This is a genomic window from Paenibacillus hunanensis, assembly GCF_014645615.1.
Classification (GTDB): Bacteria; Bacillota; Bacilli; order Paenibacillales; family Paenibacillaceae; genus Saccharibacillus; species Saccharibacillus hunanensis.
The window spans coordinates 403,699-519,041 of record NZ_BMMB01000002.1 but is presented as its reverse complement, the minus strand read 5'-3'; the positions used below and the strand labels follow the sequence as shown (position 1 = coordinate 519,041).

Sequence of the window (115,343 nt, the reverse complement as noted above, 5' to 3'; positions counted from 1 at the left end):
GTATGTAAATACAAGCAGCAATTGTTATAATCATTATGCTGCAAAGTTTTTAGTCATCCTATTTTTTTAATTAAACGTATCTATAATTGATAAGATACATATAATTTGGAGGTAACTTATAATGATTAATCCGAAAATCAACAATGCACTTGAAGAGTATATTCAAATTGTACCAAGTCAAGATAAGTCGATCTATCTGGTTGGTCCCATTCGCTTGCCTATCAATCTAGATGGAGAAACGGTTATCTTCCAATGGTATTGCTGGGTACGCTGCGATACATTGCCAGGTGGAGAATGTGGCAATCCGAACATCGACCATGCGTCGATCATTGAGATGCTGTCCTCGTCCAATCTGGCAGAAGCGCAGCAATCGAGCGTACTCGTCTATGGTGACTTCAAAGGCTCACCGGATGCGCTCATTCGGATGCACAGCATTTGCCATACCGGTGATATTTTCGGCAGCAAGCGTTGCGACTGCGGCTATCAGCTGAAGCAGTCGATGAAAATGATCGTAGCTCACGGCACGGGCGCACTATTCTATCTGGCGAATCACGAGGGACGCGGCATCGGCTTGTTCAGCAAAGCGATGGCATACGTGCTGCAAGAGCAAGGTCTGGATACCGTCGAAGCGAATCTGGAGCTGGGCTTTGAGGATGATATGCGTAACTATGATGATGCGATCGCTGTCTTGAATCAGCTGCGTCAGCTGCCAGTTACACTGATCACAAACAATCCACGCAAGCTGGAAGCACTCAAGCGCTCCGGTGCAGGGGTGAGTGGGCGGATTCCGCTATGGGGCGACATTTCTGAGTTTAACGAGAAGTACTTGAAAACGAAAGTGAAGCGCTCCGGTCACTTTGGTAGCGGCCCACTGAATAATACAATTGCAGAATAAATTCTTAATGTACTAAGAAATAGAAGCTTTATTATGTAATGATGTAATTAGATACTAAATACCTGTAATCTAATTAAGTGTCTAAATGAGTAGAACACCTCCTAAAGAGCATTTACTTCAATAAAATTTGTTTTCAATGTTTTTAGTAGATTGGGATAGCTAAGATTTTTCTAAAAGCACAAAAGAAAATCATACCTAACTTTAGAATGTAAAGTACATGTAAATCTGATATGGTAGAAATAGGAATCGTTTGGTAAAATTCGTAGACAGAGTAGCAGATACAAATCAAGGAGAGATAGAGAGAATCATCCATATTAGCATTGCATCTGTTCCTTTTTAGATATCGCGGCAGGAGGTGAGTTTCTTGGAAGAGCTTAAGAAGATGGAAGAGTATATCGAAATTGAGCGCCGGGAACTTAATGACATGGTACAGTACTATGATCTTCATGACCACCGCGTATTGGACCAGTCGAGAAGAGTTGATTCTATACTTAATCAGTACAATCTTTTGAAGCAGACATTACTAGGTACTCGCAGTTCAATCGTAGGGTCGATGTAGAAGGACATATACTTACGGTGTGGGCGCAATGGACTTTTAGCTGGCTCGTTATACGGCTGGTGATGGAGTCGATGGCTACACATAGGATAGCGAAGCAACATTTTAGCAAGGGTACGTTAGTTTGGAATATAGGAATGATGTTCATGCCTCCATGGAAATGGGGGCTTTTTTGTTACTATCCGTGAGGGGAGCGGACACCGCTCCGGCAAGGAATAAGGGGATGGACTCGGGTGGAGCCGCGGGAATCTTTTGGAATTGGGATAAAATGAAGATTCCCGCCCCTCGTAAGCAGTAAGATATTTTGCTTCGCAAAAATCACTTTTCATTGAACCCCGTGTTAGGAAAGCACTAACACTATAAGTCGTCCTGTCCCCTTATTTCCTTGCCTTCGCTCTGTGCTTGTCGCAGACGAATGGTAGGACAAAATATAAAATCCTTTTAGCAGGTATAAGTAGGCTTTTGAATTGTAACAGTACCTTATGTATTGTTTGTGAATTTAAGTGAGTTTTCAGCAGTTCAATCTACAACAAGTTAGCTACTCAAATACTCTCAAGAAAAATATGTAGATTCAAAATTCACAAGCTCAGAAGTTCGTAACCCCGTAACCCCGTAACCCCGTAACCCCGTAACCCCGTAACCCCGTAACCCACAATACTTGAGACGCGCAGTCTTGCAGGTTCTAAATCTAAATACTGAGGTGTACCCAAAGCTCAAATATTCAAACATTTCATATAGTCTCCTGCTTAATCAAATGTTCATCGATTCAAAAGATTGAAGACATATAACAACTAACTCATTAGATAGCGATGATATATCTAACCTAAAGGAACCTATGCAATCAAACTCTAATATATAGCTAGCATCACCGAATAGAAGCAATTAACGTAGGCAGTTGTTAGGAATAGAGACAGGCATAGCCATTCAGAAAAAACACCGCCTATCAGCTCGTATGGAGCGGGTAGGCGGTGTTGGTTGTATATGCGTTTGTGGCTCGTTCTATTAGGCGTAGAGCTTAATCGATGATATATAGGGTCAGATTCTGCTCTATATTTATCGATAAGGATCAAGTCGATAAGGAGCAGATATCTTAAATGCCTTGAGCACCTTGAAAATACCTTATAGATCGAGCTTTTATTTCACATCGATCATTAGCAGTTAATGATCTTTAGAAATTAAAGTTATCTGGGTCTGGGCCGGTGCGTTCGTTTTTGTTGAGGGCGCTCAGCTGGTCGATTTCGTCGGTAGTCAGCTGGAAGTCGAAAATGTTGGCGTTGTCGGCGATGCGTTCAGGTTTAACAGAACGAGTTAGAACGACTACACCTTTATCGAGTACCCAGCGCAGCAGAACCTGTGCAGGGCTTTTGCCGTATTTGTCTGCGATGGTTTTGACCACATCGTTATCGAACAGCTTACCGCGTGCGAGTGGTGACCATGCTTCGACTTGGATGCCTTTTTGTGTGCAGTAGTCGAGCAGTTCATTTTGTGTCAGCAGCGGGTGGAATTCCACCTGATTGACTGCTGGGACGACTTCGGCATCTGCGAGCAGGTCGTCCAGATGGTGTGGCTGGAAGTTACTTACACCGATGGCACGGATGCGGCCGTCTTTGTACAGCTTTTCCATTGCGCGCCAGGAATCTTTATATTTGCCTTTGACTGGCCAGTGGATCAGGTATAGATCCAGCACATCCAGTCCTAATTTGTCCATCGTTGCATCGAATGCAGCCAGTGTGGATTCATAGCCCTGATCGGCATTCCACAGCTTGGATGTCACGAACAATTGATCACGTGGGATGCCGGATTCGCGGATCGCTTTGCCGACACTTTCCTCGTTTTTATAGGCAGCAGCGGTATCGATCAGTACATAGCCTGCTTCGATCGCTGCATTAACGGATGTAGTTGCATCTTCGCCTTCTTCTACTTGCCATACACCCAGACCGAACCATGGGATTTCCACACCATTGTTCAGTTTAACGGTAGTTTTGATATCTGTAGTCATTTGTGATTCCTCCCTTTGGATTGCTTTTAGGCTCACTATAGAACATACCCTAATCTGAGCGAATTAATCTGAATTCATTAGAAAATCACGGAATTGCGCTGACGTTGATACTTGCCGATTATGTTGAGAAAGCCCGTTTGGTTGGAGAGTTGAGCATCAATGGAATAGGTGAGAAGGGTATAGAAAAAGTAGGTGTACGGTAAGAACAGTGATGGCAGTAAAAGCAGTAAAAGCAGTAAAAGCAGTAAAAGCAGTGAGGTTATTAAAAGTAGCAAAAGTAGCAAAAACGGCAAGAACATTAAGAATGTCAAAGACAGCAAGAACAACAAAAGCAGTATGAGCTTAATTAAAGATCAGTTAAATGATGCTTCGTATTTTAAAATAATGACATAGACTTGGATGGTACTTCATAGGATAGATACCTTTTTTTATTTCAATAGCAGGCTTGCTGTAAGGCTTGGAGTATCGATTTCAGGCTTTGCTTTAAGGCTGGGTCTGTGATAGTTCCGTCTTTGGATAGCTTTAACGTAATATGTGGGATCGTTAGTGCCATTTGCTGCGATACCTGGGCATTGATCATTTGTAGCGTAAGCAGTAAGGATTCATTAGCATAATTGCCGCCCAGAGGGGAGGGGGAAGCGGTAATAACAGCGGTAGGCTTGTTCACAAATTCGCCAGAGGATACGATCCAATCGAGTGCGTTTTTGAGTGCGCCGGGTACGCCATTTCCATATTCCGGGCTACAAATGAGAACCCCATCGGCTCCATCAATCTGTGTTCTCAAGCTTTGAACAGGCAGAGGGCCATGATCGGTGTCCAGATCTGGATTGAAATGGGGCAAGTCGCCTAGACCCGTGTAGGTGGTAAAGATCAGCTGGCTAGGAGCGAGTCCAATCATGGCGTTCATTAATAATGTATTGGAGGACGACTGGCGGAGACTTCCCGAGATCGCAAGTATGCGGAATGGATGGTTCATAAGTGAATCTCCTCTCTTGTGTAAGTAGAGTATGTAATGATCGTACGGTTAGCTATACAGGCAAAGCTGTCTTATTCAGTATATATGACTACAAACTAAAGTTGAATCAAGATTGGCTGTATGAAACAGGGTACAGGAATAGTAATATCGAGAGTTTGGTGAGCTACATCGCAATAAGCTCCAATGGGACGCGAGTAAAGGAACAACAATATGGAGTGTTTGGAAAAAGAGGAGCACGATTAGCAACATTGCAGAGCTGTGGATAGTAAGCGAAAACGGAGCGACAACCCATAGTACAGGGTTGCCGCTCCGTTTTCATTCGAATCATAATACGATTTTTACAGTAGTGCAGAATAAGCTTTATTTTACCTGTATTTCATTATCCTTGGACGTAGCAGGGTAAATATAACCAGGGCTGCCTGCGCCTAATCCTGTATACAGAAGGCTAGCAGCGGCAACGACAAGTAGCAATAACGGAATCGTCCAGCTGTTGGAGACGTCATGCAAAATACCGAACAAGGTCGGGCCACATGCTGCCAGCAGGTATCCGATCGATTGTGCCATACCGGAAACCTCAGTCGCTTGCTCTGGCGTACGCGTACGCAGATTGAAGAACATCATCGATAGACTGAATGATGCTGCCCCGGCGATGCCGATTAGAATCAGGCAGATCGCAACCAGCACAATATGACCACCGCCAAAGATAAGCCCTGCCAGTCCGAGCAGATACAGCGCAACCGTCACCAGCACGAGCAGACGCTGTGTTGCCAGACGTGCCGCCAGAATCGGTACTAGAAAGTTAAACGGTAGCATCGAGAATTGCATCAGCGACAGCATATAGCCGGCTTGCAGACGTGTTAACCCCTGCTGCTGCAAAATATCCGGCAGCCATGCGATCGACACATAGAAAATCAGCGACTGCATCCCCATGAAAAATGTAATTTTCCACGCTAGCGGTGAACGCCATACGCTCTCACCAGCCCGTTGTGTACGCTTCGCCAGCCGTGCAACGCGATTGTGACGCAGCTGGGTTGTCCAGAATAACAGCGCAGCCGTTCCCAGCACCGTCCATGTCAAAATCGATCCTTTCCAGCCGAGTCCACCATTCATCGCCAGCGGTAAGCTCACCGCCGACGCGAGCGCAGCGAACACATTGGTACAGATCGAATAAATGCTTGTCATAATTCCGATGCGATGTGGGAATTCGCGTTTGATCAAGCCCGGCAAAATAACATTAACCACCGCAATCGCGAGTCCCGTCAAAAATGTACCGAGAATCAACAACGTCAGCCCGCCAAATGGACGCAGCCAGCCCCCAATAACAAGCACGATCAGCGAGAAGAAAATAATCTTTTCCATGCCATAGCTACCTGCCAGCTTCGCCACAAAAGGCGATAATAGCGCAAAGGCAAGCAGTGGAATCGTGGTTAGAAAGCCAGCCATCGTATTCGAAATTGGAAAGTCGCCCCGAATCAGATCCAGCAGCGGACTGAGGCCTGTAATCGGACTACGCATATTAAACGAAACAAACAAAATACAAAACAATAGAAAAGCGGGATTCCGCAGCGGCGTGCTCATCCCAGCCGGTTGCAACGTTCGATTCATGATGTGTGATTCTCCTCTATATGATTCTGATCCAAACGCAGGTTGGCTGAATCGGTATCACTGGAAGTCGTATTCGATACCGTATCTGCCTTATTGTCGATCAGTATATTTTTAAAATGTCCAATATAATCATCCACAATCGCAGCCGCCTGTGCTTCATTACGTTCACGAATGGCTGCAATCAGATTACGATGTCCCGTATGATCGCCATCGCTACTTACCTCGGTCGTGCTCATGATCGACATCTGAATGCGTTCAAATAGATGCTGATACAGATCAACCAGCAGCGCATTTCCAGAAGCCTCCACAATCATCTGATGCAAATGCATGTCCACATCGACAAACTGCTCAATCTGCTCTGCCGCCCGATGCTGCTCGCACAGTCCAGCATAATGCTCCATCGCTACAAGCTGTTCCTCCGTGCGCCGCGCACACGCAAGCACCACCGCTTCGCGATCCAGCGCATGACGAACCTCCAAAATCTCAATCGCACTGGAGCTACTCAGCCGCTTCTGCAACACCGGCCCGAGCGGACTGTCAGCCACCACAAACGTACCGTCTCCCTGCCGTGTAGACAACAACCCCACATGCACCAGCGCCCGCACCGCTTCTCGTAGCGTATTGCGACTCACCCCAAACTGCTCCATCAAATCCGCTTCCTTCGGAATCCGCATCCCCACCTGCCATGCCCCACTCCGAATCTGCTGCTCCAACCGCTCACAAAGCTGCTCCACCAGCGATTTTTTCTCCAATTTATCAAAAATAATAATCCCCTCCAGAAGGTCAGTTTACGTTGTAAAAGATAAGATATTTTGCTTCGCAAAAATCATTTTTCATCGAATCTATACTAGGAACCCACGCCAGAAATTCGCTAATACTGCAAGGAGCCTGTAACCTTTATCTTCTTCTCACAGTTATATACTTATGGCATCATGCACTATCAGTGCGATGAAATGAATTTCTATTTATCGTAACGTAACTTGCACTGCACCACATTCTTAGCAATTCAAATAAGACAATTTCACATACAAAATGACTCACGCCTACATTAGCATTTCCTTGCCTCATGCTGATTACGCATAATTAAAAGCTATCTAAGCTTGAGAAAAAAACAGAATTAACCATACAAAATTTACTTTTTGTACAAAAGAACAAAAAATCACTTTGAAGCCAAGCATAATTTTATATGTAATACTTTATACGTAATCAATTGATATTCCATACGCAACAAAGCTCGATTGTATCGTCCAAAGTAAGCTGAGTAATCTGAAGTAGCAAGGACAAGCTGAAGTAGCAAAGATAAGCTAAAGCAACAAGAACGTGTACTTCAATTCGTATGCCTACAATCCCCACGCAACGCAGGGAAGGAAATAAGGGAAAAAGACGACTTTTGAGCACGGGAATCTACCATGCACTCCTACTTCGTAGATTCCTGTGCGATACGGGAGTCTGTTCCTTTATTCCTTCCCGGAGTGCTGTCTCCCATCAGCACACATTTACTATGTACCTACTCCTTCAGCACAAACCATCTCTCCAAATAAAACCCAAACAACTCAAAGGTAGGATGATTGACACATTGGACATTTTAGTCCAAATTCCTATTTTTGTCTACCTCTCATAAAAATGAACTCCAATAGCGTTACATTCTCTATAATCAGCTCATCAATTCAAACTTGTCCCCAACATAAAAGTAAATTTTATTAAATTTTTACATAAAAGAGGAATATGCTAGATAAAAAAGAATTATCTTTATTAGAGAATCATATTTTGCCCATACATACGGGTACAGGAGGCATGCTTATGAAGCATCATATGAAAAAAAGACTGTCTGCAATTATGCTGACAGCACTGCTGGCGGTTACATCATTGTTCACGATGATTCCGCAGGAGCAGGCAAAGGCAGCTGGCGCATTGACTGTTGCTCAGGCGATTCAATCTCAAAATGGTGGCACGATTACGGTAACAGGAATCGTGGTCGGTCATGCAACAGGCTCCAAGACAGCTAATTTCCAAAGTCCATTTGCCAATGACTTCAACATCCTGCTGGCAGATAGCAGCAGCGAGACGAACGTCAACAAGCTGCTGGACGTACAGATCAGTACATCCTACCGCTCTCAGTTCGGACTGCAATCCAATCCGAGTCTGATTGGCAAAACCATTACCGTTACAGGAACAGCGGGTACATATAACAATTTTGCAGGCGTAAAAAGCCCAACTGCCATGACAGTAGGCGGCGACAGCACAACGCCAACACCTAATCCAGATCCAGGCACAGGTCTTCCAGGCGGATCGGGTAAAAAGGTACTGTTCGATAACACTCATGGTCAAACAGCAGGTGCAGCAGACTGGGTCATCGACGGTGGTTTCTCCGACTTTGCGAATGGTCTGCGTTCAGCTGGTTTTACGGTAGAAGCGCTGGAGCGCTCGATCCCGTACACCTTTGGTGAGCAAGCGATCACGTATGACAAGCTGAAAAACTACGACGTATTTGTACTGGCAGAGCCAAACGTTCCATTTAAGGCGAGCGAGCAAGCAGCGATGCTGCAATATGTAAAAGCAGGTGGCAGCATTTTCTTCATTGGTGACCATTACAATGCCGACCGTAACAAAAACCGCTGGGATGGCTCGGAATCCATGAACGGCTATCGTCGTGGTGCGTACAGCAACCCAGCACTGGGCATGAGCAGCGAAGAAGCGAATTCACCAGCGATGCAGGGTGTAACTGGCTCAGACTGGCTCGGCACGAACTTTGGTATTCGTTTCCGCTACAATGCACTGGGTGATGTGAATGCAACGGATATCGTAGCACCTGCTCAATCGTTTGGTATTACACAGGGCGTAAGCTCGGTAGCGATGCATGCAGGCTCCACACTGGCTATCATCGATCCGAACAAAGCTAAAGGTATCGTCTACATCCCAACAGGCGTATCCAAATGGGGTAGCGCGGTAGATCAGGGCGTATACAATGGTGGTGGTCGCGCCGAAGGCCCGTATGCAGCCATCTCCAAGCTGGGCGCAGGTAAAGCAGCTTTTATCGGCGATTCTTCTCCAGTTGAAGATGCAACACCAAAGTACAAGCGTGAAGAGAATGGACAAACGAAAAAGACCTATGACGGCTTCAAAGAAGTCGACGATGCAACACTGCTCGTGAACACGGTTCGCTGGCTGGCACAAAAGGAAAGCTACACCGATTTTACACAGGTGAACGGACTGACACTGGACAGCAAAACATCGCTGCTGTCGATCGAGAACCCATCCACATCGACAGAGCCACAGCAAGAACCATGGGCAGCACCAGCAGCAGGCTACAAATGGTATGATCCAACCACATACAAATCCGGCTCTTACGGATATATTGCTTCCTGATCTATGATCGGGAGCTATACGGAACAAGCGGATAGAGGGATAACGGACTATTTGGCATCCGAATGCTCTATTCTGAGCGTGTCACATGTCATTACGTGTGAATTGCTCGGGATACACGAGTGTACGATGTAGTGTAGACGGTAGCTTTTTATCGAGGTTACAGTACGCATTCCTAGACCCATTAGCATAAGCACTAGACGATATTGTATGAGATACAGCTAACGAAATGACAAACAAAAAAGCAGGCTCTCTACCCTTTAATGGGATATGGAGAGCCTGCTTTTTCTTATAGGGTGACGATCTGTCTACTATGATGTATGGGTTAGTAAACAGAACGAACATGTTAGTCCGTGCCTAACCATACGATAGTCGGGTTTACATCACGAATGTTCCAACGACAAAGGAAATACCGATAATCAGCGAGCGCAGCAACTGAGCTACTGCCATATTGCCATTCTCGATCTGCTCACATACCTTCGTGCGCGGTGTAACCAGATCGAAAATAACGTATACCAGACACAGCACTACAATACCCACAGCCGACCAGACGATCACATCGAGCCAATTATCCGAATTGATCGAGACGAGTCCTACGATAATACACAGACCGAGCAGCTTGCTGCCCATGTACATGCCAGCCGCCTCGTTACCAGCGGCGATTTGCTTATTATCATTGTAGCGAGTGAGCAGGCTAAATACATAATAGCCTACAAACAAAATAGCGAATAAAATGACCAGCCCGATACCCACATGCATCAGATCGGTTGCAAAGTTTTTCAATGAAATTCCCTCCTAGAATATTAGCTTGAAATAGATGACCATTTGGCACAAGCACAAGCACAAGCACAAGCACAAGCACAAGCACAAGCACAAGCACAAGCACAAGCACAAGCACAAGCACAAGCACAAGCACAAGCACAAGCACAAGCACAAGCACAAGCACTCACAATCACAAGTGCAGGCGCACCTCTTTAAATAAAAAAATTCAATCTACCTCTGGCACAACCGCAGCGGCACAATAATAAGCCAGATTATCCGTCACCTTGCTACCGATGCGAGGTAGCAGTCCAGCAAAGCGACCCCCAATAACAAACGCTCCGGTTAACAGATAGCCCTCGTAACGGTCATCTGCTGTCTGTGCACAGATCGTTTGCATCGGCTGTAGCTGCTGATAGATTTTGGGCTGCTCATTATAGTAGGCAGTCGTTGCCGCAAGCTCGTACGTTTCTTGTTCGGCAGGAGATAAGGAGTCCCAGTCCACATCGGCTTCCTCAAGCAGATGCTGGAGCGAGGAAGCTTGCTGTTGATCCTGCATATAGAGTGAAGCCTGCTCGTCAGAGCGCTCTACTGGTTCCGATACATCCGATACCGCCTGATTGTGTAGATCGACTTCATGCTGCGCATGATGCGAACCATGTTGTGGCTGCTCCACAAGCTGTGTGCCCTGTCCTTCACGACCAAAATAGCTTTTGCTCACATAAGGCGTATCTGTCTGAATAAATGGCTCGGGTGTAAAATAAGTCGGCAGCATATATTGCTCAATCCACTCGCATTCCTCTGGTGTGAACAGGCGGAAGCCAGCGTGCTCTACCAGCTCCTCATTGCGCTCATATAGCGACCAGAGCGTCGCGGTAAAGCCTTTACTTTGCGTAATAATATGCTGCACCGGATTGATCAAGCCAAGCTTCCCTGCCTCGACCAGCTCTAGCAGATCCAGACCGACCGTACGACCGCTTTCTTCCTCACGATCCTCAACGAGATACTCAAGCGGATACAGTCGGTAGAGCAGCTCAATTCGTTCATCGCCGTAATACAGCCTATCATCCGGTACGATGCGAAGCTGCTCCAGCGGTACGAATTGAGCATCGATGCCAATGAGCTGACATTGCTCCATTAGATAGAGCGTATTCATCCGATCCTCGTCATGCCAATCATAGCTTGTCATGTACAGCTTACCTTGAAGTCCTCGCTGCTGGTAGTCCGATACAGCCTCTCTGAACATCTGCTGGATGCAGTCGTTCATTTGTGCCGAGGCAGGACGCAGATGAGGAGCATGCTGTACTAGCTTGCCCTCCAGATAAGCGACCTCAGGAATGCCGGTCGGGGTTTCGGTATTATTTTCAATACACTTGAGCTCTCCTTCTGGCCCAATAATCCAGTCCATTCGTGTAAGCCCATCCCAGCTCATAGGCGAGCAGGCGATACGCGCCAGCACAGGATGAATAGCCAGCTGATCGGTCAGATAGCTCAGTGGTAAATACTGCTGCACAAATTGTAAAACCTTACGATACAGCTTATGTACACGTTCAGAGGCGATGGCAATACGCTCATATTCCGCGGCTGTGTATAGCGTTAGTGCAGGCAGGCAGTACGGCTTACCATACATTCGATGATACGGAATCCGCTCCGCCAGCTCGCCTGTAAAAAGCTGCTCATGCGGGATGTTCAGATTATATACATGACGCATCCGCTTACCCTCCAAAGAAGGAAAAGCCAGAGCCTGAGCTGCCAAAGCCGCTATGCGAATCGGAGCTGCTGCTTTTATAGTAGTGGCTACTGCTGGACGAGCTACTGGAATAATTGTCGCAATTGTACGGATTGCCGTTCTGATCGTATTCACAGCGTGCATTGTCATCACTTGAGCAGGCAGTGAGCGCTACAGGCACAGCCAGCAACAAGGAGAAGGCGGTCATCCGTGCGCGTCTACTATTCAGACTGGCCGAGCTTTCCTTCTGATCTGGAGAGCTTGCTTGCTCTGAGGTATCCATATAGACGGCAGGTGTTCCGGTGTGCGCGAGTAGCGGCTGTACGGATTCGGTCTGCGCAGGCTGCTGAGATGGATTCCGCTCCATTATACATTCACCTCTTTCATAAAAATCATGACCTTCTGTCGATCTGCGTCCAGTGTGATGTACAACAGCTCATAGGTTACATCGCCCTCGGTGCGATAATGATCGAGCAGCACCCGTGCAATATCGAGTGCAGACATCCAACTATTCCCAGACTCGCGGCGCACGAACTGGTATCCATCCCAGATCCAGTATTCCAGCACCATACGTGAAGGATAATCCTTTTGCCCGGCAATTACGCGAGCCATTTCCTTCTGGTATGGCGCAGGTAATTCTTCTGCAAATGGACGCACATAGATGAGATGACTTTTATCATCCTCTGTTTCATGGGACACATGCACCCAGATTCGGTTATTCAGCTTGATCGAATCGACGAGCTTGTACAGAAATAGCTCATCCTGCTGAACCGAAGGGTATTCTTGAATCAGACCTAGCTCTCGTTCTTCCTGCTCCGACCACTCGATATAGCGTAGTGGATAATACATTGGTGTCAGTTCACTCCCTCATGCTGCTATAAATAAAGTCTTCCATGTTTACGATGTATCTAATAAAAAGATGCACAAATCCCATTTTTCGATAAAACAGGAGATTTGACAACACTTAATTACAGCAAATCCGTATAAAAACACGAAATTCTGTCTTCTGCCCTAACCTTTTTACGATATGTATGGAAATATGTACACGATATTGGTAAATCGGCATAGCGCGCTTGTATAATAGGTTCAAGCTAACAGCGTTTTTGACTGTGTACCGATCGGACTATGATGCGCGGTATTCCAGTCGTCCTTGGATCAACGTCTGCCGCTTCCAGCGTCGATATCGCTAGACGCAGGGTGCAATGAATTATCGTTTTGCACTGCACAGGGAGGTTAGACTGTATGAATAAACGTGTTACATTATCGGCTACTGGCGAATACAATCGCTCGCGTACGATGCGGCATCGCCAGTTAAGCGGGATCATTCCGATTATCGTATTATTTATCGCTGGTATCGTCGTACGTATCTGGATGGGGGGACGCTATCCAGGCTTTATTGATGATCAGCGACTGTTTGTGCAATGGATGAGTGATGTAGGGAACTATGGACTGGGCAACGTATATATGAATAATGGTGGGATTAACTATCCACCGATCTTTTTGCTTATTATGGAAGGCTATGCTCATTTACTGCGGCTACTCGGCTTGCAGGCGGTAGCGGGAACACTAACGTACAAAAGTCTGCTCATTTTGCTCGATATGCTTGCCTTTCTGGTCGTAACCCTGTGGTCGCGTCAGGCAGCGAATCCGCGTACCCGTCTGCTGCTGCTGGCATGGTTTGCCCTGAATCCAGTGCTCATCGTGAACGGCGCTGTGTGGGGACAGGTGGATGTGTTGAATGGAATGCTCATGGCAGGCTCGCTACTGCTGCTATTGTCGCTACCACTTGGAGCAGGCATATTGTTTGCGCTAGCATTACTGACCAAGCTACAAGCGATTGTGATTGCACCCGTGCTGGGCTGGTATGTGCTGCGCTGCTTACTGGAGCGCCGGATTCGTCCGATTCTGTATCTGCTCGGTGGAGTGTTGCTGCCACTGCTTGTAGCTGGGCTATATTTTGCCGGTCATGGTGGGCTAAATTCGATGATTCGTGGCGCGTACCTGAGTGCGGTTGGTATGTATACGCAGGTTACGCTCAATGCGCTGAATATCTGGTATTATCTCGTTGGCGTAGCTCCAGATACGAATGATACGATACGGCTGTTCGGGATCATTTCGCTCCGGCATATTGGCTTGCTGCTGCTTGTCATTGCGGTACTGTACAGTGGCTGGTATATGCTACGTATTCGTAAGCTGGACACGTCTGTTGTGCTCAAGGCAGGGGTGTGGCTCTGCTTTGCCTTTTTCATGCTGCCTACTGAAATCCATGAGCGCTATAGTGTGCCAGCACTGATCCTGTTGTTGTTTGTCGCGATGCTGGATTCACGCTGGATTGCGCTGGCGCTGCTACTCAGCCTTACGATTACATATAATCTGTGGTCGGTGATGATGAGTACACTTTCGCCCGCGCCCGGTATTGCCGTAGCTGTTCTGCATGTGCTGGCGTTTGGCTGGATCGGCTGGAGGCTGTGGTGGGAGAAGGCGAGAGTGGAGTGAGTGGATGTAGCATAGAATGGGGTCACCCATTCAGATGGGATAACGTAATGGACGGATCGGATGGACGGATAGCAAACTATAGGTAAAGTGAAGCAGAATGTAGATGTGAATCGCTGGCTTATGCGTTTTTGCTACAAAAAAGTGGACTAATTGTATATAGCACAGCTTGAGAGGGCTTATCGTAATTCGCTTGTGCTGTGATAGGATATTAAGTAGAGTGATACAATCTGCCATATGAACCGTATTGACAAGCGTCTGCAAGTGTTTTACTCTGTGTTTAAATGAATAACGAACGACATGTGAAGCACACATGATTCCCCGGGGTGGGAGTTGTGTGTGCTTTTTAGTGTGTAATGCTGGAATAAAATTATAAAAAATGGATGTACTGCCGATAAGAAGAAAGAAGCGATAGGTGCGTAGTCTGCCCACTGGCTATGATATGAAATAAGGACATAACTTTGTACTACTACGCAAGGTGAGAGTAGTCTGGGCTCGGATATACATAAACTCGATGAGGGATTCAGCATGAGCATAGAGCGGACGAGCTAGTATAGTAGCTATAAGAGATGGGGATGGACGCAACAGCATTTTTAAGCTTTATGAGCTTCGAAAAGATAGTCCAGTTCATTTATTTTCGGGAGGTTTATAGGATGGGCGTACAGCCGACAAGGGTAGAACAGGGAAGTGTAATCCACTATACAACAGGGAGTGAAAAAGAAATGATGAAGCAGCAAAAGAATAAAGGATTGAAAAAAACGCTTGTGGCGGTGCTTGCTGCCAGTATGATTGCAGGTGTAGTGCCGATGTTTACCCCGCAGGCTCAGGCTGTGGAAGCTAAAATTGCAGTAAATTCGCAAGTTGAGGTTTTGCTGAATGCGCGCAAAATGGCATTTCCCGATGCAAAGCCATTTCAGGATGAGAATAGCGCGGTTATGGTGCCAATTCGTTTTATTTCAGAGAAGCTCGGTGCCAAGGTAGGCTACGCACAAAGCAGCGGTAAGCAGACCGTAACGCTCAAGACAGACAAGCACAGCGTGACCATGACAGTCGGTTCATCAACAGCCGTAGTGGATGGCGAGAGCAAAACGTATGATAGCAAGATTATCGTGAAGCAGCAGCGTACATATGTGCCATTGCGCTTGGTGAGCGAAGGATTAGGGCAGACAGTGGATTGGGATCAGATTAGTAAGTGGGTGTGGATTGGGAGTAAGGTACCGCCGATGGTAGGTGATCTAGGTCTTCCTGAGGAGGATATTGCTCCATATAAAACCTTTTTTTCTAAAAAGCCGCAATTGATGAAAAATGTAAATGGGGATCAATATAAGTATACTGTGAAAATCAACTTATCAAATTTCCCCTTGTTGATGTCTGGTTATATTTACGGGATGGATTTATATACTTTCCATGATAATAGTGCATACAATGGTCGCACATATATCAGAGTAAGAACAACTCGGATATCGCCCAATCTCTTTTTGTTGACTACTAAAGGAGATGTACGTTATAGATATGACCGTAAAGATTTAAGACAAAAAAATAGCGACGGTACATTTTATAATTTTTATGATGTGTATTCTGATCGAGATGAGTTGATTGATAATATTAAAGATCCCAAGCCATTAACTATAAAAGAAATTAAGTATATTGGTTTTGATGCATATGCGTCGGAAGATGATTTGACATTTACTTTGATGGATAATCCATGGAGATAGTAATTATGATTTATAAATGGCTTGCAAAAAATAAATGTTATTGCCTAGTCTTATTGGTAGGGCTATGTATATTCAATGTATTAGCTTCTCTATGTATAAGCCCCCAAGTAGTAGAAGCTGATACTATTTCTACACCGTTAAATTACTACAAGGACGTGTCACCAAATACAACTAAGGCTAACTATAGATATTTTGTTGGTATGATGTATTATGATCTATGGTATGGATCTAGTTGGGTTGATGACAAGGCACCAAATCGAGGGATTGACGGTACAGCACAACAAACATATCGATTCTCTTTTCCGAACCGAACTATTAAAAAGGTAGAGGTTAGTCTTTATGAACATACTACAGAAAATGCTATTTATTTTGAATCTTCTAGAACAGAAAAGCCTGAAGAGGGAGAAACGCTTTGGAAACAATATTCAAGAGCGGTATCAACGGGTGGCAATAGAAATGAAGCTAAATATAGTATAAGTGGAATTGGAACAGATACAGCTACCATTCCAACTACAGTTAAGATGATCTTAGATGCTACTGAGGCAGAAGATATTACAGATACATGCACAACTAAATGTGGACCTAAAACACAAGGTTTGCGTATCTACGTGCCTGTCCTTTTCACAATCGAACTCGCCGCTGATCTCAGCGTCTACTACAAAACGGTAGACGGCAAGTCACTCAACGACATCTTCCCACCACGTATCGAAGAAATGAAGCCAGGTACATCGTATACGTTTGAGCCGCCAACACATGAGGGCTATACCTATGCTGGCTATAAGAAAACAACAGACGGTAGTGATCCATCGAAGTTTAAAGACATTACAGAGGGCGATCCACCCAAGCTAGAACCTTACAAAGGGAATTTTGAACAATATCGGATCTATCAATACTATAAGGTGGATGAAGAAGTTTGCGAGCCAGGGCAAACGGCTTCTGAAAATGGCGTCTGTACTCCACCACCGCCTCCACCACCATTTGAAGCTTGTACATATACAATCTTACCACCAGCACAATCGCAGGCGATCAGTAAGCAACTTATGAATCCTGAAGCAGCCGGGCATATCCTTGGAGATGATCGAGCGAATGGACGTCACTTTGACGCTACCCAGGGCATTCCTACGAGCGAAAATCTGTATGCCAACGCTTGGGGATATGAGTATCTATTCCAGCATACCTTTGGCGAAATGAAAGGTAAGATTAAGTACGATTGCGAAGTCAAAGTAACCTACAGCCTCACATGGAAAGAAAAAAACAATAAAGACGAGTGGAAGACCAAGACGGGAAGCGCATCGAAAACGTATACGTTCGACTTTACTCGCGACTACACGTACTGGCAGATCCAGCAGCTTCAGGTACTAGGTGTGAATCAAGCCAAGCTAAGTAACTATGCGCTGCCTGGAGGCTCTGTCACACTGCAAGCGACAAACTACACTGCACCTGCGTTAGCAACCAAAGCCAGCACCGAATTGAACGACCATGTGCGTCCAGCCAAGACAGGGTCGCTCCATTACAGCCCGAGTACGATCGATGGCGGACGATCTGGTCGACCGTCTCCACCTAACGACCAGAGTAAGCTCAAAAGTATGGCAGAAAGTAAAACCGACGAGCCTCAAGTTCGTAATGACGCGATTCAGTTTAGCTATAAGAACAAAGACACCGAAGTTATGAACGGGGACTGGATTAAAGCGAGCCCACCTGCACCGAAGGAAATTCCAGCACCAACAAAGATTCGCTCCTATAAAGACGCTGGCGAGCAAATCCTGTATAAAGGCTCTCAGCTTATCAGTCGTACTCTCATTAACCGAGGGAATACGCCATCGACCGGAACGATGATGTATACCATGGTTGAAGGCGATGTAAACGGGCAAGGCGACCAGAGTTATCCGATCAATGGTATCAATAGCGTGACCGTACATACCCCTGTTGTCGACTATGCCTCCGTTTCAGATGACAAGACGCATAACCAGAAAAAGGTACCAAGCGCGGATCGCATGGCACTCATTCTGAACCGTCCGTTTACCGTACGCATTCCTACCAACGGACAGCATCTGGATATCAATGCCTATCCAGGCTACGGCAAACGAGACTATGCCAAGTATTTCAAAACGAAACAGGTCTGGTTCCCGTTCGATGTATACAGTGCGGATCACAAAACATTCTATCCGAAGCAAACGTGGATCGATATTCCTGTCCAGCAGCTCGATACGGTATTCCAGCTGCCCGTCTGGATCGATGAGGGCAACTACACAATCGCGTTCCGCACTATCGCTGAAAATGCACCGACCAGCTTCACCACGCAGCAGGATGCTAATACCGATCTGAATCACCATGTCGCCAAAGATACGGTCGATGTCGAGGTGATCGGACGATTGTACGATTTTCATGTGACCGATATTGCGGACTTTGCGTGGGAAACGGTATTCCGCCAGGCGGTCGGCAGTCCAGCACCAACCGGACGCTCTTACTGGGTTGGGCCAAACGGTATCGATGGGGAGCCACGTGGCAATACGCGTCCGTATGTCCTGCCGATCCTGCGCGGCAGTCATCCGCAGCCCGGCTCAAAAAACGTCACCGTCAAAACGGGCTACCATTTCAAATTCGATCTGAAAACGATGGGCAATATGTTTGGCGATCGAGATGCGATTCAGCTCACGCCGAGCTTTTACTACCAGGATCGGTCGACAGCGACGGCACCGGAGCGTATTCCGGTCGATCTGTACTACCACTCGGACAAGCAATCGTTTATTCGTATTGGCTCTGCCGCTGATGTCGAGCGTAGACAGGTGACGCTGAATCAACGGCTGCGCAATGTAACGATGGCTGACCTCAAGCAAACGGCAACATCGATCTATGAGCTCACGAGCGGCTGGATGATCTCGAAGGAGCAGTATCTGGCTCAATTCCTGAAACGAGCCGGTCAGCCCACCTACACCGGGGGGTATGATATTCAGATTCTGCCGTCTCCGCTACGCACATTTATCCAGTCACCGGCGCGCCCAGCGAACGCTTCGGCAACATCGGCACGTGTGAATGCGAGTGTGCAGCAGTGGTACGGGGAATACAGCCTGCCTGCACGTGTATATGCTGTCCCGAAGGGGACCGATTTAGCCGCCTATGGACGCAGCCATGTGCTGGATGAGAAATCACCGATCTTTTTAAAGCAGGGCTTTATCGTGGTCAATCTGGATATCGAGTCGATTGTAAATGGGGATACGACACGTCCACATCTGCAATACATCCATGCGCCACTGAGCAACCAGTGGTGGCAGCTGGAAGGGTACGACGGCACGGATGGAAAACGGGATCATCTGATGACCGATCCATATGGCGTATCGTATGAAGTAGCAGATGGCGATGTATTATTTTATGATACGGATCACAGTGTGTATGACGATTACACAAGCCGCGGTACTCATTAATAGGATACAAAAATACGATGCAAAGCCATAGTAAGCAGGGATGAGACCGAGCAGATTAAACGCATCATTAAAATAAAAGCAAGAAAAGAATGACGATATATGGATATTGAATGAATACTTAATCGATATCTCATTGATATTACATCGATATCGTATCAACACAATACCTGTGAAAACCACACCTAAACTAGTATAGTCCTTATTCATCATGACATCCGCCAAGCTCCAACCTAGCATTCACCCAATAAAAGAAGCGCCTTATCTCTGTAAACGAGACAGGGCGCTTCTTTATATCATAATATCAAATACAATTGATATTACGCGTGCATGGTCTGAGCTGTACATAACAAGCGCATATACCACGCACTTCAATTTAAATGTTATAAGTTCATTGTTATAAGAATAATTCATTCATTTGGGCAATCAATCACCAACTTGCCACCTATTCGATATCACTATAAAATTGCCCATCTTCATAGACCATTCTATAAAGCCATCAAACCAATATTCGCTTGCTATCTCTTGCAAAAACAAGTATGTACTCCATCAAAGTACTCACTTATTTTATGCCAGATCGTGACCTTGATTCTAATCGTAGCAGGTGTTATACCGATCATAGTCATAGCAAGCGTGCAGTATGGCAATCATCCCATTCTAGACTGCTATAGCAGTCCACGTGAATGCTGTGAGATTAGTGGTTGTGACGGTCTTTGGCTTCGCCGACTTTTTGTTGAACTTCGCCTTTGGCTTTGTCGATTTTACCTTCGGCTTGCAGGGAAGCATTGTCTGTTGCGTTACCATACTGATCCTTTGCTTCACCTTTAATTTTGGAAATCGTACCTTTGATTTTGTCGCCCAGACCGCTATCTTTATGTTCTGTCATAATAAACATCTCCTTTTCGTAAGTTGTTCATGTTAGGTATTCATGTATCGATTGGAGCATGCTTTCTATTACCCCCGATAAATTGCATTTAAACAAAAGCTCACATGCTGGATGATGCTCTTTCTTCGGGTAATAAGATTTTGTCCATGGGAAATATCACAGCTTCACGGGAAAGTTGAACAACGGCTGTGCTTCTGTATAATCGTGCTTATAGGCTAGGTAGCTGGCAATGCTGATGCATGCATGGCGATACATAGAAAAAGGAGGGAGCATATACAGATGATTAAGGCGGTTGTATTTGACTTTGATGGATTGATTCTGGATACGGAAACGGTGTGGTTTGAATGCTATAAGAAGGTGCTGGCTCGGTATCGTTTGGAGCTAACACTGGAGCAATTTGCACCTAGCATCGGTACGCATAATGACGATTTTCGTAACTATATTGAACGTGAGCTAAAGGAGCCTGGCATCGGTCGCACGATTGAGCAGGAGGTATCTGCGATGATTCCAGGGCGTGTGGATATGCTGCAAGCGCGTGCAGGCGTACAGTCGTATTTGGAGGAAGCGAAGGGGCTGGGATTACGGATCGCGCTCGCTACAAGCTCGGATCGTAAATGGATTGAATATTATTTACAGCGTCTGGAGCTACGAGACTATTTTGAAGTGATTAAGACGAGCGATGATGTATCCGCGGTGAAGCCCGATCCAGAGCTGTATCTACGAGTGATCGATGAGCTCCGTATTCCAGCGCATGAAGCGGTTGCTTTTGAAGACTCGCTTAATGGACTACGTGCAGCCAAGGGTGCAGGGCTGCATTGCACGATCGTACCGAATCCGGTAACGTCATTCCTGCCATTTGAGCATTACGATCTACGGTTAGCTTCGATGGAGGAGATGTCGTTATTGGATGTGCTGACTCGCTTGCAGTTTCAGGCATAGTAGGCTGGATATAATCGTTATATGTTTGTTGCAAAGTATGGATGCTAGAGTGCGCTCATAGGAAGTAGGATACACCGATCCTTAAATCGATATCTGATATCCATTCTAACGCTCTGACAAAGGTGATACAGGACATGGACTAGATTATTTGATCGGTGATACAGCTCCTTCATTAGATGATTTAATCAGCTATACAGATTCTTCATCAGATTGCTTGATCGGTGATGCAGAGTATTCACTAGACTGTTGGGTCGGTTATATCTTCATGTACTTCAATACTGGCGCGTGTACCTCTGCATAAATCGGGTATATAACCTCTACATGGCATATACGGCAGCAGGCCATTCACCTATAGCATACAGGAGGATACGGCATTGAAATTGTTTATTCATCGCAAAGACCTGCGCACACATGATCTGGCAGGTTTTGATTATTTAAAAGAGAGCGGCGCGGAGAGCCTACATCTGCTCATTATCGATCCCTTTTTGCTGCGTAAGCATCGGGAAAAAGAGCATAGCGGCATCAACTTTCTCGGTCACGCGCATCGGCTGATGCGTCAGTATCATAAGCACCAGCGCGAGCTACACATTGCGTACGGGAAGCCGGAGGATGTGCTGGATGCGATTTTGGAGCAGTATGAGATTGATGAGGTGGTAGCCCATCGTGATTTTACACCGTATGCACGTGAGCGTGATCGGAAGCTTGCTCATGTAGCGAAGCAACATGGTGCGGAGTTCACACTGCTGCTGGATCATATGATGATTCATGTGGAGCCTTTTACCGATTTCACGGGCAAGGACGGCTATTATAAGGTATTTTCTGCTTTTCATCGCAAATGGCTCGACTTTCTGGATACGAATCCGAATCCAGTTTCACCCGTATCGCTGGGTGAGCTGAAGGTGAGTAAGCAGAAGCTGGAGCTATCTGAGCAATTCAAGCTTCCATTTGCGATGGACGACTTCAAGCCAGCAGATGATCCACAGTCCAAGCTAGAGCAGTTTGTGAAGGGGAAAATTAAGGATTATGGCGAGGAGCGCGACTATTATGCGATCGATCCATCCAGTGAGCTGAATCCGCATCTGGTCGCGGGTGCGCTGTCGGTGCGAGAGATGTATAGCAGTGCGATTGACCGGGAGCAGAGTGAGGAATGGATTCGGCAGATTGCCTTTCGGGACTTTTACTTATATCAGGCGATCTATGACGAGAATTATTTCCAGTATGAGAAGAAGTATGATCTGTCCGCGCTGGATGATCGTCATTTTGAAGCATGGTATAAGGGCGAGACGGGGATTCCGGTTATCGATGCTTCGATGCGTCAATTGAATGAAACAGGCTGTATGCACAATCGCCTGCGCATTTTATCGGCTATGTTTTTGACGAAAAATCTGCAATGTCCGTTCACGCTGGGGGAGCAGTATTTCCGCCGTAAGCTGCTCGACTATGATAATATTATCAATCGCGGCAACTGGATGTGGTGTGCCTCGCTCGGTGTGAATGCGTCGCCGTATTTCCGTGTGGTGAATGCGGTAACCCAGTCGGCAAAATATGATCCAGAAGGCGATTATATTCGGCAATGGCTGCCTGAGCTGAAGCATCTGTCCGCCAAAGAGATTCATCAGCCACGTCCCGATGCGATTGTCGATCTCAAAAAATCTCGCGCCGCAGCGATCGACGTGTACAAGGGAATTGTGAACAGCTTGTAAAAAATGTCCCAACCGATATGCATATACAGGAATAAAGAGCCATTTTTGTTAATCTACAGTTAACAAAACGACTCTTTTTTTACATTTTGCCCCTGTTTCCCCGTACATTGCGTTAATTATCGATTGGTACAATCAATTCGGCAAGCAAGTCTATACATAGGATGAACCGAGCGGATCGGTATTCCAAAACAGCCATATGAATAAGGAGATGAGTATACGATGATGAGTACAATGAAGAAGCAGGGCAAGCGCAAGGTAGCCTCTGTCATGGCAGGGGTATTGGCATCCTCGATGCTGCTGACTTTTCCGGCAGGTGTAAGTGATGCAGCAGCGAAGGAGCAGCCAGAGATAAAGGCGAAAAATGTCATTATGCTCATTCCAGATGGCATGGCACAGGATGCGACAGCACTGGCGCGCTGGTACAATGGCGGCGAGATGCTAGCACTGGATGAAATGGCAAGTGGACTTGTGCGCACCTATTCCGCAGATGCAGCGATTGCCGATTCAGCACCAGCTGGAACTGCTTTTGCAACTGGCTACAAATCTCATACGGGTTATGTAGGCGTATTGCCTGACCAGAACACGATGCCAGGCTTGAAGCCGATCGCGCCGGGTGATGCGAAGCGTCCAGTCGCTAATCTAGTAGAAGCGGCCAAGCTGTCCAACAAGGCGACGGGTATTATCGCCACCTCCGAAATTATGCACGCGACACCAGCAGATTTTAGCGCCCACTATCCAGATCGCAGTAATTATGATGCGCTGAGTGAGCAGCAGGTGTACGCAGGTATCGATGTGGTACTGGGTGGAGGCGCGCAATACTTTACCGCAGCAGGACGTAAGGATGGCGAGGATCTAACCGCAGCGATTCATCGTCTGGGCTACAATGTCGTCACCGATACAGCAGGGCTTAAAGCAGCGAGCAATGGCAAGGTATGGGGCATGTTCGCGAACAAGGCGATGGATTATGATATGGATCGCGATCCTGCCAAGCAACCGAGTCTGGCAGAAATGACATCCAAGGCGATTGAGATTCTGTCGAAGGATCAGGATGGATTTTTCCTGATGGTCGAAGGCAGTAAGGTCGACTGGGCAGCCCATGCGAACGATCCAATCGGCATTATCAGCGATGTGAATGCATTTGATAAAGCGGTAGCGGAAGCACTAGCATTCGCGAAAAAGGATGGCAATACACTTGTAATCGCTTCGACTGACCATATGAACGGCGGTCTGACGATCGGTGACCGTGAAACGTCTAACAACTACGACGAGCTGCCACTGTCCACCTTTATCGATCCACTGAAAAAGGCAAAAGTAACGGGCGAGGGCATCGAAAAGCTGTTGAACAGTGACCGTAGCAATATAGTGCAGGTAATGAGCGAAAGCTTTGGCATTACCGATCTGACGGCGGACGAGATTGCTGCAATCAAAGCAACCAAAGCAGGCAGCATGAACTACACGGTAGGCCCAATCATTAGCAAGCGCGCACATATCGGCTGGACAAGTAATGGACATACGGGCGGCGATGTGGTGCTGTATTCCTACGGTCCTGGCGGCAAGCAGCTGACTGGACTGGTTGAAAATACAGACCTCGCCCGTTATATGGAAAGTGCGCTGGGCTTGAATCTTGCTTCTGTAACCCAGCAGCTATTCGTACCCGCAGAAGCTACATTTGCTGCTAAAGGGGCAACCGTAACATGGGATCGCACAGATGAGCGCAATCCTGTGATGGTTGTAACGAAGGGCAGCGACACACTGCGTCTGCCTGTATACAAAAACACAGCCATTCTGAATGATAAAACCATCAACCTGAACGGAACGATCGTCTTCAATGGCGAAAAAACATTCGTACCACAGACAGCGATTGACCTGATTCGTTAAGCTGGAGTGTATGTAATCTACGTAATGTAGTGTCGCTTACCCTACGATATATAAAGAAAACCCCTTTCTTGCTGGTAACCAGTAGAAAGGGGTTTTTGGCATGCGGATGGGACTGGTATTGAACTCCTGTTATGGTGATATGAACGCGTATGATTAGATGTAGCTCATTTCATCTAGCGCATGTCCTTTCAATCTGAAGCCTACCCTATAGGGAAATAACATACAGCACAGTAAACATAACACTCTGCTCGATTATTGCTGATTCATCTCATGCTTATCCGATAACGCATTCTGCTCCGCCAGCATCGTAATTAGCTCCTGTGCATTAGGCGTCGCATCGCCAGCCGAATTGTTATTAAACACGACATAGATATTTTCGCTCTCCTTTTGCAGTTCCAGCAAGCGATCGCGCCATTCAGTTAACTCCTCAGTGCTATAGCGATACAGATAACGTAGCTTGCGCCAGTCTGGATGACTGCTCTTATGCCAGCCGTCCACATTGCGTCCGTGCATACGTACATAGGTTGCCTGCGATGAGGTGGCTGCACTGATGATCGGAATCGAGCCAATACCTGCCTGTGGCTCGTCGACAATCGTGTGAATCCAATCCTCCTTACGCATGAAGTCCAGCGTGCGCTCGCGGAACTCTGGCATATACCAGGTGCGATTGCGGAATTCCAATGCACATGGTATATCCTTCATCAGCTCGCGTGTCTCACGCAGTGTATCGACATTTTCACGGGTACAGTCAAACCATGGTGGATATTGAAATAGCGCCATCCTTAGCTTGCCTGCGTCAATCGCAGGTTGCAGCGATACGTGAAAAGCCGCAAACATCTCTTCCTTCGTATCAAAGTAATTCTTTTTACCGCGCAGATGCCCGGTCATCCCCTGATACGCCTTGAAAATAAAGCCAAAATGCTCCGGTGTCTGCTCCACCCAGCGCGTTACATTTTTAACAGGCTGCACAGCATAAAAGGAGCTATCGATCTCCACAATCGGAAAATGTGAGCTATAGGCAGGCAAGCGCTCCGGTGCTTTGAGCTTGCCATACAGCTCCGGGTGATCGCCAAAGCCAGTTAAACCAATCTCGATCATTCCTCATCTCTCCTTTACCGGGAAGTAGCCTCATATCATCGTTGTTCGAGAGGAGTTAATCCTTTACATATGTACAGTGTATTAAACCAATCGGCTTGATCCGAATACATCGACAAGGGAGTAGTCCTCCTAAGCAGGTAGCAGAATGAAGTACGATCTGCATCAACCGGTACAGGCAGGACGATACGCCAAGGGAGGGGGGCAACTACAAGGAGATAACTTACCAGTTCAAGCTATGGCTACATCCAGTCTGAGCAGGGTCTACAGTAATGATGAACCAGAATAATCGAATGACAGAACGTATACATAGAAAAAATAAATTCGTATATTCAAAATTTGCTAGATATTGTTATATTTTTTTAGTGATTCATAAAGTAAACTAAACGTATTGAATCATGTTATATGCTACGGAAAACCGCGTGCTGACGGGAGTGGTCGGCTGTTACTTAAAATGCAAGCTTACTCTAAGCCGAGCATCTAGCGAGCCAAAGTCACATTGCTTTACGCTAACTAGAAACCAGGGGACTCAGATCGGATAATACGGCTTGGCGGAGCTGCATTTAGCATGAGGATATACAAATAGAATCAAAGGGGGAATGAAATCAGTGAGTTCTATTGCTTACCGTGCCAGTTGGAAAATTGCACTGGTGTTTTTACTCGTATTGGGCACCTTATCCATAGGTACACATACGACAAGGTCAGCTCATGCTGCTGCTGCCGAGCCTTATATCGGAGAAATTCAACTGTTTCCGTATAACTATGCACCGGATGGCTGGTTATTTGCTGCGGGTCAATCGATGAACATCTCACAGAATCAAGCGTTATTTGCTTTACTGGGAACGCAGTATGGTGGAGATGGAAGAACTACATTTAATTTACCCGATCTAACCTCATTATCCGTTCCTGATGGTATGGGCTATTATATTGCCATAAACGGAATATTTCCTAGTCGAGGTGATTGGAGTACAGATAGTAGCGTTCAAGCTCTAGCTGGTGAAGTACGGTTATTCCCGTACAGCTATACTCCGAGTGGCTGGGCGCGCCTGGATGGTTCTGTTTTGCAAAAGTCACAGTTTCCTTTGCTCTACAGTGTACTTGGATCGCAATCGGATACGAGCAGTCAAACGTTCCAATTGCCCACTATCACTAATCCGTTACCAGGGAAGCAGCTGTTTTTTGCTATCGCTCTATCGTCTGCCAACCCGAATCAGCAGGGGCGAGATATCGGAGACGGGACCGGTAATGAATTTGTAGGGGAAACGATCCCATTTGTCGTTCCAATGCAAACGCAAGTCTATCCAACAGATGGACGTACACTGAATATAGGTGAAAATCAGGCTTTATTTGCATTGATGGGGAACAAATTTGGTGGAGATGGTGTACAGCGATTTCAGTTGCCTAATCTGACGAGCAACCCGTATTCCTTTTATTATTACACGTTTTCAATGGGCCTTTATCCTAGTTATGGCTCGTCCGGGTCTGCACCATCATCTCTGGCAGGCACCAATACCATCGCTACAGTCGGTTCAGGTCGTACTCAGGAATATAGCAAGACCGATTTGCTATCTTCTTCCAATGGAACAGGAGTCTCCATACGCACACAACCACTGTATGGAACGGTCACGGATACGGGAAGCCGATTGATCTATACAGCGCCAGCAAGCTATACAGGCGCAGATCAGTTCACGATTCGCACGTATAATGCCAATGGCTTTGCCAGAGGATATTCGACCATTAAGGTGAACGTGGAGCTATCACAGCCGCCTGCAATTACAGGTGTGAGCAATGGTGGTTTATACAATCAGGCAGTGACACCTGTAATCAGCCGGGGCTTGTCGACGATGCTGAATGGTCAGCCATTTACAAGCGGAACGCCAATTACGGCAGAAGGTAGCTACACGCTACTGGCAACGAACAATTATGGCGTATCGCAGGTTCAATTTACGATTGATTCCACGCCACCTGTTGTCAGCGGCATAGCAAACGGCGGACGTTACACTGTACCGCCAACCATTTCGTTTAATGAGGGTACAGCTAAGCTGAATGGTGCGGCATTTACGAGTGGAGGGTCCATCAGTCAGGAAGGGAATTATACCCTGATCGTTACAGACGCAGCGAACAATAGCTCCACCATCACGTTTAGCTATTATGCGCCGCGTGTGCTTTCCTTTAACAGTAATGGCGGAACGAGCGTAGCTACACAAAATCTGTATTACGGTGATCTGGGTGTGGAGCCGGCTGTACCTACACGCACGGGCTACACCTTTACCGGCTGGTATCGTGATGCAGCATTGACACAGCTATTTAATTTTGCGAGTACAGCCATCACAGCGAATACACAGCTGTACGCAGGCTGGAGTATCAATCAGTATGTGGTCAGCTTTAACACTGGTGATGGGACAGCAATCGCACCTGTGACCGTGAACTATGGCTCACAAGTGAGTGCTCCGACCCCGCCTACGCGTACAGGCTACTCGTTTCATGGCTGGTATAGCGATGCGGCGCTGACCCAGCAGTTCGACTTTGCGAATACAGCGATCACATCCTCTACACAGCTTTATGCGAACTGGATCGTTAATCAGTATAACGCCAGCTTTGCAAGTAATGGCGGGACATCTGTAGGCGATGTAATAGTGAGCTATGGCTCGCCTCTGGCTGAGCCGACCTCACCAACACGCACCGGATATACATTTACAGGATGGTATGCGGATGCGGCGCTAACCCAGCGGTTTGATTTTTCCACAACACAGTGGAGTAAAGACTTCACGCTATTTGCAGGCTGGAATATCAATCAGTATACGGTTAGCTTTGATAGTAATGGTGGAACAGCAGTTGCCAATTCAGCAGTAAATTATGGCGCGGCACTGAATACTCCAACCGAACCGACACGGACAGGTTATTCGTTTACCGGCTGGTACACTGATGCTGCGCATACGCAGCGGTTCGATTTTGCAAATACAACCATCACAGCAGACCTGCACCTGTATGCAGGCTGGAATATTAATCAATATACCGTTAGCTTTGACAGTGGTGGCGGATCAGCGATAGCAGATCGTGCGCTCGATTATAATACGCTTCTCAGTGAGCCGACCGCACCTACACGCACAGGCTATACGTTTAATGGCTGGTATCGTGATGCCGCACATACGCAGCGCTTTGATTTTGTAGGTACACCTGTAACGGCGAATATGCAGCTGTATGCGGATTGGACGCTACAATCCTATACAGTCACATTCAATGTCTACAGCGGAGCCAGCGTGCCGAATCAGACGATACCGTATGGTACGCTGATCACACGTCCAGCTGATCCGGTACAAGCGGGTCATACATTTACGGGCTGGTATCGTGATGCCGCGCATACGCAGCCATTCGACTTCCAGGCGCTTATTACAACTCCAGTCACCGTGTATGCAGGCTGGTCAACGAACCAGTATACCGTTACGTTTAACAGTAACGGTGGTACAGCGGTAAGTGATCAGAAGCTGGACTATGGTAGTCCATTAGCCGATCCACAGCAGCCGACACGTAACGGTTATACGTTTACCGGCTGGTATCGTGATGCAGGCTTACAGCAACGGTTTGATTTTGCCTCATCCGTTATTCGTGAGGATATGCAGCTGTATGGTGGATGGGAACGTAACCAGTATACAGTAGGCTTTGATACGTATGGTGGTTCTGTTGTTCGGGATGTGTATATCGGCTACGGCGATATGCTGACCGTACCGAATGCACCGACAGCGGATGATGCAGGCTCGGTATTCGCAGGCTGGTTTGCCGATCCACAGCATCGTTTGCCATTTGATTTTAGTCAGCCGATCGTTTCGAATCTGATTCTGTATGCGAAATGGGCGGTACGCGTACAACAGATTACATTTGATACAGATGGCGGTACGTCGATCACAGCGCAATCCGCAGCCTATGGCGATCGTCTATCGCGTCCGGCTGATCCACAGCGTGCAGGCTATACGTTTGCAGGCTGGTACACGGATGCCGGGCATAGTCAGGCATTTGACTTTGCAACAACGACCGTGACGGCGGATATGACATTGTATGCGAAATGGAATATCGCCGTGCGTGCGATTACATTTGATTCAGCAGGTGGAACATCGGTCGCGAACCAGAGCGTCAACAACGGAGATACCGCTTCACGTCCTGCTGATCCGCAACGTACCGGCTATACCTTTGCCGGCTGGTATACGGATGCTGCACATCGTCAGCCATTTGACTTTGCAGCTACTGTAACAGCGGATATGACATTGTATGCAAACTGGACAGCTGTAAAATCATCGGATAGCGGTAGCTCAGGTAGTAGTGGAGGCAGTAAAGCGCAATCTAATACCAACAACGATGCCTCGACTTCCACCGCAGCTAGCATAGTGATTCCGACAGGACAAGCGGGTCAGCTTCGACTGGGCTCTGGCGTGCTGCTGGAGGTGCCTGCTGGAGCATCCGATCAGTCACTGGAGATTAAAGCCAGTGTGATGACGACACCAACAACAGGGCTCCAAGATAACCAGCGTGTTGTCAGCCCGGTGTATGAATTCCTCAAAAACACAGAGGGCACCTTCAAGGTTCCGGTGAAGCTGACACTGAGCTTTGATCCAACTCAACTGCGCAGCAACGAGAAGCTGGCTGTCTTTTATCAGACAAAGGCAGATGAGCCGTGGACGATGGTAGAGGATGGCACGATTGATGGAAGCAAGATTAGTGTGGATGTAAATCACTTTACACGCTTTACAGTCATGGCAATTCCAGCAACGACATCAGCCACACCGTCTACAGGCGATAACCCAGCTCCAGTAGATACTAATTTTAGCGATATTACAGGTCACTGGGCAGCGACAAGCATTCGTGAAGCGGCATCACTCGGTATTGTCAAAGGCTACGCGGATGGCACCTTCCATCCAGCTGCACAGGTGACACGCGCCGAATTCACCGTCATGCTCGTTCGGATGCTAAAACCATCAGCACAGAATGCCAGTTCTACAGCATCTACCTTTACAGATGAAGGTCAGATTGGAGCCTGGGCACGCGACGATATCGCTACAGCCAGCGCACTGGGCTGGGTAAAAGGCGATGCAAACGGCGCTTTCCGCCCTAACTCATCCATCACACGCGCAGAGATGGCCGTCATGGTCAGTCGTGCAATGGCATTAACGAATGCAACGACTACGCTCTCCTTTACAGATGCAGGAACAATCCCCGTCTGGGCAAAAGAGGCAGTATCTCAAATGCAGCAATCCAACTTCATGAATGGACGCGCCAACGGCAACTTCGACCCATCCGCAGTCACAACACGCGCCGAAGCAGCCCAGGTACTAATACAAGCACACCAGCAACAAAAATAAAAAACAAAAAATTACACCATCCAGGATGCCTACGAAGCTACAACATCGTAGGCATCCTGAACGCAACCAAACAGTACAATCCCATACCCAACTAACCAGCACTTCAAGTAAAACCAGCTACCATAACAGAGTACAAGAAAAGAGCATAAGAACAGAATACAAAAAAGAACACAAAAACAGAGAACAAGCAAAAGCGACTTTCCCATCACACCTGATCGGGAAAGTCGCTTTTTCTATCCATAATTTTAAAGGTTTTTTAATAGTTCTAATGATCCTCACGATAATTTCTCATGTCTCAATGCCCTCCCATGCCACGACGCCAGTCGTGCATGCAACACCCCATTGATGCGAGCATTGCGGAACGAAGGGAAGGAAATAAGGGGAAAGGACGACTTACAGTGTTAGCGATTTCCTAACACGGGTTTCAATGAAAAAGTGATTTTTGCGAAAGCAAAATATCTTACAGCTTCCGAGGGGCGGGAATCTACATTCTCTCCTACTCCGTAGATTCCTGTGCGAGAACGGAGTCCGTCCCCTTATTCCTTCCCGGAGTGAACCCCCTCCATCACCCCAGTTTGCCAGCACAACAAAGTCACTGATTTTTTTATAGCAACTCTGGTTAAATAGACATGTAAGACATCTTAATGCAGTCTTTATCTAAAGGAGGGCTAATGACAATGAGTACAGAAGCAATCTTTGAAGCGATGAAGAAAAGAAGAAGTATCTACGGCATCAGCAAGGAAGCCGTAACATCCGACGAGCGCATTCAGGAAATTGTGGAGCAGGTTGTCCTGCACACGCCATCCGCGTTCAACTCCCAGACCGCTAGAATCATCATCTTGCTTGGCGAGAAGCATGATCAGCTGTGGGATTACACCGCGAATATACTTAAAGAAATCGTACCGGCAGACAGCTTTGAACCGACCCAGCAAAAGATGGATAGCTTCAAAGCAGGCTACGGCACGATTCTATTTTTCGAAGATGAAGCCGTGATCCGCAGTATGCAGGATCAGTTCCAGGCATATCAGGATAAATTCCCGGTATGGTCACAGCAGGCGAACGGTATGCATCAGTACCTGATCTGGACGCTGCTGGAAGCCGAAGGCTACGGCGCATCCCTGCAACACTATAACCCGCTGATCGATGAAAAGATCAAAGCCGAGTGGGACATCCCAGAAAGCTGGACGCTTGTGGCACAGATGCCGTTTGGTAAGCCGACAGCACCTGCGGGAGACAAGGAATTCAAGCCACTGGAAGAGCGCATTCGCACGCTGCGTTAAGCTTGACCATCCGATAAGAAAAATGTATTCCGTTCACAGCTCAGTAGCTGTGACGAATACGTGATCTGACGGATATCCATACGTATAGAACGAACAGCCTTCTTCACATACCTGTCAGGGTAGCGAGGAAGGCTATTTGCTTATTAGACAAGCTATTGTAGCGTTGTATAACCTTGTGGATGCTGAATAACCGGGTCAAGCTAGACATACGGTTCGCTCAGCTTGTTGTAGCACGAATACATATGATCCTTCTGTACTCAATAAATAGGTGGTCCAGTGGAAACCTTATGATTGCCGCCTCAATGGCCGTTATTCAGCAGCTGTCACCTCAAATGCAATCTCCCCCACCTGCACACCATTCACATACAGATGCACATGATGCACACCTGGATAATATACACGCGTCGTAATCAGCTTGAACGAATGCCTTTTACGCATCACATGCCGTCCGGGTGCAAAGTCACGAGATACCCAGCGGAATCGCTTGGGCGCCTGCTTGCCATTCGCCTTTACAAATTGCATCTCATAATCGATCCGTACATTTTGCGCAGTAGCGGCTTCATTATGCATGACAAATGACAGCTCCACCTCTTCGCCAATCGGCACGACCTCACGGTTCACATGTAGCTCACTAACACGAATATGCTCACTTGGCAAATAGCCGAATAACTCCATAATGACCGGATGATCCTGCTTGAGCAGTGTGCGACAGCCATGCTTCACAATCCAGTCGGTATGCGGATGCTGTCCATACCAGCTGCGTGCGACCTCAGCGATCCGCTCCGGATGATCCTTGGCGATATCGTTCAGATGATTCGCTACACTTTTCCGTACATAGAGAGACGGGTCTTGTTTTAACAGCTCCAGCACGGCAAGTGTAGGCTCCGGGTCTTGGATGAACATGCGTAGCTGGAATGACCACGGTAAGCGCGGACGGAAGCCCTCGCTGGCAAGTCGGCGTACATGCTCATCCTCATCGGTAGCCCAGCTACGCATTTGCTCCAGCATGCGCCCTGTATCCTGCATAATAAAGGGACGTACTGCGAACTCGGAGCTGGAATACGGTGTCAGCTTCGCGAGTGCAGGGATCGATAGCTCTGGCTGCTCCATTCCGTTCAGCTCGATACAATCCGGGAAGAACAGATACTCTACACCACGACATTGTGGTGCCATCGCGATCAGTAGCTCGATCATCCCCTCATAGGATAGCTGTAGTGCTCCGGTGAACGCTTCGCTAATGCGACGAATGCGCTGTTTAAAAGCAAGGTCGTCCCAGCCTTCGGCATGAACAAGAGTGAAGAAACGCTGTGCGTCAAAGGCAGTCGTATGCTGCTGTACGATCGTAATAAAATGCTGTAGAAATGCAGTGCTATAGCGTTCTTTGAATGTTTCCATATGTACCTCCGTGTTGTGTAGGCTGTCCCATCGATCAAGCGTATCTTTTGATTAATTTCAGCATAGCATGGAATGGTGACAGATTCTGTCGCCATTTTTGATACAATACAAATATAAGCTTCGTATCGGAAATGATGTCAGCCTACTACCGACAATCAAACATTCGTTTACGTTTACATAAGGCTGCTTATCATTCAATCTACAAAAAGAGGTGCTCGTTCCATGTCCAAATCACAACGCTTAATTGAGCTTATGCTCACCGTGAATACGCGGCGTAAGTTCACTGCCTCCGAGCTGGCACAGCAGTTTGGTGTGTCCCGGCGAACGATCCAGCGTGATTTGCAGGAGCTGGGGATGGCAGGAGTGCCACTATATGCTGAGCCAGGCGCAGCAGGGGGATATCGTGTGTTGCGTGAGCGGATGCTGCCCCCGATTTTATTTTCGGAAAATGAGGCGGTGGCGATGTTTTTTGCCTATCAATCGCTGCGTAATTATCGGTCACTTCCGTTTCAAAAGGAATCGACCTCGGCGCTGGATAAGTTTTATCATTATCTGCCTGCGGAGACGAAGCAGCGGATTCGTGAGCTAGAGGCACGGTTTGCCTTTTGGACACCTGTACGCAACTTGGAGGCGCCATATTTATCCGAGCTGGTGGATTATTGTGTCGAACAGACAGTGGTGGAGATGGTGTACGATTCGAGCGCAGGGGAGGAGAAGCGGCGCATACAGCCGCTTGGTGTGTATGCGAGCAGTGGGCTATGGTATGTAGTTGCGTATTGTATGGGACGCAAGCAGCTTCGTACATTTCGTGTGGATCGAATTAAGAAGCTAGCCACTGATCCAGGCGCTGTTGATCAACAGGATTTCTCGCACTGGACGATTGGCGAGTATCTTGGTCATGCATCAGAGGAGCGTACCTTGCCGATGCGTGTTCAGCTAGAGCGAGAAGGCGTTCGCCGCTGTCAAACCGATCCGTGGATGGAACAGGGATTAACGATCGCATCAGATGGTACAGGCGTATTGGAACTACCTTTACCAGAATCATATATACCGTGGGTAGTGCAGTTTTTTGCCAGCTGTGGGACTGCTGCACGAGTGGAATCACCACCGGAGCTACTGGATGGATTACGCGCATGGATTGTGGGACTTCAGCAGCAATATGGGCAATAAGGCAGTATGGACAATAATGGAGCAGCATCGCTACCGGATGGATTGGATCAAGGGGACAGAATTATCGCTTGTGGATGCTACGGAATGGAATATCCGTTCCAAGCTTGTACTGCTTGGCAGACGGATGAGACAGCCACTTGTTGTATGAACAAATAAACCCGCAAGCCAGCATTCTCGTTTTACACGCGAGAATATGGACTTGCGGGTTAGTTATATTATGACTGATACCTACACTTATTTATCTTGTGACTCTGTATCGGAGGCTGGCTCATCAGCTGGCTTGGATGAATCTTCCTGGTCACCAGCTTCTTCGACATGCTCTACATGCTCCGCTGGCTCAATATTCAGCAGATCCGAGCCTTCCTCTAGCACGCCTTCCTCTGGCAATGCAATACAAGGCAGTCCCGATTCGTAATAAGCCTCGACTCCATCCTCGGTCAGATCCTCTTCTGGCTGAACCCATACGGATACACTGCCACCATTAACCGGGAATGTTGCCCAGCCGTCTTCCTCGATCTGTACATGGTGACGACGATTACCTGTCAGGTCGATCCAGATCTGTCCAGCGCGTTCCTCGCCGACAAACATCCGTTTCTCCCCTTCTTCACCATTGGTCATCACGACGGCACAGCCAGACCGCTCGATATCCGCGCTGCCTTTGCGTACCCAGCCAATCGTATTGGGGTGGTCAAAATAATCATCCTGCTCGCCATAGGATTTATGATAACGAGCATACAGCATGCAGTTGATCATGTCCTTTTTGTCTGGAACGGGATTCTCGCCGCCAATACCAAAATAGTCACCATAGAACACGCACGGATATCCATCCTGACGCAGTAAAATGAGCGAGTACGCCAGCGGCTTGAACCAATCCTCAATCCACGATTCCAGCGCTTCATTCGGCTGGGAATCATGATTATCGACAAAAGTAACCGCATGGGTCGGGTGTGTCTGTACGAGTGTATCATTAAAAATCGTCGACAGATCAAACGAATTACCTGATGTGGATGCCGCATGCAGCTTGTAGTGCAGCGATACATCAAACAGATCAATCTGGTAATCTACCGTATCGAGAAACTCCTGACATGCTGCTAGCTCTGGGTTCCAGAACTCGCCGACAATATAGAAATCCTGTCCACGCTTGTTGATCATCGAGCCGACAAATTCTCGAATAAATTCATAGTTAATATGCTTGATCGCATCCAGACGGAAGCCGTCACAGCGCGTCGTATCAATCATCCATTTGCCCCAGTTCGTCATTTCCTCACGTACTTCAGGCATATTGTAATCAATATTGGCAAACATCAGATAGTCATAGTTGCCAAATTCGTTATCTACATTTTCATTCCATTGCTTGTCTCCATCAGCAATACGGAAAATCCCATTACGACCCTCGCGATTATCAAAATCAGTTCCGTTAAAATGGTGATAGTTCCATTGCATTGACGAATACGTGTCGCCGCGTCCAGGGAAGGTGAACTTGGTCCAGCCTTCAATCTCAAACGGCTCGTCCGAAATTTCCTCCGTCCGATTGTTCGGATCGACCTCGACCACCTTGAATACTTCGGTTTCATCCGCTCCGGCTTTGTGGTTCATCACCAGATCGATATACACATTGAGACCGAGGCGATGACAGACAGCAATCGCGTCCAGCAGTTCCTTTTTGGTGCCGTATTTGGTGCCAACCGACCCTTTCTGGTCAAATTCGCCCAGATCGTACAGATCGTATACGCCATATCCGGTATCCTGTGGCGAATTGCCTTTCGTTACGGGCGGAATCCAGATCGTACCAATCCCCGCCCTTTTCAATTCGGGTGCCAGCTCCTGTAGCCGTTTCCAGTGTGAACCATCCGCCTCCACATGCCACTCGAAAAATTGCATCATCGTTACATTGCGATTCATGCATCTCTCTCCTTTTCTAGTTCTAGATCTCAGGCAGTTTACACGCATTGTCTAATGAAAATTAGCTTTCGCAAAGCCAAAGCTCTTTCATTTCATTTATTTACATACAAGCAAACGGCTTACCAATCAAACCAGATACGGAGGGTCTTCTGACCTCTTCATGCACATCGGTCGCAGGTGGCACGCGGCTGTGAAGAACATTACCCATTTAGTTATCGAAATTAAACACATCAGAAGCTTAGAAATGATGTATATTTTTACATCATTATCAAAATCAAGTATATTTTATTTTTTTGTATTCAAATACGTGTCTTCCAGCCATTCATCCACGTTACCATGCTCCTTCGTAATATGCTCACGACCCCAGTTACACAGCATATCCAAAATCGGCTTAAGACTCCAACCATACTCGGTCAACTCATACTCTACCTTAGGCGGCACCGTGTTATACGTAATACGGTTAATAATTCCTCTCTGCTCCAGCTCGCGAAGCTGCTGCGTCAGCATCTTTTGCGTGATTTTGGGCATATGGCGCTTCAACTCACTTGTACGCTTCTTCCCATGCGTCAAATGACACAAAATCAAACACTTCCACTTCCCCCCAATCACCTCCAACGTCGCCTCAACGGCAATATTATATTTTTTCTCCATTTTCTCTGCTGGTAACATGATCATTCCTCCTGTTTGAATAATTTTCATATATCTTGATCTTGTTTATTGTGTTCATCGTGTGAATGATCATGCGTGAGAGCATCGAACATGTACACAGGTAGTCCATAAGCTGGCTACTTTTCTCGATGGATCTAAATGTAACTTGAATGGGGTTGACGAGTAGGTTCGTTTAGAGGGCTATGCAGGTTGATGAAGTGTAAGGAAAGACCAACAACCCGCATCAAACCTGCTAAGGCACTTTTTAGTACCTATAGTACTTTTAAGTACGTACTATTCATCTTGAACTCGCTGACTCATAATAACATGTGCTGGCCAGCAATTCTAGATAGATTCGGGTGATAGAGGATGATAATGAATCGAAATACACTTGCTTTGATCGCATTGGCGATCAGTGCGTTTGCTATTGGAACGACGGAGTTTATTAGTGTGGGATTATTGCCGTTAATTGCGGATGATCTGCATATTGGGCTGTCAACCGCCGGCTTGACGGTCACACTATATGCGCTTGGCGTAACGCTGGGAGCGCCGATCTTGACCTCAGTTACAGCAGGGATGCCACGGAAAATGGTACTGCTTGGGATTATGATCGTGTTTATCATCGGTAATGGACTGGCAGCGACCGCGACGGGGATCGGCTTGTTGCTGACGGCGCGAATCATTTCAGCGCTGGCGCACGGTATTTTTATGTCGATCGGCTCGACGATTGCTGCCAGTCTGGTGCCTGAGGATCGGCGGGCGAGTGCAATCTCGATTATGTTTTCCGGGTTAACAATTGCGACGGTCACGGGCGTACCGATCGGTACGTTTATCGGGCAGCATCTGGGCTGGCGCGTTGCCTTTATCGTCATTGTAGCGATTGGGGTGATTGCCCTGATTGCGAATGCGCTACTGATTCCAGCTAGAATGGAGCAGGGGCAGCATAGTGGCGGCTGGCGTGCCCAGACGAAGCTACTCACCACGAGTCGTATTTTGATGGCACTGGTAGTTACGGCGCTGGGCTATGGTGGAACCTTTGTCGTGTTCACGTACTTGTCGCCGCTACTACATGAGATTAGTGGATTTGCTCCCTCTACGGTTGCATTACTGCTGCTGTTCTATGGTATTGCCATTGCGATTGGCAATGTGATTGGAGGTAGATTAGCTAACCGCAATCCAGTTGGTGTGCTGCTGCGCATGTTTATCGTGCAGGCGCTAGTATTGCTGCTGTTATGGTGGACGGCTCCCTATGCAGGGATTGGACTGGCAACGGTGCTGTTGATGGGCTTGTTTGCTTTTATGAATGTGTCTGGCTTGCAGGTGTATGTGCTGATGCTGGCAGAGCGATACGTACCACAGGCAGTGGATATGGCATCAGCACTGAATATCTCTGCCTTTAACGCAGGTATCGCGATCGGTGCGTATCTGGGTGGACTTGTGGTCGATCATCTTGGCTTGATCCATACGACATGGGTTGGCGCACTGATGGTGGCGGCAGCGGCGATCTTAACAGCGGTGCTGCGTGCAGGCGAGAAGCAGGAGCAGGTAGCTGGACAAGGGGAGATCGTCGAAGCAGACGCACACAACCGATCCGACGCGAAGGCGACAAGTGGCTCAGTCTGCTCGACGAGCTCCACATCATTGTTTCGATAATTAGTATCATAGAAATCGGCATCGCAGAAGTTTTAAAATGCAAAACGATATCACCTATGCTCGGCTCGTTGCATTGTTATGGAGTACGCAAGCGAATTCCAATGTAGGCAACCCATAACAAATACAACGAAACACGAAACAACTAACACGGAGGTATAACCCATGAACGTATACCAACCAACCGAAGTAACACCACAGCATATAGGCAGTCGTGTTACACTCCACAACGGAGTGGAGATGCCTGTACTGGGATTAGGTGTATTTAAGGTAGAAGAAGGACAGGAAATGATCACTGCGATCAAGGCAGCCGTGAAGCTCGGCTATCGCAGTATCGATACCGCGTCGATCTATGGCAATGAAGCAGGTGTAGGTCAAGCGGTGCAGGAGCTAATCGAGGAAGGCGTTGTGACACGAGAGGAGCTATTTATCACCTCTAAAGCGTGGAATGCCGATCTTGGCTATGAAGAAACGCTAGCCGCGTACGAGCAGTCCTTACAGCGTCTTGGATTAGACCAGCTAGATTTATACCTGATCCACTGGCCTGTACCCGGCAAATATAGGGACGCATGGCGTGCACTTGAGAAGCTATACGGTGATGGACGTGTACGTGCGATCGGAGTAAGCAATTTCCAGATTCATCATCTGGAGGATCTGCTCGCCACAGCGGAGATTGTTCCTGTCATAAACCAGGTCGAGCTCCATCCGAAGCTGACACAATACGAATTACAACAATATTGCGCGGATCATGGTATCCGTCTGGAGGCGTGGTCACCGCTGATGCAGGGGCAGCTGCTGGAGCATCCAGTGCTGGCAACTATTGCGGAGCAGCATGGTAAGCAGGTCGCGCAGATTATTTTACGCTGGAATCTACAACGCGGCGTGATCACGATTCCGAAGTCCATTTCTGCGAAGCGGATTGCAGATAATGCACAGCTATTTGACTTTGTATTAGCAGACGAGCAGATGCAGCAGATTGATGCATTAAATGAACATGTACGCGTTGGGCCAGACCCGGATCATATTGACTTTTAATACACGAATAACCCCCGTAGCGCTAAGGCTCGGGGGTTATTTTACGTATATAGGATAAGGGGTATATATACTGTAAAGGTTAATCTGAAATACATCTACACAAGCCGAGTAGGGTTGTCAGGCTTGAGGGGCTACGTGAAGCTCGCTTACGCTTCCTCTACATCAAAGCCAGCTTGCTTCCATGCTGCTGTACCACCATCGATGTACGCTACATCGGTGAAGCCCATTAGCTTCAGCGCATAAGCGCCCAGTGCAGCTTGACCGCCAGCACCGCACGTTACGAGAATCGGACGATTTCGATCGCTCAGACGCTCATCGCGCAGCTCAGCAGGTACGCCCAGATCGGCGCGGATTGGCAGCATGCCGAGGGAGATATTAACACTGCTTGGGATCAGACCACAAGCGCCAGCGTCCTTTGCATCCTGTACATCGATAACGAATGTGTCCGGATTGTTGTTAATTTTCTCGCGCGCTTCCTGGGAAGTTACGCCCGGTACGTTATTTCTTGCCTGAGTGACCATGTCTGTGAATGTCAATGCCATTGTTCATCATCCTCCTGAATTTGGGGTTTAGTAAGTATGCAATCATCATTATTTACCCTGAAAATGGTAATCCTCTTCAGGAAACGGCTTCGCCAGCGAGTAATTTCTGAATATCCTGTTCAATCTCAGCCGGGTCCAGACGAGAAGGGTACTGCTTCACCACATGACCATCGCGGTCAACGAGGAACTTGGCAAAATTCCACTCGATATCTCCAGTGCGGGAAGGCTCCGGCGCTTCATCGACCAGATAACGATACAGAGGATGCGCATCTTCACCCTTCACATCCACCTTCGCAAATAGCGGGAAGCTCACGCTGTAGTTTACCTGACAGAAATCCTTAATCTCTTCCTCACTACCGGGCTCCTGGCCCATAAACTGGTTGCATGGGAAGCCGAGCACTTCCAGACCTTGCTCTTTATACGTATCATAAAGCTTTTGCAATCCTTCATATTGAGGAGTCAGGCCGCAGCCGCTCGCGGTATTCACAATCAACAATGCTTTTCCTTTGTAATCGGATAATGATTGTTCCTGTTTATCAATCGTCAGAGCTGAGAAATCATGTACTGACATTTTTTAATCTCCTCACTTTCATTTTGCAAAATTATATTTTATCAAACATATTTTAATTATAACCGACCCATTTTAAAAGTCAAACGAAACCTGTGAGTAGATCATACTCTTTCTTAAAGTGGATCGTACTCCTTCTATTGTACTGCGAGACTGGTAGTAAAATCCATTTTACATTTTATTGCGTTAGAGAGAGTAGAGGGACGTGAAAACACGCTTTTTATCCTGTTTTCTGGATATTCATATGTATATAAATTCATTATTATGCGTCTTTATTCTGAATAATGCGCGAAAATCACAAAAAATGTTAATGATATACAGGAATCGGGGTGTTCTGTCCCGAATTGTTAAGGTAAGATAAAAATAGGTTTCAAAATGTGTAATATGGGTTCAAACGTTGTATTCATCTATCTGGGAGGTAGAAACAATGAGAATACTAATATCCGGATTTGAGCCATTTGGCGGACATGCGATCAACCCGACGGAGTACATGCTGGAGGCCATTCAGAATCACTCGTTTGCGGATATTGGAGTTGAACTGCGGACGGTATTATTGCCGGTTCATTATGATGAATGCGTCGATCTGCTCGTGCGCGAGGCAGAGGCTTTTCAGCCGAATGCAATTATTATGTGCGGCCTGGCAGCAGGGCGAACCGCGGTTAGTCTGGAACGTATCGCTGTGAATGTAAAAAGTGTGGAGCTGGATGCTGAAGCGGATAACCGCAATGATCGGCCGAAGGATATGCCGATTCGCGAAGGCGGAGCAGACGGATTACTTTCCACATTGCCGATTCGTAAAATGACAGATCGTTTGCTGGATAATGGGATCCCGGCGGTTGTGTCGAATACGGCGGGCACATTTATTTGTAACAATACGATGTATGGCATGCTGGATTATTTACAAACGAATCGCCTGAACGTGCTTGCTGGATTTGTCCATTTTCCAGCCTCTACGCAAATGGCGGTGCATAAGCCAAGCCTGCCTTCATTACCGATGGATCTGATGACACGTGCATTACAGCTTATTATTCGTACCACTGCCGAGCAGCTTCATCTGGACGCTGAACGACTGGACCCGGCGTCAGCGTAGGAGCAGTAGCAAGGGACGAGTAGGAATATAGGGAATTCGTTACTGGTATGCTCACCGTTCGTAGGAGCATACCGGTTTTTTGTATATTTTCATATCGGATAGATGATTAGCAAAAGGTACATCGCTTTCGATTATGGAAGCAAAAGGAGCAGGATAACGCTGTATATGCAGTCCCTATGCAGCTCGTATCATTTTAACGAACAAGCCATAACTCCAGAAATGATCGAATTCGTGTTAATCCCCTTACAGCAGATTCTTCTCCTGTCGGGCTTCAAGTGCATAAAGTCACGTAAGGCACAAGAGTTGAAGATGAAGGAATGGGTCTTATTCTTTTATTTACAGGCGAATCGGCATAATGTTCTTCAATGGAGACAAATACAGCAGCGAATCGGAATAAAGTAATATTGGCGAAAGAAATAGAAAAGAAGTTGACTTTATTCCGAGTTGTAACTATACTGATTACAACGGTGGTGATACTTATGAAACAGCTTAGCACGCGCTTCTCTATGGCGGTGCATACGTTGTCGCTAATCGAGATGTGTCCGCTGGAATGTACCGGGGACTTTATCGCTGCTAGTGTGAATACGAATCCGGTTGTGATTCGTCGGATTATGGGCATGCTCAAAAAGGCGGGCTTGATCGAGGTGCGCGCAGGCATTGGTGGCGCTTATCTGCTCAAGTCAGCGGATGACATTACCTTGCTCGATATTTACCGAGCGGTGGAGGTTACCGAGGAGAATCGTCTGTTTGGCATTCACGATCATTCCAGTATTGCCTGTCCGGTTGGACGCAATATTGAGCAGGTGCTACAGCAGGAGCTACAAGAAGCACAGCAAGCGATGGAACAACGGCTAGCAAGCACAACCTTGCAGCAGCTGGGCAAGCAATTGGTTCTGTAAGGATCGAGGGTAGATCGACACACTGGCTGTACTTTTAGAGGTAAGCTAGGACGACGTTTAGAAGCTAAGACGATTTTAGAAATGAGAGCTCTCTAGTGGGCTTTTATTTTATACATTCGTTGTAACCACATTGGTTATGACGACAGATACACGATATCATACTATTAGGAGGAAATGACAATGACAATTCTGGTGACAGGTGCAACAGGTCAACTCGGTTCCAAAGTGGTACAGCAGCTGCTGGAGAAAGTCCCTGCAAGTGAGGTTGCGGTAAGTGTGCGTAATCCAGAGAAGGCAGCTCATCTGAAAGAGCTGGGTGTGGATGTACGTCATGGAGATTTTGATAAGCCCGAGACGCTCGATTCGGCATTCGCAGGTGTAGATCGTCTGCTGTTGATCTCGACCGATGGCGATAACGAGACACGTATTCGTCAGCATAGCGATGCGGCGAAGGCTGCTGCTCGTGCAGGCGTAGGCTTTATCGCATACACCAGTGTTGGCAATGCTCAGGAGAGTGGACTTGGACTGGCGCCAGTTCACAAAGCGACTGAGAATGCGATTCTGGAAACTGGCATTCCCTATTCCTTCCTACGCAACAACTGGTATCTGGAAAATGAGCTGTCCAGCATCGGCGCTGCAAATGCTGGCGCACCGTGGGTAACCTCCGCAGGCGATGGCAAAGTAGGCTGGGCAACACGCGATGATTACGCCGCTGCTGCTGTCGCTGTACTGACAGGTGAAGGACATGAGAATACGATCTACGAGCTGTCTGGCCCATTACTAACACAGGAAGAGCTGGCAGCCGCTGTTGGTAAAGTGTTGGGTAAAGATATTACCGTTCAACAGGTAGATGATGAAACCTACGCAGAAATTATGAAGGGTGCTGGCTTGCCAGACTTTTTACTTCCTATTCTGGTCGGTATTCAGCAAGGTATTCGCGAGCATCATCTGGAAGTGGAGCACAGCGACTTCGAGAAGGTGCTGGGTCGTCCGCTGACTCCACTTGAAGAAGGTATTCGTCAGATTCTGGCGTAAGATGAGCCTCGGAATCTACGCTGCTATAAGATAAACAAGGTAATGCATTCATGAAATAAACAAGTTCCTCAGTCATATCGTTGGAAATAGTATCACTAGAGAATTCAAACGCAGAGCTCAAAAATAACAGAGTAAAGAATAACGAAATGAAAAAGCCGTAGCCTCCATCAGGATTTCCTGACAGAGACTGCGGCTTTGCTGTATTTTATAAATTGATCGCTCTTGCAGCTATCGATAGATATTCACAGATCGCTTATACTACACGAGCCGTTATACTGTACGGCGCCGCTCACGAGACAGTCGCATAATCCAGGCGACAATCGCCCAGACGAGACTGACGCCCATGATCGGAAACATGAGCAGGAGTGGAATATCGATCATGGCACCAATCGGATCAGGCTGTGTCAGCCGGAATACCAGCCCCGGCACAGTAGCGACTAGCGCGAGCACAAATAACACCCCCGTACTGATCCACGCACGACGCGAAAAGCGCATCGCGGATAGAATGAGCAGTAGCAGTACGGTTAGCTCCAGTAGCCAGATTAGACGAAACCACGGGTCAGGAAATGCAGTAGACGGGTTAATTAGCCACATCATGATCATTCTCCTTCCGTTGGACTATCGTTCAGGCCGGACATCCATTAATCTTCAAAAGAAATGACAATCTTGCCCTTTGCATGGTGGGTTGCACTGAGACGATGCGCTTCACGCAAGCCTTCCTCAGAGAACGGCAATGTGGTACCTACAATCGCGTTCACCTTACGCTCCTCCATCAGCTTCCCAAATTGCTGAAGCTGCTTGCCATCCGGTTGCAGCCAGATCGACTTGGCGACGACGCGGTGCTGTTCAGCCAGCTTTTCGTCCGGCTGTTCCAAAATCGAGATCAGTCGTCCGCTGCCTTCCTTGAGCACCTTAAAGCTATCGGCTTGAATCTGTCCACCCATGGTGTCGAAGACCAGATCCACATCGGACAGCACATCGACAAAGGACGTTGTTTTGTAATCGATCACTTCATCCGCACCCAGCTCTTTCAGGAATTCGGCATTTTTGCTGCTGGCGGTTGTAATTACATGGGCACCTGCATGTTTCGCAAGTTGAATCGCCAGTGTACCGACACCACCTGCGCCTGCATGGATCAATACCTTTTCGCCTTCCTTGAGCTGTCCATGGTCAAATAGTGCCTGCCATGCGGTCAGTCCGGCAAGTGGTACAGAGGCAGCTTCCTCAAAGCTAATACCTGGAGGCATCGGCGCAAGCAGATGATCGTCAATCGCTGTATATTCGGCATACGTACCAAAGCGAGTTGTATCTGGACGGGCAAATACCTCGTCACCGATCTTCCATTCAGTCACTTCATCGCCGACCTCGGTAATGACGCCTGCTGCATCCCAGCCTATAATGATCGGGAACTCCCAATCCATCATGCCTTTCAGATGCCCTTCACGCAGCTTCCAGTCGATCGGATTGATCGAGGTTGCCTTCAGCTTGATAACGACCTGTTTTGGACCCGGCTTCGGATCAGGAACTTCCTTCATTTGGAGTTGATTCTCATCGCCATATTGTTCGATTACGACTGCTTTCATCGATAATTCCTCCTTCGTAGCGCCAGTGGGCGTTCTCTTATTTCATGTATGAATCGTTCGATGTTACCTATTGTTTGCGGATTCATGCTGTAGCTTGTTCCTGTTAAGTACATACCCATTCTGGTGATGGGACACACAGCAACTTCTTATTTTGATGCTCTAGACGTACTCAGATATAGACTGAAAAACACCAGCTTCTATAGTTGAAAATGTACATATCGTATCCGCGATTCATAGCCGATAAATATAGCATAACGTACTAGCAGGATGGCTTGCAGATGAAGCTGATTGGAGAATATATGGTGGTAGCATGGATGGTTCCCATGGCTTTATCGCAAATGAAATATAGGACGAACACATTGAACATAAATAGTGAATATAATTTGATCGCAAAGGAGCGATTGCATGAATCATTTAATGATAAGTATGTTACGACGACTACGGACGATGGTACGTTTCGTGGATGTACGTTCGTCCCCTAGTCATAATTGTGATCCGGTGATTCTGAATCGGGAGTTGGTGGACGCGAAGCATGAGGAGATGATGGAATCGAAGGTGGAATATGAAGGGGCTATCCAGCAGTCATACAGACAAGAGCATGAGATCACGCCTGTTAATCGAGCAGTCGCTAACAGTCGAGCTACTTTCACAGCATGGACGAAGCCACGTATCGTAGTATGTGTGCTATTAAGCAGTATGCTCTTCCTTGCGGCAGTGCCAGCGGTATCTGCCCAATCGTATCTGGTGCAGTACACGGTATATGAGCCATCCAATGGCACTCCGATCGAGTTAGCAGTTGTGATGCTAAATCCCTCTGTTCCAGCACTGGAGCAGACCAGCACCGATATGCAATATAGTCTGGATTCCACGGATGGGCGTAATGGAGTGTGGAAGGATGCTAGCGATGGCGAAACTCCATTTACACCCTTTCAGGGCTGGCTAACACTGCGATTACGGGATGATCCATCCAGTGCGTTTCGACTTGCTTATATCGATGTGAATGCTCAGGGGAGTGGGACGGTTGTCCAGCAAGGGACGGCTGACGATTCAGGACAAGCAACGAATGGAGCGAATCCAGACAATGGGCTATATACCGCTCAATCGACCGCACCCGGGCAATTGAATATCGCATTAAATAAGGATGCCGTACTACAGCAACTCGATTCTGCGCAGGATCGAATCGTCCCGATTGTAATTCCAGATGGCTATACGACGGTTCGCTGTATGCTCCATGGAGATGTATTACAAGCGCTGTACGATGCGCAGGGTGGGGTTGCGATTCAGTCGGCATGGGGGGATTACGTATTGCCAATCCGCGATATCGATCCAGCAGCATGGTCGAAGCTACCTGGGAATCCAGCATCGTTAAAGGCTGTCAATCTGCAAGTGGAGATCATGCCTGTGGCAAATGAGGTGACCGGTGCAATTCAGCAGGCAGCGGCGAAGACAGGTATTACAGTCATCGGAACGCCAGTGCAATTTGCATTAACAGGTTCAGCTGGACAACAGCCCTCCCAGGCGCTCGATTCAGCGACTCTATTTCCAGGCAGTTCAGGCGAGCAAGGAAGTGCTGGCGACAAGTCTACCCAGTCAGCGAATAACACAAGTGATCCGGGAGCAGTAGGATCGACTCCGGCAACAGGAGTACCCACCGCGGAGAGTACACGTCAGCTTATTCTACATCCTTCCGCTGCTGGTAAGGGAAGTCCGTTCACAACGGCAATCCGCTGGAATCCTGTGCTACAGCAGATCATCCCTGTACCGACGATGCAAAAGACAGCTCGTTCAGGCAACGGCACGATGGCGATCCTACACGGCACTACGCCAGACGGTATCTATGCACTCGTTCAGAATAGTCAGACCTTTTCCGATACGGCGAAGCATTGGAGCCGCAACGATGTGAATGATATGGCATCGCGTCTTATCGTCAATGGAGAGCAGGGACAGTTTTTTCCAGATCGTGAAGTGACAAGAGCGGAATTTGCCGCTATGCTCGTACGGGCGCTTGGACTGGCAGATAAGCAGAGCGACCATTTACCCCGTGATGTGAAGCGTTCCGATTGGTACGCGGGTGTAGTAGGCACAGCGATAAATCATGGGCTGATCGAAGGTTATAACGATGGCAATTTCCGACCGAATCAGCCGATTACACGCGAGGAAGCAGCGATGATTATGAGTCACGCGATGAACTACACAGGCCAATCGACGACATTGACGGATAATGCTGTACAGGCGCAGTTGAATCGCTTTAGCGATCGCAGTGAGGTATCCAACTGGGCGAAAAAGGCAGTTGCAGCGACCGCCCAAAGCTCAATTGTAGGCGGCGATCACGGCCAGTTCGCGCCGCAAAGTCATGTTACTCGCGCTCAGTCGGCAAGTATGATTCGCCGATTGTTGCAGAAGGCGGGCTGGATTAATGGGTAGTGGTAAGTGAATGAAACTTTTGAATAAAAACTTGCTTGCTGCGAGGTAGGGGTTAGACAATTGCAATAGAAGCAGAAGCAGAAGCAGAAGCAGAAGCAGAAGCAGAAGCAGAAGCAGAAGCAGAAGCAGAAGCAGAAGCAGAAGTAGAAGTAGAAAAAAGAAAGCGGCGACAGTAGACACCTGTCACCGCTTTTTCGTATTTATGATGATGAGGTTCAAGTGTGCAAGCCAGTCTTGTATCACACTCAATGAAATGCAGACCGACCCATTCACAATTCACCCATACCCGAACCAACCAACCGCGCCCGATATGCCTCAGGTGTTACCCCAGTCTCTTCCTTGAACATCCGACTGAAATGAGCCGGCTGCTTGAAGCCAGAAATGCGGCTGATTTCGCTAATGGGCAGTTTCTGTTGATATTGCAGCAGTAGCTTCGCCTGATTAATGCGGCGATGATACAGATATTTGAAGATGGTCATGCCTGTCCATGATTTGAATAGTGAAGCCGCATACGAGCGAGACAGATGCAGATGGTCGGCAATCTGCTCCAGCGTAATATCCTCCATATAGTGCTGCTCAATGTAATCGAGAATAGCATGCGCGTATTGCTCTCTTCCTTCCTGCATGAGCGGTGGCTGCTCCTGCTCACAGCAGCTCGCCAGCAATGCCAGCACATCGCATAGCTTCATCATAAAGGTTAGAGGTACTTTGCCATCGTCACCAATCGGCAGCCGGTGAAGCTGCTCCAATAGGGTCTCCAGATCGCTACGTTCCTGCGCACCGAGCGCTAGTCTGCATCCACTGGACTGCTCGAATGGCTCCAGTAACGCATGCAGATGAGCCGGCTGCACATAGCGCTCGACTAACGCAGGATCAAAATGCAGAGTCGAGCGAATATAGGGATAGCCCGGCTGTGGATGTGGACGGTGCAGGGTACGTCCATGCATGAGCAGTACATCGCCGGGACGCAGCTGATAAATCTGCTCGCCCACAATATACGTACAGATTCCTTCATGAAAATAGTAAATCTCATAATGCAAATGTGAATGAAAGCCGTCGGCAGCAATCGACTGAAAGCTCTGATCCTGACGGTACACATAGCTCACAGCATGCTCCATCCGCAGATTGTGCGGCATCGCACGGGCACCTCCCTATGATAACGTTTACAAGGTTGTGTCCATTTTAGCATGTGCGGATGGGGGATGGAGCGATTTGTAACGATTTATATTCGATTTTACATAAAATTAAAACTAGCGTAGATGAGGCGCGACGGTTGGTGAAGCTACAGCATTACCCTGCTGAAAGCCAGCCAAACCTTCCGGTCGATTCCATGCCTGCTGCTGGGCAACTAAGCATAGCTCGGCTGCCTTGAACGCATGCTCCTGTGTCATGGCGGTTTCTGTGCGATCTAGCACATCGCGGATCAATTGCCCGAAGAATGGATAGCCGATTTTACCGGATACGCCAAAGTGATACTCGCCTTCATGATTGACCAGATACACATGATCCTTCGCCGGGTCACGTGCAATATCGATATATTTGCGTAGCTCGATATAGCCATCTGTACCGAGAATGACCATCCGTCCGTCACCCCATGTTCCCAGTCCATTCGGTGTGAACCAGTCCACTCGTACATAGCCCGAGGAGCCGCTCGTGCCTGTCAGTGAAATTTCGCCAAAGTCCTCCAGCTCAGGATACTGCGGCTGATTGAAGTTCGCTACCCGACTATAATTGATCGTCGCATCGTACGAGCCGGTAAATGTCAGAAACTGCTCAATCTGATGACTACCGATATCGCATAGGATACCGCCGTACTGCTCACGTCGGAAAAACCAGTCTGGACGACGATGCGCTGCCAGCAAATGCGGGCCGGTTCCCATCACCTGCACGACCTTGCCAATTGCACCCTGATCGATCAGCTGCCCGGCATAGATCGCACTCTCCACATGCAGTCGTTCGCTATAATAGACCATGTATTTTTTACCCGTCTGCGCGGCTGTGGCACGGGCATCCTCTAGCTGCTGTAGCGTTGTAAATGGGGCTTTATCGGTAAAATAATCCTTGCCCGCCTGCATCACACGCACGCCAAGCGGGCCGCGTTCATTGGTGATAGCCGCCGCTGCAACGAGATGTACCGCATCATCACTCAGCACCGTCTCCAGTGAAGGAGCGAGCTGCGCTTCAGGGTACTTCTGTTGTAAGGCTGTGGCGCGCTCTGATTCTGGATCATAGATCCATTTCAGCGTTCCGCCTGCTTCGACCAGCCCTGCACACATCCCATAAATATGCCCATGATCCAGCGCCACTGCCGCAAATACAAACTCACCCGGCGCACAGACCACCTCTGCCTGATATTGACTTTCCGGTACATAAAACATGCCATCCTTACGCATAGAGACACATCCTTTTCCAGTGTTAAAAGCTCATTTTCTCCTTATGCTATACGGTGATGCATATCCATCATCGGTACAGGTAGCCGTGTCGCTACCATCCCATTCCGATATCACTAACTCCCGTATCGTCCGTCCGTTACTTAAACGTACCGCTCAGATCAGCAGGTACATCCTCCGGTTCGACCGTACTGCCAGGCTTGTACACCGAGTTCTGACGACGCTGCTCTAGCTCGTCGGTAAACTGCTGCTCGTTCAGTGGCAGCTCTACCCAGCCATCCGTCCATGTGGATAGCAGCATCGCATTCGACAGAGTCAGTCCATGAATGCCTTCCGCACCGGGAGATAATAACGGTGTTCCATACCGAATCGCATCGATCCAGTTGCGAATAATGCCGGGATGTCCCGTTTCCTCGCCTTCGACAGGAATGTCACACTGCCAGCATTCTGGACTGCCAAACTTTCCGGTATAACGGCTATTAAACGCTGGCTCGGATTCGCGCAGTCTCCAGAAGGTAAGCTGATCATTTTCGATTACGATTTTGCCGCGGTCGCCTGTCATTTCCAGACGATTGGTTCCCGGCGCCTCGCCTGTCGTCGTAATAAATACGGCACTGGCGCCATTCGCATACTCCGCATAGGCTGTCACATCATCCTCAACCTCAATATCCCGATAACGCCCGAATCGGCAAAAGGCACGGATACGCTCTGGCATCATTCCCGTTGTCCATTGCAGCAGATCGAGCTGGTGCGGGCACTGGTTGATCAGTACACCGCCGCCTTCACCTGCCCATGTGGCACGCCAGCCGCCGGAATCGTAATAGCTTTGCGGACGATACCAGGTTGTAATGATCCAGTTCATACGGCGAATCTCGCCCAGCTCACCGGATTGGATCAGCTCCCGTAGCTTGCGATAGACCGGATTGGTGCGCTGATTGTACATAATCGCGAATACGCTGCTCGGCGCAGCGACAGCAGCATCGTTCATTTGCCGTACTTGCGCGGTGCTTACACCCGCTGGCTTCTCTACCAGCACATGCAGACCATGCTGAAAGGCAATCATCGCTTGTCGTGCATGATCATCATGCGGCGTAGCGAGCAGCACAGCGTCGATCGTACCGGACTGCATCATTTGTTCCGAATCGCTCCAGAATGCGATATTCGGTGATAATTGCTCGGCTGTCCACTGTCGCATCGATTCGCGAATATCACATACAGCGGCAAGCTCTGCACCGGGAATCGCACCGGATAATATCGTTCTGGCATGGGTGCTGCCCATATTACCAATACCGATCACGCCGACACGTACGATTGCAGGAGCAGAGGGAGTGGAAGAAGTAACTGCCAGATCAGGACTCATTATGAATTCGCCTCCAGTTTGGGTGACTGTATAAAGGAACGGAATGTACTGGCAAACTGCTGTAACAACTCTGCACTTGCCCATTGTCCGCTAAAATCCTCAATACCAAGATAACCGTCATAGCCATTTTCCAGTAAAATATTTATAATCGCTTCCCATGGCACAATGCCTTCATGTAGCGGTGCCCACTGGCATTGCCATTGTCCAGCCTGCTGACGCCATGCGGCATTTTTGACATGAACATGGGCTAAATAGGGGCCTAGCAGCTCGATGCCCATGCGATAATTCTCGAATCCTTCGTGCACCATATTGCCGGGATCGTAGAGCACACCCACATGCTGTGGATTCAAGCCATCGACCAGTCGCATAGCCAGTGAAGCGCTCGGTGCAATCGAGCCATGATGTGTTTCGATCAATGCTTTGATACCATAGGTCATCGCCATATCCTGAATGGCGCTCAAGTAACGTACCGCTTCCTGCTGTAATTCATCGATATGGCGTGTGCCATCGTACCAGGGCACACCGACACGCATCATCGAGACCCCGAGCTGCTGCCCGGTGGCAAAGGCTTGCTGTGCCGCATCCAGATCACCGCATTTTAAATACGGCACGAGAGCGATCGGCTGAACCTGATGCTGCTGGGACAACTCGCGTAGCTGGATTAGCTGCTGGGCATCTGCGCCTGGTGTAATCGAGCAGCGATTATGCCGCCAGAAGGAGGGGGCTTCCTCCATAGCATCAGCTGGAATCCCTGCATAGCGCCACTCGATTCCGTCAATGCCTGCGGCATGCGCCGCATAAATGACCTGCTCTGGTGTCAGGTCGGGTGTGCAGACCGTGAATACTGATAATCGAATCATAAGGTTCATCTCCCTGAGTGAACATTTTCGTTGTAAACAAGGGCATTGTAGCACGAGTAGATTGCTTCTGTACGCGTTTACAGTACAACAGGCGAACGACAGATAAGCCGCAGTCCAAATGCCACAACCGCAGATAATTTCAAATTCAGTACTAGTGCTAGTGATCTCCTAGCACGAGGTGAAATGAAAAGTGATTTTTGCGCAGCAAAATATCTTACTGCTTCTAGTGCTAGCGATCTCCTAGCACGGGGTGAAATGAGAAGTGATTTTTGCGCAGCAAAATATCTTACTGCTTCTAGTGCTAGCGATCTCCTAGCACGGGGTGAAATGAGAAGTGATTTTTGCGCAGCAAAATATCATACTTATTTGATCGAACCTGTATGAAGCTGTACAGAGAGGAGTTGCACAGGTTTCCCCTTTACAAACCAACCCTGTGTTGCGGCAACCACCCAAAACGGGTATTAATCGTGGAGACACTGTGCAATGCATCCAAATGGATTCATATACGTATCATTCAAAACAAGGCTGATGCCAGAGGAGGAACTCGATATGACTCAAACCAACATGAAAGCTGTAGGATTAACGCGTTATTTACCGATTGATGATCCAGATAGTCTGCAAGATGTAACCATTTCAATGCCGACGGCAACAGGCTACGATCTGCTGGTTAAGGTTGAAGCGATCTCGGTGAATCCAGTCGATACGAAGCTGCGCGCACCGAAGGATGGGGTTGAATCCGAGCCACGTATTCTCGGCTGGGATGTGGCAGGTGTCATTGAAGCGGTAGGTGAGCAGGTCGAAGGCTTTCAGCCAGGTGATGAGGTGTATTACGCGGGTAGTGTGACGCGTCCTGGCGGCAATAGTGAATACCATCTGGTCGATAGCCGAATTGCTGCCCATAAGCCGTCCAGTCTGGATTTTGCTGCTGCCGCCGCATTGCCGCTCACTGCATTAACGGCATGGGAGGGGATCTATGATCGTCTTGGTGTTGCCCCTGATCGGGAACTGAACACAGGCAAAACGATTCTGATCATCAACGCGGCTGGTGGTGTAGGCTCTATTGCAACACAGATTGCACGTCATGCTGGACTAACCGTGATCGGCACTGCTTCTCGTTCGGAAACAGAGGAGTGGACGCTCGCGCATGGTACAGATCATGTGATTAATCACCGTGAGCCACTATTGCCACAGCTACAGGAGCTGGGGATCGGAGAGGTGAATTATATTTTCTGTCTGAATCAGACCGATGCGCACTGGAAGGGGATGGCGGAGGCGATCGCACCGCAGGGTCGCATCTGCTCGATCGTAGAGACATCGCAGCCTGTCGATCTGGGCTTGCTCAAGGATAAGAGTGCCTCGTTTGCGTGGGAGTTTATGTTCACCCGTGCGAAGTATGAGACACCGGATATGCAGGAGCAGCAGCGCATTTTACAACAGGTTGCGAAGCTGGTAGATGAAGGGGTATTTCATAGCACCGAATCCGAGCGCTTATCCCCGATCAACGCGGACAATCTACGCGAAGCCCATCGTCAGCTTGAAGCCGGGAGTATGATCGGTAAGCTCGTGCTGGAGGGCTGGGAATAAACAAGGCAGCAACACACAACCTATAACGGATGATATTCAATGATCATCCCAGCAACGCTGGATACGATAAATTAGCCATCATGATGATGGATGGAGGCGCAGCAGATGAGCAAAAGTGAGCACCAGCTCAAGGCGGATATTCGACGTCAAGCCGATCAGGCATTTGATCAGGAAATGGATGAGATTAACCGTCAGATGAAGGAGCGTGTGATGATCGCACTTGTCGGTGATGTGAATGCGGGTAAGTCATCCACGATTAACCGCATCATCGGTGATGAAGTAGCTGGAGTCGGCGCAGAGCCAGGCGAAACGACAGAGATCAAGGAATATCCATATCGCGATAAAATTATTCTAATCGATACGCCCGGACTGAACGATGTAAACACGAGCAATTCGGCGCGTACACGGGACTACTATCGGCAGACCGATGTGGTGCTCTTTTTCCTGAATGCGGCAGGTACTGTATTTTCCGAAGCGGAGAAGCGGTCACTGGAAGCGCTGGAGAAGATCAATCAGGATATTATCATCGTGCTGAATAAGATCGATGCTGCTGACGAGATTGACCGATTGGTACGTCGTGTGCGGCAGGAAACAGGCGACCGATATGAGGTCATTCCTGTATCCTCACGTACAGGCGCTAATATCGAGCAGCTCCGCTACAGCATTCTTGATTTGCTCAAAAAAAAAAGTAAGGACATCGTCTTTGCCCGCACGATCAAGGAAAAGTCCTCCATCGCCAACAAGTGGATCATCGGCGCCGCCACCTCAGCAGGAGCGATCGGGGCTGCGCCAATACCTGGCGCGGATATTATCCCGCTGACTGCGATTCAGATCGGTTTGCTGACGCGTCTGGCTACTTTATATGAGCGTCCGATCAGCCGTGAGACGGCAAAGGAGATTGTGATCGCCTCCATTGTAGGAAATCTGGGTAAAACGCTATTCGCTCAGGTGGTCAAGCTATTTCCCGGTGCTGGCTCTGTTGCGGCAGCTGGTGTAGCTGGCTCGGTCACACTGGCACTCGGCTATTCGGTCAAATATGCCTATGAACGCGGCATCGATGTAACGCCAGACAGCATCAGCCGCCTGTACCGCAAATTCCGCAGCAAAACGGACAAGGGCAAGCTGCCCGAATAATTATTGGAATAGAGAAGTAGAGCGAGTAGGTTCAAAAGTAGGTTTAGTCGATTTACAGGAAGGAATGGAGTGGATTGAGAGCATTACAGCGTGCTAAAGGACATGTCACCCGCTGGTTGCAGGAGCGACATTATACAGAAGGTACTGTTATACATGGACGCTACCGAATTAGCGGCGTACTGGGCAGTGGAAGCTATGGGGTTGCGTATGCTTGCGAGGATCGGAGCGATAACGACCGTCTGGTTGTACTGAAACGAGTGCATCCACTACGTGGCGGAGAGCAGCGTGCGCGCCTGATCTATGAGCGCGAATGCAAAACGATGCGAGAGCTGAACCATCCACAGATTCCTGCTTTGCTCGATCAGTTCCAGCATCGTGGACAGCTCTGCCTTGTGATGCAATATATGGAGGGACGTAGCATCGGCGAGCTATTGTTTGAGCAGGAAGCGACTTTTACCGAGCTTCAGTCCATCCAGTTGATGCTGGAGCTATTGAAGCTTATCGAGCTCATGCATAGCAAAGGCATGGTACATCGCGATATTAGCCTATCCAATGTATTACTGCATCAAGGACAGGTACAGCTTATCGACTTTGGGCTGACATGGCATCAAAATGAACCGCGAGAAGTCGTACAGCAGTTAGATGAATTGGTGAGCGGCGACGAGCAGGAGAAGATCATTCGTCGCTCGCTCAGTGTCAGTAGTGACTTTTACGGCATGGGGCATTTGTTGCTCTATTTGTTATATAGTAGCTATGACGAATCACAAGCCAGACTGAACCAGCCGCACGGATCGGCATTCAATAGCAAGCCACAGCCCCTCTCGATATCGGGGCATACCGACGAGCCGACTTGCGCTCCGGGCTGGGAAAGTGAGCTCAAGCTCCACCCGGCTACGCGTAGCATGCTGCGCCGAATGCTTCAGGCTGACCAGCCCTACACCGATACAGCTGAGGTCAGACAGGCATTGGAGTATATCGCTCATTCCATACCACTCACTTATTAATCCACAGCTTCAATTCAATCTCTCATTCAAGCTTCCAATCAAATTATCATTCAAGTTCCTATCCCAAGAAAAACAGCCGCTATCTCCTATGAGAAGCGGCTATTTATTATTGTAATGATCTATAAAGTGTCATGATGATTGTAAATGAATCTCGAAAATGACTATATCTATATTTACACAGTTCGTTGTAATCCGAAGTATGCTCTGCTATGGCATACTGACCGACCGTCCGACCACCTATCAGCTACTGCTATAGGAGCTCTTTTTACGATGATGCTTATAATGCCCATGTCCATACTGGTTATGAGAATACCCTTTATGTCCACGATAACGATCACTGCTGCTATACGAACGATGACGATGCTGTCCATGCGACTTCGATTTCATAACCTGCTTAATGATACTTTTAATCAAACCCATAATAAGTAGCCTCCTTAGCTAATCTTATGTGTATATACGACGTATCTATCACATGGTTCCTTAAAATTTGAACAATCGCTAAAAAAGCGAATCTTTTCTCCATTTATAAAAAATTTAACTAATTTACTAAAAATAATGATTCAATTGTCGAAATTTGTGATATATAATCACGAAGTACTATTAAATAGTGTGTAATAAGACCTATAAATAACACAAAAAGTCCTATTTGGTATCGTAGACTCATTTGTCTGTGCTACCAATTATGTGATAGAGGGTCAACTGATCACACCATGCAGACCACCTGATTGTCCAAATCAGATGAAATAGTAACGGATAACACACATTTTCAAAAATAGGGAGACAACACATTCATGAATCGACTTAAACAATGGTCCGGTAGCCTTTTTGCTCGCATCCTCGGTATCGCTGCGGTATGTATTATCGTGCCGATGCTCATTGCGATGGGAATTGTAGGCTATAATGTCAGTCAGTCATACGAGCAATCCACGATGCAATCACTTAACAGTATCGTATCGGAAAAGGTCAAAGAACTAAGTATTATTACCGAGGGACAGCAATCGGCAGCAGACGCGATGGTAGAAGATCCATATATCATGGATTATTTTGAGAAGCTTAATGCAAGTGGAACGACAGATCAGGCGGAATACGCTCGCATTGAAGACAATATTACAGAGAAAATGAAGGAAGCCAACGGACTGTATGAGAACATTTTCTTTACGCATGCCGGTAAAATCTATATGGATGCGATCGGTGGCAAATCGCTCACTCATGTATTGAAGGCAGATACCGATCCGTGGTATCCGGGTGTACAGCAGAAGCCAGGCCCATTCGTTAGCGATATTATGACTTCCCCTGTAAGTGGAGAAGCGGTTATCGTCGTGGGTGATGTCATCGGAGGCGATGAGGCAGCAGCAAGCGCGAAAGCTGGTGGCGATCCAGATATCTATGGCTTGCCGCTTAATGTGAATAATCTGCTTCAGGATGTTGTACAGCATAAAAGTAATGCGTTACTGAACACGGTAGTTCTGAATCGCTCTGGCGAGGTGGTCGCTTCATCCAACAAAGCACAGATTATGAAAGTGAATTTTGCCCAGCTGAATAGCGAAGGTCTGTACCAGCAAATGCAAAATGCAAATTCGGGTAACGGCTTTGTAACACTGGACGGCGTCCGGTATATGGCTTCTTTTGAAAAAGATAGCGTGCTGGGATTAAATGTCGTGACGATGCAGCCAGTTAGCGTGTATATGGATCGGGTACAGAGCATGGTAGGCTTGATGCTCCTGATTACTGTAATCAGCTTGATCGTAGCGCTGATCGTACTGTTCCTGATCGTGCGCAGTATTATTCGTCCGGTACGTCTGGCTTCTACACAGCTGGAGCAGATGTCACAGGGCGATTATTCTGGCGAACTGCCAGAGAAATATCAGCGCATGAATGGTGAGACAGGACAGCTGATTCGTACACTGGTGAAGATGCAGGGGACAACGCGTGGCATGATTCATCAAGTGGCAGAAGAAGTGAAAACCTTGCGTTCGATCAACAATCGTACGACAGAAGCCTTCCGCGAGACCGCAGGACGAATCGAAAATGTATCGGCAACAACGCAAAATATGTCCGCAGGTATGGAGCAGACCGCGGCATCCACGCAGGAGATCAGCGCATCGACGCGCGAATTCGAGACGGCGATTGATACGATTGCGAATGGTGCGCAGCAAGGTGCAGAGCATGCGGCAGCAATCAACGATCGTGCCAACAACTTGAAGCAGCGCCTGGAGGATTCAATTGCGTTAACTGGTAAAGTCTATTACGAGATCAAGGGTGGTCTGGATCAAGCGCTGGAGCAATCACGCTCGGTAGAGATGATCAAGTCGCTCAGTGACTCGATTTTGCAAATTACGAAGCAGACGAATCTGCTTGCACTCAATGCTTCGATTGAGGCAGCGCGTGCAGGTGAAGCAGGTAAAGGCTTCTCTGTCGTTGCCAGCGAGATTCGTGTGCTGGCAGATGCTTCGCGCGAGACAGTGAACCAGATTCAAGGCATCACAAGCGAGGTTGTCGAATCAGTGAGCAGCTTGCAGGATTATAGCGCACGTCTGATGGGCTTGTTAACAGGCGAAGTTGCTGCTGACTATCAGATGATGAGAGAAACCAGCGATAACTATATCAACGATGCAGGCGATATCGATAAAATGGTGAGCGAATTCAGCGCAACGAGCCAGCAGCTTAGTGCATCGGTGCAAAATCTATCGCAGGCGATTCACGAGATTGCCCTTTCTAATAACGAGTCTGCCGACAATACAGAAGAGATTGCGGAGGAAGCACAGCGTATTATGGATCGTGCAACTGAGGTAACCGATGAAGTTCGTAAGACGAGCGATAGTGCTGAGCGTCTGAGTGCACTCGTTAGTCAATTTAAATTTTAAAACGAGCAGCACGTAGCTGCTCGTGTCTCCATCGATATTCAAAAGGGACGCTGCATTTCCATATCAAAGCGATCGATATTAATGAGGGTGGCGAATGGAGGTTCCTGACCAGTGTTCCAGCAACGGCCCCTGCTCGCCGAACACCGGATCGGTATCAGGTACAGGGACATGAGGAATCTCCTTGAGTGCCTGCTCATGCTCACCGGGCGCGCCTGTGCGTACATTGTAGGACATCCCCTGCGGATACGCGCCAACGATGCGAAAGTCTGAACTCGCGTCCAGACGACGATGTCCGGTGCCAGCAGGGAGCACGACTACATCGCCTGCGCGCAGCGTTACCGTCTCGCCCTGCTCACCGCCAAGACGTAGAGTGACTTCACCGCTAATCACGCCAAGCACCTCATGTGCATTGCTATGATAGTGATGGTAGTCAAATACACCGTTCGTCCAGCTATTCAGCCAGCCGTTGCGGTTGAATACATCCTCCATCGCATCCGGTGAGGCAGGAAAAGCGCCACTATAGATGACGACAGGTAATGTAGGATGATTCGGAATCGTACCGTCATCCGTGAAGAGTCGGGTATGGATCGAGCAGGATGGTGATGGTTTCATCATAGTTCCTCCTTGTATTTGGCTTTAGTGTCGTTATGTATACGATAACCCGTGTCGCACAAGTGAATCAGAAGATGCAGATCGAGTAGTACATCGAAGGACAGCCTTTTACAGGCTGTCCTTTTGTTGTTTGGCCTGTGCGCGTAGCAGTCGATTCACCGTTTCGCGGCGTAAGCCGATCAATTGTCCAATTTCATCCTGTGTTAATAGATCAGTAATCGGAATATCGTGCAGATAGCTGGCAAACCAGTGCTGGAGCTGCTCCAGCTTATCGGTGGGTGTGGTGCGTGTTAATTGATCGATCCGCTGCTGCATCATCCGGAGCTTATCCTGTAGCAATGCGGCAATCTCCCGGTACTGTGCAGGCTGTTCATTTAGCTGGCGATACCAGCCAGCAGCATGCACAACCTCAACCTCACAGTCCGTTAGCGCGATCGCTGTACCATGATAGCTCATCGGGCTAATGAGTGAATGATGTGGAATCATCTCACCCGGTACAATGATATTAAATAGAAATAGACTGCCATCCTCATGCAAGCGAACGATTTTGAACAGGCCGCTTTTGATCCGATATAATGGGCCATCCTCGCCCTGTCGGAACAGAATATCTCCCTTATGTAAATGCACGATGTATACCCTCCATTCTGTTAGCATCATAACACCAATATAACATGCCTGAATACCGCTACAAATCAGCATAAAAACAATTTTCCCAATGCACAAAATAATGATGGACACTGGCTGTAGGCGAGCGTATACTGATTTCAATCTAATTAGTAAAGGTGATTTACTAAAACATTATGAAAAGGAGCTACCATGCTGACATCTATCGGAAATCCGCAGATGATTCGTAACTTTAACGAATATTTGATTCTGGAGCTGATCGTGAATGAGGCTGGATTATCGCGTGCTGAAATCAGTCGTCGTACCGGTCTGAGCAAGCCAACCGTTTCTTCGGCTGTGCAAAATTTACTTTACCACCGACTCGTTGTGGAGACGGGGCTTGATACGAATCAGCAAGGTCGTAAAGGTCAGGTACTGGAATTCAATCCGCAGGTATTTCATATTTTCCTGCTCGATATTGGAGCGGAGGGCATCCAGACGGGCATGACCGATCTATCGGGCAAGGTGCGCAATACCGGATATATCGCATGGGCGGAGCTGGAGGGGCATTCGAATGCCCAGCAAGCCTTGCAGCAGCGCTTAAAGGATATCGTTACCCGGCATGCACCGGAGGATGGGCCGATTCGATTTGTTAGTGCGGGTATACCAGCAGTCGTTGATCCATATACCGGATATGTGCAGACGCTATTACCGCAGCTAGAGCGCTATGGAGAGCTATTATCTGCGCCAGCGCTTCGTCAATTACTGGGAGCAGAGGTGCTGCTTGATAACGATGTGAATCTGGCAGCTGTAGCGGAGCAGGAATATGGAAATGGAGCAGGTGCCTGTAGCTTTATTTACATTTCGCTCGGTGAGGGCGTCGGTACAGGGATCGTCATTCAAGGACAAATCTATCGCGGTCTGGCTGGAGCGGCTGGCGAATGGGGACAGGCTGCCCTTCGTAAAGCCGAGACGGGCATAGATGGAACAGAATATCAGCGATTGGAGCAGTATATCGGCAATGAAGGCTTGCGTGAGCTATTGCATGAAGCCGCCCAGCAATCCGATGACACGGATGCAGCAAGCTGGACAATACCGGAGCTGCTGGAGCAGGCGAAGAATGGACATCCGCTGGCAGTACAGGTTTTCGAGCGATATGCAGATCGGCTAATTTTACCACTGGCACAGATGGCATCCTTGCTTGCACCGGAGCGCATTGTGCTGGGTGGACAGATCGGGCAGGCGGCAGATGTGTTTTTACCGATTGTACAGCAGGCACTACCCGCACTGGTGCCAGTCATGCCAGAGCTTAGCGCGTCCAGATTGGAAGAAAGTCATGAGGGTGCGATCATGTGCGGCGCAGCATGGGCAGGAGTACAGCGCTCTTTCCGTTATATTCGAGAGGAAATGCTAGTGATTGGTGGCAAGGAAGCGATCCAACAAGATCAAGGAGGAGTATGACCATGAAGCAATCGGCAGCACAATCTGTTCCCGGCCTGTCCGGCTCAGGCTATACAGCAGGCATCGATATTGGCGGTACGAAGACATTGATTCTGATTACAGACAATAGTGGGCATGTCGTTGTGCGTAATAAAAAGCCAACGGTACAGGCGGAGCACGCAGAAGCCTTTATCGAAGGGGTATTTCAGCAGCTGGATGAGGTGCTACAGGAGGCTGGACTGCTTCGTCATAGCTTAATCGGTATCGGTATCGGCTTCCCTGGCGCGGTCAATCCGCACACAGGCATGATTCATCATGTGCCTGCATTACCGCTGGATGGGGTGAATCTGCTGGAGCTGATCCGACCGTATTATAGCGGCCCATTATATCTGGACAATGACGTGAATATTGCTGCACTGGGCGAATGCTGGCAGGGCGCTGGTGCAGGCAGCACGCAGATGGTAATGGTCACTGTTGGTACAGGAATCGGCGGTGCGATGATCCTTAATGGTGAGTTACACCGCGGAGCAGGCTATACCGCTGGTGAAATTTCCTACTTTGTCGTCGATCATCGACCAGAGGAAGCAGCTGGCTCGGTGAGCAGTCTGGAATTCGGACGCTATGAATCGCTTGCCTCAGGCACAGGCATCGGTGAGCATGCACGCCGCTGGCTGCATCAGCGTGCAGGAGGGGCAGGCGAGCAGATTATTGCTCAGGCAGGCACGATCGAGCAGGTGCAGGCGATCCATGTATTGCAGCTGGCAGCAGCGGGCGATGGGGATGCACAGGCGATTATGGCAGAGCCCATCGGCTATATGGCAGCAGGACTGGCGAATATTGTGTCTTTACTTAATCCGGAGCGCATCGTCGTTGGCGGCGGCGTGTCGGAATCCAGCTATTATATGAGTGAGTTAACCAGGCGTGTGCAGCAGTTTACACCGATTGAAGCACAGCTTGTACCCGCACGGCTTGGAAATGAAGCCGGAGCGCTGGGCGCGGTGTATGGCGTATTGCAGACACTGCGTACACCTGCGGAGCGTTAAGTGTAGGTTGACCGCATCGTTCGTCTTGCTATAGCGAAGCCTACACACTTCAAGCTCCGATTATCGCGATTGCTCACGATGAACGGGATATTTTTTTACACATGATAGATGCTAGACGCTGTTCACAATTGAATATCATCCTTACACCATAGAACACCAATCCATGACCATACTGTATATACCGGGGCCGGAATCCCCGGCTCCGAGCGATCCACACAGGATCAACGGCACCAGCAGGACGATGGGGAAAAGAAGCGGACACCTACATAAAGTCTGCCACCTCATCTTCTGTATGTGACCGATAGAGAAAAGCTGCTGCCACGAAGCAGACAGCGCCACGCTTGGATAACGGATAGAGAAGGAGCAAATGGAATGGGTTCATTATTTGGTGAGAAGGCAAGATTGAAGCGGGAGGCTGTGTCCTCTACGTCTGTAGACCGCGAATCACAGCAGACCTTGCTACGCATTCGCAGCTTTTATTTGCTGGCTGGATTGGCTGGAGGCATGTTCAATCCATACATGTCCACGATGCTGGTGCATGGTGGGTTAGGTAGCACACAGGTCGGTTTGCTGATGTCGATCGGTACGTTCATTTCGATCTTGATTCAGCCGTTCTGGGGACTGGTGGTCGATCGCTTTCAGCAGATGCGACTTGTGCTGATGCTCAGTGTGGCTGTGCCGGCGCTGTTGTCGGTGTTTTATCAAAGTCCGTATTTTATTGTGCTCACGATTATTTATACGATATCGATGGTATTCACCGCCACACAGGCACCAATGGCGGATTCCTACGCACTGGTCGCTGCCCAGAAGGCTAATACGACGTATGGTGCGATTCGTTTTCTCGGTAGTCTCGGTACAGCGGCAGGAAGCTATCTTGGTGGTCTGTATGTGAGTCGGATCGATATATCGTTGATCTGGATTCCCTTTCTTGTGTTTAATCTGCTGGCAGCCGTATTAACACTGACCTTGCCGAGTCGTTCGGATGAAAGTCGTGTGCTACAGCAGTCACTATCTACGGGTATTCGTAGCTTGCTGGGGAATCGTCTATTTCTATGCTTCCTCGGAGGCTGTCTGCTGGTCAATCAGACGCTGACAGCATTTAACTCCTATTTTGTGCTGTCCTTTGAAGAGGCGGGCGGTACGCTGGAGCTGGCAGGGGTCGGGCTATTCATCGCTTCAGCAGCGAATATTCCAGCTATGCTGCTGGCGGCGCGTGTAATTGCACGCTATGGTCATGAACGCATGCTGCTGATTGCCGCCTTTGCCTATATTTTGCGCTGGGGGATTCAGTATCTTTTCCCGGTGCCGTGGGTGATGATCGCGGTACAGCTACTGCATGGACTATCCTTTGGATTTTTCTATATTTCGGCGGTGGAGTATGTATCACGTATCGCTTCACGACATATGCAGGCGACCGCTCAAAGTATTTTCAATATGGTATTTGTCGGTCTGGCTGGCATTGCAGGTAATCTGCTCAACGGATATTTGCTGGAAGCAGGCGGTGCGGCGGCTATGAATCTGTCGTGTATTATTAGTGCGGTACTGGGCGCTGTATTGCTCGGCTATGTAGCAAGTCGTAGTCGGGATCGGGAGCAGACGCCGGTGATCGGTTAAAGGGAGAATGGAGATCGATACGATGGGGTCCCAATTTTGCTGCAAAGGTAGAACTGGATTCGGATCGATGCAATACTTGTGGATCATATAGAGCTGATGAAGGATTCATGATATGTATATTACGAATTACGAAGCCAGTCTGTATTTATGCAGGCTGGCTTTACGTGTATGCTTAATGATAGATGCTATGCTTCAACGGGGTCATATAGTTCACAGCCTGGAGCTATAGAACTCCATATTATTCCATAACAAGCCGATAATGTATGACAGCGATCATTTCGATAAAGTTTATCTTTAAATTTGTGTAAATCCCTCTACAGAATACGCAGAAAAGTATAGAATAAAAAAGAAGTGGTACTTTTCTACGTCACATTTAATCGCATCAGAAACAGAACAATCCTATCGAAAAATGGATAACGAGTACATGCTCAGAAAGAAACCTACCGTGCATTTAACGTACCTGTTGAAATAGATGGACAGAGTATGCTGAGGAAGGGGGAAGTCCATTGTTGTCAAAAAACTGGTATCGGCGGTTGCTATTATCGTATTTCCCTATTTTCCTACTGACGATCTCCATGCTCATTTTCCTGTCATTTATCGTCATCAATGAGATTTCCAAAAAAGAAACCGCGCGTGCGGATCGAATCTCGACTAGCTATATGATGGACACGATGGAGCGAACGGTGCAGGAGATTGAAATGGATGTATTGCGTGATGTGGAAACGTCGACGATCTATGATGAATTTCTGGCCGAGCGTAATACAGGCAATACAGGCGTAACGTATCAGGTAGTAGAGCATTTACGTCAGTTAATGGACAACAATGATCTGCTGGAGTCGGTATATGTGTACCGCGATTCGGATCACAGTGTATTGACGGTGCAAGGGCTGCAACCGTTACAGGGCTTTCGCGATGAGGCATTTATCGACCGTGCATTAAAGGAGCCGGAGCAGCAGGGCTGGTCGACATCGCGCTCCTTTGCCGAAATGGGCGGGGATGATCAGCGTCAGGTGATCAGTATGCATAAGCGCCTGCCGCTGCCTTTTGGCGATCAGGGGATGATCGTGATTAATGTGAGCGTCTACGGTATGCAGCAGCTAGCTGCCTCCATGGTGAATAGCCAGGTGTCCTTTTTGACGATTACGGATGCGGCAGGCAAACAGATCTATCCACCTGCACTGACAGAGGAGGCTGCGGTGGAGCATGATCAGCCGCTGACACAGCTGCGTTCACAGCGTCTGGGCTGGACGCTGGAAAGTGGACTGCGCGCAGGACAGCTATTTGCCTGGGTATCGGTTATCTCTTATATCTGGGTGCTGATCGGCTTGCTCGTCGTACTCGCATCGATCGCCTATATTATCTACATTACACGTAAAAATTATAAGCCGATTCAGGTGATGATGCAGCGAATTGAATCGCTACAGCTATCTGCCCATGATTCACCGCGCAAGGACGAAATGGCGCTGATCGATCAGGCGCTGGAAAGTCTGATTGATCAAACGGTCGATTATGAGCGTCAGCATCATGAGAACCTGCTTATTCACCGTCGCCGGTTATTTATGAACTGGATTGAAGGTGAGCCACCGGAGGAATTGCCGCAGGAGCTGGAGCGCCTGCGCATTTTCCCGGAGCTTGCGGGTCGAACAGGTATAGATGAGCGTCTGACCTACACCTGTATCGTCGCCGAGATTCAGGACTATCATGCTTTTCGTGAAAAGGGTAATACGCAGGAGCATAATACACTCAAGCTGGCGCTGACCAATGTGTTTCAGGAGCTGGCACAGCAGGATGGTGTATACGGCTGGTCAGAGTGGATCAGTGCGCGCCGTGCTGGCATTATTATTGCGGGTGAAGGCGATGAACGTCAGTGGACGCGGCTACTCTTTTCCCTTGCGGCAGGTAGCCGGGAATGGGTGGAGCACAATCTGCATTTACCGATGATATTTGGCACGGGCGTAACGGTGAAGCAGGCCTCTCAGCTGCATCTCGCTTATGAGACCGCTGTAGAATCGATGAAATATTCAATGACGTTAGGGCGCGATGGCGTTGTCATGTATAGCGATCTGCCAGAAGGCGGCGAGCCTGACAGCTATCGTTACTTACAATTGATCTCGGATTGGATCAAGGAGTTTCGTCTTCGTCAGCCCGAATGGCGCGATCATCTACAGCAGCTCCTGCTCCAGCTGGAGGACGATGTACTGCGTGATGATAGTATCCGCTCGCTCGTGCTATCCCTGCTGCAAATGCTTAATCGGGAGCTGGAGGGCATGTCGGCATCACTGGATCAGCTACTGGCGAGTGAGCACGCAGAGGTTGTCATGGAGCAAATCGCTCATGCCGAGACGGTGGATGAGCTACAGACCGCATTAATGCCATATTTGGAACAGTTATATCGCATTTATGAGGAAGCAGGAGACTCTACCAATCAGCGTGCGCTCATCGGAGATATGAAGGCGTATATGGAGGAGCATTTTGCCAATCCTGATCTGTCGCTGAATCATCTGAGCGAACGGTTCAATGTTACGCCCAAATATGTCAGCCACCTGTTCAAAGCCGAGCTGGATGTAAAATTCATTGATCTGCTTGTTCAGCTTCGTTTACAGCGGGCAGAGGAATTGCTGCATTCTACCGATGATACGATTCAAAATATCGCGATTCAGGTCGGCTATGCGAACTCGATTACATTTGGACGTGTATTCAAACGTATTATCGGGGTCACGCCTGGTGATTATCGCAAGCTGAAAATGAAGCCCGGTAGTCTCATTTCACCACCAGGCGAGCAGCGAAAATAAAAGGTCGATGCTTCTAATAGATGCTCCTACAGGCAGCAGCTATTGTGGATAGAGGTTGGAAATTATTCTGACCATTACTGATAAATGTAAGGTTAAGTGTTGGTTAATTCATGAGAATATATCGTTAAAATAGAACAAATAAACTGAATTCTACACCTGAAAAGAAGCATGCTCGATATGACATGCTTCTTTCGCCATACCTGGAAAAGCCCGTCCTGATGCGGTTTTCAGGCTACTGAAAATAGTTTATATCGGGAATTTAGTTGATTACATGTAATGTAAGCGTTATCTTTGTAAGTTTATGGTGGGAATCAAGTTTATTGAGACTTTTGAAATGTGAATGCCATAATTGGTGCAACCCTAATTTGAATAAATGAATCGTACGCTAGCTCGGAACAGTCATAACTCATAAGGGGAAAAGCCGATAAAAGGGGATGAAGAAATGAAAGCGTATTCAGGTAAGAAATGGATGAAGGGACTCACCGGAACAATGCTGGCAGTCATGCTCGCAGGCACTACTGTACTGGCAGGTTGTTCAAGCTCAGGAAGTGATGCTGGAGCAACGACCGCGGATGGCAAATCCGTATTAAAGGTTGAAGTATTCGATCGCGGTAACTCACCGGCAGGTTCTACCATTACCAATAACTACCTGACCAAGCTGGTTAACGAGCGCTTCGGTGCACCGAATAAAATCGATGTACAATACGTACCGATTCCCCGTTCGGAAGAGCTGCAAAAGCTGAACGTACTGATGGCAAGCGGCGGCGATGTACCGGATATCGTATTTACTTATGATCAAGGGACATTCAACCGTTACGCACAGCAAGGCGGTCTGACCGATCTGACTGATCTGCTGAACCAGTATGGCCCGAATCTGAAAAAGTTCCTCGGCGATGAGACACTGGCTTACGGACAGCTTGAAGGCAAGCAATATGCCATTCCGGGTAAACGCTCGGTACTTGGCAAATACGCTTCATTTATTCGTCAGGACTGGCTGGATGCACTGAAGATGCCTGTACCAAAAACAACAGATGAACTATATACTACGCTCAAAGCATTCAAAGAAAAGGACCCGGGTAAAGTAGGAAGCGGCATTATCCCATTCGGTATGACCATCGAGCCTGCACAGTCTGAGCTGCTGCTCTGGTCGTTCATTAAGCAACCACTGACAGATGAGCAAAAGTATACGCTCTCGCAAAAGTTAGGTTCCCGCGATTACCCGATTCTATTGCCGGGCTTCAAAGACGGTTTGAAATTTATGAACAAGCTATACAATGAAGGCATGCTGAGTCGCGACTTTAGCTTGGATAAGGATAAAAAGCAACTCGGACAGGATATCCAGAATGGCAAAACGGGCTTCTTCTCTGAAGATGCAGATAATCCATTCTATGCAGGCAGCTCCTATGAAAACCTGCAAAAAAATGATAAAAATGCTGTCCTGACACCAATTGATGTATTTACCAACAATGAAGGCAAGCATATCAAGCCTGAATATGCACCAAACGGTCTGTACATTATGATTCCAAAATCGAGTACAAAAGCGGTTGAAGCGATCAAGTATCTGGATTGGATGGCATCCGGCACGAACGTACTGGATATGCAAAATGGTGTAGAAGGTGAAAACTACACAATGAAGGACGGTATTCCAATTCTGAAACCAGATGCACCTGCTGATGTCACGAACCGCATTTACAACTATGGCGACATGGTCATTATTGCAAATGGTAAAATCGTCGGCACGGAGGAGCAAAATAACGAAGCTTATATCGCGCAGATCCCAGAGAAATATCAAGCCGATATGCGTAAGTCGGTAGAAATTTCGAATACAGAAACGTTCCCACCGATTAACTTTAATAAACCGATCGATTCTGAAGCCAAGTATGGCAGTGCATTACAGGATAAATACGATCAGCTAGTGGTAAAAGCAACTATGGTCTCCCCAGACCAATTCGATGCTACGTATGATTCCCTGCTGAAGGATTATATGAGCAGTGGTGGACAGGCGATTCTGGATGAGCGTACAAAAGCGTTCCAGGAAGGCGCGTATACGAAGTAAGACAATCCTCATTTATTCAATAAAATAGGCGATGTAGCCGTATTGCTATACATGACTCATATATAACTTTATGTGTTATATATACAATGCGATGCGGTTACAAAACCTATAATATCGGGCTTCTCAAGGCTGTGTTTATGCTCGGAAACAAGTTTATTGAGCCTTTTTATACTTGAGTGCCATAATGGAGACATCCCAAATACGAGATTGTGACAGATAAATTAACTTATCAGGTCAACATAGCTAAAGAGGGAGAAAAGTGAATAAAGGGGTTGGCAAAATGAAATTGGTTTCTGGTAAAACATGGTTCAAGAGCTGGTCGGGTATGATGCTCGCAACCGTACTTGCAGGTACGACTGTACTCGCGGGTTGCTCCAGTTCAAGTAGTGAAGCTGGTGCAACAACAGCAGATGGCAAGTCGGTGCTCAAGGTTGAAGTGTTTGACCGTGGTAATTCGCCAGCAGGCTCGACAATCAGCGACAACTATATGACGAAGCTGGTTAATGAGCGTTTTGGTGAACCGAATAAAATCGATGTTCAATATGTACCAATCCCACGTTCGGAAGAGCTGCAAAAGCTGAACGTACTGATGGCAAGCGGTGGCGATGTACCAGATATCGTGTTCACCTACGATCAAGGCACATTTAACCGTTACGCACAGCAAGGCGGTCTGACCGATTTGACTGATCTGCTGAACCAGTATGGTCCGAATCTGAAAAAATTCCTCGGTGAGGATACACTTTCCTACGGTCAAATCGAAGGTAAGCAATTCGCCATTCCGGGTAAACGCTCGGTGCTTGGCAAATACGCTTCTTATATTCGTCAGGACTGGCTGGATGCACTGAAAATGCCAGTACCGCAAACGACAGACGAGCTGTACAACACATTGAAGGCTTTTAAAGAGAAAGACCCGGGCAAAGTAGGCAACGGCTTGATTCCGTTCGGTATGACGATCGCTCCGGCACAGTATGAGCCGCTGCTCTGGTCGTTCGTGCAGCAGCCGCTGACAGACGAGCAAAAGTATACGCTGACCCAAAAGCTCGGCTCCAGCGATTATCCAACCCTGCTGCCTGGCTTCAAGGATGGACTGAAATTCATGAACAAGCTGTATAACGAAGGCTTGATTAGCCGTGACTTCGGTCTGGATGAGGACAAAAAGCAGCTGTGGCAGGATGTGCAAAACGGTAAGGTTGGTTTCTACACAGAGGATGCAGGCGAGCTGTACTTCACGTACAACGGAACGTACAAAAACCTGCAAGCGAATGTGAAGAACGCGAAGCTGACACCAGCCGATGTATTTACCAATAATGAAGGCAAGCATGCAAAGCCAGAATATGCGTCTAACGGTCTGTACATTATGATCCCTAAATCGAGCAGCAAAGCGGTTGAAGCGATCAAGTATCTGGACTGGATGGCATCCGGTAAAAACCTGTTCGATATGCAAAATGGTGTAGAGGGCGAAAACTATACGCTGAAAAATGGTGTACCTGTAGCGAAAGAGGATGCTTCTACCGAAGCGCAAAACCGTCTGTACAACTATGGTGACATGGCGATTATCGCCAACGGTAAAGTAGCAGGCACAGAAGAACAAAACAATGATGCTTATATTATGCAGGTACCGGAAGAGTATCAGGCAGATATGCGTAAATCGGTTGAAATCTCTAATACCGATACGATTGCTCCGGTCAACTTCAACAAACCGATTGAAGCGGAAGCAAAATACGGCAGTGCCCTGCAGGATAAGTATTCGCAGCTGATTGTTAAAGCAACCATGGCTCCAACCGCCCAATTTAATGCAACATATGATGCTTTACTCAAGGATTATATGAGCAGCGGTGGACAGGCAATTCTCGATGAGCGCACGAAGGTATTCCAAGAGGGTGGCGCGAGCAAGTAAGACATCTGTACACGATTGATCTGTAATGATTTGGAGATCGCCTGGCTTACGGGCGCAGGCGATCTCCCCATTTATAAGCTGAAAGGGGAGTACGACAGTGAAAACGTCCACCTACCTGAGAAGATACTGGCAGCTGTATTTCCTGCTCATTTTGCCGCTCGCTTACTTTGCCATTTTCAAATATGGACCGATGTACGGCGTACAGATTGCATTTAAGGATTTTAACTTTTTCCAGGGTATTAACGGCAGTGAATGGATTGGCTGGGATGGCTTTCGAGAGGTTTTCCAAAATCAGGATTTTTATCGTACTCTTCGCAACACCTTAATGTTGAATATTCTGGACCTGATCGTTTCGTTCCCGGCACCGCTGATCCTTGCGATTATGCTGTATGAGGTCAAAGCGTTGTGGTTCAAGAAACTTTCGCAGACCATTCTCTATATTCCGCACTTTATCTCCTGGGTTATTATCGGGGGAATCGTGTATCAGGTATTTGGCACACAATCCGGCTTTATCAACAATCTGTGGGTATCGATGGGCTTCCAGCCGATCCCGTTCCTGACTGATCCGAACTACTGGCTGATCACCTATCTGCTGACAGGTGTATGGCAAAGCGCAGGCTGGGGAACGATTCTATACTTGGCTGCACTGACCGGGATCAACAAAGAGCTGTATGAAGCAGCTGAGGTCGATGGTGCAACACGTATGCGCCGTATCTGGCATATTACACTGCCAGGCCTGCGCCCAACGATCATTACGCTGCTGATTATCAACCTCGGTAATATGGTAACGATCGGGTTTGAACGTCCTTACGTTATCGGTAACGTTGCGGTTCAGGAATATTCGGATGTACTAAGTACCTTCGTCTACCGGATCGGTTTGGAATCCGGACAATATACGCTGGCGACCGTGGTTGGTCTGTTCCAGGCTGTAGTTGGACTTATTTTCGTACTGGGTGCGAACTTTGCAGCGAAGAAAACGACCGGGGAGGGGATCCTGTAATGGCAGAAGCAGCTCGCGTTAATGAAACCGACCGCATCAAGGTTAAGCCTAACATTAGTCGTGGTGACCGTATTTTCGATATTGTGAATATGACGCTCATCGCTGTCTCGGTACTGATCTGTATTTTCCCTTTTATCCACGTGCTCTCGATCTCGCTTAGCTCGTCGCGTCCGATTATGTCGGGTGAGGTTACGCTATTCCCGAAGGAATTTACGATTGAGGCGTATGTGAAGGTGTTTAGCGATCCATCGATGATTCGCTCGCTCGGCTTCACGGTGATACTGACAGCGGTATTCACACTGTTCTGTATGGCGATGACGATTGCGGCAGCGTACCCGCTGTCCAAGTCAAATCTGAAAGGTCGCGGCTTCTTTATGGTCGTGATCATCATTACGATGTTCTTTAGTGGTGGTATTATTCCCGAGTACATTCTCGTGCGTAACCTGCACTTGCTGGATACGATGTGGGCGCTCATTTTGCCAGGCTTGATCAGTCCATTCTATCTGATCATTATGATCTCGTTCTTTAAAGGGATACCGGATAGTCTGGAGGAGGCGGCAGAGATTGATGGTAGCAGTCACTTCCGTACACTGCTCCGTATCATTTTGCCGTTGTCGATGCCGGTTATCGCAACGCTCAGTCTGTTCTATGCGGTTGGACGCTGGAATGGATTTATGGATACACTCATGTACATCAACAGCCCGGAGCTGTATCCGCTGCAATTGAAGCTGTATCAATTGATTCAGAACAATATGGCAACCGAGCTGATGCGTAATGAGGTTGCAGGTACAGCGAATATGATGCCAGAGAGTCTGAAGGCGGCGAGCGTTATTTTCGCAACCGTGCCGATTCTGATCGTGTATCCATGGCTGCAACGCTACTTTGTTAGTGGTGTAATGCTGGGTGCGGTCAAGGGCTAATCGAGCTAGATTTTAACGACAACTGTATAGCAAGCAGGATAATGAGGATCGCGGCTTCCCGTACAGGGGGCCGCATCCTTTTTACTACGAAGGTGCGCTCGAAGGAGAAGCAGCGGACGAGCCTTACACTATAGAGAAAAGGAAGGATTGACCATGTACACATCCAAAGGCGAATACTCATTTTCTACTTGTTGGAACATTAAGCGTCACCCGAATGATGGAGCAGCGATGATCGAGGAGATCAAGGAGTTAGGCTTCCAGAAAGTAGAGCTGAATTATAATGTAACTAAAGAAATGCTACAGACGATTGAGCCAATGATCGAACGCGGCGAGATTGGCGTGTCGAGTGTGCATAATACGTTTCCGCATACGCCTGATCCAGACTATGGTACAGATTCTGTGCTGCTTGGCTTTGACGATGAGACCAAGCGTAAAAAGGCGATTGATCTGCTCGTTGGCTCGGCGGAGTATGCACATCGTTATGGTGCTAAGGCGGTCGTGGTGCATCCGGGTGAGGTACCGTTTGCCTACAATATCGATGAAGAGCTGAAAGGCATCTATCATGAACAGGGCAAGGACTCGCCAGCTTATCAGAAGCTATGGTCGGAAATGCTGGAGCGGCGTGAAAGCCTGGCAGCCACCTATCTGGAGCGTATTCAGCATAGTCTGGAGGAGGTATGTGATCGTGTATTGTCAAAGGGCTACGATGTAGCCTTTGGGATTGAGACGCGTTCACGCTGCTATCAGATGCCAACGCTATCGGAAGCGAAAACGGTACGTGAGCGTATGAAGGGTGCACCCGTCTATCTCTGGTATGATATCGGACATGGGATGATGATGGATCGAATGGGTCTGTATCATAACGCAGAAGAAGCGAATGCGATGAAGGAAGATATTATCGGTGTACACATTCACGAGACGCTCGGCTTGTCGGATCACTGGTGTCCGTATGTGCATAGCGGCGATATGGAATTTTTCGATCGTTTTCTGGATATTATTGACCATGCCCCGGTCAAGGTATACGAGCTCAAAGCGGCTTGTCAGCCGCATGAAATTGATGAGAGTCATAAGCTGTTGCTGAGCAAAATAGCTGCACGCCATGCAGGAAGCACGAGAGGAGTATAGCCGATGAAGACGCTGGATAAGCTGGTCAATCTGAATGAGGAATGGGTTGAACGCGGGATGCACAGGCAGGTTATGGAAGCGGATAGCCGCTACTATGGCGGTGTTAAGGATCTAGCTAATGGCATCCCATGGCCCAATCATAGCGTAGGCACGCCGGTATGGATGGCGGTCTGGACAGCGGCATTGGTGAATCGAGATTCGGTCTATTATCATAATCCGGATTTGCTAGAGCGACTGGAGCTGGCTTCTCTCTATATGCTTCGTGTTCAGCATGAGGATGGCTCCATTTCGCCGGGATGGACGAATTTTCATTCGCCACCGGATACAGGCTTTGTCATCGTCGGCTATGCACAGCTGTATTTGCTGCTGTCACGCGAGGTATGGCCAGAAGCGCAGGAGACGATTGCGAATATGCGCTTATTTCTGGAACGAACGATTCCTGTGATGCTGACGGGAGGCTGTCATACACCGAATCACCGCTGGGTATTGTGTGCGGCACTCGGTTATTTGTACAGAATTTTTGCCGACACGCGTCTGCAACAGCGTGCAGATGAGTGGATGGCAGAAGGAATGGACATTACGCCAGATGGTGAATGGACGGAGCGCAGTAATGGGATCTACAATGCGGTCAGTGATGTGATGCTGATCCATGCCGCACGCGAGCTACAACGTCCCGAGCTGCTCGATCCGGTGCGTCATAATCTGGAGATGATGATGTATCTGATTCATCCGTCCGGTGAGGTCGTGACCGATTATTCTGGTCGTCAGGACTTTGGACAGCTGTTCACAATGGAGAGCTATCTGCTGTCGTATTATTTAATGACTGCGATCGATCATGATCCACGCTTTGCAGCGATGGAGCAGCTGGCAGCCGATGCGGTACAGGAAACCTTTAGCTGTGCGAATAATCCGCTCATCGGCATGCTGCTCTATCCGCGTACAGATGGCGATACCGTACAGCCTGGACAGCTACCGCATAATTATCGTCAGATGATCAATGGTAGCTTTGGGCGTGAACAGTATGTGGCAGGGATTCCAGACGCAGGTCATCATAATGCGATTCGCTACAGTCGTCCACATCTGGACTTTGGTGCGCCGGTGCTACGCATCCGCCATGAGCAGACGAGTCTGACGATGATGACAGAAACCTCCTCTATGCTGGCGCTTCGTCATGGAAAGGTACGTTTGCTTGGACTACAGCTAGCTTCGTATTTTGGACCGGGCTTTGTGCCGATGCAGACACTGGAAGAGACGGATAGCGGGTATAAGCTGACGGCGGTCTACCATAAAGGCTATAACGCACCGATTCCAGCCCAGCATTTACCACGCTCTGCTTTTGATGATGTGAGTCCGTGGTATTTACTGCCGCATCAATTCCGTGAAGCTACCCATACGTGCGAGTATCGGGTCGAGGTGGAAATGGTTGAGCAGGTTGGTGGGATCGATCTGTATATTCGTTCGGCTGAGCCAGCAGAAGTGATGACACAGCTATCGTTTATTTTCGGTAGCGAATCTCAGGTTGTAGCTGAGGATGGCGAGCTGGAGTCAGTGTATGAGGATAAGGTAGTATTATGGAAGGATGGGCTGATTCGTATAGAGAGTGGAGAGGACTGGATGGTGCTATCTGGCGGCGCAGGTGAGCATACGGCAGCTTCGGTGCGGGAAGCTTCGTATCCGTATGATTGCCGAACGTTGCTGGTGAATCTGGTCACCCCGTTCGAGCATAAGATTAGTATTCGCTTGTCGCCAGGCACAAGTACAGATAGTGAGACACGTGCTCTGCAATGGCTGGAGCGTCAGCGTGGATAAGCGATCGAGTCGAGAAGACAATAAGTGAATATGAGGATGCGATATCGAATGCAGTGAATGCCGTCGATTCTCGGCTGTAGGGGCTGAGGATTGGCGGTTTTTGCTTGGAAATAGGAATTAGAACGGGGCTAGAGATCGAACTGGAGCTCGAATATGCAAAAGCCACATACGAGCAGGCTTGCCTGTCGATGTGGCTTTGTATGATGAGTTCGTATGGTGAGAATACGTTAGGTGTAATCTTTAGTCGGAAGAGTGGGCTAGAGTACGGATTTCGCTTTCGTTTAAACCCGTCACCTGGCTAATGGTGTGAGTATCTAATCCGAGCTTTAGCATGCGTAAAGCTGTTTGTTGCAAGCTCTGCTCGATGCCTTTTTCCAGTCCTTTTTCCATTCCTTGTTCGATTCCCTTTTCAATACCTTCCTGGATTCCCTTCTCCATGCCCGCCTTAAAGCCGTACAATTCGGCGTTCTTGGCAGCTTCCATTAAGGATGCTTGATCATGCAGGTATTTCTGACGAGCTTCATAGCGCATGCGTGCCTCCTGATCCTGGCTGAGAAATTCCAGTGTATCCATCGCTTTTTTGAGCTTTGGCTCATTCATCGTTAGCACCTCCCATTGATCTGGTGTGACGCCTTTTAGAAATAATAGCCAGTTGGCGAGTCCGCCCTGTTTTGTCGGGGCAGCTTGAGCATTCAATTTGGGTAGCTCCAAAAAATGAATCTCGATATCGTCTGTCAGTGTAATGCCTGTCTGATCCTCGTGCAGGTGAAATACACTATGGTAAAGGTCATTTTTGAGTAACGCAAAATCCAAAATATTAATCGTTACGCACCGCTTCAATGTGCTGTAGGATTGCCCTTCCACCAGCTGGGACGAATACAGCTTACTCCAATAAAATAAAGTACGTTTTTCCATATCATAGCGGTTAAATAGCTGCATTTCAACATTAATCAGCTCACCTTCTGTCGTGCGTGCCCGAATATCCAGAATCGATTGCTTATCAAGTGGAGAGCCTTTTTCGATATAAGGATTAAGCACAATAATTTCACGCAGTGGCGGACGATGTGCCTCGGTAAATGTTCGATTCAGAAAAGCAAGCAATACATCCTGATTCTCTTCACTACCGAAAATACGTTTAAACAAAAAATCATTACGAGGATCAAGCAGCTCTGTCATGTACAAGCCTCCAGGTGCGAATTTTGCTAAAAGAACCCTCGATGAAGAGGGTACGGCTGTAATGTATGTAGGGTAGGTGTCTGTTTTAGATACTTTTATATTAGCGAGAAGCAAGATAAAATACAAGAACATATGTTCCCTTTTTATGTATGAGAAAAGCACGAGCTCTGTTATGAAAATAAGGTAGCTCGTGCTATGAAAGGACAGTTCGTATATAGGAGCATCGTTCAGCTAGATGCTAATACGATGGCGTTTAGCTCAGCTGAGGGATTGGAAAAGTATAGAGAACCCATTGAAGTGTCTACTTCTCGGCTTTATTCGTCGTGAAATAGTGCATCGGTGCATCACGCGGCTGACATTTCTGTATATCAGCGTACAGCAGCCAATGTATCCAGCATATTGACTGGAGTCCAACCTACATCCAACCTATATCCATCCAGAATCACTCTAATATCCATTTAATATCAATCCGCCAAACGCTTACTCAAATGTTTATGCAGCGATTTCGCCAGAGCAGGCTCATCCAGCAGCTGTCGCAGTGCTGCCGTATCGCCTTTTTCGTGATACAGCACACGATTACATTCAGCGATCGTCGTACCCTTTCCCTCACGGCTGAGCAAGGTGAAGGTATCACCTGCCTGGATCGTACCCGGTGTAATAACGCGGAAATAGAAGCCAGAATAGCCCGTATCGCGCACACGCAGGATCATTTCATTACGCTCCAGATGCGCGGCGAGCTTGAAGCAGGGCTGACGGGGCTGGCTCACTTGAACCGTTGCCGTGCCAATCCGGTATGTATCCCCGATACAGACGTCTTGCTCCTGCAAGCCTTGAACGGTAAAGTTTTCTCCAAAGGCACCGGGCTCAAATGGACGATTCATCTGTTCACTCCACCAGGAATAGTGATCCGCCGAATACACACAGGCTGCTTTATCCGGGCCGCCGTGATTTTTAAGATCACCCTGACCATCCTGCTGAATGCCTTCCGCGCTTATGTGAAGTGGCTCACTAGACGGTGTTTTGATAAAGCCGGTATAGACCGATTTGCCATTCCATTCCACATGGACAGGTAATCCAGTATTCAACGACAGTAGGCGTGCCGACGAGGTGTCTTTTGCAATAGAGGTGTTCATACAAGCTCCTTTCGCGCTCAATCGCGGTAAATTCTATTCATTTAGGAGCGAGATGCTCCTATTCGTGCTTTGTGTCTTGGCGATAATTGTATCATAATAATGGATGGATACGATTTCAATTTATCATACTCGAACGCCAGGCGTTCTGGAGTTGAACATATAAAGGGGAGCCAGATGGAAAGGTTATTTCGATGGGTATATATGATATTGCTCGGTTTGCTTATTGCCGGTGTGGCATTGCCAGCACTGCCGAGCCATATTGCGATTGCCAGTCCCTATGTGAACAATCATGTAAAAGACGATGCCGGGCTATTTAGCGATAAAGATATTCAGCGGATGAATCAAGCATTAGCGAATCATCATTATAAGCTGTATGTAATGACCGTATCAGGTTATACCGAGGAAGCAGGCATGAAGCTGGTTGATCAGCTGTATGATGAATTCGATCTGGGCTCCAACGAGCTCCTGCTATTGATCACGACGAATCCGAATTTTGTGCATATGGCATTTGAAAATGATGAGCTGGCTGCGCGAATTGCCGCAAGCCGTGCAGCCACGGTACGTGGCGTAACCGATACACAGTTTGTACCTTACGCGAAAACAGGTGATGTGGCTGGTGGTGTGATTGCGATCAGTGAATATCTTAACGGATTAGGGCCGGTATCCGGAAAAGACACGCATGGAGCGCATCAGGATGAGAGTATACAGTCTCCTGTGATTTCAGAGGCACCACAGCTAAGCGAGCAGCAAAATCAGAATTTGCATCATAAGCGTCAGCTTGTGCTTCAGATTGGAGCAGGCATTTTGCTTCTGCTCGTACTGGCTACTGTTGTACTAATATGGCGGCGTTTGTCCGTCCGGCGTAAGCTGCTTCGGCGCCGAACAGCACTTCAGCGACGCATTAATAAAATAGAGCATCGAATCGCCGTTCTGCTCGGCTCGGAGGTGCTCAATACGGATATCGCTGCCAGCGGTGGGAGCAAGGATAAAAGTATGCTGCAATCTCAGCTACGGCAGGAGTCAGAGCAGCAGCTTGCACAGACACAGCAATGCCGTTCAGCTGTGCGAGCGATTCGCCTGCCGATGCTATCCCTTTCACGTCCCAGGCTAGAGCTTGGGCGATTAGAGCACGACCTACTATTAATTGAGGAGCAGCTGGTGCCACTGGAGCAGCAGCATGCGTTACTTCATGGTACGGTGCCTGCTGACGTGATAGCGGCGGCGACCTCAGCCGCATCCACCACCGTTGTACCTGGAAAACAAGCACAGGAGCAGGAGCGAGTAGCCGCTCAGTCGATCGATGCTACCTACGATCTGGATCGAATCGCCGATGAATTGGAAGCACAGATTGCCCGTGAAGGATTGTATACAGGTGGAGATGAGAATCCGTTAGCCCTGCTGGAGCTGGCGCGTACCGATCAGCAACGTATGCGCAAGCTACAGGCTCGTGGTGATCGTAACGGTGCGATGGCAGCAAGGCGAACACTGGACAGCCATATTCAGCAGGCACGGCGATTAGTACAGGATATGCTCCGTTTTCGTCAGCAGGCGATGCAGGTATCGGAGGAAGCGGAACGAACGATAGAAGAATATGAATCGCTCCCGGATTGGCATGCCCGTGAATGGGCAAGTCTGGAAGGGCATTATGCGGTGCATCATCTGAATGAGCAGCAGGAGCGCTACGAGGATATGCAGCATTTACTGCAACGGATGGAGCGACTTTGCCCGCAAATTGTGCATAATCTGCTCGGGAAGACGCCGCATTATGCGCGTGCTTATGAGGATAGCTTGCAGATTAGTGCTGCGATTCAGCGGCTACAGGAGCAGCGTCTCGCGCTAATGAGCTATCCTGAGGAGCTTGATTTACGTAAAAAGCTGGATATGGAGCGCTGGGAAGCGTTGAGCAGTCATCATCGTGATATTGCCAGTCGCCTCACCGAGCTGCCGCTAGATCATCTACAGATTCGTCCCTTTCAGGAGCAAAGCTTTCAATCATTGGAGCATGCAAGACTATTACTTTTAGAGGAGCCAATCGATCTGCATGCAGCGGAAGGAGCCCTTGAGGTGATCGAACAGCATCTGGAGCTGCTGATTCGTCAATTCGAGACAGTGGAGCTGCCGATTCGTACGGATGAGTATTCTGAAGAGTCATCGTCGATGAACGATAGCGGACAGGATCAGCAAGAGGATGAGCCGCAGTCAGCGGATGATTGGAAACGCAATGACCGTGAATGATGGGATGAGGCGAAGTCCGCACATCCGCACAGTAGTGCAAGTATGAAGCGCATGCCTCCGTCAGCACCAGTCGATGCAGCGATCATAAAAGCGAAGCCCTGCATCAACAATTCAGGCCGTTAATTTAAACGGTCAGATTTGTTGATGCAGGGCTTTCGATTGTGTAGAGCTTGAGGCTTGTTCAAGCTCCTATGGATACATCCTATCTATTGCAGCGAATAGAAGTTTATTTATCGGGTTGAGAGCGGACGGATTTCCAGCGCCAGATGAGCTCACCTAGCAAATAACCACATAACAAAAAGAGGGGTACGGTACGCGAAATTTCACCTAAAATGCCGTCCAGCGTCAGTGTAAAGGTATGATCCATATAATGCATCGCCATGACTGCAAGTGAGGTGACGCCGCCATAGCCGCATACTCCCTCACACCAGATGAATTGATATTTGTTCATCCTGACCTCCAACGCTCTGCGTATGATGGTTTTATCATAATGCATTACGAAAGCGGCTTCAATACTAAAAATGGGAACCGATGGAATGCAGCACACTATGCATGTTATGCTTCCGCATCAGCAGGCTGGATAAAATGGTGCAGATCATGATCGGCTTTGGCTTGATTGCACAGATTGCAGGCGCACACACAATTGAGCGGTGTGGTGTGTCCACCTCTTGCACGTGGTAGCAGATGGTCGATCGTATCACCGGGCCCACCGCAGAAGTAGCAGGTATAGTGATCTCGCTCTAAAATATATTTGCGAAAGGAACGGTTGCTGTACAGTCGGCGAATCGTATGACGATTGACGACGACAGCGGCATATTCCTTAACGAGTGTAATCGCCGTCTCCATATCGGTTTCCTGATGCCAGCGGCGACCTTTGTCCGTGCGTCCACGCATGTGTACGATCCCGCGGCGAGTTGGACGCAGAATCGACAGATCCAGACCATGACCACGAATATCGCTGGCTTCGATCGAGGGCAGGCTGCGAACAGGGCGAGCGGTGACGATCGATGAACCTCTCTCATGACCGATGGCAGGGGTAGAAGGATTATCAGTATGATCTACCGCTGAATGAGCGGGATGCTGGGAAGCATTCGTATAAGTGGCTGCAAGATGCGCTTCGTCGTGTGTAATCTCTGCCTGCGATGGCGCAATAGAGCTGGAACCGTCGATTTTGGCGGCTTTTAATTGTTTGCGGCAGTTCCGACAGGTGCCGCGCCGTCTTGCTCGTCCAGACTTGCGTCCGGTGCGCTTCAAGTAATGGGAGAGCGGATGCATCTGGCCGCAGCGAGAACAGACCTTACCTGAGGCTTGTTCTGCCGCGTGTGCATCGTGCTCCTGAGCCGGGTCGACTTCACCGGCAGCGGCTGCTGCTGATTCCGGATAAATATGCTGCATCGTTCTCACCTGTTTTCTGTAAATTATCCTGTTGCATGTACTGCCATGTTGCCTCTATAGCGGCAGCAGATCCTGACGTTTGGCGATAGGCTCGCAATCTTTACATACGCCAACCAGACCGCCATTATCTGTAGCATAGAAGGTTAGTCGATGAACTTCTTTCTTGCAATACGAGCATTTTTGCAGGCGTACCTTAGGTAGCTCACCTGACTTGGATAAAGGAAGCGGTCTGACGGTTGCAGGAACTGCCTTTTTATGCTCGTGTACTTGATCGCGTTTGAGCAATTGCTCGGGTGATTGGTTCGCACGCTTGCTCTCCTTACCCGGTGTGCTGCGACGCTGGCGAAAGTCGGCAAGATCGACCACATTGCGTGGTGTCGTATCCCGTTCCACTGGTAGGGGCGGAAGCGAATCATCTGGCCGTGGTGTATGATGGTTGGTCCATTTACGCGGCTGGGAAAACAGCATCAGGATGATCCAGACGGCGACCAACAATATTGCGGCAATTCCGACTGCCAGTAAAATCCATGCAGGCTGCATCTAATTCACCTTCCTCGCTGATAATTAAGCCATGGTACGCTGTACTGTGTGCTTGATTCCCTTTTAATTCCTGCTCATCCCTTTTTTGTTACATTTTAATTTGATATAATGCGTGACAAGGGCAGGGAAGAAGATGGAAAAGAATTTTCCCATGCAAGCTACATATGTTTAGAGTACGGAAATGGTAGAGCAGGAGAAGCTGATTGAAACTATGAAAGGAATGAAGCCTGTGAACAAGAAAATGAGACGGTTAACCCTATTTAGTCTGCTGGCTGTCCTGTTCGCTTCTTTGCTCAGTTCGTGCGGATCGGATGCCGGAAGTAGTAAGGAAGAAGATGGACGTGTAACGATTAAGTTTTGGACGATTGCGTTGCAACCGACGTTTAACGATTATTTTAATAATCTAATCTCAGAATACCAAAAAAACCACCCCGGCGTCACGGTCGAATGGAGTGATTATCCATACGATGCCATCTCCAATAAACTATTAACCGGAATTGCGAGTGGTAACGTACCGGATGTGGTCAATTTAAACACGGAATTTGCCAATCAGATGGCTTCCAAGGGAGCACTGGCGGATCTTACGCCATATTTGAGCGATGAGGAGAAGCAATCGTATTTTGATGGCATCTTTAACTCCACCGTGCTTGGTGGCAAGCCATACGCCCTGCCATGGTATACCGGCACCGAGGTATTGTACATGAACACAAGGCTCGTGAAGCAGGCAGGCCTCGACCCATCCAATCCGCCAAAAACGCGTGATGAGCTAAATGAATGGGCACGTGAGATCAAGGCGAAAACCGGAGCGAGCGGCTATGCGTTAACCTTTGCCGCACGATTGTTCCCGGTAGAAGGCATTTCAATCCTGAACGACGATAAAACGGCTGCTGCCTTCAATACACCTCAAGCGCTGCAAATGATCCAAAATATGCAGCAGCTCATTCAACAGGGCGTACTGGTCGGTGAGGATGCTAATTTTGATAAGCAAATTCAATACTATTCCAGTGAGCAAACTGCCTTTGAAATTGCAGGCCCTACCTTTATTAACTTTATTAAAACAGCCGCACCGGATGTGTACCAGAATACGATTGCTGTACCGCTACCAACGGGTAAAGCTGATGTGCGTCTGTCCAACACGATGAATCTGGTTGTACCTGCTAAGTCAGCCAATCTGGAGAAGGCATCAGAGTTTGCCAAATTCATCACCGACGCAACAAATCAGACCTCGTTTGCGAAGGCAGCGAATACACTGCCGAGCACGAAGGCATCGATCAAGGATGCGTATTTTACCGAAAATAACAATTCACTCGAAGCGCAGGCCAAGGTCGCTTCGGCAGAAAGTCTGGATAAAGCTGTCGATTATATGGTCGGCGTGCCGAATGCTGGCGATATCAACTCTGCAATTGCCGTGCAGCTACAGGAGATTTTCCTGAATGGTAAAGACCCTAAGCAGGGGCTGAGCATGGCAGAGCAGGAAGTTAATCAGATTCTCAAGCAGTAACAGAAGGCACGTGTACCCGGGCAACCTTTGACGCAAATAGCAGATCATCATGATTCATATCATCTGGAAATGAGAACGGACTGACCCTGAAAAGGTGGTGGACGAGCATGACAAGATGGATGAGAACAGAGACGTTTGCCGCGTGGGCTTTTATGGCTCCCGGTTTGCTGATTGTCGCCGTATTCGTATTGTGGCCAATTCTTTACGGCATTCCGCTATCCCTGACCGATTATTCGGTAATTGGGGAAACGCATTATGTAGGCTTTGAAAATTATGTAACTGCCATGCACGATCGCAGCTTCCTCACCTCGCTGTGGAACTCGCTCGTGTACGTGCTGATTGTGCCGTGTATTCAGATTATCTCGATTTTGATGGCGATTCTGGTCAATACACGCTTGCCGCTGATCAAAGCGTTTCGCGCCGCTTATTATGTGCCAGTCGTAACCTCGATGGTCGCTGTCGCTCTGATGTGGAGCTGGCTGTTCAGCAGCAACGGTGTGGTCAACTATATTTTGATGCAGCTTGGCGTTATTCAGGAGCAGGTCGGCTGGCTCTCCACGAGCAGTACAGCGCTGTATGCGCTCATGTTTATCACACTCTGGAAAGGTCTCGGCTACTATATGGTGCTGTACCTTGCTGGACTTCAATCGATTCCGTCCGAGCTGTATGAAGCAGCGATGATCGATGGCGCAAATCGCGGGCAGATGATTTGGCGGATTACGATTCCGCTGCTACGTCCGCATATTCTGTTCTGTACACTGATCTCTCTTATGGGTGCGATTCGTGTCTTTGACGAAATGTTCGTGCTGACGAAGGGCGGTCCAGGTAACGCGACCTTAACCTCCAGCCTGTACATTTACCAGAAGGGTCTGGAGCAGTTCAATTTTGGTTATGCGTCTGCGCTGGGGTTGATCGTTAGTGTGATTATCGGTGCGCTGAGCATCGTCGTGTTCCGTCTGAACCGGAAAGGCGGTGTACAGACCTACTCATGAACAAAGCGATGGAGCATTCTCGTGAGCATACCCTGTCGTCCGCTGCTACTCTGCGTATAGTGAAAAAGGTTATTCGTTACACGCTCATTTATGCGCTGCTGATTCTGATCGCGCTACTAATGACCGGCCCATTCCTATGGCTGCTCAGCGTATCGCTAATGCCGGGGCGAAATGTATTTTCCAATCCGCCAGCGATTCTGCCGACATTTATTGATTTTGCGAACTATGCGCAGGTATGGAATTATATGAATTTCCCGCGCTACATTATGAACACGGTAATGATTACTGCGATGGGCGTAGTCGCCAATATTATTCTGTCCTGTATGACCGCCTATCCGCTTGCATTGTTCCGATTCAAGGGGCGGGATACGGTATTTGCGATTCTGATCGCAACGATGATCATTCCATCTGCGACCGCGATGATCGTTCATTATTTGACGATTCAGTGGCTGCATCTGGGGAATACGTATCTTGGCGTTGTGCTGCCTGCGGCCGTATCGGTATTTAATATTTTCCTGATGCGGCAGACCTTTCTCAGTATTCCATCTGAGATTCGGGACTCTGGTAAAATGGATGGCGCGTCAGAGTTACGCATCTGGTGGCAGCTGGTTTTGCCACTTGTGAAGCCGGGGATCGCCGTAATTCTACTGCTGGAAGTGATGGCGTTCTGGAATAACTTTCTGTGGCCGATCGTCGTACTGGATGACCCGGAAAAGTATCCGCTGGCGGCTGCACTCACGTATCTTAACGGACAATTTTCGTATAATTTTGGCTGGATTGCAGCAGGTACGATCATCTCGGTTATTCCGATTATCGTCGTATTCCTGTTTACCCAGCGCTATTATATGGAAGGCCTGGCGGGTGCAGTGAAGGGCTGATGCCGTAGCGAGCAATGGGTTAAACAGATAGAAGGTAAAGGAGCATCAGCTCTGTTATCTGTTGAAAGTGATGATATTGCACGAGCTTCCGAGTTAGAACAAACATGCAGGGTGGAGGCATAAGTTCATTTTCGCCCGTTGACAGAGCGTTAATCGCTACTATGGAATCAGTATTCTGTATTGTAAATTGTAGGATGAATGGAGCCAGCCTGTATCGGGCCAGAGTGGCAAATGTGCCAGACTCTGTGCAGCCGAGCAGGCTGGTGGTGTGATTATGCGAGAGGAGCTGTAACGACATGAGTATCGGTAATAATACAGAGCATACCGCCAAAATCATCATCATGCCGCTGGACGAGCGGCCATGTAACTACCATTTCCCCTATCGACTCGTTCGCACAACCGATGTGGAGCCAGTGCGTCCACCATTGGAATGGATGGGGCATAAAAAGGAGTCTGCCGATACAGATCGACTATGGACATGGACCGATATGGAGAGTCAGGGAGCGGCTGGAGCCGTATTGTCGCTGGATACGCTACTATATGGCGGCATCGTACCGTCACGCTTGCATGAACTGAGCGCAGCTACGATTGCGGGAAGACTATCACGCTTGCGTGAGCTAAAGGCGAATCATCCGGAGCTGATCATTTATGCCTTTCAGCTCATTATGCGCTGTCCGCAATATTCATCCTCAGATGAAGAACCGGATTATTATGCCGATTGGGGCAGAGAGATTTTCCGAAAAGGCTATCTGGAGCATCTATCCGAGCATCAGGAGCTGACGGCAGCAGAGCAAAGTGAGCTGGACGATATTAATCGCCGACTGCCACAGGAGGTGCTGGACGATTATCTTGGTCGTCGTGCCGTAAACCGCGAAGCGAATCGGCTGGCGCTGGAATATGTGGCAGACGGAACGATCGACTTTCTGATTTTCCCGCAGGATGATTCTGCACCGTATGGCTATACTGCACGCGATCAGCAGCGAGTACGTGCTGGCATTCGCGAGCGTCAGCTTGGAACGAAGGTATACATGTACCCTGGCGCGGATGAGGTCGGCTGTACGCTTATCGCTCGAATGCTAAATACGCTGAATGGCTACACACCGCGTGTATACCCACGCTTCGGCTCTGTACGCGGCCCGCAGATTGTCCCGGCATACGAGGATCGTCCATTGCTGGAAACGCTCAAATACCAGATCATCGCTGCTGGTGGCATGATGGTATCCAGTCAGCAGGAAGCAGATGTCGTGCTACTACTCAATACACCGGGCGAACGAATGGGCGAGGCGGTTAATCAAGGCACACCGTCACCGAACTACGACACCGAGCGCGGCATTGTTGAGCTGGTCGAATACGCCGCCTACTTGCTGCGACAGCAGCGAGTAGCTACTAGCATCGCCAATGGGACAGAAGCGCCCACCCATCCAGATGATAAAGGATGGCGATCATCGCGTTTACATCATCCGATTGTCGCCATCGCCGATATCGCCTATGCCAACGGCGGCGACCTGGAGCTGCTCGATCTGCTCCATCAACAGGGCATCCTGTATCAGCTAGGCGGCTATGCTGGCTGGAATACAAGCTCCAACACACTTGGCACCGTCATTGCCCAATCGATGCTGTTCGCCCAATACGGACATTCCCAGCGCCAGATGAACTTTCTGGCACTGCGCTACGTCGAAGACTTCGGCTACGACTCCATCGTACGCAAAGCACTGAGCAACGGCCCAATCCAAGAACTCGGACTCGATAAATTCAACCTCGACGGCCCACGCGGACACGTATCCGTCATGGTCAAAGAAGGACTGGAACAATTCATCGCCCAATATCTAACACAGGAAGGCTACACCATCGACATTCTGGATTGCTACATGCCCTGGAATCGAATGTTCGAGGTCGGCTTATCCGTAAAGGCGAGACAGGAACAATAAGTAAAGGGTAAGTAATGGAAGGGCTGGACATCCTATCGATTCATTCATAATGAGTAACAAACATAGTGAATAATAAATGTAAGTAATGTTATCTGTGTGCATCTTACGAGCTGTCTGATCAATATAGGTGAAAGGTACATTATGAAATAAGAAGTACATTGAGCATTCATTTGATTGTATAAATCACCCTTTTATTTACATGAATAGTAAGTCGTACATTTTTACGGCTCAGGCTCACGTACTTGTATGATTTAAATGTTTATACTGCGAGCATAGTGGAACGGAGGAAAGGAAATAAGGGGAAAGGACGATTTTGGAGGGGCGGGAATCTACATTCTATCCTACTCCAGTAGATTCCCGCGGCTCCACCCGAGTCCGTCCCCTTATTCCTTACCGGAGTGGTGTAAGCCCCAGCATCCCATTAAATCCAGCAAGTATAGCCAATGATTTTTTATAATCGAAAGGAGATCATACCTATGACCGAACAACAATCGACCTACCCTGCGCACAAGCAGTCCAACCACGAAACCCTGCAAGCCGATGTGATCGTCATCGGAGCTAGCCTCGGTGGAACACTGGCAGCACTGGCAGCAGCCAAGCAGGGCTTGCATGTCATTTTAACCGAGCCTACCGATTGGATCGGCGGACAGCTCACCTCGCAGGCGGTTCCGCCAGATGAGCATCGCTGGATTGAAAAAGGGATTGGCGCACCGGGTACATTTATCGAATTCCGCGAGCGCGTGCGTGAATTTTATCGATTGAATTATCCATTAACCGAGGAAGCGTTGGAAAATCCAATCCTGAATCCCGGCAATGGCTGGGTCAGTCGACTTGCCCATGAGCCGAAAATTGCACTTCAGGTGCTGGAGGACATGCTGTCCGTCTATGTGAATACCGGACGAATTCGCATTCTGTATGGTACTGTGCCTGTAGAGGCAGTGACCGAGCAGCATCGGATCGTATCCGTCACTGTGCAAAAGAACGACCATGCCCCGGCTGGCGTAGCTAGCTATACGACACTGTTTGGTAGCTATTATCTGGATGGGACAGATGAAGGCGATCTGCTAGAGCTGAGTGGAACCGAGTATGTGAGCGGAGCGGAGGCGCGTTCGGATACAGATGAGCCGCATGCGCTGGACGAAGCCGATCCACTGGATATGCAATCAATCACGCATGTAGCCGCAGTTGATTATATCGAGGGTGGTGACTTTACGATCGAGCGTCCAGCAGAATACGATTACTGGAAGGCGTACAAGCCGTCTTTTTCCGAGTATCCGATTCTGAGCTGGTACGCTACAGATGCCAATGATACGAGCAAGCTCAAAGAATTCACCCTATTCCCGAATGAGCAGGGCGTGACGTCGCTGTGGGATTATCGCCGCATCGTCGATCCAGCAATCTGGACGGAAAAGCTAAGTGCAGAAGTATCGCTACTCAACTGGGCGATGAATGATTACTATGCGTCTCCAGTGACTGGAGTACCCCTACAGGAGCGACTGCCCAATCTGGAAAGTGCGCGTCAATTAACTTTATCGCTCGTCTACTGGCTACAAACGGAAGCGCCGCGATTAGACGGCGGCAAGGGCTATCCAGGGATTCGTCTTCGTGGTGATATTCTCGGTACAGAGGATGGGCTGGCGAAGGCGCCATACATTCGTGAATCGCGCCGCATCAAGGGCATGTATACGATCACTGAGCATGATGTGAGCAAGGAGCTACGCGGAGAGCAGGGGATCAAGCGATATGAGGATAGTGTCGGCATCGGTAGCTATTCACTCGATCTGCATCCAACGGTAGTGACGCATCGGACATTCTACATTCCGAACTATCCGTTTGAGATTCCGCTGGGCTCGCTTATCCCTGTACGGATGACGAACCTGCTACCAGCCTGCAAAAATATTAGCATGACCCAGATTGCTGGTGGCTGCTATCGTCTGCATCCAGTCGAGTGGAATATCGGCGAAGCCGCAGGCTATCTAGCGGCGTATGCGATCGCGAATGAACTGACACCGCAGGAGGTATACGCTTCGACTGAGCATGTGAGTCGTTATCAGGAGCTGCTAGAGAACCGCGGCGTTCAGCTTCATTGGCCGGAGGAAGTGGAAGAGGAAGTGCTCCAGCCGCCAACGTCTTGATGGGATTATCGCAGCGAAAGGTAGGAAACTATAGTAACGATTGCTACATGAATTGTAGATAAACGAACTGTAGATATATGAACCGGGTGTACACAAACTCCGCAACTATAAATGATGCAGGTATGAACTACAATGGATCATCGTTAGCAAATGGCGAATACAATCAACTGACGAGCCGGATTAGAGCTGCTCGGCTTTGAGCAGCTCAATCAGCTCCAAACGAAGCGCCTGCATGGCATCCTCGCGCGACATCGGCATATAGCGGCTAAGCTGGCGCATTTCTGGCTCATAATAGTCCAGCAGCTCCAGCATCGCCTGCTGTCCATCCGGGCGACGTGCCTGTTCCAGTAGGCTTATGAATTGTAGGTCTGGGAGAGGTACTGGATGCTTTTGCGTTTCCATCGATTCACCGCCTGTTGACTGATGTGCAGCTTGGCTGCCAGTTCTTGCTCGCTCTGTCCTTCTATATACAGGCACGTCATAATCGTACGTGCCTTTTCCCATGGAAGGCTATCGATCCATTGCTGTGTAATAATGGTATTCATTTCATCGGATTTTACGGAAAAAGGGTCAATTTGCTCATTTAAACTTAAATTTTCGTGATATAATCGGGTCTTGGCGCGGTATTGCATCCGCCAGGATGCTTGCCGTAGCCGCTGCCTGTATTGTTCGCTTAACGGTAAAATGACTGACATATGATGCAGCTCCTTTATGATCGGATGATGGAGATAAGGTATATTGAAGGGAACTTATGTTCTTATTTTACTCTTGAAAGTGTTCCGCAGCGCAGGAGGTCGATCGGTTCCATAGCTGAAAAAAAGACGATTTTTGGCGGAACCTTGCTGCTCTGACGGTAGGTTATGCAGCGTGCAGACGATAGGCACGCGAGGAAGCTGAGGGAATGACCCGGAAAGGTGTTTTGGGGAATGTTTACGATTTTACTGTTTATTTTTGCGATTCAGATCGTGTATGTAACCGCGTATACGCTACGCACGATTTTGACACTCAAAGGTCAGAAATATATCGCCGCCAGTATCGGGACGATTGAGGTTGTCATTTATGTCGTTGGTTTGAATATGGTGCTCAGCTACCTGGATCAGATCGTAAGTCTGATCGTGTATGCCGTCGGGTATGGCATGGGCATTCTGCTCGGCTCATGGATCGAGGAAAAGATCGCACTCGGCTATATTACGGTTAAAGTAATCAGCGATGCACCAAACTACAAGCTTGCTGAGGTGCTACGTGATAAGGGCTATGGCGTTACTGCCTGGATCGGTCACGGTCGTGACGGTGAACGGATTATGATGGAGATTTTGGCGAAGCGTAAAAACCGCGAGAATCTGTACAAAAACATTTTAGAGATTGATCCAAAAGCATTTGTGATCATGGTTGAGCCGCGTGAATTCCATGGAGGATTCTGGACGAAGGCGATCAAGCGGTAGAGAATAAGCGAATATACTGCGCGCAGTTAGGCGCTCCGATAGCATGACAGAATCCAATAAGATGATGCAATGAATGCGTTCATTTTAAAAGGAATGATGAAAAACCCGCTCTCCCACCGATTGGATGGGAAAGCGGGTTTTTTGATAGTTTAAATCGCTATAAATGTATAATAATCGAATTATTTTATGTATAGATGATTGCAATGGCTATGTAGATATAAGGCCTTTCTAACCCTATCGACTGAATAATGATCGACCTGCACACACTATAACCGTGTTGACACGTCTATGTATCTCAATCAATCATCGTCAAATCGAATATAGCCGAACTAGCTTGTTCTCCTTATCAAGAAACCCATCACCAATGTAAAAAGATGGGTTTCTTTGCTGCTGCTGTATGTTTAAAGTGCTAGGGTAAGGCTAATGCGATCTATACCCTGAGTAAAGGATAGATACAATCGAGTAAAAGCGAGATACATTCAAAGGAGGATGATCGATATGACCAGCAATGTACCGATGATCACGATGAACGATGGACATAAAATTCCTGCGATTGGATTGGGCACGTACTCGCTCAACGGCCATGCGGGTGCTGATGCGATTCGGCAGGGGATCGATACCGGCTACCGTCTGATCGACTCGGCGTTTAATTATGAAAACGAAGGAGCGGTTGGCAAGGCAATACAGGATAGCTCGGTGCCGCGCGATCAGCTACATATTTGCTCCAAGCTGCCCGGGCGCCGCCATGCGTATGATCAGGCGCTGGTGACGATTGAAGAATCGCTGCTGCGCACAGGGCTGGACTATTTCGATCTGTATATCATCCACTGGCCGAATCCAAAAACCGATAAATACGTCGAAGCATGGCAGGCGATGATCGAAGCGAGAAAGCGCGGCTATGTGCGCTCGATTGGCGTGAGTAACTTTTTGCCAGAGCATCTGGAGCGGATCACTCAGGAAACGGGTGTGGTGCCTTGCTTGAACCAGATCGAGCTGCATCCGTACTTTGAACAGGAGGAGCAGCGTAAGTTCCATGAGAAGCATAACATCGTTACCGAATCATGGAGCCCGCTTGGTCGTGGACGCGGAGAAGGTGTACTGGAGGACGAAGGTATCCGAGCAATCGCCGAAGCCCACGGCAAAACGCCAACGCAGATTATTTTACGCTGGCATACCCAGCTTGGCGCGGTTCCGATTCCGAAGGCAGGCTCGCTAGCGCATCAGAAGGAAAACCTGAGCATTTTTGACTTTGAGCTGACCGACGAGCAGATGCGTGTTATTTCCGCGTTTAGTAAGGATAATAAGCGTCTGTGGGATCAAGACCCAGCGGAATACGAAGAGTTCTGATTGCGTTGAATATTATCCCATCCGGTTATTTTGACGCTTTTCATATGATCGAGCAGCTGCTTAGCGTCCCTCTATAGGTGATTATCGGCAATGTACAGGGAGCATACGGATCGTATGCAGATGGACTGGAGCTATATGAGCTGCCTCTGTTCATAAGGATCTATTCATGATGGAGGGAGCGAGTCATTATGATCTGTACGACCAGCTGGAACCAGTGAACCAGGCGGTCGATAAGCTCCAGGCTTTTTATACCGAATATCTTTGACCGCTACCCTAATATGATATGCATAACGATTCAGACTGTTGATACGAGTGATCAACAGTCTTTTTTATATGCCAGAGGACAATAGATCAAATTAAAACATCATTATACATAGTCATAAACTAGAACGAGCGCAGTATGCATAATCGAATCGGATAACGCGACCTGGTTTCTCAATGAATGAGTATGGTTCGGATTCATAGACTGGGGAGGGGGGAGCATGGCGGTGCTGTACTGTACATCCACCTCCAGATCATAGCTTTGCGCATCATTAATAACTTCGGTGAGCTTTCCATGAAATATGGCTGCATTGGATTCACTAATCATAATCGTACGAATAATATGCTTACGCATTCTCCTACACTCCTTCAATATGCGATATGGTGCTGATGCCCCAATCCGTTTCATTCGATCTTCGATCCATAGCTGAGGCACTTGTTCACAGGACAAGCTGAATAGCTGTATCGGCTTATACGAACAGCTTCATATGGCGTTCCAGCCAATCGACATAGCTTTGCTCACGTGCCATCGCCTTGGTCAGCACAAGATAATGCCCCAGATTCGGATTGTGAAATGCAAGCGGTGCAGTATCGCTAGCTGTCTGTCCATGGGTAGCTTGCGTATGCTTCTCTCCATTCTCCTCCTTCGCAAATACAGGCATAAGGCTCTCGTACCGCTGCTGCAAATAAGCCAGCTTCGCCCGCCGCTGTTGCAATTGATCCTCGAACAGTGCCCGCGCTTGCTCCGGCGAAAGGGTATGGATAAAGTACATTTTTAGCATAAACTCATCTTTTTCCGTTTCCGGTAAGGATTCAGGCTGGGCAGCCCATGCCAGTAGCTCCTGCCGACCTTGCTCGGTGATCGTGTACATTTTCTTTTCCAGCTTTTCCCCTTGAATCTGTGTTCGAAATTCCACCAGACCTTCATCGACCAGCTTGCGCAGCTCTGGATAGATCTGACTATGCTTTGCACTCCAAAATTGGCCGATTTCCTGCTTAAACTGACTGGTGATATCGTAACCGCTATATTCTTGACGATATAACAGACCGAGAATGGCATATTTTAATACTCGCACAGGTAATATCTCCTTCAATTAGTAATTTATATGTACATTTGACCATAGCATATGATCGTGATAAAATAAACATGTTGATATTTACATGTTTGGTGAACGAGATGCTCATACTTTCCGCTGTTGATCAACATCGTTCACCGAGCATGCTTGATGTAAGTCATGTTCACTGCTACACCCATCATCATAACGGAAAGCTGGTGCTTAACAATGGAAAACTTTGTAGGCAGTCATATGATCTATACGTATGAGAATGGCTGGGAGTATGAGATTTATATTAAAAATGACCACACCATCGATTACCGTATTCACTCCGGTATGGTTGCAGGCCGCTGGGTTCGCGATCAGGAGGTCGATCTGGTAAAACTGACCAAGGGCGTATATAAAGTATCGTGGACAGAGCCAACAGGCACAGACGTATCCCTGAACTTTATGCCCGAAGAAAAACGCATGCACGGTATTATTTTCTTTCCAAAATGGGTGCATGAGCGTCCAGATATTACCGTATGCTTCCAAAATGATCATATCGCGCTGATGGAAGAATCGCGCCTTAAATACGAAACGTATCCAAAATATGTCGTGCCTGAATTTGCCGACATTACCTTTATCGAAAATGCAGGCGTAGACAATGAAGAAGTGATCTCGGTTGCTCCTTATCCAGGCATGACCGACGATATTCGTGCAGGTCGTCCACTGCGTAAAGACTAATCATAACGAGTATGCTGTAGTCGATCGTATCAGCCCGTGGAGTTAGATGATGTACATCTAGCTCTGCGGGCTTTATTTGTGTGTGCTGGGTTGGGATACGCGCGATAGAAGCTTTTCGTTGAACTGAAGCATACTAATTAAAACATACTGCACTACCGTATTTGATCCATTTCAGATCAGGCTGCACTCACAGCTTCATGTATCGTAACCCGTATGCTAAAAAGCAGGTGTCTGTGCTCTACCTTGATCCTACGCATATTAATCAATAGATCACATGCTTTTGCGTTTATGAGCCAGTTGCTGCATCATATATAGATACATCTCTTGCTGGAATGTGCTTGGAGCGAGGGCTACTTTTCTATTTAACGAGTCGATACATAAAGAAGTCAACAAGCGCGTCTACCCGTCATCGGCAAAGGAGGACTGCACATGAAATCGATAAACAGGGACTGGACGCAGATCGTGCAGTCAGACGGTCAACTGAATCGCCAGCTGGCACAGCATGTTGAAATTCTATATACCGGATTGCATGGACTATCGGTACAGCGTTTCTGGCTGGAGGATGGTCGTAGTTATATTTATAAACCACTGCCGTCAGGAGAGGAGCGATTTCGCGAGATTAGGGCGTACCTACAGGTGATGCCACTGCTAATGCAGCTTGCTCCGGCTCCCGTCTATCCGGCATTAATCGCCTATGCTGCACCAGCCGATGAGCTAGAACGATTACAGCAATCGCTATCAAATGGGGGATGGTTAGAGCCGACAGAGCCGCTTATCCATACCGTATGCTGGATGATCGTTGAGGATATCGGAGTGGTGGAGCATCAGCATTCGCCAGCTGTATTGGAGCAGATGGTTGATCAGATGGCAGGCTGGCATCGAGTAGAGCCACAGTATCTCGCGTCACTACCACAAACAGGGCAAAAGCCGCCGCTATCTCAGGCGGCATCGTCACTGCTGGAACGCTGGCAGCAGGTAGAGACGATCGTGCAGACGCTTCTTACCTCAATGGATGATGCAGAGGCTTCATTGGCTTTATCGCAGCATTCGGATTCGACTGCGCTACCCTGGTCAGAGCTGGCGAAGCCGCTACTTTCCGCATTGCAGAGCGATATTCAGCATGTCATGAAGCGCATATCGGCACAGCCAGCGGTTTTGCTGCATGGTGATCTGCATGCTGGTAATTATGGACTGAATCCGCAGGGGAAGCTGATTATTTTAGATTGGGAGCACAGTCATGCCGGGTCACTATTCTGGGATCTGTATCATTTGATTGATCTGTCGCATCCGCTATTTCCGAGGGAGATGACGGACAAGCTTCGTCATCTGCTAGTGAAGCGGTACTGGAATGCGGGTAGCGAAGTGACAACCGCGCCAGCACATTCGCCGCATCAACGCGCGGCGCTGGTTGATTACAGGAATCTGGCGGCATTTGAATACGATTATCTGCTCTATGCGATGATCTATTCGATCTGGATGCTGTTACTAATTCAAAGCGATCTCCAGCAACAGCCGCCGATCTGGCCGCATGCACTGTTGCTAGCGCAGCAATACGAGACAAAGCAGCATTTGCAGCAATGTCTGACGGCATGGTGGACGGCTCGGTCAGAAGAATCACGCTAAAGCAGTGAAAGGGGGAGCCATATGCGACTTGCGGAGGAATATGTGCGTTTACGAAGCCATTGGTATGAGCAAGGCGAACAGCAAGCTTTTCATGTAACGATCGCGGAGCTAGCGGCTGCTTTATGCTGTACGACACGCAATGCCCGTCTCATTACAGCACGTCTGGTTGAGGTAGGCTGGATTGTATTCGTATCCGGGCGAGGACGCGGGAATACGTCTGTGCTAACCTTTTGCCAATCGTGGACACAGGTGGCACTGGATGAAGCGAAGGAGCGAGTGCAACGGGGAGATGTCGCTGCGGCGTTAGCGTGGATTCGTCAGCCCCATATGCCAGAGCAGGTCGAAACGACGTTTATGAGCTGGTTGGGTGAGTATTTTGGTTATACTACGGGGCATTCTCCGCAGGCAGAACAGTCTGAAACGCTACGGCTTCCCATTTATCGTCCAGTTGTCTGTCTCGACCCGGCGGATGCGGTGTTTGCCTTTGATACACAGCTGGTAGATCAGCTGTATAGTCGATTGGTGGAATACCGTGCAGAGGATCGCACACTGCTGCCGGGTCTTGCTCATGACTGGGAATGTAATGCGAACGGAACACAATGGAGCTTTTACTTATACAAGCATATACGTTTTCACGATGATCGCCTGCTCACCGCAGAGGATGTTGTGGCAAGCTTGCAACGATTACAGACAGGGCAATTCGCTCATAGCTGGCTACTGGACAAAGTCACCGCTATTCATGACAGCCATCCATATACCGTTGTGATCACGCTACGGGAGCCGAATTACTGGCTGCCCTTGCTGCTTTCGCATAGCGGGGCTTCGATTGTACCTCAGGATATCGGACAGCATAGTCAAAAAGAACACGCATTGCCGATCGGTACAGGTGCTTATCGCTTAATAGAGCGAACGGTGGGGCGATGTGTACTAGAGCGCTTTGATCGCTATTATGGTACAGGAGCGTTAATCGATCGGATCGAAATTCTGATCGTACCGGAGCAGGAGGCTGCGGTCGCGCTCGGTAGTGGACACGGGATGCTGACAATATTAACAGGTGAATGGGATACGACTGCCTTTGATCATTTGCCACGTCAGAATGTGCAGACAGGTGTATCGATGCTCATACTCAATCGTAGACAGGGCATATTGGCAAAGAATGAAGCGCTGCGACAGGCGCTCTATTACGGCGTAGATCGTGAGGCTCTAGTTGCCGCGATGGGGAATACATATACCGCTCCAGCGCGTGGATTGATACTGATGAATGAGACGTTAAAAGTTAACAATATGCGCTGGATAGCTCCAGACATAACTTTGAATGAGTCACCTCAAGGTATAGCAGATACGCCCACAGTCGACGAAGCCGAGTTGGATACACATCATTCGGCGTTTTCTCATCCGTCCAGCGAGCATCCTTCCACGCCATGCATGGAATATGATCCACAGCGTGCCATTCAGCAGCTCCAGCAATCTGCATATGCTGGCGACGAGCTCCAGCTCTACACCTTTCAGCGTCATGAGCAAGCAGCATACTGGCTACGTGAAGCTTATCGTCGCATCGGTATTTGTATAGCCGTACATATTGTATCCTGGTCGGATATGATGAGCGAGGCTATACTGGCACAAGCCGATATTATATTATTCGAAGCTGTAATAGGTGGAGAACTTCATCGTCAGCTCGAATATATGCACTCTAATCGAAGTTTGATCCGCCGTATGCTGCCGCAGGAGCTGTTGACCGAGGTACAGCCGTTAACTCATCAACTGCTGAGAAGCTTGCCAGCAGTAGAGGGGATTAGGCAAGTTCAGCTGGATCGGGCAGAGCAAGAAGTCACTGCGCTATCCGCTAGCACATGGCTGGGCAGTATTCATGCGCTATTGCAGGGGACATATAGCGCTGTATTTCTAGCGGAGCGCTCCGCAGGGGTCGTCGTGCCTTCATTCTTACGCGGAGTTCATATGAATGAGCGAGGCTGGGTCGACTTTAGCCGATTATATGTAGTCGCTACGGAGAAGCCTGACAAATCGAATGGGCTGGCGAACGAGGATGAAAACCCAAGCTGAAACGGGATGCTGTGAAGCAGAGACTGCACGCGATTAGCGATACATACTGCTAAAAGAGGAAACGATCTTGAATCGTTTACCCTTTTTCCTGCCGCTAGATCCCCCTATACTTTAGATCAAATGCTTCGGTCGCTTATCGTCATCTATGCATGAACCGAGTCGAACGGTTCGGATTCGTACAATAGATCAGGATAAACACGAACCAGAAGCCAGATCACTTTGAAGCGTAATCGCATAATAGGGGGAAACCATATGGAAAAAGAGATTCGTATCGAACAACTGGAGGAGCTGGACAGTCGATTGTCTGCCTTTGCGGAGATGCTCATTGAAGTGGTGCATGATGGCGCATCGATTGGCTTTCTACCACCTGTGTCGGTAGCCGAAGCGGAGCAGTACTGGCGAAATGTGCCAGGTTCGGACGTGATCGTACTGAGCGCCGAGGTCGATGGACAGCTCGCAGGCACTGTACAAATTCATCTATGCAGTAAACCGAATGGCATGCATCGCGCTGACATCGCTAAGCTCATGGTGCATCCCCAATTCCGTCGCCGCGGCATCGCTCGTCTACTGATGGAGAAGGCCGAGCAGTATGCAGCGGACGCTAATCGTATATTGCTCGTGCTCGATACGCGAGATGGCGACCCTTCCAATACATTGTACCGCTCACTTGGCTATATTCAGGCAGGACAGATTCCGCATTTTGCGATGTCCGATACAGGAGTTCTGCATTCGACGAATTTGTATTATAAGCTGCTTCAGTCGCCTGTCGATGATGCGGATGGAGTTACACGTTAATGTAATGTATAGAGGAAATGGAGAATGGTGCGGTGTAGGTATACATGTATATCACGTACCTGTACATGCTTATCCATCATAACCAAATTATGCGCATGGCACTTGCTCATCACTATGCCAATTGTTCATGATATAACAATCTAATACGTCGTTATGACAAAGCTCTGTCAGATACTATTCATCGTATCCAACAGGGCTTTTCAGCTGTCACGCTATCCTCTCACAGTTGGCATATGAAAGCAAAATCGCTATAGTTGTAATGAATATGGCAGCAAGACGGGAGGAAGAAATACATCGTGACAAAAATCGGACTTGTAATGCGTAAAATCCAGTTTGCCGAGAATCAGGGGCCGCGAGTGTTTGCGGAGCGACTCAAGGCGCTGAGTGCGGAGCTTGGGGTGGAGGTTGTGTTTATTTCCCCGGAGCGGCATGTCAGTGGATATGACTGGTTGCCTGGCTATGAGCATGAGAAGGGCGATCTGGTCAATTATGATATTGTGCTGGATCAGATTCATCAGCATGGCATTGAGCATGTGCTGTACACGGTATCAGGCTTTACCTTTTTAAATATGTTTTTGCCGAAAAGTGTACTATTTCCGCATAGCTTCCCTGATCCTGCACTCACAGGCTACGAGATGATGAAGCCCTTTTATACGATCGTCAACAAAGCGGTCGTACAGACTCCATTTCTAAAACGGCAGATGGCGGCACAATTTGGCATTACCGATGTGGATGTGATTCCGATCGGCTTCAGTGAGGAGTTGGCAGAGCGGCATTATAATCCCGATCTGGTCGTGGATAACCGGATTTTGTGGATTGGTCGGGATGAGGAGAATCGTCGCCCGGATCTGGTGCTGGAATATGCGCGCCGTAACCCGGATAAGGAAGTCTATATGGTATTTGGCGGCGAGCGTTACCGTGAGAGTATGAAGAAATACGATATTCCGTCCAATATTAAGCTACAGTTTGCCCTGTCTCAGGATGAGATTTTCCAGCTTATGAACAGTGCAAAGGTGTACTGGAGCTGTTCCAAATTTGATACGTTTGCAATGCCGCTGACCGAGGCGCTCGCGATGGGCAAGATCGTCGTCAAGCCTGAGCATCCGTGCTATGACCATATTAGCTCGACGCATTCGTTTGCTGGGAATGAGCAGAACTGGTTTGAACTGGTGAATATGGCGGCTTCTTCTCCGCGACGGTATTCGCAGGATAATCGCGATTATGCCTTTGCTACCTTTGCCAGTCGGATCATGAAGGAAGGCTACCGGAATTTCTATTCGGACTGGCTACAATAATCGTAAGTCACTGTTCAAATAGGAAGAGGTACATGCAGGTTACAAGAGTAGAAGTATAGCGTCATATGGCTGGTGTACTTTGCTAACCCCGTTTTTTATTTCGTTTCACGTTAGGGATTCACCCATAGAACGGAGGAGTATCTCATGGCAAAAGAAGGGCAAAAAATCGCCATCATCGCGGATATTCATGGTAATATCGCTGCACTCGATGCTGTATTGCATGATATCGATCAACAGGGTATTACGGATATTTACAATCTGGGCGACAGCGTATATGGCCCTTTGCAACCGAGAGAAACAGCGGAACGACTGATCGCCAGAGGCATCCCTTCGGTTCGGGGTAATCAGGATCGGGAGCTGGAAAATGGAATCACAGATGTTGAGGGACAATCCGATCACTTGCACAAACGTACGGAGCCCATGAATCCGCCTAACGCTACCTTCGATTACATGCTTGAGCAGCTCAGCGTGGAACAGATCCAGTGGCTGTTGGCATTGCCGCTCATACGGATGACCGAAGACTTGTATATGTTCCACGCCCAGCCCACTGTGGACGATGTACCATTACTGGAAAAGATTGAACCGAGCGGTGCACAGTGGCGTTCGGATGAAGAGTTGAATCAACTACTACATGGAATCGAACAGCCGATCATTCTATGCGCGCATACGCATGTACCGAATCTGAAATACCTTCCAGATGGACGTATTGTGATCAATCCCGGCAGCGTCGGCTTGCCCGCCTACCATGACGATCTTCCTTACGATCATGTAATGGAATCACGTGCTCCACATGCTCGTTATGTTGTACTGGACTATACAAATGGACACTGGCATGTCACTCATCGCTCGCTGGTGTACAATTGGGAACATGCAGCACAGCAAGCATCTGAGAATGAAAGACACGACTGGGCGCATGCACTTCGAACTGGACGAGCACTGCGAGGTTGATACGATTCTGACTATACGATCCATAAGTGGCAGAGATGCAGAGCAGATTTTGTAGATCAGGATATGGTTGTTCATAATGAACGTTGAACATGGTTACCAGCCTTTGCCCATCTCAATCCTACGTATACAGCAATGTATCCATACTAGAATAGATATTAGAACAGGAGAGAACGAGATATGACTACCCTACGTAAAGCTATTATTGATACCGATACTGCTGGTGATGATACGATCGCCATCTTAACTGCACTGCATCATTTTGACGTACAGGGCATTATGATGACCGGCGGTAATGTACAATTCGATCAGGAAGTGGAGAATGCGCTATATACGATTCAGGTCGCTGGCAAGGGCGGCGAGAACGGACAGATTCCTGTCTACAAAGGCTGTGAGCGTCCACTCATGACCACCTGGAATGCTGAGCATCATCGTACAGTAGAGGATGTGCATGGTAGCGATGGGATGGGGGGCTCCAACTTTCCAAAGGCGATCCAGCGCCCAGCAGATGGACACGCGGTCGATTTTCTAATCGAAACAGTGCATCGGTATCCGGGTGAGATTCATCTGCTGGCGATTGCACCGCTGACGAATATCGCGATGGCGATTCAAAAGGACCCGACCATCGTACCGAAAATCCCACATCTATACGTGATGGGCGGTACGAACAATGCGCTCGGCAATATCACACCAGCCGCAGAGTACAACTTCTACGTTGATCCTGAGGCGGCGCATATCGTGCTGCGCTCCGGTATTCCAACGACGATGGTGGGCTGGGAGATGTGTACCCGTCACTCGCTGATGGATGATAACGATCATGCGGAAATTGCCGCGCTGGGTACATCAGGCGGTCAATTTTTCATCGATGTGAATCGTGTAGTGATGCAGTTTAACAAGCAGGTTCATCGACTGAATGGTACCACGCACCCGGATACGCTATTGATGGCAGTGGCTGCCAATGAAGCCGTTATGACCGAATCGCATGAGTACTTCGTCGATGTGGAGACGAAGGGCGAATGGACGCGCGGGTATAGCGTCGTCGACATTAACGGACGCCTCGGTCAACAGCCGAATGTACGCGTATGTGAAAATATCGATCGTCCATTGTTCAAGCAGATGCTGCTGGATGTGTTGACTGCGATTAAATAAGTCCATGAATGTCAAATAAGGTTCGTATACATCAGTAGAATCTACATCATTCTGCTGAAGCTTAATATAGACAACAAGTATTATGCAGAAACGGTCTTTTAGAGCATGTTTAAGAAAGATCTTTTCTGCATTTGCTTTAGTTGAGCTGTATATCGTTTAACTACTCTGAATCAACAAGGAGCTTGGTTATGAAAAAGTCTATTGTTGTTACTTGTGCTTCTGTACTACTCGCTACTAGCGTTTTATCAGGAAATGTAGCCGCAGCGGCACAAGCTACATCAGCCTCATCCTATTTTACGTCCAATGTACAAACGTATAAGCAAGAATCTAACAATAAAATCGTGTTCCAACAGGGGCAATTAACGATCAGTGCTACCAAGCAAGCCTCAACTGAACCAGGCATGTCCACATCTATTCAATCTATTCACATTGATCGTGGCAGTGCTGGCTTTGCCGTGGAGCTAAAAGAACGTGCAGCTACGATCCAGTCTATTGCTGTATCGTCTGACCAATCGTATGTAGCGATTCAGGTCGAAAAGGAAGCTGGATCTGAATTACTTGTAGTGGATTTGAATGAACAGACGTATAAAATCATGAATCAAATCGTGAAAAATGCTGCCTCTGTTGAGACGGTGTGGGCATATCAGTGGTCACCTGTAGGCAACACGCTGGCTTTTGCGTATGGTAATACTTCTCTCAGCCGAGTAGCCCTATACAATGTAAGTACAGGAATGTTCACCTATGTACCTAGAGAAACGAATACGATTTCGACTGCTGCTGTATTATGGAATGCTAAAGGGTCTGGTGTTGATTTTGTAAGTGAGTACCCTTCGGATCATTACAGACTCTATCGTTATACATTACATACTAAAAAGGTAAAATTGCTTCAAAGTCTTACTCGAAGTGAAGTCGCACAGTTGGCGAAGCTACAGTGAGCATGTATAAAAGTGAGTTTTATTTTACATAAAGGAGCCGAAGAACGATGAATCTCAAAAAGGCGAGTATACCTGCGGCTGTGCTTATAACCATTACGGTAACATTAGGTAGTTCTTCAACGTCCATATATGCTTCATCCACTAGCAAGATCGTACAAGTATCCAGTATAGAGCGTAAAGCAACAATTAGCTTAAACGTGAACAACGCTACGATCCCATATACGACTGTACCTACACAAAGCGATGGATCGTTCCACGATGGGCGGATTCTTACCGCTGCTAGCTCAGGCGACATGAACTTTTATGATCAAAAGGGAAAGGTCGCCTTTACGTTAGCGAAAAACCTTTTCCCTGTAGCAGATTTTCACGATCAACGGGCGTTGGTGAAGGATACAGCCACTCATTTATATGGCTACATCAACACGAAGGGTAAATTAGTCGTCCCCTGTCATTATGTCGAAGCCAGTTCATTTTCGGACAGTTTAGCCTTTGTTAAGAACAATAAAGATGAACATGGATCACTGATCAACACAAGTGGAAAGCAAGTAACCACGTTAGAGCATACATATGACTCGGATTTTCAATTTTCGGATGGATTAGCGGTAGCCTATTCAGCTGATAACGGCAAGGCAGGCTATTTGAACACAGGCGGGCGTATCGTTATTCCGTATACCTATGATTATGCTCGTACATTCTCAGAGGGTGCAGCAGTCGTTCAAGACCCTACAGGGAAATACGGATTCATTAATCGTCAAGGAAAAGTGATGATTCCACTTCAATACCAGGCAGCAGGAGATTTCAGTGAAGGACTAGCGGCAGTACAAAATAGCAAAGGCGTATGGGGCTATATGGATACGAAGGGGAAAATAGCGATTCCTTTTCAATATGCCTCCGCAGCAAGCTTTAGTGAAGGTCTTGCCGCTGTATACAATAAGCAGGGAAAAATCGGCTATATTAACAAACAGGGAAAAGTTGTAATCGACTATAGCCAATATAATAAAGCTTCTTCCTTCAATGAGGGTGTAGCTGTAGTGGGAATCGAGACCAAAACAAGTCGTTCCTTCGGATACATCGATACTAGAGGGACATTGCTTACTGCTTTAAAATACAAAAAAGCCTACCCCTTCCATGAAGGAGTAGCCATTGCTTCAATTTCGGATCAAGCTGCTGTCATTTTGAGTAAATAAATGATGATATGAAGTGGAGGAGAATTGAAATGATCCATACAAAGCATATTGCATCCACTATACTCGGAGCTATCTTCGCTGGAGGTCTAATCACCTCGCCGCTGGGCAACTATACATACGCCACACCGAACCCGATCCAAATCGTAAGCGAGAACGGCATCATTTCTTCAGATATAGCACCTTATGTTCTTCATGGAGTGACGCTAGTTCCAATCCATGTCATCAACAAACTCGCGAAAAAGGATACTCTAGTTACATGGGACAATACCACCAAAACGGTAACTGTGACTTCAACTGGCAAGCAAACACTACTACAGATCAATCAAAGCCATGCCATGCAAAATGGACAGCCGATTGCATTGTCACAGGCGGCAATTTTAAAAGATGGCAGGGTAATGATTCCTCTACGCTTCATCGGTGAATCGATTGGCGAAAAGGTACGCTGGGATGCTCAAAATAGAATGGTTACTATTGGCGATGTTAGTTCCACAACCCAACAAGTGGCGATCATTCAAGCTCTGCAAACCGCAAGAACCGTAAATACAGAGCTAGAATCTGTTACGTTAGGAGCAGAATTACCGACGATCGGAATACAAACGATCATTCAATACTTTCCGGTAGGTCGATCCGATGTATATTTCGATTCTACAGATGATTTGATTAGCTATTATAAGGTGGAAAATAATAAGCGTTATGAATTGTGGACAGCTAATTATAAAATGGATGTACCTGCTAAAAATGAAGGCTTACCGTTCTTCCCTTATACAATCACCAAAGAAGTAGGTAAAAGACCAACGATGACAACTCCGATGGCTTATTATGTATTCAGAGGAGCGATCTCGGATTTGCGTTACGGCGTTATCGATATGAATGGAAAGGAAACGGAAATTAGCCAAACCGACCCTTCCCAAACGAAAGTAGGCTTTCCTGTCAGTCCAAACGAATTATCTCTTCTAAAATAGAGCTATACACATGCTCAACGAGTACATGATCACGATGCAGGTAGTTTAAACAAAACCTCACGAAAGGAGCGTCCCTCATGTATCGTATCGCGATTTGTGACGATGAGCAGCAGCGCAGGGAAGACGTACGGCGTATGCTGCTGGAGCTGTCGGTGAAGTCGGGTATCGATTTTGCAACAGAAGAATTTTCTTCAGGCGAAGCGCTGCTGGCGCATTACAGCGATGGCGGCGAGCCTTTTCATATCTGGGTGCTTGATATCGAAATGGACGGCTTAACGGGTATCGAGACAGCACGTAAGCTGCGAGAGATGAAGCGGCTGAGTGAGCAGATCATCTTCCTGACGAGCTATGCAGAATATATGCTAGAGAGCTTTGATGTGATGACGTTTCAATATTTGCTCAAGCCGGTCGATCCAGAGGTATTTGCGGAGAAGATGCTCAAGCTATGCCGCTACTTTGAGGAGAAGGAGCAGGAGATTCTGATCGTCAAGTCTGCCGACGGCGAGCTGGTGCTGCATCATGATGATATTATCGCGATTGAAGCCGCGAATAGCCTGACCGTAAAGCACAAGCTGAAAATCACCACCACACGTGATGTACATGATGGACGCGGGCTGATTTCTAGCTATGCAGATACGTTAAAGGGAGGTCGCTTCCTACAAATTCATCGCTCTGTGCTGGTTAATCTGTCCCATGTTCATAAGTTTGCCGGGAATCGGGTGGTTATGTCGAACGGGATGGAGCTGCCGATCGGGCGCTCCAAGCTCAAGGAAGTAAAGGATGCCTGCACACGCTTTATGGTGCTGAGGATGGAATGATGCAGAGTACCATTCTGTTATGGCTACTGAATCTGGGAACGGCGCTCATGATGACGGTACAGCTGCATTTCTTTTTTAATACGGTATTTGGTAGTGAACAAAGTAAACCGAGCAAAAAATACTGGATCATCGCTTTTATTCCACTGACCTATGCCTATTTAATGCTGGACTTGCCGGATTTATTTTCCTCACTTATGGCGGTCGGCATTATTTTTCTCATGGCGCAGGGATATGAGGTATCGCAGAAGCTTAGAATCATGTTCACCATTTTGTTCGTTGTGCTGCTAACGCTCATCAATCTGATGCTGATGTACTTGTTTATTCCATCCGTTCAACTGAATGCCGTTTTAATGAATGATATGCCGCTACGTATCTGGCTATCGATTACACTGCTGGTGAGCTGTACGGTAATGTTTGCCATTACGCTGGTGATTCGGCTGTTTGTGAAGCGTCGGCGTTTTCCACTGGAATCAAGATACTCGCTCCTGTTTCTCAGTGTGCCGATTATTAGCATTTATCTGGTGAACGTATTTACGATTTATAGTCAGAAAAATATACATTACTTTATCTCGATCTTCGGCTTTATCGTATTGAATGTGCTTGTTGTGTACATGCTCGATACGCTGATCGCTCGCTTTCATCTCAATCTGCAAAATGATCGATTGCAGCGGCAGATGGATTACCAGGATGCGAATTATGAGAAAACTGTCCATAGCTTTAAGGAGATCAAGCGCATCATCCATGATACGAATAAGCATATGCTCGTCGTCGCCGAATATATAGAGCGCGGACGTAGCGAAGAAGCAATTGAGCATATTCGTACCTCAATGAATCATATCGACCATGCGTATTTGCGGATCAACACAGGCAATCTGGTTATCGATGCGCTGCTAACCAATGCGCTCAATGTTGGACGTGCCAACGGGATTCGCATCGACACCGAGCTGCGCTTGCGGCAGCCCGAGCTACCGATCGAGCGCTATGATCTGTCGATTGTGCTGGGCAATATGCTGGATAACGCGATCGAAGCCTCCAAGGAGGTACGGCAAGCCGAGGATCGCCTGATTCGAATTGAGATTCATTCCAGCGAATCGGCGCTATTGATCCGAGTGCGTAATCGAACCGAGCGGCAGGTGAATGAGCTGCGTACCCGTAAAGCAATGCCAGACGATCACGGCTTTGGATTGACGAATATCCAGCGCATTTGCGAGAAATATGGTGGTCATATGACGATTGAAACTGAAGCTCGTACGTTTGATAATATGGTGATGCTTCCTTTTTCAGAGTGAATCCATAGCAGTGTGCAAAGACGCCCGAACATGTCGTTCGGGGGTCTTTTTGTGCTGTTCAGGGCAATTTTCCGTACGAATACTCGTTATCCGTTATGCTCGGTTCATACACAGCAGAACCGAAAACATAGACGAGAGGATGAATAAACAGATGACACGATCTACACTTATTTGGAAAAAGACAGGCACAGCAGCACTTGTTGCCTTAATGCTAACGTTACCCATCGCAGAAGGACAGAGCTTCGCTGCACCTGTGACACCTTCTACAGCAACCTATACTATGCCATCATCAGCAACCGGACAAAGCAATCTAACGCAAGCGAAAGCACAGGAAATGGTCACCGCGCTCATGGAGAGCTATGGTGTGACCGGTGCACAGTATGCGATTCGTGATGGCGGTAAGCTGGTTCTATCCGGCGGCACGACACTGGACGATAGTGGAAAGAAGCAAAAGATCGACGCAGGCAGCATGTTCGGCATCGGTTCGGTCAGCAAAATGTATGTAACCGCTGCGGCGATGATGCTTGTCGATGAGGGCAAGGTCGATATCGATCAGCCGCTGACCACGTACTTGCCTGATTTTAAAATGGCGGATGAGCGCTACAAGCAAATCACCGTGCGTATGCTGATGAACCATTCCTCTGGCTTATATGGCTCGCACTACAAAAATACGATTCTAATGAACGATAACGATACGCAAAATGTCGATCAATTGCTGAGCAATCTGAGCAAAGAGCATCTCAAGTCCGATCCCGGCGAGTATTCCGTTTATGCGAACGACGGCTTCCAGCTGCTAGAGCTACTCGTGGAGCGAGTGAGCGGCATGAGCTATAGCGAGTTTTTGCAGGAGCGGGTGAGCAAGCCGCTCGGGCTGAACGCGACCAGGACACCGCTGGATAGCTTTGATCGCAGTCAGCTGGAGCCCGTCCGTCTGCCAGGTCTGTTCAATAAGCTTCCCTCTGAAAATGCTAATATTCTCGGCACAGGTGGCGTCTATTCAACAGCTGAGGAGCTGACTTCATTCTCCGAGGTATTGATCGGTAAGCACCCAGAGCTGCTATCGAAGGCGTCCACCGACGCGATGCTTCAGCCAGAATATCGCAATGGAGTCTGGGTACCGGAAACGAAAAATGCCTTTGGCTATGGATTGGGCTGGGATTCCGTCGATCTGGCGCCCTTCGGCGACTATGGTATCCGCGCAGCGACCAAGGGCGGCGATACGATCATGTATCATTCCGCATTGATCAGCTTGCCGGATCATGATATCTCGATCGCACTTGTGACAGCCGGGGGTTCATCGGTATTTAACACAACAGCGGCTACGAGTATTTTGCTGCAATATTTGAAGCAACATGACATCATCACAACCATTGCCCCTGAGCCTACATTTGAAAAGCCAGTCCAGCAAAAGATGCCAGAAGCCTTGAAGCAATATGAGGGCTTATACGCTACGGTAGGCGAGACACGCACGATTACGATCAAGGACGGCAAGATTGAGATGCCTGCGATGATGAGTGATCTGATGCCGGCTCAAGCGTATGTGTACACAGGAGATCAACAATTTACGAGTGAGGATGGCCGCGCGATTCTTGCCTTTGACAAGCAGATCAATGGACATACATATGTCCGTATTGGTAGCGACCTTGTATTCCCGGACATTGGACACGCACGTTTAGCCTTCTATGATCTACAAAAGCTGGATAAAAATCCAGTAGACGCGTCCGTAGCAGCAGCCTGGAAGCAACGCGAGGGCAAGTCATACTATGCAGTAGATGAGAAAATTAATTCCTTCTTCTATATCTCGCCTTCGATTCTGACCAAAACGATCAAGCTGGATGATTCAGGTGGCTATGTGAATGGTACAAAAATCGTCGATAGCGATCATGCCGTCAATGCCGTCGAGATTCCAGTCATGAACGGTCGCGATACGTTCGATCTGGACTTTTCCCGTCAAAACGGAGTCGAATATTTGCAAGCAGATGGTCGTACCTATGTGAGTGAGGAAGCGATCGGCAAGCTGAATCATAGCAAGCATTCTGTCGTTACGATTCCAGCATCGGGCAGTGTACGCTGGTTTAACATTCCAGATAGCGCAGCAGGTAAGAAAATGACAGTCAAGCTGCCTAAGGATGCAGGATTTATCGTATATGATAAAGATCAGACTCCGGTAGGCTTCTCCATTGTAACAGGCTCGAATACGGCTGTACTGCCAAAGGGCGGGAAGATTGTATTCGGCGGCAAGGCTGGAGAGGCATTGAATATTACGCTGGAGAAGAAGTAAAGAGAACGGAGTCGAGGTACGAAGAAGGGAGCAGAATGAGCCAATAAGTGACATCGCTTCTATGGGATCGTTTACCCGATCTAGTTCCTATCCTCATCTATCTCCATCGCGAGCATACCGTAAAATAGAATCCGATTTCCGTTCATTGTGGCGGGAATCGGATTTTTGTATTGACGTCTCGTTTTAATTCTTCTGTTGCCATCATGATGATGCTGGTGTATCCGCCATTCTTTCGTATCCTTCTGCGCTCCATTGGAATAGTCTATAAGCATCTGTCGCACATCCTCACAGTCATTGTATGCTTAACAAAGCATTATAGCGCAGAACCTCGCCATCCCTATAGAGTGAAGATGGTGGTCATCATGAAGCGAGAAGGAGATGAGATATAACGATGGGACAGAACATACAGGAATTGCTACAAGTCGGTCAGCAGCTGGGCATCCACGTCACTACACTGGATCAGCAGCAAGCTCAGCATTATATCGAGCGTGTACTGGCTAGATACAAGCCCGATCAGACATCGAGCCATCTATCGATTGGAACTGGGGCACTCACGCTTCCGTTAGAGCCGCATGAATTTACCTACTCCGAAATGCTAGAGCAGGAGCCGGTATATATGTTTTTTGATCAGGAAGGGGCGGATCGTCAGCAGGTGGTGGTGATCCAGGATGCACGTATCGTTGGCAAGCTGATGGAGAATGCATTTGGAATGGAGTATTTTCTATCCAATGAACAGGCAGAATTTCTTATTACGGTTAACTGGTATACGATTCAAGCTGTAGGTACAGCGATTAGCCATTTAGCAAGGCTGAAATGAGTTTGAGCGATGAGAGCGTATGATTGATCAGATTTATTCGACATATAGCGCGGTTTTATTACAAAAAAGTACAATTTATCCTTCAAAAAACTATCACTTTTACCGATACAGTTTATAACAGCAAGATAGTTAGCATCATGAGCGGTTTATAAGTAACCATGCAACATACATAGAGATACGGAGGAAATTGTATGAGCTTCAAGCTGCGTACCGGATTGGTACTCATCTTCATTCTGCTCTCACTGGTCTTGTCGATTGTGCTCGGTCTGGTATTAAACCGATACTCGGCGCACAGTGTGAAGGAGGAGATTGGAGAATCGCTATCCAGCACTGCCTACGATACGGCAGATAAGCTGGATAATTTTATGTGGACGCGTTCAGGGGAAATGGACATGCTGGCTCGTTTGCCTGTGTTGATCAACTCGAACAATAATCAAGATATTCATATGATGCTGGAGCAGCTTCAAACGAGCTTTCCTTCCTTCTCATGGATCGGTTATATGGATACGAGGGGCAAGGTGGTTGCATCGACTGATAATATTTTGTTAGGAAAGGATCTATCCCAGCGTCCGGTATACAAGGAAGGGATTCAACAAAAGTTTATCGGAGATGTGCATGATGCGGTATTGCTTGCAAAGCTGTTACCGAACCCAAGCGGAGAACCGTTACAATTCGTCGATATTAGCCTTCCGGTAACGAATCGTTCCGGTCAAACGATCGGCGTGCTAGCCGCTCATATGAGCTGGGAATGGGCGCGTGAGGTGAAGCGCTCCATGCTGTCCTCTCTGCGTCGTGACGATAACAATGTCGACCTGTTCATCATTAGTCGTAACGATCAGACGGTACTGCTGGGACCGAATAATATGGTCGGTAAGCCACTCGATCTGAACAGTATCCGTGAAGCACAGACAGGTCGAAGTGGCTGGGAGCTGGAGCAATGGCCAGATGGTAAAACGTATCTGACCGGTTATGCGTATGGCAAAGGCTATATGGATTATAAAGGGCTTGGCTGGACGGTGCTTGTCAGGCAGCCTGAGGCGACAGCACTGGCTTCCGTCACCGAGCTGAATCGTTTTAGTGTGATTGCTGCGATTTGCGCTGCTATCGTATTTGCTATCCTGGGTTGGTTCGTTGCAGGGCAGATTGCGAAGCCGATCCGCCGCCTGACCAAGCGTGCAGATCGACTTGCCGCTGGCGAAGATGTTACATTGCCAGAAAAGGCAGGCTTTGAGGAGATTCGGATACTGTCGCGTTCACTGAATCGGATGGTTCGCTCGCTTGTGCAAAAGGAGGTAGAGCTGGATCAGATGCAGACGATCGCGCATTATGATCATTTGACAGGCTTGCCGAATCGTACAGCGCTGGAGAACTATCTGGAGCAGACCATCGTATCTGTCGATGAACAGCAGCAGCAGTTGGCTTTCCTTTATATCGATCTGGATGGCTTCAAAAAAGTAAATGATACACTCGGTCATCAGGCAGGCGATCATCTACTGCAAAAGGTCGCTCAACGATTGAGCGAGATCGGTAGTGAGGGCGATATTACCGTACGTCTGGGTGGCGACGAGTTTCTCGTCGTGCTGCGTACCCAGCGCGATCAGCTTATCGCTCAGGCAACCGCCTATGGCGAGAACATTATTACCAATCTGAATCGCCCGTTTGTGTTGGAATACGAAAAGGTGGTAATCGGCTGTAGCATCGGTGCCGCTGTGTATCCGCTCGACAGCGGTAATCCGATTGAGCTCATGCGGATGGCAGATCAGGCATTATATCAATCCAAGCGTGCAGGGAAGAATCGAATGACCTTTTATGAGGAACAGGCATCAGTATCTTCGTTATAGAGGCTGGCATGGCGGGATACTGATTTCGTCTGATGCAAGCAGCTCATTCATAGTCGTATCAAAAAGCCTGTCCTGATTCGCATGATGCGAAAAAGGACAGGCTTTTTTTGACGCTATATTAGTAACAGGACATTTACCGTATACGCAGAACATCTTCGATTAACGCCGCTGTCCTGCAATCCGTGGCCCAACCACAAGCATAATGAACAAGACAGCCAGCGCGCCCAGAATAATAACAATTGATACGATCAAATAACCCAGACCCGTCCAGCCGGCTTGAAACAGACTATAGATCATCATCAGTGCCCCTAGCAGAACACCGATCAATCCAGGGATAAACTGAATCGTACGCGAGTCTCGATTACGCCGCGTGAGTACGATACTAACCAGTAGTAGTACAATGCCCGTTGCACCACCAATGCCAAGCAATCCCATACCTATACCTCCTCTGTCTATCTTTTGTCTTATCGATCTGCACCATCGATGTTCGGCAACATCCATTCCTATCATCGGATTGATCCCATGGCGCATGATGCTGTGATCATCAATTGCCGCCGCTACGTTCACGAGATAGCTGGTAAAAAAGCTGGAACATCAGCAATACCAGTCCAATCAGGCACATTGCGATCAATGCCAGCGAAAAGGCTGCAATGCCCTGCCATACCCCTTGCTTGGTATACACATCCATATAAAGCAGCACCAGACTGGCAACCAGACCAAGCAGCCCCGGTAAAAAACGTAAAAAGCGTGGTCTAGCTAAAAAATAGGCGAGCAATAGTCCCAGTAAATACAGGACTAAGCCAGCACTTAGTCCAGCGTACACAAGCGGATGAATCGGGTGTAGCATATGGAATCCCCCTTTCGATCAATCTGTCTCCTGTTCATCTTACCACCTGATCTCGTTACCGCAATACCGTTACGTGGCAAGCCGAGGAATATAGCAGAAGTCAGTCTCGGACGTACACTATTCCGTTGCTTCTAGCTTGATTCGGCAAGTGCAACAGCCAGCCTAACTCAGCGCGGAATAAATTGCCTGTGAGCTTCTTATAAGCCCTACAATTAAATCGTATCCGATTAAAAAAAGGATAAATAGGTGCATCGAATCAGAGGATATTGAAAAATGGAATCCCCTCTGCGGCTAAGTGAGGATTGGCAAAACCCCAAAAAAAACAGGGCATAAAGCAGTTTAGATAGCATCCGATAGGGTAATGGATGTATGGGAAAAGAGAACTGCTTAAAATGCACAAAAGTAATAAAATCATCCGATTCATCCAGCTTTTTCCGACTTCGTGCTTATTGTAAGCGCTTCACAAGAGGTTTATCGTAATATTCAATCGCCACTGTAAATAAGAGCAGCTGTAATTCCAAGCCTGCTCAGCTTATGACCAAGCATCGAGTGAGACGAATGGCAAATGAAGGATACAGCCCTGACACATTCGTTCGTATCGCTCCATCCATTAATCTTGAAAGGGATGATCGCATGAGAAAATGGGGAAGTGCAGGTATGGTGACCGTACTGCTTGTCCTGATTTTGACAGCATGCACAGGCGGCAGCACCAATGGCAGCAATGTAGTACAGCTTGAATTTTTCCAGAACAAGCCGGAAGCAAAAGCAAGCTTCGATGAATTGATTGCCAAGTTCAACAAGGAGCATCCGAATATTCGAGTCAGTCAGGTAAATCCGCCGGATGCAGAGACCGTGCTCAAGACGCGTGTCGTTAAAAATGCCGTGCCAGACATCATCGGTATGGGCGCAACAGATACATATTCCTTGCTGGCACAGAGTGGAATTTTCCTCAATCTGACCAATGATCCATTATTGAAAAAGGTGAATCCGCAATACGTGCAGATGCTTAATGATGTGACAGGCATGCAGGAGGTCACAGGCGTTCCATTTGCGCTTAATGCAAGC

At 48.1% G+C, this 115,343-nt stretch carries 94 protein-coding genes (1 of these 94 running past the window's edge); 59 read left to right on the top strand and 35 right to left on the bottom strand.

Translation table 11 applies throughout. From position 1 onward, the window contains the following. Positions 1-121: 121 nt before the first annotated feature. Positions 122-895: a GTP cyclohydrolase II gene (locus IEX62_RS05640; protein ID WP_188774425.1), complete on the top strand. Its 774-nt coding sequence runs from the start codon at positions 122-124 to the stop codon at positions 893-895. A gap of 382 nt (positions 896-1,277) precedes the next feature. Further along, positions 1,278-1,454 (top strand): aspartyl-phosphate phosphatase Spo0E family protein, encoded by a 177-nt coding sequence (locus tag IEX62_RS23920; protein ID WP_188774605.1) that lies wholly within the window; start codon positions 1,278-1,280, stop codon positions 1,452-1,454. A 1,165-nt stretch (positions 1,455-2,619) separates the two neighbouring features. On the opposite strand, the gene IEX62_RS05630 is transcribed toward IEX62_RS23920, so the two are convergent. Then, complete coding sequence (locus IEX62_RS05630; RefSeq protein WP_188774424.1) at positions 2,620-3,450, bottom strand: aldo/keto reductase; 831 nt, start codon at positions 3,448-3,450, stop codon at positions 2,620-2,622. A 208-nt stretch (positions 3,451-3,658) separates the two neighbouring features. Here IEX62_RS05630 and IEX62_RS23915 point away from each other — a divergent pair, with 208 nt between their 5' ends. Beyond that, a complete protein-coding gene (locus IEX62_RS23915; RefSeq protein ID WP_268239794.1) occupies positions 3,659-3,790 on the top strand; it encodes a hypothetical protein in 132 nt (43 codons plus the stop codon). A gap of 93 nt (positions 3,791-3,883) precedes the next feature. Here IEX62_RS23915 and IEX62_RS05625 read toward each other — a convergent pair whose 3' ends face one another. The 3 genes from IEX62_RS05625 to IEX62_RS05615 form a co-directional block, all read right to left on the bottom strand. Beyond that, positions 3,884-4,426: an NADPH-dependent FMN reductase gene (locus IEX62_RS05625; RefSeq protein ID WP_188774423.1), complete on the bottom strand. Its 543-nt coding sequence runs from the start codon at positions 4,424-4,426 to the stop codon at positions 3,884-3,886. A 360-nt stretch (positions 4,427-4,786) separates the two neighbouring features. Further along, on the bottom strand, positions 4,787-6,031 hold the full coding sequence (locus IEX62_RS05620; RefSeq protein WP_229685628.1) for a CynX/NimT family MFS transporter: 1,245 nt from the start codon (positions 6,029-6,031) through the stop codon (positions 4,787-4,789). Further along, a complete protein-coding gene (locus IEX62_RS05615; protein ID WP_188774603.1) occupies positions 6,028-6,795 on the bottom strand; it encodes a FadR/GntR family transcriptional regulator in 768 nt (255 codons plus the stop codon). Before IEX62_RS05615 ends, IEX62_RS05620 begins: the two co-directional genes overlap by 4 nt. Positions 6,796-7,867: 1,072 nt before the next feature. Here IEX62_RS05615 and IEX62_RS05610 point away from each other — a divergent pair. Then, positions 7,868-9,397 (top strand): DUF6359 domain-containing protein, encoded by a 1,530-nt coding sequence (locus tag IEX62_RS05610; protein WP_229685647.1) that lies wholly within the window; start codon positions 7,868-7,870, stop codon positions 9,395-9,397. Positions 9,398-9,772: 375 nt separating this feature from the next. On the opposite strand, the gene IEX62_RS05605 is transcribed toward IEX62_RS05610, so the two are convergent. Beyond that, on the bottom strand, positions 9,773-10,153 hold the full coding sequence (locus IEX62_RS05605) for a DUF350 domain-containing protein (protein WP_188774602.1): 381 nt from the start codon (positions 10,151-10,153) through the stop codon (positions 9,773-9,775). 66 nt (positions 10,154-10,219) lie between these two features. Between IEX62_RS05605 and IEX62_RS05600 the strand changes: the two genes are divergently transcribed. Next, positions 10,220-10,372, top strand: a complete 153-nt coding sequence (locus IEX62_RS05600; RefSeq protein WP_188774421.1) for a hypothetical protein — start codon at positions 10,220-10,222, stop codon at positions 10,370-10,372. 10 nt (positions 10,373-10,382) lie between these two features. Here IEX62_RS05600 and IEX62_RS05595 read toward each other — a convergent pair whose 3' ends face one another. From IEX62_RS05595 to IEX62_RS05585, 3 genes are read right to left on the bottom strand one after another with little or no spacing between them, the layout of a single operon-like run. After that, complete coding sequence (locus IEX62_RS05595) at positions 10,383-11,864, bottom strand: glutathionylspermidine synthase family protein (RefSeq protein WP_188774420.1); 1,482 nt, start codon at positions 11,862-11,864, stop codon at positions 10,383-10,385. A 4-nt stretch (positions 11,865-11,868) separates the two neighbouring features. Next, on the bottom strand, positions 11,869-12,249 hold the full coding sequence (locus IEX62_RS23690) for a hypothetical protein (protein WP_229685627.1): 381 nt from the start codon (positions 12,247-12,249) through the stop codon (positions 11,869-11,871). Beyond that, positions 12,249-12,731 carry a hypothetical protein gene (locus tag IEX62_RS05585; RefSeq protein ID WP_188774419.1) on the bottom strand — a complete coding sequence of 161 codons (483 nt, stop codon included), beginning with the start codon at positions 12,729-12,731 and terminating at the stop codon, positions 12,249-12,251. Before IEX62_RS05585 ends, IEX62_RS23690 begins: the two co-directional genes overlap by 1 nt. A 393-nt stretch (positions 12,732-13,124) precedes the next feature. Here IEX62_RS05585 and IEX62_RS05580 point away from each other — a divergent pair, with 393 nt between their 5' ends. From IEX62_RS05580 to IEX62_RS05570, 3 genes are all read left to right on the top strand, one after another. After that, positions 13,125-14,378, top strand: coding sequence for a putative hexosyltransferase (locus tag IEX62_RS05580; protein ID WP_188774418.1), 1,254 nt, complete (start codon positions 13,125-13,127; stop codon positions 14,376-14,378). 650 nt (positions 14,379-15,028) lie between these two features. Then, on the top strand, positions 15,029-16,090 hold the full coding sequence (locus tag IEX62_RS05575) for a copper amine oxidase N-terminal domain-containing protein (RefSeq protein WP_229685626.1): 1,062 nt from the start codon (positions 15,029-15,031) through the stop codon (positions 16,088-16,090). Between the two features lie 608 nt (positions 16,091-16,698). Then, positions 16,699-19,512, top strand: a complete 2,814-nt coding sequence (locus IEX62_RS05570) for a DUF5704 domain-containing protein (RefSeq protein WP_188774417.1) — start codon at positions 16,699-16,701, stop codon at positions 19,510-19,512. Between the two features lie 691 nt (positions 19,513-20,203). Here the strand turns inward: IEX62_RS05570 and IEX62_RS05565 are convergent. Continuing rightward, a complete protein-coding gene (locus tag IEX62_RS05565) occupies positions 20,204-20,395 on the bottom strand; it encodes a CsbD family protein (protein WP_188774416.1) in 192 nt (63 codons plus the stop codon). Between the two features lie 282 nt (positions 20,396-20,677). Between IEX62_RS05565 and IEX62_RS05560 the strand changes: the two genes are divergently transcribed. The 3 genes from IEX62_RS05560 to IEX62_RS05550 all read left to right on the top strand — a co-directional run bounded on the left by IEX62_RS05560 (position 20,678) and on the right by IEX62_RS05550 (position 24,915). Next, positions 20,678-21,334, top strand: coding sequence for an HAD family hydrolase (locus IEX62_RS05560; RefSeq protein ID WP_188774599.1), 657 nt, complete (start codon positions 20,678-20,680; stop codon positions 21,332-21,334). Between the two features lie 374 nt (positions 21,335-21,708). After that, complete coding sequence (locus IEX62_RS05555; protein WP_188774415.1) at positions 21,709-23,037, top strand: cryptochrome/photolyase family protein; 1,329 nt, start codon at positions 21,709-21,711, stop codon at positions 23,035-23,037. Between the two features lie 219 nt (positions 23,038-23,256). Further along, positions 23,257-24,915: an alkaline phosphatase gene (locus IEX62_RS05550; protein WP_188774414.1), complete on the top strand. Its 1,659-nt coding sequence runs from the start codon at positions 23,257-23,259 to the stop codon at positions 24,913-24,915. 252 nt (positions 24,916-25,167) lie between these two features. Here the strand turns inward: IEX62_RS05550 and IEX62_RS05545 are convergent, their stop codons facing one another. Further along, entirely contained in the window at positions 25,168-26,013 is an 846-nt protein-coding gene (locus IEX62_RS05545) for a DUF72 domain-containing protein (protein WP_188774413.1), read from the bottom strand. Between the two features lie 605 nt (positions 26,014-26,618). On the opposite strand from IEX62_RS05545, the gene IEX62_RS05540 reads away from it, so the two are divergent. Continuing rightward, the gene (locus tag IEX62_RS05540) at positions 26,619-31,361 is read left to right on the top strand and encodes an InlB B-repeat-containing protein (protein ID WP_188774412.1); all 4,743 of its coding nucleotides are present in this window, start codon (positions 26,619-26,621) and stop codon (positions 31,359-31,361) included. A 677-nt stretch (positions 31,362-32,038) separates the two neighbouring features. After that, the gene (locus tag IEX62_RS05535) at positions 32,039-32,641 is read left to right on the top strand and encodes a nitroreductase family protein (protein WP_188774411.1); all 603 of its coding nucleotides are present in this window, start codon (positions 32,039-32,041) and stop codon (positions 32,639-32,641) included. A gap of 309 nt (positions 32,642-32,950) precedes the next feature. Here the strand turns inward: IEX62_RS05535 and IEX62_RS05530 are convergent, their stop codons facing one another. Continuing rightward, complete coding sequence (locus tag IEX62_RS05530) at positions 32,951-34,036, bottom strand: DNA alkylation repair protein (protein ID WP_188774410.1); 1,086 nt, start codon at positions 34,034-34,036, stop codon at positions 32,951-32,953. A gap of 222 nt (positions 34,037-34,258) precedes the next feature. On the opposite strand from IEX62_RS05530, the gene IEX62_RS05525 reads away from it, so the two are divergent. Both IEX62_RS05525 and IEX62_RS05520 read left to right on the top strand, forming a co-directional pair. Further along, positions 34,259-35,206 carry a helix-turn-helix transcriptional regulator gene (locus IEX62_RS05525; protein WP_188774409.1) on the top strand — a complete coding sequence of 316 codons (948 nt, stop codon included), beginning with the start codon at positions 34,259-34,261 and terminating at the stop codon, positions 35,204-35,206. Beyond that, positions 35,196-35,354 carry a hypothetical protein gene (locus tag IEX62_RS05520; protein ID WP_188774408.1) on the top strand — a complete coding sequence of 53 codons (159 nt, stop codon included), beginning with the start codon at positions 35,196-35,198 and terminating at the stop codon, positions 35,352-35,354. Before IEX62_RS05525 ends, IEX62_RS05520 begins: the two co-directional genes overlap by 11 nt. A gap of 86 nt (positions 35,355-35,440) precedes the next feature. Here the strand turns inward: IEX62_RS05520 and IEX62_RS05515 are convergent, their stop codons facing one another. After that, positions 35,441-37,108, bottom strand: coding sequence for an alpha-amylase (locus IEX62_RS05515; RefSeq protein ID WP_188774407.1), 1,668 nt, complete (start codon positions 37,106-37,108; stop codon positions 35,441-35,443). Positions 37,109-37,393: 285 nt separating this feature from the next. Further along, a complete protein-coding gene (locus IEX62_RS05510; RefSeq protein WP_188774598.1) occupies positions 37,394-37,759 on the bottom strand; it encodes a winged helix-turn-helix transcriptional regulator in 366 nt (121 codons plus the stop codon). 366 nt (positions 37,760-38,125) lie between these two features. Here IEX62_RS05510 and IEX62_RS05505 point away from each other — a divergent pair, with 366 nt between their 5' ends. Then, on the top strand, positions 38,126-39,409 hold the full coding sequence (locus IEX62_RS05505; protein ID WP_188774406.1) for an MFS transporter: 1,284 nt from the start codon (positions 38,126-38,128) through the stop codon (positions 39,407-39,409). Positions 39,410-39,571: 162 nt separating this feature from the next. Continuing rightward, positions 39,572-40,441, top strand: a complete 870-nt coding sequence (locus IEX62_RS05500; protein WP_188774405.1) for an aldo/keto reductase — start codon at positions 39,572-39,574, stop codon at positions 40,439-40,441. 146 nt (positions 40,442-40,587) lie between these two features. Here the strand turns inward: IEX62_RS05500 and IEX62_RS05495 are convergent, their stop codons facing one another. Both IEX62_RS05495 and IEX62_RS05490 read right to left on the bottom strand, forming a co-directional pair. Continuing rightward, positions 40,588-40,983: a rhodanese-like domain-containing protein gene (locus IEX62_RS05495; RefSeq protein WP_188774404.1), complete on the bottom strand. Its 396-nt coding sequence runs from the start codon at positions 40,981-40,983 to the stop codon at positions 40,588-40,590. Positions 40,984-41,059: 76 nt separating this feature from the next. Then, positions 41,060-41,554, bottom strand: a complete 495-nt coding sequence (locus IEX62_RS05490) for a glutathione peroxidase (RefSeq protein ID WP_188774403.1) — start codon at positions 41,552-41,554, stop codon at positions 41,060-41,062. Between the two features lie 424 nt (positions 41,555-41,978). Here IEX62_RS05490 and IEX62_RS05485 point away from each other — a divergent pair, with 424 nt between their 5' ends. From IEX62_RS05485 to IEX62_RS05475, 3 genes are all read left to right on the top strand, one after another. Next, positions 41,979-42,641 (top strand): pyroglutamyl-peptidase I, encoded by a 663-nt coding sequence (locus IEX62_RS05485; RefSeq protein WP_188774402.1) that lies wholly within the window; start codon positions 41,979-41,981, stop codon positions 42,639-42,641. 479 nt (positions 42,642-43,120) lie between these two features. Then, positions 43,121-43,540: an Rrf2 family transcriptional regulator gene (locus tag IEX62_RS05480; protein WP_188774401.1), complete on the top strand. Its 420-nt coding sequence runs from the start codon at positions 43,121-43,123 to the stop codon at positions 43,538-43,540. A 180-nt stretch (positions 43,541-43,720) separates the two neighbouring features. Then, positions 43,721-44,575, top strand: coding sequence for an SDR family oxidoreductase (locus tag IEX62_RS05475; protein ID WP_188774400.1), 855 nt, complete (start codon positions 43,721-43,723; stop codon positions 44,573-44,575). A 270-nt stretch (positions 44,576-44,845) separates the two neighbouring features. Here the strand turns inward: IEX62_RS05475 and IEX62_RS05470 are convergent, their stop codons facing one another. Continuing rightward, positions 44,846-45,172 (bottom strand): hypothetical protein, encoded by a 327-nt coding sequence (locus tag IEX62_RS05470; RefSeq protein WP_188774399.1) that lies wholly within the window; start codon positions 45,170-45,172, stop codon positions 44,846-44,848. A 44-nt stretch (positions 45,173-45,216) separates the two neighbouring features. Beyond that, complete coding sequence (locus tag IEX62_RS05465; protein WP_188774398.1) at positions 45,217-46,158, bottom strand: NADP-dependent oxidoreductase; 942 nt, start codon at positions 46,156-46,158, stop codon at positions 45,217-45,219. Positions 46,159-46,563: 405 nt separating this feature from the next. Between IEX62_RS05465 and IEX62_RS05460 the strand changes: the two genes are divergently transcribed. Then, positions 46,564-48,582 (top strand): S-layer homology domain-containing protein, encoded by a 2,019-nt coding sequence (locus IEX62_RS05460; RefSeq protein ID WP_188774397.1) that lies wholly within the window; start codon positions 46,564-46,566, stop codon positions 48,580-48,582. A 269-nt stretch (positions 48,583-48,851) separates the two neighbouring features. Here the strand turns inward: IEX62_RS05460 and IEX62_RS05455 are convergent, their stop codons facing one another. The 4 genes from IEX62_RS05455 to IEX62_RS05440 all read right to left on the bottom strand — a co-directional run bounded on the left by IEX62_RS05455 (position 48,852) and on the right by IEX62_RS05440 (position 53,192). Beyond that, positions 48,852-49,718 carry a helix-turn-helix transcriptional regulator gene (locus IEX62_RS05455; protein ID WP_188774396.1) on the bottom strand — a complete coding sequence of 289 codons (867 nt, stop codon included), beginning with the start codon at positions 49,716-49,718 and terminating at the stop codon, positions 48,852-48,854. Between the two features lie 114 nt (positions 49,719-49,832). Then, a complete protein-coding gene (locus tag IEX62_RS05450; RefSeq protein ID WP_188774395.1) occupies positions 49,833-50,975 on the bottom strand; it encodes a Gfo/Idh/MocA family protein in 1,143 nt (380 codons plus the stop codon). Positions 50,976-51,111: 136 nt separating this feature from the next. After that, positions 51,112-52,332, bottom strand: coding sequence for a Gfo/Idh/MocA family protein (locus IEX62_RS05445; RefSeq protein WP_188774394.1), 1,221 nt, complete (start codon positions 52,330-52,332; stop codon positions 51,112-51,114). After that, entirely contained in the window at positions 52,332-53,192 is an 861-nt protein-coding gene (locus IEX62_RS05440) for a sugar phosphate isomerase/epimerase family protein (protein ID WP_308422629.1), read from the bottom strand. Before IEX62_RS05440 ends, IEX62_RS05445 begins: the two co-directional genes overlap by 1 nt. Before the next feature lie 549 nt (positions 53,193-53,741). Here IEX62_RS05440 and IEX62_RS05435 point away from each other — a divergent pair. The 3 genes from IEX62_RS05435 (at position 53,742) to IEX62_RS05425 (ending at position 56,914) form a co-directional block, all read left to right on the top strand. Further along, a complete protein-coding gene (locus IEX62_RS05435) occupies positions 53,742-54,776 on the top strand; it encodes a zinc-binding alcohol dehydrogenase family protein (protein WP_188774393.1) in 1,035 nt (344 codons plus the stop codon). A 105-nt stretch (positions 54,777-54,881) separates the two neighbouring features. Next, entirely contained in the window at positions 54,882-55,910 is a 1,029-nt protein-coding gene (locus IEX62_RS05430; RefSeq protein ID WP_188774392.1) for a GTPase, read from the top strand. Positions 55,911-55,984: 74 nt separating this feature from the next. Next, positions 55,985-56,914 (top strand): serine/threonine protein kinase, encoded by a 930-nt coding sequence (locus IEX62_RS05425; RefSeq protein ID WP_188774391.1) that lies wholly within the window; start codon positions 55,985-55,987, stop codon positions 56,912-56,914. Positions 56,915-57,154: 240 nt separating this feature from the next. Here IEX62_RS05425 and IEX62_RS05420 read toward each other — a convergent pair whose 3' ends face one another. Beyond that, complete coding sequence (locus IEX62_RS05420) at positions 57,155-57,334, bottom strand: hypothetical protein (protein ID WP_188774621.1); 180 nt, start codon at positions 57,332-57,334, stop codon at positions 57,155-57,157. Between the two features lie 371 nt (positions 57,335-57,705). On the opposite strand from IEX62_RS05420, the gene IEX62_RS05415 reads away from it, so the two are divergent. Beyond that, entirely contained in the window at positions 57,706-59,778 is a 2,073-nt protein-coding gene (locus IEX62_RS05415) for a methyl-accepting chemotaxis protein (RefSeq protein WP_188774390.1), read from the top strand. Positions 59,779-59,856: 78 nt separating this feature from the next. Here the strand turns inward: IEX62_RS05415 and IEX62_RS05410 are convergent, their stop codons facing one another. Beyond that, positions 59,857-60,393, bottom strand: coding sequence for a cupin domain-containing protein (locus tag IEX62_RS05410; RefSeq protein WP_229685625.1), 537 nt, complete (start codon positions 60,391-60,393; stop codon positions 59,857-59,859). Positions 60,394-60,498: 105 nt separating this feature from the next. After that, positions 60,499-61,017 (bottom strand): Crp/Fnr family transcriptional regulator, encoded by a 519-nt coding sequence (locus IEX62_RS05405; RefSeq protein ID WP_188774389.1) that lies wholly within the window; start codon positions 61,015-61,017, stop codon positions 60,499-60,501. Between the two features lie 189 nt (positions 61,018-61,206). Between IEX62_RS05405 and IEX62_RS05400 the strand changes: the two genes are divergently transcribed. The 10 genes from IEX62_RS05400 to IEX62_RS05355 all read left to right on the top strand — a co-directional run bounded on the left by IEX62_RS05400 (position 61,207) and on the right by IEX62_RS05355 (position 76,689). Continuing rightward, entirely contained in the window at positions 61,207-62,454 is a 1,248-nt protein-coding gene (locus tag IEX62_RS05400) for an ROK family transcriptional regulator (RefSeq protein WP_188774388.1), read from the top strand. Between the two features lie 2 nt (positions 62,455-62,456). Then, positions 62,457-63,476, top strand: a complete 1,020-nt coding sequence (locus tag IEX62_RS05395) for an ROK family protein (protein WP_188774387.1) — start codon at positions 62,457-62,459, stop codon at positions 63,474-63,476. Between the two features lie 372 nt (positions 63,477-63,848). Next, the gene (locus IEX62_RS05390; RefSeq protein ID WP_188774386.1) at positions 63,849-65,090 is read left to right on the top strand and encodes an MFS transporter; all 1,242 of its coding nucleotides are present in this window, start codon (positions 63,849-63,851) and stop codon (positions 65,088-65,090) included. 509 nt (positions 65,091-65,599) lie between these two features. Next, positions 65,600-67,882 carry a helix-turn-helix domain-containing protein gene (locus IEX62_RS05385; RefSeq protein WP_188774385.1) on the top strand — a complete coding sequence of 761 codons (2,283 nt, stop codon included), beginning with the start codon at positions 65,600-65,602 and terminating at the stop codon, positions 67,880-67,882. 442 nt (positions 67,883-68,324) lie between these two features. Next, positions 68,325-69,938 (top strand): extracellular solute-binding protein, encoded by a 1,614-nt coding sequence (locus tag IEX62_RS05380; RefSeq protein ID WP_188774384.1) that lies wholly within the window; start codon positions 68,325-68,327, stop codon positions 69,936-69,938. 280 nt (positions 69,939-70,218) lie between these two features. Continuing rightward, positions 70,219-71,835, top strand: a complete 1,617-nt coding sequence (locus tag IEX62_RS05375; RefSeq protein ID WP_188774383.1) for an extracellular solute-binding protein — start codon at positions 70,219-70,221, stop codon at positions 71,833-71,835. Between the two features lie 97 nt (positions 71,836-71,932). After that, the gene (locus tag IEX62_RS05370; protein ID WP_188774382.1) at positions 71,933-72,835 is read left to right on the top strand and encodes an ABC transporter permease; all 903 of its coding nucleotides are present in this window, start codon (positions 71,933-71,935) and stop codon (positions 72,833-72,835) included. A gap of 89 nt (positions 72,836-72,924) precedes the next feature. Next, complete coding sequence (locus IEX62_RS05365; RefSeq protein WP_229685646.1) at positions 72,925-73,755, top strand: carbohydrate ABC transporter permease; 831 nt, start codon at positions 72,925-72,927, stop codon at positions 73,753-73,755. A 153-nt stretch (positions 73,756-73,908) separates the two neighbouring features. Continuing rightward, positions 73,909-74,880 carry a sugar phosphate isomerase/epimerase family protein gene (locus IEX62_RS05360; RefSeq protein WP_188774380.1) on the top strand — a complete coding sequence of 324 codons (972 nt, stop codon included), beginning with the start codon at positions 73,909-73,911 and terminating at the stop codon, positions 74,878-74,880. A 3-nt stretch (positions 74,881-74,883) separates the two neighbouring features. Further along, positions 74,884-76,689 (top strand): hypothetical protein, encoded by a 1,806-nt coding sequence (locus IEX62_RS05355; RefSeq protein ID WP_188774379.1) that lies wholly within the window; start codon positions 74,884-74,886, stop codon positions 76,687-76,689. Positions 76,690-76,929: 240 nt separating this feature from the next. On the opposite strand, the gene IEX62_RS05350 is transcribed toward IEX62_RS05355, so the two are convergent. After that, entirely contained in the window at positions 76,930-77,865 is a 936-nt protein-coding gene (locus IEX62_RS05350; protein WP_188774378.1) for an Rpn family recombination-promoting nuclease/putative transposase, read from the bottom strand. A 464-nt stretch (positions 77,866-78,329) separates the two neighbouring features. Beyond that, positions 78,330-78,998: an MOSC domain-containing protein gene (locus tag IEX62_RS05345; RefSeq protein ID WP_188774377.1), complete on the bottom strand. Its 669-nt coding sequence runs from the start codon at positions 78,996-78,998 to the stop codon at positions 78,330-78,332. 174 nt (positions 78,999-79,172) lie between these two features. Between IEX62_RS05345 and IEX62_RS05340 the strand changes: the two genes are divergently transcribed. Then, positions 79,173-81,233, top strand: coding sequence for a TPM domain-containing protein (locus tag IEX62_RS05340; protein ID WP_188774376.1), 2,061 nt, complete (start codon positions 79,173-79,175; stop codon positions 81,231-81,233). 226 nt (positions 81,234-81,459) lie between these two features. Here IEX62_RS05340 and IEX62_RS05335 read toward each other — a convergent pair whose 3' ends face one another. The 3 genes from IEX62_RS05335 to IEX62_RS05325 all read right to left on the bottom strand — a co-directional run bounded on the left by IEX62_RS05335 (position 81,460) and on the right by IEX62_RS05325 (position 83,168). Beyond that, positions 81,460-81,684, bottom strand: a complete 225-nt coding sequence (locus IEX62_RS05335) for a hypothetical protein (RefSeq protein ID WP_188774375.1) — start codon at positions 81,682-81,684, stop codon at positions 81,460-81,462. 104 nt (positions 81,685-81,788) lie between these two features. Beyond that, a complete protein-coding gene (locus tag IEX62_RS05330; protein ID WP_188774374.1) occupies positions 81,789-82,628 on the bottom strand; it encodes an HNH endonuclease in 840 nt (279 codons plus the stop codon). Positions 82,629-82,682: 54 nt separating this feature from the next. Then, positions 82,683-83,168: a hypothetical protein gene (locus tag IEX62_RS05325; protein ID WP_188774373.1), complete on the bottom strand. Its 486-nt coding sequence runs from the start codon at positions 83,166-83,168 to the stop codon at positions 82,683-82,685. A 220-nt stretch (positions 83,169-83,388) separates the two neighbouring features. Between IEX62_RS05325 and IEX62_RS05320 the strand changes: the two genes are divergently transcribed. The 5 genes from IEX62_RS05320 (at position 83,389) to IEX62_RS05300 (ending at position 90,602) form a co-directional block, all read left to right on the top strand. Then, on the top strand, positions 83,389-84,669 hold the full coding sequence (locus IEX62_RS05320; RefSeq protein WP_229685645.1) for an ABC transporter substrate-binding protein: 1,281 nt from the start codon (positions 83,389-83,391) through the stop codon (positions 84,667-84,669). Between the two features lie 107 nt (positions 84,670-84,776). After that, a complete protein-coding gene (locus tag IEX62_RS05315) occupies positions 84,777-85,661 on the top strand; it encodes a carbohydrate ABC transporter permease (protein ID WP_188774371.1) in 885 nt (294 codons plus the stop codon). 8 nt (positions 85,662-85,669) lie between these two features. Then, positions 85,670-86,539, top strand: a complete 870-nt coding sequence (locus IEX62_RS05310; protein ID WP_373289095.1) for a carbohydrate ABC transporter permease — start codon at positions 85,670-85,672, stop codon at positions 86,537-86,539. Between the two features lie 296 nt (positions 86,540-86,835). Next, complete coding sequence (locus tag IEX62_RS05305; protein ID WP_188774369.1) at positions 86,836-88,467, top strand: DUF4127 family protein; 1,632 nt, start codon at positions 86,836-86,838, stop codon at positions 88,465-88,467. Between the two features lie 476 nt (positions 88,468-88,943). Next, positions 88,944-90,602 (top strand): FAD-dependent oxidoreductase, encoded by a 1,659-nt coding sequence (locus IEX62_RS05300; RefSeq protein ID WP_188774368.1) that lies wholly within the window; start codon positions 88,944-88,946, stop codon positions 90,600-90,602. 180 nt (positions 90,603-90,782) lie between these two features. Here the strand turns inward: IEX62_RS05300 and IEX62_RS05295 are convergent, their stop codons facing one another. Both IEX62_RS05295 and IEX62_RS05290 read right to left on the bottom strand, forming a co-directional pair. After that, a complete protein-coding gene (locus tag IEX62_RS05295; RefSeq protein WP_188774367.1) occupies positions 90,783-91,004 on the bottom strand; it encodes a hypothetical protein in 222 nt (73 codons plus the stop codon). Next, entirely contained in the window at positions 90,956-91,297 is a 342-nt protein-coding gene (locus IEX62_RS05290) for a DUF1492 domain-containing protein (protein ID WP_188774366.1), read from the bottom strand. Before IEX62_RS05290 ends, IEX62_RS05295 begins: the two co-directional genes overlap by 49 nt. Positions 91,298-91,528: 231 nt before the next feature. On the opposite strand from IEX62_RS05290, the gene IEX62_RS05285 reads away from it, so the two are divergent. Further along, complete coding sequence (locus IEX62_RS05285; protein WP_188774365.1) at positions 91,529-92,044, top strand: DUF2179 domain-containing protein; 516 nt, start codon at positions 91,529-91,531, stop codon at positions 92,042-92,044. A gap of 498 nt (positions 92,045-92,542) precedes the next feature. Continuing rightward, positions 92,543-93,391, top strand: a complete 849-nt coding sequence (locus IEX62_RS05280) for an aldo/keto reductase (RefSeq protein ID WP_188774364.1) — start codon at positions 92,543-92,545, stop codon at positions 93,389-93,391. Between the two features lie 367 nt (positions 93,392-93,758). On the opposite strand, the gene IEX62_RS05270 is transcribed toward IEX62_RS05280, so the two are convergent. Both IEX62_RS05270 and IEX62_RS05265 read right to left on the bottom strand, forming a co-directional pair. Continuing rightward, entirely contained in the window at positions 93,759-94,007 is a 249-nt protein-coding gene (locus IEX62_RS05270) for a hypothetical protein (RefSeq protein WP_188774363.1), read from the bottom strand. A gap of 115 nt (positions 94,008-94,122) precedes the next feature. Further along, positions 94,123-94,728, bottom strand: a complete 606-nt coding sequence (locus IEX62_RS05265) for a PadR family transcriptional regulator (protein WP_188774362.1) — start codon at positions 94,726-94,728, stop codon at positions 94,123-94,125. 207 nt (positions 94,729-94,935) lie between these two features. On the opposite strand from IEX62_RS05265, the gene padC reads away from it, so the two are divergent. The 15 genes from padC (at position 94,936) to IEX62_RS05190 (ending at position 113,431) form a co-directional block, all read left to right on the top strand. Continuing rightward, the gene (gene padC / locus IEX62_RS05260) at positions 94,936-95,433 is read left to right on the top strand and encodes a phenolic acid decarboxylase (protein ID WP_188774361.1); all 498 of its coding nucleotides are present in this window, start codon (positions 94,936-94,938) and stop codon (positions 95,431-95,433) included. A 429-nt stretch (positions 95,434-95,862) separates the two neighbouring features. Next, the gene (locus IEX62_RS05255) at positions 95,863-97,056 is read left to right on the top strand and encodes an aminoglycoside phosphotransferase family protein (RefSeq protein ID WP_188774360.1); all 1,194 of its coding nucleotides are present in this window, start codon (positions 95,863-95,865) and stop codon (positions 97,054-97,056) included. A gap of 21 nt (positions 97,057-97,077) precedes the next feature. Then, entirely contained in the window at positions 97,078-99,117 is a 2,040-nt protein-coding gene (locus IEX62_RS05250; RefSeq protein ID WP_188774359.1) for an ABC transporter substrate-binding protein, read from the top strand. 252 nt (positions 99,118-99,369) lie between these two features. Then, a complete protein-coding gene (locus IEX62_RS05245; RefSeq protein ID WP_188774358.1) occupies positions 99,370-99,912 on the top strand; it encodes a GNAT family N-acetyltransferase in 543 nt (180 codons plus the stop codon). 296 nt (positions 99,913-100,208) lie between these two features. After that, on the top strand, positions 100,209-101,207 hold the full coding sequence (locus IEX62_RS05240; protein ID WP_188774357.1) for a glycosyltransferase: 999 nt from the start codon (positions 100,209-100,211) through the stop codon (positions 101,205-101,207). A gap of 144 nt (positions 101,208-101,351) precedes the next feature. Next, positions 101,352-102,155 carry a metallophosphoesterase family protein gene (locus IEX62_RS05235; protein WP_188774356.1) on the top strand — a complete coding sequence of 268 codons (804 nt, stop codon included), beginning with the start codon at positions 101,352-101,354 and terminating at the stop codon, positions 102,153-102,155. Positions 102,156-102,332: 177 nt separating this feature from the next. Then, positions 102,333-103,301 (top strand): nucleoside hydrolase, encoded by a 969-nt coding sequence (locus IEX62_RS05230; protein ID WP_188774355.1) that lies wholly within the window; start codon positions 102,333-102,335, stop codon positions 103,299-103,301. Positions 103,302-103,489: 188 nt separating this feature from the next. Further along, positions 103,490-104,236: a TolB-like translocation protein gene (locus tag IEX62_RS05225; protein ID WP_188774354.1), complete on the top strand. Its 747-nt coding sequence runs from the start codon at positions 103,490-103,492 to the stop codon at positions 104,234-104,236. Positions 104,237-104,283: 47 nt separating this feature from the next. Next, positions 104,284-105,423 carry a WG repeat-containing protein gene (locus tag IEX62_RS05220; RefSeq protein ID WP_188774353.1) on the top strand — a complete coding sequence of 380 codons (1,140 nt, stop codon included), beginning with the start codon at positions 104,284-104,286 and terminating at the stop codon, positions 105,421-105,423. A 29-nt stretch (positions 105,424-105,452) separates the two neighbouring features. Beyond that, positions 105,453-106,385: a copper amine oxidase N-terminal domain-containing protein gene (locus IEX62_RS05215; protein WP_188774352.1), complete on the top strand. Its 933-nt coding sequence runs from the start codon at positions 105,453-105,455 to the stop codon at positions 106,383-106,385. 77 nt (positions 106,386-106,462) lie between these two features. After that, positions 106,463-107,203 (top strand): LytR/AlgR family response regulator transcription factor, encoded by a 741-nt coding sequence (locus tag IEX62_RS05210; RefSeq protein WP_188774351.1) that lies wholly within the window; start codon positions 106,463-106,465, stop codon positions 107,201-107,203. Then, complete coding sequence (locus IEX62_RS05205) at positions 107,203-108,492, top strand: sensor histidine kinase (protein ID WP_188774595.1); 1,290 nt, start codon at positions 107,203-107,205, stop codon at positions 108,490-108,492. Before IEX62_RS05210 ends, IEX62_RS05205 begins: the two co-directional genes overlap by 1 nt. A gap of 151 nt (positions 108,493-108,643) precedes the next feature. Then, complete coding sequence (locus IEX62_RS05200) at positions 108,644-110,773, top strand: serine hydrolase domain-containing protein (protein ID WP_188774350.1); 2,130 nt, start codon at positions 108,644-108,646, stop codon at positions 110,771-110,773. A gap of 391 nt (positions 110,774-111,164) precedes the next feature. Then, positions 111,165-111,590: a hypothetical protein gene (locus tag IEX62_RS05195; RefSeq protein ID WP_229685624.1), complete on the top strand. Its 426-nt coding sequence runs from the start codon at positions 111,165-111,167 to the stop codon at positions 111,588-111,590. Positions 111,591-111,781: 191 nt separating this feature from the next. After that, positions 111,782-113,431 carry a sensor domain-containing diguanylate cyclase gene (locus IEX62_RS05190; protein WP_188774349.1) on the top strand — a complete coding sequence of 550 codons (1,650 nt, stop codon included), beginning with the start codon at positions 111,782-111,784 and terminating at the stop codon, positions 113,429-113,431. Between the two features lie 159 nt (positions 113,432-113,590). Here the strand turns inward: IEX62_RS05190 and IEX62_RS05185 are convergent, their stop codons facing one another. Both IEX62_RS05185 and IEX62_RS05180 read right to left on the bottom strand, forming a co-directional pair. Further along, positions 113,591-113,866: a YesK family protein gene (locus tag IEX62_RS05185; RefSeq protein ID WP_188774348.1), complete on the bottom strand. Its 276-nt coding sequence runs from the start codon at positions 113,864-113,866 to the stop codon at positions 113,591-113,593. Positions 113,867-113,975: 109 nt separating this feature from the next. After that, positions 113,976-114,278 carry a hypothetical protein gene (locus IEX62_RS05180; protein WP_188774347.1) on the bottom strand — a complete coding sequence of 101 codons (303 nt, stop codon included), beginning with the start codon at positions 114,276-114,278 and terminating at the stop codon, positions 113,976-113,978. Positions 114,279-114,911: 633 nt separating this feature from the next. Here IEX62_RS05180 and IEX62_RS05175 point away from each other — a divergent pair. Next, positions 114,912-115,343: the beginning of an ABC transporter substrate-binding protein gene (locus tag IEX62_RS05175; RefSeq protein WP_188774346.1), read on the top strand. 804 nt of this gene lie beyond the right edge of the window; the window shows 432 of its 1,236 coding nt (coding positions 1-432); the start codon lies at positions 114,912-114,914; its stop codon lies off the right edge, out of view.

Excerpts from the sequence above, each read along its gene's own strand:
- IEX62_RS05420 (WP_188774621.1), bottom strand. The coding sequence starts at position 57,334 with ATGGGTTTGATTAAAAGTATCATTAAGCAGGTTATGAAATCGAAGTCG.
- IEX62_RS05180 (WP_188774347.1), bottom strand. The coding sequence starts at position 114,278 with ATGCTACACCCGATTCATCCGCTTGTGTACGCTGGACTAAGTGCTGGC.
- IEX62_RS05515 (WP_188774407.1), bottom strand. The coding sequence starts at position 37,108 with ATGAATCGCAATGTAACGATGATGCAATTTTTCGAGTGGCATGTGGAG.
- IEX62_RS05535 (WP_188774411.1), top strand. The coding sequence starts at position 32,039 with ATGAGTACAGAAGCAATCTTTGAAGCGATGAAGAAAAGAAGAAGTATC.
- IEX62_RS05500 (WP_188774405.1), top strand. The coding sequence starts at position 39,572 with ATGAACGTATACCAACCAACCGAAGTAACACCACAGCATATAGGCAGT.
- IEX62_RS05350 (WP_188774378.1), bottom strand. The coding sequence starts at position 77,865 with ATGACAGAGCTGCTTGATCCTCGTAATGATTTTTTGTTTAAACGTATT.
- IEX62_RS05230 (WP_188774355.1), top strand. The coding sequence starts at position 102,333 with ATGACTACCCTACGTAAAGCTATTATTGATACCGATACTGCTGGTGAT.
- IEX62_RS05465 (WP_188774398.1), bottom strand. The coding sequence starts at position 46,158 with ATGAAAGCAGTCGTAATCGAACAATATGGCGATGAGAATCAACTCCAA.
- IEX62_RS05430 (WP_188774392.1), top strand. The coding sequence starts at position 54,882 with ATGAGCAAAAGTGAGCACCAGCTCAAGGCGGATATTCGACGTCAAGCC.
- IEX62_RS05345 (WP_188774377.1), bottom strand. The coding sequence starts at position 78,998 with ATGAACACCTCTATTGCAAAAGACACCTCGTCGGCACGCCTACTGTCG.
- IEX62_RS05205 (WP_188774595.1), top strand. The coding sequence starts at position 107,203 with ATGCAGAGTACCATTCTGTTATGGCTACTGAATCTGGGAACGGCGCTC.
- IEX62_RS05300 (WP_188774368.1), top strand. The coding sequence starts at position 88,944 with ATGACCGAACAACAATCGACCTACCCTGCGCACAAGCAGTCCAACCAC.
- IEX62_RS05530 (WP_188774410.1), bottom strand. The coding sequence starts at position 34,036 with ATGGAAACATTCAAAGAACGCTATAGCACTGCATTTCTACAGCATTTT.
- IEX62_RS05435 (WP_188774393.1), top strand. The coding sequence starts at position 53,742 with ATGACTCAAACCAACATGAAAGCTGTAGGATTAACGCGTTATTTACCG.
- IEX62_RS05510 (WP_188774598.1), bottom strand. The coding sequence starts at position 37,759 with ATGGAGAAAAAATATAATATTGCCGTTGAGGCGACGTTGGAGGTGATT.
- IEX62_RS05545 (WP_188774413.1), bottom strand. The coding sequence starts at position 26,013 with ATGATCGAGATTGGTTTAACTGGCTTTGGCGATCACCCGGAGCTGTAT.
- IEX62_RS05290 (WP_188774366.1), bottom strand. The coding sequence starts at position 91,297 with ATGTCAGTCATTTTACCGTTAAGCGAACAATACAGGCAGCGGCTACGG.
- IEX62_RS05470 (WP_188774399.1), bottom strand. The coding sequence starts at position 45,172 with ATGATGTGGCTAATTAACCCGTCTACTGCATTTCCTGACCCGTGGTTT.
- IEX62_RS05360 (WP_188774380.1), top strand. The coding sequence starts at position 73,909 with ATGTACACATCCAAAGGCGAATACTCATTTTCTACTTGTTGGAACATT.
- IEX62_RS05195 (WP_229685624.1), top strand. The coding sequence starts at position 111,165 with ATGGGACAGAACATACAGGAATTGCTACAAGTCGGTCAGCAGCTGGGC.
- IEX62_RS05185 (WP_188774348.1), bottom strand. The coding sequence starts at position 113,866 with ATGGGATTGCTTGGCATTGGTGGTGCAACGGGCATTGTACTACTACTG.
- padC (WP_188774361.1), top strand. The coding sequence starts at position 94,936 with ATGGAAAACTTTGTAGGCAGTCATATGATCTATACGTATGAGAATGGC.
- IEX62_RS05255 (WP_188774360.1), top strand. The coding sequence starts at position 95,863 with ATGAAATCGATAAACAGGGACTGGACGCAGATCGTGCAGTCAGACGGT.
- IEX62_RS05550 (WP_188774414.1), top strand. The coding sequence starts at position 23,257 with ATGATGAGTACAATGAAGAAGCAGGGCAAGCGCAAGGTAGCCTCTGTC.
- IEX62_RS05220 (WP_188774353.1), top strand. The coding sequence starts at position 104,284 with ATGAATCTCAAAAAGGCGAGTATACCTGCGGCTGTGCTTATAACCATT.
- IEX62_RS05480 (WP_188774401.1), top strand. The coding sequence starts at position 43,121 with ATGAAACAGCTTAGCACGCGCTTCTCTATGGCGGTGCATACGTTGTCG.
- IEX62_RS05490 (WP_188774403.1), bottom strand. The coding sequence starts at position 41,554 with ATGTCAGTACATGATTTCTCAGCTCTGACGATTGATAAACAGGAACAA.
- IEX62_RS05295 (WP_188774367.1), bottom strand. The coding sequence starts at position 91,004 with ATGGAAACGCAAAAGCATCCAGTACCTCTCCCAGACCTACAATTCATA.
- IEX62_RS05460 (WP_188774397.1), top strand. The coding sequence starts at position 46,564 with ATGAATCATTTAATGATAAGTATGTTACGACGACTACGGACGATGGTA.
- IEX62_RS05450 (WP_188774395.1), bottom strand. The coding sequence starts at position 50,975 with ATGCGTAAGGATGGCATGTTTTATGTACCGGAAAGTCAATATCAGGCA.
- IEX62_RS05250 (WP_188774359.1), top strand. The coding sequence starts at position 97,078 with ATGCGACTTGCGGAGGAATATGTGCGTTTACGAAGCCATTGGTATGAG.
- IEX62_RS05225 (WP_188774354.1), top strand. The coding sequence starts at position 103,490 with ATGAAAAAGTCTATTGTTGTTACTTGTGCTTCTGTACTACTCGCTACT.
- IEX62_RS05235 (WP_188774356.1), top strand. The coding sequence starts at position 101,352 with ATGGCAAAAGAAGGGCAAAAAATCGCCATCATCGCGGATATTCATGGT.
- IEX62_RS05495 (WP_188774404.1), bottom strand. The coding sequence starts at position 40,983 with ATGGCATTGACATTCACAGACATGGTCACTCAGGCAAGAAATAACGTA.
- IEX62_RS05410 (WP_229685625.1), bottom strand. The coding sequence starts at position 60,393 with ATGATGAAACCATCACCATCCTGCTCGATCCATACCCGACTCTTCACG.
- IEX62_RS05325 (WP_188774373.1), bottom strand. The coding sequence starts at position 83,168 with ATGCAGCCTGCATGGATTTTACTGGCAGTCGGAATTGCCGCAATATTG.
- IEX62_RS05565 (WP_188774416.1), bottom strand. The coding sequence starts at position 20,395 with ATGACAGAACATAAAGATAGCGGTCTGGGCGACAAAATCAAAGGTACG.
- IEX62_RS05505 (WP_188774406.1), top strand. The coding sequence starts at position 38,126 with ATGATAATGAATCGAAATACACTTGCTTTGATCGCATTGGCGATCAGT.
- IEX62_RS05575 (WP_229685626.1), top strand. The coding sequence starts at position 15,029 with ATGGGCGTACAGCCGACAAGGGTAGAACAGGGAAGTGTAATCCACTAT.
- IEX62_RS05400 (WP_188774388.1), top strand. The coding sequence starts at position 61,207 with ATGCTGACATCTATCGGAAATCCGCAGATGATTCGTAACTTTAACGAA.
- IEX62_RS05595 (WP_188774420.1), bottom strand. The coding sequence starts at position 11,864 with ATGCGTCATGTATATAATCTGAACATCCCGCATGAGCAGCTTTTTACA.
- IEX62_RS05580 (WP_188774418.1), top strand. The coding sequence starts at position 13,125 with ATGAATAAACGTGTTACATTATCGGCTACTGGCGAATACAATCGCTCG.
- IEX62_RS23690 (WP_229685627.1), bottom strand. The coding sequence starts at position 12,249 with ATGGAGCGGAATCCATCTCAGCAGCCTGCGCAGACCGAATCCGTACAG.
- IEX62_RS05475 (WP_188774400.1), top strand. The coding sequence starts at position 43,721 with ATGACAATTCTGGTGACAGGTGCAACAGGTCAACTCGGTTCCAAAGTG.
- IEX62_RS05380 (WP_188774384.1), top strand. The coding sequence starts at position 68,325 with ATGAAAGCGTATTCAGGTAAGAAATGGATGAAGGGACTCACCGGAACA.
- IEX62_RS05375 (WP_188774383.1), top strand. The coding sequence starts at position 70,219 with ATGAAATTGGTTTCTGGTAAAACATGGTTCAAGAGCTGGTCGGGTATG.
- IEX62_RS05445 (WP_188774394.1), bottom strand. The coding sequence starts at position 52,332 with ATGAGTCCTGATCTGGCAGTTACTTCTTCCACTCCCTCTGCTCCTGCA.
- IEX62_RS05215 (WP_188774352.1), top strand. The coding sequence starts at position 105,453 with ATGATCCATACAAAGCATATTGCATCCACTATACTCGGAGCTATCTTC.
- IEX62_RS05310 (WP_373289095.1), top strand. The coding sequence starts at position 85,670 with ATGGAGCATTCTCGTGAGCATACCCTGTCGTCCGCTGCTACTCTGCGT.
- IEX62_RS05395 (WP_188774387.1), top strand. The coding sequence starts at position 62,457 with ATGAAGCAATCGGCAGCACAATCTGTTCCCGGCCTGTCCGGCTCAGGC.
- IEX62_RS05415 (WP_188774390.1), top strand. The coding sequence starts at position 57,706 with ATGAATCGACTTAAACAATGGTCCGGTAGCCTTTTTGCTCGCATCCTC.
- IEX62_RS05455 (WP_188774396.1), bottom strand. The coding sequence starts at position 49,718 with ATGCCGCACAATCTGCGGATGGAGCATGCTGTGAGCTATGTGTACCGT.
- IEX62_RS05605 (WP_188774602.1), bottom strand. The coding sequence starts at position 10,153 with ATGCATGTGGGTATCGGGCTGGTCATTTTATTCGCTATTTTGTTTGTA.
- IEX62_RS05355 (WP_188774379.1), top strand. The coding sequence starts at position 74,884 with ATGAAGACGCTGGATAAGCTGGTCAATCTGAATGAGGAATGGGTTGAA.
- IEX62_RS05610 (WP_229685647.1), top strand. The coding sequence starts at position 7,868 with ATGCTGACAGCACTGCTGGCGGTTACATCATTGTTCACGATGATTCCG.
- IEX62_RS05585 (WP_188774419.1), bottom strand. The coding sequence starts at position 12,731 with ATGTATTATCCACTACGCTATATCGAGTGGTCGGAGCAGGAAGAACGA.
- IEX62_RS05245 (WP_188774358.1), top strand. The coding sequence starts at position 99,370 with ATGGAAAAAGAGATTCGTATCGAACAACTGGAGGAGCTGGACAGTCGA.
- IEX62_RS05335 (WP_188774375.1), bottom strand. The coding sequence starts at position 81,684 with ATGAACAAATATCAATTCATCTGGTGTGAGGGAGTATGCGGCTATGGC.
- IEX62_RS05340 (WP_188774376.1), top strand. The coding sequence starts at position 79,173 with ATGGAAAGGTTATTTCGATGGGTATATATGATATTGCTCGGTTTGCTT.
- IEX62_RS05305 (WP_188774369.1), top strand. The coding sequence starts at position 86,836 with ATGAGTATCGGTAATAATACAGAGCATACCGCCAAAATCATCATCATG.
- IEX62_RS05485 (WP_188774402.1), top strand. The coding sequence starts at position 41,979 with ATGAGAATACTAATATCCGGATTTGAGCCATTTGGCGGACATGCGATC.
- IEX62_RS05200 (WP_188774350.1), top strand. The coding sequence starts at position 108,644 with ATGACACGATCTACACTTATTTGGAAAAAGACAGGCACAGCAGCACTT.
- IEX62_RS23920 (WP_188774605.1), top strand. The coding sequence starts at position 1,278 with ATGGAAGAGTATATCGAAATTGAGCGCCGGGAACTTAATGACATGGTA.
- IEX62_RS05315 (WP_188774371.1), top strand. The coding sequence starts at position 84,777 with ATGACAAGATGGATGAGAACAGAGACGTTTGCCGCGTGGGCTTTTATG.
- IEX62_RS05285 (WP_188774365.1), top strand. The coding sequence starts at position 91,529 with ATGTTTACGATTTTACTGTTTATTTTTGCGATTCAGATCGTGTATGTA.
- IEX62_RS05280 (WP_188774364.1), top strand. The coding sequence starts at position 92,543 with ATGACCAGCAATGTACCGATGATCACGATGAACGATGGACATAAAATT.
- IEX62_RS05210 (WP_188774351.1), top strand. The coding sequence starts at position 106,463 with ATGTATCGTATCGCGATTTGTGACGATGAGCAGCAGCGCAGGGAAGAC.
- IEX62_RS05525 (WP_188774409.1), top strand. The coding sequence starts at position 34,259 with ATGTCCAAATCACAACGCTTAATTGAGCTTATGCTCACCGTGAATACG.
- IEX62_RS05365 (WP_229685646.1), top strand. The coding sequence starts at position 72,925 with ATGACGCTCATCGCTGTCTCGGTACTGATCTGTATTTTCCCTTTTATC.
- IEX62_RS05625 (WP_188774423.1), bottom strand. The coding sequence starts at position 4,426 with ATGAACCATCCATTCCGCATACTTGCGATCTCGGGAAGTCTCCGCCAG.
- IEX62_RS05620 (WP_229685628.1), bottom strand. The coding sequence starts at position 6,031 with ATGAATCGAACGTTGCAACCGGCTGGGATGAGCACGCCGCTGCGGAAT.
- IEX62_RS05520 (WP_188774408.1), top strand. The coding sequence starts at position 35,196 with ATGGGCAATAAGGCAGTATGGACAATAATGGAGCAGCATCGCTACCGG.
- IEX62_RS05330 (WP_188774374.1), bottom strand. The coding sequence starts at position 82,628 with ATGCAGCATATTTATCCGGAATCAGCAGCAGCCGCTGCCGGTGAAGTC.
- IEX62_RS05270 (WP_188774363.1), bottom strand. The coding sequence starts at position 94,007 with ATGCGTAAGCATATTATTCGTACGATTATGATTAGTGAATCCAATGCA.
- IEX62_RS05440 (WP_308422629.1), bottom strand. The coding sequence starts at position 53,192 with ATGATTCGATTATCAGTATTCACGGTCTGCACACCCGACCTGACACCA.
- IEX62_RS05630 (WP_188774424.1), bottom strand. The coding sequence starts at position 3,450 with ATGACTACAGATATCAAAACTACCGTTAAACTGAACAATGGTGTGGAA.
- IEX62_RS05390 (WP_188774386.1), top strand. The coding sequence starts at position 63,849 with ATGGGTTCATTATTTGGTGAGAAGGCAAGATTGAAGCGGGAGGCTGTG.
- IEX62_RS05190 (WP_188774349.1), top strand. The coding sequence starts at position 111,782 with ATGAGCTTCAAGCTGCGTACCGGATTGGTACTCATCTTCATTCTGCTC.
- IEX62_RS05640 (WP_188774425.1), top strand. The coding sequence starts at position 122 with ATGATTAATCCGAAAATCAACAATGCACTTGAAGAGTATATTCAAATT.
- IEX62_RS05320 (WP_229685645.1), top strand. The coding sequence starts at position 83,389 with ATGAAGCCTGTGAACAAGAAAATGAGACGGTTAACCCTATTTAGTCTG.